This window comes from Sphingobacteriales bacterium (genome assembly GCA_016706405.1).
Lineage (GTDB): Bacteria > Bacteroidota > Bacteroidia > Chitinophagales > UBA2359 > BJ6.
The window spans coordinates 1,439,558-1,554,900 of the sequence record JADJJT010000001.1; the positions used below are offsets into that span (position 1 = coordinate 1,439,558).

The following is a 115,343-nucleotide window of genomic DNA, read 5'->3' on the forward strand; positions in this document are numbered from 1 at the left end:
GGAATTGTAAGCGTTAATACCGCCGACAACGGCGGGCAAATTTACGACAACCATTATACAGGTGTATTTGATGCTGCTAATTTGTTTGTAGGCAACAACAGCCATATAAATATAGACTGTAATGCGTATAATCCGGATAAAACAGACGTTACAATTTATAACCCCGTTTGTCTAAGCGATTGGCGCATAATAGACGACCCCAATAATACCCAAGCACTAAATGACCAAGGACATTGCGATATAAACCCAAACCTAAGCACCCCGCTGCACGAAAAATGGCATCTATACACCTCAGGCGACACCGAATACCATATAGAGAACCTAAGTGCTACTAATTCCTCTAACAGTCCACTAAAAGTGCAATGGGCAACTAACGACCCCGCTTTTGAGCCCTTTATGGTTACGACAAATGTTGATATTAGCATAGATTGCTCAGACCCAAATGCGCAGTATTGCCAAAATTTATACCCCGAAAACCCAGTTACTATTGAAGAACAATTTGAGGCAGAAATTGCAGCCACCGGAACTTATAGTGCAGCCACCCAAAACGCTTTGGCGCGTGTTTATACTATGCAAGGTGCTTCGCAAACTGCTATTAATAATTTAACAAATTATTTAAACGACCGGGCTTTGCGCATATTAACAGCTACCTATTACAGGCGCAACCAAGCCGATAGCGCATTATGGGCTTTAAACCAACTGCCCCAAACAACGGCACAAAACACAGCTTTTTACAGTTTATATACTGCCTTAATTGCCGATATGGAGGGGACTGGCAAAAAAGCAGCAGCGCAAATAACAGATTTGGCGCAGCAACCCGAAGGGCAACAAGTTACCACTTTGGCACAAAGCAAATTGGCGCTGCAACAAGGCAAGGTTTACCATAGGCATTTACCCACCTACAAAAAGCAACAAGCACTACTAAGCACCAACAACACCGTTAAACTGCTACAAATAGCCCCTAACCCTGCTGATAATACCATTGAGTTAACCCTCGATAAAAGTATTATAGCCTTAGAACTATTTGATATAACCGGAAAACGCCACGCCGTTATAGCTGTTACAGGCACCACGCTACAATACCCTACTGCTAAACTACACGCAGGGGTATATATATGGCAATATACCAATAATACAGGCAACACAGGCATTGTTAAAATGGTTGTTAATCATTAATTTTATTAACTAATAGGCTATTTTGCAGTTTGCAAAATAGCCTATTTTAAATATATCGCAATGAAAAACTCAATTATTTTACTAATGTTTTTATTGTTTTCTTTTAGTGTTAATTCGCAAATAACGGTGTTTAATAAAACTTATGATACCGATACTACAATTGAAGGAAATAACGGAATAATACCAATTAGTGGTGGATACATAACTATAGATGGCATTATATTTAACAAGAATGGACACTATGCGCATATAGCGAGAATTCTTGACGAAAAAGGTAACGAAAAAATTACATATATATTGGATGAGGGTACTAAAAAAATAGTGACAATCAACGGTGGTGAGGGGTTTATACAAAGTAGCGATGGGGCATTTTTGACTATATCGGCAATAGATGGGTCAATGTTCGATAATGGTCAAAAAGATTATTTTGTAATAAAGTTTACCGCCGAGGGTGAGGTTATTTGGAAACACCAATACGAACAAAACGGCACCCAGTTTCCAACGGCAATAATAGAAACCGCCGATAAAGGTTATTTAGTGGTGGGCAACCACCACAATAATACCTATTCTAAGTTTAACATTTTAAAAATAAACAGCGAAGGCAAAAAACAATGGCAGGTTTACTATGGTTTAGCCCCCGAAGAGGGCAATTCGGTACCGTTTAGTGCAGCACAAACAAGCGACGGCGGCTATTTGGTAAGTGGTTATGGCTTTACCGATGGGGCAAACTACCAAATGTATTTAATTAAAATAGACAGCAAAGGTTATTTGAAATGGCAAAAAGATTGGGGCGGCTGGGAGGGAAATGGCGGAGGTTTGATTTCACGAATTGATAATAAATATTATATTATCGGGTCATCGGTTTCGGATAACAAAAACTGCGAACCTATTTTTCTTGAAATAGACGAAGAAGGAAATGTTTTAGTTGAAAATATAATTCAAACCAAGAATAGTATTTTATCTCACCAACTTTCATTAAGACCTTTTACTAATAACACCCTTATAACAGCCGGGTATTATGCTAAAAGTTATTCTGAGCTACCAATAGGCTTAATAATGTGTTTTACTACTGCTGGTGACACCCTATGGACACGTACAATACCTACCGGCATTAATGATGAGAACTATTTTCGCGATGTGCGTCCTACTCCCGATGGTGGTTTTGTGGCTGCGGGTTTTTTGCTCAATAGCCCACAGCGCAGTTGGGTAGTAAAATTCGATGCAGACGGGCATACCTGCGCCGAGGTGGGCTGCGATAGTGTAACCTTTAAAAACTGTCTGGGCTACTATACCCAACCACAGCTATCTTTTACCACTATTCATATTGGCAATGGGTTGGTGGCATTTTACAATTTGTCGCAGCAGGTATATACAGACGAGCCGGGGGGTGGTTACTACCTATGGCAGTTTGGAGATGGTACCGAGCAAATAAGCAACAGCAATGAATCGGTAGTGCATACCTACCCCAGTAATACGGGCAGTTATACCGCAACCCTAAACGCCATACTTTGCGGCGATACCACCCAACTAACCCAAACAGTACAATTATGGGCGGTTGGCACCCAACAAATACCGCAACACGCAGCACAAAGCACGGCGGTACTAAGCCAAAACCCTATTAAAACGGGGCAGGCGGTAACGGTACATTATGCCTTTCCGCCGCAAATACCACAGGGGCAGTTTAATTTATACAACATCCAAGGGCGGTTAGTAGGCGCATGGGGTTTGCCCAGCCTGCAAAACCAGCGCACCCTACCCACCCTACACCTTGCAGCAGGTATTTACCCCTACGAGGTAAAACTCGGCAACCGGGTAATTATATCCGGGAAATTGGTAATAAATTAAGCAATTCATCCGGAAATTGAAAGCATGATAGACAGCAAAACATCAAAAATTTGTTAGTTTTATACTATACACTAATTTTGCGCCTATATTTACCATCATTTAGTTGAAACAGAAATTATTAGGAGTTCAAAAAAGACATGCTATAAATAAACCAATACTCTTTGTCCTGTTGGTCAAAAATCATTAATTTTGTAGCATAAATAAACGAAATAATTGATGCAAAAATGGATAATAATAAGAAAAACAACGACAATAATAACAAGAACCAAGAAAACAACACCGCCAGCACCCCAAAATTAACGGCAATAAATAGTTTAGGCGAGTTTGGCTTAATTGACCATTTAACCCGACACTTTAAACACCACAAACAACCAAGCACAATAAAAGGCGTTGGCGACGATGCCGCTGTTATGCAGCCCATTGCCAGTAGCGACGAGCTTTGCTTGTTGGCCACCGATTTGCTTATTGAGGGCATCCATTTTGATTTGCATTACACCGCGTTAAAGCATTTAGGCTACAAGGCCGTTGCCGTTAACTTATCTGATATTTATGCCATGAACGGTACGCCTACCCAAATAGTTGTATCGTTGGCCGTATCAAGTCGTATGAGCGTAGAAGCACTTGACGAGTTATACGACGGTATTTATGCCGCCTGCCGCGACTATGAGGTTGATTTAGTAGGGGGCGACACCAGCAGCTCGGTAAAAGGGATGTTTATAAATATTGCCGTCTTTGGACAAGTAAATACCTCAAAAATAACCTACCGCAGCGGGGCAAAATCCGGCGATTTATTATGCGTAACGGGATTTTTGGGGGCAGCTTATTTAGGACTTCAAATATTAGAGCGCGAAAAACAAATTTATATTGAAAACCCCAATATCCAACCCTATTTAGCGCCCTACCAATACTGTATTGGCCGGTTGCTGCGCCCCGAGCCGCGCCGCGACATAGTCGAAATTTTAAATAATATGCAAATAGTGCCTACCAGCATGATTGATGTTTCGGACGGCTTGTCTTCGGAGGTACTGCATTTATGCAAAAACTCGCAAGTAGGATGCCATATTTACGACGAAAATATTCCGTTACATCCGGAAATGTTTGAAACCGCCCGCGAACTTAACCTCGACCCGCTTACCTGTGTGTTTAATGGCGGCGAAGACTACGAACTTTTGTTTACCGTAAACCCCAGCCATTTAACACGCCTCGATGACTTGCAAGGAATTGCCATTATTGGCAAAATAACCGAGCCACAGCATGGCGCAAAAATAATAACCAAAAGTGGAATCGAGCACAATTTAATAGCACAAGGCTGGAAACACCAGTAAATATTTAATTTATTAGATTAATTAGTGCCTAATTTCCGGATAACCGACTCATTGCCTTTGTAACAGGCTTGCTTGCCATAAATTTTCTTCTGCTAAATTTATTTTTCCGGAAAAGAGCCCCGCGATGCCGTAGGTGTTTGGAATGCACCTAAATTAAATATCGAAACACAAACCAATGCTGAGTTTTCACTAATAGATGTGCCTGCCTATGCGCCAATAAAAGCAAATAGAAAGTAAAAGTAAAGTGAATAAATGATTAGCCCAATTAACTTAAACAGAATTGCTTTGTTTTGTACTAAGAACAAAATATATGGTTTTTATTTTATTATACTTTTTTTCTTGATAATGAACGAGCAAACTTGCGAAGGCAAGGTTGCGAAGTGAACCTGCGAAGCAGACGTAACAAAAAAATCAAGCGCTGCGACCTGTTGTTTAACGGTTTGCTGCACTTCAAAACCTAAAAACAAGCTATAAAATAAACTCGCTGCGCTCAAACAGTATTTTATACGCTTGTTTTTTAACGGTTTTTCCGTTTGCAAACCTACAACAGTTCGAAGGCGCGGGTAGTGGCATTGATAGCTTTGTTTTCATGTAACACCTTTTCCGGAAATTGAAAAGTATTAACTTTGGATTATTTTATAAATCACCTTGGTATAAAAATAGGCTTTTGTTTTTGGCAATTATAAAAAGACCGCTAAAAACAGATTAAGTTGTTGTTCTTAGCGGTCTTTTATTTCGTAGAATTAAATTCTAAAATGTTTTTACCTTAAATTTAGTTTGGCCTTAACAAAAGCGGTAATATCTTCGCTTGGCGAAACAAACAACAAACCCAAGGCGGCACCCGAATCGAGCACGTAGGTATAGCCTTTTTCGGTGGCTACGTCGCTTATAGCCTGGGTTACGCGGTCTTTAATTGGTTTGGTTAGCTCTTCTTCTTTTTTTGCCACGTTTTGCTCGGCTGCAGCTTTTTCTTCGGCTAATTTTTTATCTTTTTCTTGTAAGGTCATCATTTTTGCTTGGTAATCTAACTGCGAAAGTTTGCCTTCTTTCCATAGCTGTTCAACGCTGGTGGCTTCTTTAATTAGCTCTTCATCTTTGCTTTTCAACATATTACTCAGTTGCTCTAAATAGGTCTGATACTGCGTTTCGGCAGCTTTCCACTCGGGCATTGAGTTTAAAAGGTCTAAACTGTTGAGGTGGCCAATTTTGGTTTGTGCATAACTGTTAGCTTGTGTACCAATAAAAAGGCAAACGGCAACAAATAAATACTTAATAAATTTCATTACGAATTATATAATTAAAATAAAAATTAAAAATCTAACAAGATTGTTGTGTAATTTAATACGGCAGCACCAAATTATAATTGAATGTTCTTTACAAAGTAACGGTAACTGCCCATAATGCAAGCATGTAATTGTTTAGTGGTTGTAATAAACGTGTTTTAAGCAATCCGGAAGCTAATTATTTTATTGCCATTTTAAAAACAAGGATTAGATGGGCAGTAAAAAAATACATCCGGAAGTTTTAAAACATTCAGTTTATTTATTTTGTGTTTAATTCTTTAAGCACGTCGGCTGTATAGTCAAAACTTGGATTTGCATATACAATAGCAACACCTTGCCCTTTGTCGAGTACAAAATCAATTTTTTTGTTTTTAGCTACCGTTTCAATAGCTTTGGCAACTTGGTCTTGTATGGGTTTTACCAATTCAACCCGTTTTTTATATAACTCACCTTCTGGGCCAAATTTTTCGCGCTGAAAATCTTTTAGCGCTTTTTCTTTGTCAAAAATCTCTTGTTCGCGTTTAGCACGGTCTTTATCGGTTAATAATACTTGCTCGGCCTGAAACTGTTTGTATAGTTTTTCGATGTTTTGTTTTTGGGCGGTTACCTCTTTTTCCCAGCCTTCGGCAATTTGGTTTATTTGTTGTTGTGCTTGTTGGTAGGTATTCATTTTTTCGAGTATTTGCCTCGAATCAACATAGCCAAAACTTTGGGCTGCAAGGTTTGTGGGGGCTAATAAAACAGATAATACAAATAAGGACAAAGCCAAAAATAGTTGCTTCATTGTTTAAACTTAAATTTTTATTTTATAAATGTAACAAAAGCGCTGTAAAGATACGCTTAAATATGGACAAATTAGTTTAGTTTTAGTTTAGTGTGGGCATAAAAATGAGTTAAAAAATCCAAGCCTTTTTGTTTTCATGTTTATTTAACGTTATTTAGCTTGAGCAAAAAATTGGCTTAGGGCGAAAAATATAAAACAATAGAGGCCCTGCTTGCCAAAATGGAGCAAACATGCCTCTAATATGATATAAAATAAAAAACAAATTTTATTGTTTAAAACTGACTTAGGTCGGAGCGTTTAATAGTTGATTTATAGTTTTGGGCAAATATACCTATTGGCACTCGCTTTTGGTAGGCCGATGTGGTATAGTAATGCAAAATAAGGTCTAAATCGTGCGCATCTAAATACCCCGGAAAAAGGGAAAGATGGCGGTATTTTTCGTCTAAAATTACCGTAGCAGGCAATTCAACGCGATTTTTCATTAGTTCTAAGGCCAACTCATTAGCTCCGGCCTTGCCTTGTTTAACATATTTATACGTTTTCCCTTTAAAATTAAGCGTGTTTTTATCTTCGGCATCTAAACGAACAGCGTAAAATTTTTCGCCAACATATTGCACAACAGCTTCGTGCTTAAATGTGGTTTTATCCATTTTTTTGCACCAGCCGCACCAGTCGGCATAAATTTTAAATAAAACTTTTCGGGGTTCTTTTTGCATCAGCGAGTCAAGCGCATCAAGTTCAACCCATTCAATATCATTATTGTTTTGGGCTTGTGCTGCATTATTATCAGTAGTATAATTTTGGGCAGCGGGTGTAAATGCGCTAAACATTGTGGCACACAAAACAAAAGAAAAAGCAAATAAAAATGGTTTCATTAGGTAGAATTAGTAAATATTAAAGTTAAAGAAACAAATAGTTGGTTAATTAGCTAAGAAATCCGGAAGAAAAAAATAAACGTCATTTTGCACCTAAGAAGTAAGAAACAAAATAAATGCGGCGTAGTTTAGGGCTATCCGGAAAAATTTTGTCTCTATCTATGCCGGTAATTTACCCCTTAGTCTAAGCCATAAAACGCTCAAAGCCGTTTGACTTTATTTTAGGTCAAACGTTTAATATTGTGTGCTAAAAAATATTAACATTAAGTCGGCGTATCTTTGCCCGTTTTACCCAGCTTTAAAATATTTTACTTGTTAGCAGTATGTTGGAAATTAGATCTTCTTTTTTATTTTTATTGTGGTTTTGTCTTTTTTTTATATCCGGATTTTGCACCGCCCAAACCACCCAAGAAGCCCACACGTTTTTCGAAAAAGTTCCCAAACAATATTCGTTCGATATTGGTTATAGGTACTTGTTTAAATCGAATTTTGAACAAACAACAGCCCAAGGTTATGGCGCTGTTTTCGATTACGCATGGCAATTTTCCGGATTTTTAAAAAAATCTGCCGTTTATTTATCTGTTCCTTTAGGTTATACCTATTTTCCGGGCAATAAAACCGATTCGTTGCAACCATCGTACAAAATGTTACAATATGGTTGGATAATACGGCATCATTTTAAACGCAATAAACTTGCCAAAATTATGCCCTTTGCTTCGTACTCGTTAATTCTAAACCAACTTAAAATTGGCAATATTGAGGGGCGCACCTTTGGCCACCTTACCCAATTTGATTTTGGATTTAGTTTTAATAACCACAAAAAATGGAAACCTTTTGTAAAAATTGGCTACGGCATTACAAGGTTTCCGCGCCTTGGCGGCAGTGGGCAACACATGCACCATGTTGAAGCCAGAGTTGGCATGCGATTTAAATAAGTTCATATTATACACTTATACGAACATACCTAATTTGTTGTGGTTTAAGAGAAGTAAAAAGGCGTAAAAAGCAATAATTAACAGCAGCGTATAATTTTTGCCTTACAACCTAATTATAAATATAGCTTAAAACAAACTAATTTTACGCCTCAAATGGCCATATTAAAAAAAAGTGTGGCAGGGCGTTTTTATTGGTTGCTAATAAGCATAGTTTGCCTGTTAGCTGCTGCTTTATTGGCCGGTTTTGCCAACTACCATATTCATTCTTTGTTAGCTGCCAACACCCTGTATATAGTAGGTTGTGTGGCAATATTGTACTTTTTTGAACGCGACTCGCGCCAGGCACAATTACACGATTGGCAAGCCCTAATGCAACGGAGTCTTTATGTGGGGGGCGCTATTTCGGGGGTAGCCTTATTGCACAACTACCTAAAAACTGAAATTTTAGCCCCCAGTATTAAGTCCGGAGGCGAGGTAATGGTTTTTAATTGGCCATATACTTTTGAAGGGATAACCGCTGCGGCAAGTTTTGCCTTTTTTGCGCATACTCTTATTGTTTTTCGGCGGCTAATTTACCAAAAACGAAGTTCGGCCATTGTGCAACGCTGGAATTTAATACTTTTAATTATGGCCATTATAGCTGTTGCTTCGTTGCAAATACTGCCCATACCCATTTTTGTAAATATTGTATTGCTTATTACTGGCGTAATTACCGGCGCTTTTTTGGGCGTGCGCATAAATTGGATTGTACTACTAAATTACAACGAAAAACTTAAAATGGGCGGCATAATGGTGCTACTTATTTTAATGGCAGGTGTAATTTTAAACGAATGGATAGTGCTAAATTGCCCTGCTTTTATTTTGAACCCTCCTGAACAGAATAATTTTCAGGTTTTTGTAATGGCGGCAGTTGTTTTTTATGCCGTTTTTGCCACACTTGGTCTTGGCTTTAATTTGCCATTAGCATCGGCCATTGAAGCCCAACGCCAAGAAATACGCAGTTTTCAAGAAATATCCGGAGCTATTAACCGCGAAAGTATCGAGCAAATTATAACCCGCATTTTTAAACTATGTTGTAACCAACACCCCGACAATGCCGGATGGCTGCTTTGGCCCAGCCATAAACAATTATATTTGCGCCACGAAATTGATTTGATAGATGCACAAGTTTTAACGTTAAGGTGTCAAATTGAAACATGGCTCGAAAAAGCCGACAAACCCTATTTTTACGAACGCAACCTCGAAAAAGCCAAACTTAATACCGGACTTAATAACCCTTACAATTCGTTATTAGTACTACCTCTATTTACCACCGAAGGCACTTTTATTGCCGCTATATGTTTAGTACAAACTTACGCTAATGCCTTCGATTTACCCGCTATTAATGGCTTAGTCAGCTATATTGAACAAGGTCGAATTGCTTACCAAAATACCCACCTTTTGCAACAAAGTGCAGCCAACGAACGGCTAAGGCAAGAGGTAAAAATAGCCACCCAAATACAACAAGCACTACTGCCCCGCAATTTTCCTGATAGCAATTGGTTTGAAATGGCCGCCTACGCCCGTAGCGCCAGCGAAGTAGGCGGCGACTATTACGATTTTTATCAGCCAACGCCCCAACAATTAGCCGTAGTTATCGGAGACGTATCGGGCAAAGGCATTTCGGCAGCGTTTTATATGGCACAACTTAAAGGCATATTTCAAAGTATAAGTCCAACGGTGCAAAACCCCACCCAATTTTTGCAGCAGGCAAATGTAGCAGTTAGTGCTTGTTTAGGCCGCAATAGTTTTATTACCTTAACTTATATATTGTTCGATGCCGAGGCAAACAAAGCAATATGGACCAGAGCGGGGCATTGCCCAACAGCTTTCTTCCGGATGAAAACTGCTGCCAGCTATTTGCCTGGCGAGGGAGTGGGCTTGGGCATAATTCGCAATACCAGCTACAACAACTTTATTGACACCCAACAACAAACCCTACAACCCAATGATGTATTTGTGCTTTATACCGATGGGCTTATTGAAGGTCGAAACCCCCAAACAAACGAACTTTGGGGCTACGAAAACCTTAAAAATTGCCTAAGCAAAAACGCTCATTTAAACAGCGCAGACATTAAAAATGCTATTGTTGAGGCATTTATTGAGTTTACTCAAAAAACGCCCACCGATTTTTTAGACGACGATACCACCCTTGTTGTGATAAAAATTAAAGCAAACTAAAATACTTTTTTCTTGGATGCTTTATTGGAAATAAAAAACCTGTTAATAGTTTTCTCCGGAAACGAATTTGCAATATCTGGGTAAAATCTAACCTAAAAGGCGTATTCTGCAGTTTTACCGCAGCAAGGTAACATTTCCTTTTTGTACCTCTTTCGATCCGTCATAATAATACACCACAGCATAGTAAACAAATACGGCAACCTCACAAATTTGCTCCTTATATATGCCATTCCATCCGGTAGTTAGCGGTACGCTTTCTACTTTAAACACCTGTTCGCCCCAACGGTTGTAAATCATTAAATCAATTTGGGCAATATTAAATCCATCTATTTTAAAAATATCGTTCACCCCATCATTATTTGGGCTAAAAGCGTTAGGTATCACAAAACTGTTAGGATGTTTAACTGTAATTTTTACTGTATCGGCTGCTTTACAACCATATTCATCTTGTAAAGCAATATAATACCAACCTGTTGCCGATGGCGTAACTGTTGGGCTAACCTCGTTGCTGCCGGCAATACTTGTAGGCAACGGAACTAATGGGTGTGCTGGGGGTTCATAGGCATCGTCCCACAAATAGGTCAATTCGCCGTTTAGCACCGAACTACCCGTTGTTTCCAACACTACCGACTCGCCATACCAAACAGTTTGGTCGTCAATTGTTTGCACGTGCGCCGCCGAAACTCCCACCTCTTCTTTTGCCGTACTGCTACAACCATTGGCATTAATGGTCAATAAAACAGGCAACCACCCGGTTTCTTCCGGATAAATTGTATGTGGCCCAAAGCCTTCAAAAGTGGCGGTACCCACTTGCCAAAGCAGCTCAGCATTAGCAGGGGCAATTCCGGTAAATTCCAATACAAGCGCATCGCCTAAGCAAATAACGGGCGTATTAGCAAAAGCAGCAACAGGCATTTCGTAAACCGTTATTAATATATCTGTAGAATAAGGACAGCCAAACTCATTACTGTATTGATATATGATTTGGTGTGTTCCTGCGCCAGCCAAACTGGGGTCAAATAATCCGGACGCAGAAACCCCCTTGCCACTAAACGTACCTCCTTGCGGGGTTGCTATTAACTGTACGGGTGTATCGGCTTGGCAATAACTTGGCTCAAAACCGGTAATAACAGGGTCAATTGGCTCGCATGGAAGGGTGGTGCATATTACCGTTAAAGGTTCTACTAAGCCACAAACTGCCGGCAACCCAGGAGTTATAGTAACACTTACGGCAGTATTAGGCAGCAAATCGGTTACGGTATAACTATTGGTGTTAGCGGGCAAGGTGAGGGGCGAGTTGGCATCTATAATAACTTCGTAAAATAAGACACCGGTTGGCGTTGTCCATTCAACGGTTATGGTTTGGCCCGTTGCTTCACTACAATTTAAGGTAAACGCAGGCAATATACCCTCGACAATCACGTTAGCAGTAATTTGACAGCCCCAAGCATCCGTAACAGTAACAACATAATTGCCAGGTGGCAAATTAGTAGCGGTAGCCGTTGTTTGAGGCGGTGTTGTGTTCCATTCAAAACTATATGGCAGTTGCCCCCCCGTTGCCACTACTGTAGCACTACCCAAAGATTCTGCGCAGGGCGTAGGCATTGCGCTTATACTATCAAGAGCTACACCCGGCAGGTCTGGAATAACAAAGTCAATAGTAGCGGTACAGCCCATGCCGTCGGTAACGGTAACACCATAATTTCCGGATGCCAAACCCAATGCTTCCGGATTATTTAAATTTGCATCGTGGCTCCAGGTAAATGTATAATTGCCATCGCCGCCCGTTGCTGTTACGCTGGCTATGCCATTGGCTTGTGCGCAATGCGTTGGTGTTGTTTGCTCAAGCGATAAAACAGGGCTGTCGGTATTACTTATATCGAATGATACAGCGGCGGTGCAGCCATTGCCATCGGTAACGGTAACACTATAATTTCCGGATGCCAAACCCAATGCTTCCGGACTATTTAAACTTGCATCGTGGCTCCAAGAAAATGTATAATTGCCATCGCCACCAGTAGCTAACACAGTCGCTGTGCCATTTGCTTGGTTGCAGGTGGCCATTTTGGAAGCTATTACACTTAAATTTGGCCCAAGTATATTATCAACTGTTGCATTTGCAAGCGAAGTACAGCCATTGCCATCGGTAACGGTAACACTATAATTTCCGGAGGCTAAATCCATTGCTTCCGGACTATTTAAATTTGCATCGTGGCTCCAAGTAAACGTATAATTGCCATCGCCACCAGCAGGAAAACTGGTAATACTACCCAAGTTTTGGTTACAAAAATCGTTGGTAGCGTTTGCGCTAATAGATGGTCCTTCGATGAATGGAACTTCGGCATTAATAACCGCTTTACAGCCCATGCCATCGGTAACGGTAACACTATAATTTCCGGAGGTTAAAGCTAAGGCTTCCGGACTATTTAAACTTGCATCGTGGCTCCAGGTAAACGTATAATTGCCATCGCCACCGGTAGCTGTAACTAATATGCTGCCATTGTTTTGGCTACAAATTTCGGGATTAATTTGAATAATACTTAAAGTTGGTGCATTGGCATCTTTAATTTCAAAGCTAAGGTTCGCAGCGCAACCAACGGCGTCGGTAACTGTTATTTGATATAGCCCTGCAAGTAAATTTTGAGCTGTTTCGGCAGAGGCTACGTTGGGCAACCAAGCCCAAGTATAGCCGCCTGTGCCACCATCGGCAAGTAAAGTTGCCATTCCGTCGGCTTGCCCACAACTTGAATTAGTAGTGCTAACTACGGTAAGACTTGGGCCAGGAATGTCGTTGATTATAGTGTCGAGCACAACCTGGCAGCCTAAGGCATCGGTAATAGTTAGGCTATATGCGCCGGCGGCAAGGCTTAGCTGATTAGGGCCAACTAAATTTGAGTCCGACCAGTTGAAACTTAAAGGCAAAGTGCCACTTGTAGTAGTAACGGATATAGAGCCGTCGGATTGGCCGCAATGTGCATCGGTGGTGGTTAGGTTTGCCCCAGCACCTGGCGAGTCAGTCAGCAAAACAGTTAACTCGGCAATGCAGTTGTTTGCATCTATAGCCGATATGGTATAAACACCGGGAGGCAAATTATTAGCCGAGCTTTGTCCATTATTATCCACATTGGGCAGCCAAGTTATGTTTACGCCATTACTGCCTCCAATTACTTCTATCTCAATGGCACCATTATTTTGCGAACAAGTAGGGTTCGCTTGACTCAGCAAATTTATAGTTGGCCCCGCTGCTTGTGTAATATTAAAACTTGCAATGGCAGTACAATTTTTACCATCGGTTAATGTAACTGCATACGCACCTGCATCTAAATTGTTGGCAGTTGGGTTGTTTAACAAGGCATCATGGCTCCAAGTGAAGGTAAAAGGCGCAGTACCTCCCGAAAAATTAACCGTAGCTGCCCCATTTTTATTGCCACAAATGGCATTTACAATATCAATACTTGTAATAATCGGTGCTTCTAAACTCAATACGGTTAAATCAACGGTTGCCGAGCAACCTTTAGCATCGGTAACTGTTATAGTGTAATTACCTGAAGCAATATTATTAGCTGTAGTGCTGTTAAGCGCAGGGTTATGGCTCCACGCATAAGTAAGAGGTGCAGTTCCACCTTGTCCGTTAACGGTGGCACTTCCATCAGACAGGTTACATCCGGCCGGAGTAGTGCCAACAACGGTAAGTGTAGGAGCAGCTTCTTCGTCTAAATTAAAATTAATAGCGGTGCTACATCCGTTTTCATCGGTAACTGTTACGCTGTAACTCCCTACTGGTAAGCCGGTAGCATCTGGGCCAATTAATGCGGCATCATGGCTCCATGCAAACAACAAATTGCCATTACCACCAGTAGCTGTTACCGTTGCTGCACCATTAGCTTGGCCGCAGTTAGCTTTATTTATAGAAGTAAGCGCTAAAGAAGGTCCGGGCGAATCGGCAATTTCAAGAGTTGCCGAGGCTGAGCATCCATTGGCATCGGTAACGGTAACACTATAAAAACCGGGCATTTTTCCGGATAGCATACTGCCTGTTTCGCCACTCGACCAAATCAAAGCCAATGTCCCTGTGCCGCCCGAGGCATTGACTTCGGCACTACCGTTGGCTTGCCCACAGGTAGCGTTTTGTTGTTGCGTAATAGCAATTTGTGGCGCACCTAAGTCCGAAATATCCGCGCTGACAATAGTTTGGCAGCCAGCAGCATCAGTAACGGTTACAACATAGGTTCCTGCTTTTAATCCGGATAGGTTGGCTGAGTTTTGACCGTTATCCCAAGCATAGTTATAAGGTGTTAATCCGCCTGTTACCGATAAATTAGTAGTTCCGTCGGCTTGTCCGCAGCTCGAAGGTGTGGTAGCAACCGATACAGTAGGTGGCAACGAATTGTTTAAAGTAAAAGTTTTAATGTCGCTGCAACCAAAAGCATCTGTTACAGTTAGGTTATATACACCTGCACTAAGGTTAGTACGTGTGTTGGTGTTAAGTAAAATATTATCGGCCCATTGATAAGTGTAGGGTTCAAGGCCACCTGTTACTTTTACCTCTATTTGACCATTTGTTTGCCCGCAGGCTTCGTCAGTAGTTAAAACGGGTGCAATTTTGGGGCCGGCTTGGTTATTTACCTTTGCCGTAAGCGTTGCAATACAGTTGTTAGCATCAATAACGGTAACACTATATGCCCCCGCTTTTATGTTTAAGGCATCGCTGGTATTTAAGGCCAAATCGTGAGACCATGAAAACTTAAGCGGTGCTGTTCCTCCGGAAGCATTTACTTTTATTGAGCCGTCAAAACTATCGCAATGGGCGTCAACCACTTCAATTAAACTAAGATTTGGCCCAGGCGAGTCGGTTATTTCAAAACTGGCTTCGTCGGTACAGCCAGCGGCATCAGTAACGGTAACGCTATACGTACCTGCGCTGATATTGTTTAATAATCCGGAGTTATTGATTGCCGGAGACCAAGTATAAGTTAAAGCACCTGAACCGCCATTAGCAGTTACCTCAATCAAGCCGTTGCTTTTGGTGCATTTTTCGTTTATTAGATTGACCAAACTTAGCTCGGGTGGCAAAATGGGCAATATTTCAAAACTCATAGTATCTTGGCAGCCAAAATTATCGGTAACTGTTATTTGATAGTTGCCTGTGGTTAATCCGGTGGCCTGTGGGCTATTTAGCAGGGGGTCGTGCGACCATATAAATAACAACTCGCTTAAATTTGTATTTCCTAAGTGGTTTAGTTGTACGGTGGCGGTGCCATTATTTTGTTCGCAGTAGTTTGGTGTTACAACTATTTGGGCAATGATGGGCGCAGGCAAATCAGGAATAGTTAGGGTGGTATCTGTGGTACAACCCCGCTCGTCAATAACTACTAAATTGTAGGTGTTGGCGCTTAATCCGGAAATATAGGTACTATTTCCTATGTCCGGGGTCCATTGATAGGTTAGGTTGCCCGTTCCGCCTAACGCCACCACATTTAAACTGCCATCGGTTTGCCCACAGTGCGAAGGGCCAATGATGGCACTTATAATTTGTGGGGCTGGGTCGGTAGGCACTGTAATAGCTGTTGTAACAACGCAACCTATTGAGTCGGTAACTGTAACAGAATAACTACCGCCCAATACACCACTTATTGAGTCGAGGCCGTTCCATGCCGGATAAGACCAAGTAAACAGCAAAGGGCCTGTGCCACCCGATGCGCTAACTTCAATACTGCCAATGCCTTGACCGCAGGCATCGTTAATAACTGTAATAGCGTCTATTTGAGGAGGTGGTAAAGCCACAATTGTAGCCGTCATTTCTACTGTGCAGTTATGAATATCGGTAGCAGTAATTGTATAAGTGCCGGGGGCAAGACTATCAGCAAAAGCAGTTGTTTGGTTAGGCAGGCCGCCCCATATATAGACATAAGGAGGGCTGCCTTGCGTTACGAACACTTCAATAGTGCCATTGTTTTGCGCACAAATAGCAGGAGTTACAATAGGCAGGCCAGCAATTGGGCCTGCAACAGAGTCAATAACGGCCAAAGACGAGTCTTTACAGCCATTAACATCGGTAACGGTTACATAATAAGTGCCCGAGTTTAATCCGGAAACATTAGCTGTATTGTTGCCTACGTCAGGGCTCCATACGTAATTATATGGCATTGTTCCGCCGTTGGTAGATAATGAAATCTCTCCATTTGTTTGGTCGCAATAATCGGGAGTTGGGACAGCGGCAGTAATTTCTAATAGAGGAGGCTCGTTAATAGTAACCGATTTTTTGTATTTACAACCATGTGAATCGGTAATTTCGAGGGTATAAGTGCCCGCCTTTACAGTAAGCGTGTCAGTGGTTTGGCCTTGAGGCTGCCAATCGTAAACATATGGTGGTACGCCGCCAAAAATTTCGGCTTCCAAAAAGGCATCGCCACCAAAACAAAGTGGTTCAATGGCGTTAAAATTTATAAGCACAGTTGGCGGTTGATTAATAGTTATAGAAACTACTTGCACACAGCCATTCGCATCGGTAACGGTAGCTGTATAGGTGCCGGCCAGCAAGTTTATTGGACTGTAATTGTTCGGCGAAATATTTGTTGCTCCATCCCAAACAATGGTAACGGGTTGAGCGCCGCCGCTAACCACTAACTCAATACTTCCGGATGGTTCGGCAAAACAGTTGGCATCTACACCGGATATTTCAACAGTCATTACTACCGAATAGTCAATTATTTCAAGAGTAATGCTGTCGGCGCAGCCCACTGCATCGGTGGCAGTAATTCCATAAATACCCGGCTGCAAGCCAATTCCAGCGGTTTGGTTGCCAATATTAGTTGGGCCTATCCAAGTGAAATTAATGGGAGGTATTCCGCCGTTTATGGTTACATCAATACTGCCTAAATCGCCAGGGCATAAAATATCTTGTTTGGTGGCGTTTATTTTTAGGTCATCAATTGTTATGGTATGTTGGGTTGTATTAATACAGCCGTTGCCATCAGTAACTGTAACACTATAAGTGCCTGCATTGGGCGTATTAATGGTGGCGGTGGTATCGGCAGTTGACCACAAGTAAAACACCCCGCCAGAAGCAGTTAGCGTTGCTGTATCGGTAGGGCAAATAATGGTTGGGCCTATAATGGCGGGTGTAGGCAAAGGGTTTACTATTACGGAAGCAGGGGTAGTTTGGGTGCATCCGGTTAGGGCATCGGTAAACAGCAAATAGTAGGTAGTGGTGCTTGTGGGGTCAATATAGCCTGTAATTAGGTTGCCACCGGGCGGCGGAGCATCAAACCATTGATAATTGCCATTACTGTTGCCATTTAACGCAGTTATTAACAGGGAGTCGCCAATACAAATGGCAACTGTATTAGTAAATTCAGGATTAGGCGTAGGGTTAATGGTTATATTAAACAGGGTGGGCAGGCTTTGGCAACCTGCGGGCGACAAGGTAGTAACCATAAAATTATAGATGGCCGGGGTATTAGTATCGGCAAAAGGGGTTGGGTCGAAAGGGTTGCCTGTATATACTAAGGTGGTATCGGGGGGTATTAGGGTGTACCATTGGGCAGTGGTGCCATTGGGCAGCCCGGCGGCAATGGTGCCAATAGGATCGCCTTGACAATAAGTAGGCGATGGCACAGTTGGCGGGGTGGGTAGCGGCGGGTTAAGAAGGGTAACAGTAGCGGTGGTAAGGCAACCATCGGCATCTGTAACGGTAACGCTGTAAACGCCAGCAGCTAATCCGGATACATTAGTGAGATTACCCAATGAGGGGTCGCTCCAAGTAATTGTATAAGGCGGTTTGCCACCGTTTGGATTTAAAGTAATAGTGCCGTTTGTATCGTTATTACAAATTGGGTCGGTTTTACTAAGATTGGCCGTGATAACTACTGGCGTAACCTGAGCGGTATTACCTGTATTGCTACAAGGTTTTGAGTCGGTTACATTTGTAATGGTATAAGTACCCATTTCGGTAACGGTAAGGGTATAGGGCGAGCTGTTAATGGTAACAGTTAGATTTGCTCCGCTTGGTGTGCTGTATGTTAATGTCCATGGCGCGGTGCCGGTCAAACTGATGGTTAGGGTAGTAGTGCTTCCGGAATTACTGCAAAGTTGCGCGCCTCCTAAAAAATTAGCAGTGGGCAGGTCTTTAACATTGAGGGTAATTTGATCAGAGGAGTTAATGCCACAATCGTTGGTATAGTTATACGTTATGGTATAAGGTGGGTTAGCCAAAGACGGATTAAAAGCACCCGTATTAGGGTTGGTTATTCCCGACCCCGACCAAGTGCCGCCCGGCGGCGTGGCTTGTAAAAAAATGGTTGTATTGTTTTTACACAATAGTCCGGGGTCTATAATTTCAACGGGTGTAGGCGAGCCATCTTCCCAAATGGTAATATCGTCTATGGCAATATTACCGCAAAGGTCGGTAACGGTAACGCTGTAAGTAGTAGTGCCGTTTGGATTTACTGTAATGGTGTAAACATTGCCGGCACCGGTGCTCCATTCTAAGGTTTTATCTGTTGATATACCCGCCCCACCTGTAACAACAGCGGTAAGGTCAATGGTGGCGTTGGGGCAAATGGTATCATTGGGGGTCGGCATCTTTTATCAGCATAGTTTTGGTTATGGTACTATTATTACAAGGGCATCCGGTAGGGATATTAAGAATGAGCGACTCAATACCTTCTGTTTTAAAATCAATGAAAGCATTAATCCACAAGGTATCGCTAATTTGGCCGGCCGGAATGGTAAATGAGCTTGGAATAGTATTGCAATCAACACCGGGTGTAGCGGTGCTGCCGTTGTTAAGAGTAATTCCGGTAATAGTATAAGGCTGGCTAAGGTCGGTGGTGTCTTCCCTAATAAACACAAAATAACCTGTTTCACAGCCTTCGTACATCAGATTAATGCCCGAAACTCCACCTACGCCAGTATTTACGCTAAAACCATTTCCGGCATTAAAACTGCCCTCTTTTAAAAACACGCCCGAGTCTAAAATCCAATCTGAGCAATCGGCTACCGCCAATTTAATGTGGTAAGTTTCGCAGGGGGTAAGCGTGGGGGTAGTAGCAGTTAGCACAACGGTAAGACCATCGTACTCAACATTTAAGTTGGCATCAGTGGGGCACGAGCCGTTGTTGCCAATAAAATAGGTGGTATTTGTGTTCTGATTGACGTTGTTAATGGAAACAGGTGTAGAGGTTCCGGGTATAAGTGCTATATTTACTGCGCCACCCGAATAGGGTCCGGATATACCGGGTCCGGAAATAAAAAAACCAAACACATCGCTAAAATTACTGGGCGCCCACTCGCAATACTCTTCTGAGCCAAAAACGTACTCAAACGATGCTATATCTTGAGTGGGAACAAAGTCGAAAGATAGGATGGCGGCATCATGGGTGTTGCATGATCCGGGTTGAGCAAGGTCAAGGTCGTTATCGCCCGGATTGCCAAAATCACTTGTTTCGTTTTCTGCATTATTAGGCCCATTAGCATTTGAAACACGCCCCGAGGCCAAAATTACTCCCGACTCGAAACCAACAGTGTTTTGACCTCCGGTAAAATAGCCTCGTGCCTGGTTGTGTCCGGTATAGGTAATGCCAGAAACCTCAACACATTCGCCCCCGTTAATTAAAACATCTTCTACTAATTGGGTAGGGTTGTAAGTAGTATGATTGGCATTAAGCTGGGCTAAAGCAGTTTGACTGACACTTATTAACAAGGTAAAAGCACCTGTTGCCACAAAAAAAACAGACGAACACAATGGGGCTAAAGCTAAAAACTTGGGCATAATAGCTGGCGTTGGGTTTATACTTACCTAAACCCCACCTAATATAAGCATTAGCATAGTACTTTTTTAATTAACCAATTAAAAAAAATTATCAGGAATTGTAGTTGTAAATTAGTTGATGGCGAAAAACTAATACTTACAAGCTAAAAATATAATAACCCGCATACCATCATTACACTTTAGCATGGGGGATAGTGTTTGTAATATAATATTTAAATAATTGATTAATTATTTATTTGTTTGTTTATAAAAGTACCATTATGCCATAAAATAGGGTTAAAAGGTGTTGTTAAAACAAGGATTAAATGATAGCGTTTAAAAAAGAATAGTATAGCAGCAAGCAAACCATAAATGAAATAGTTTGATGCCATCAAGGTACAACTTTTTAGTATTGGTTGCATTTTATTGTTAGAAAATAAGGGTATGTTTTGGACATTTAAAAGACTTGCCTTGGCGCAGTTGGCTAAACCCCAAAAAAATGGTATCTTTGCACAAAATTTTTTGCTTTTTACTTACTAATAAAACACGAAACAAACGGCTAACGACTACAAACTGCATATATTTAAAACAGTTGCGTATTATTAATTTTAGCGTTACTTTACTATGGAACTGCTCTCATTTATGGTTGATTTTACCCTGCCCGAAGAAATTGACGAAGAGTTTTTGGATTTAATTCGAGCAACGCACTAGGGGGGCCGAACTTTTTAAGCAAAACCGCTTAACTAGCTATACCCTTTCGGCTGACAGGTCAAAACTTTGGGCTACATTTTTAGCCAAATCAAAACGCGAGTTAGTTTATTTACTCGATACGTTTCCTTTAACGCCATATATGCAATACACCATATATACGTTGGCTTTTAACGAGCAAAATAGTAGCGCCTCTATACCGGTTATTTCGCTCAATTAGTTTGTTTAAATACCAATTTATTTATTTTCAAGCAAGCAAGTTGGTATTTTGTGTCATGTTTTTTTGTGGTACCTTTTTGTTTATGGTACTCAATTTGTAAACTTTGACCTTATACTTCCTGCTTAATTAATTTATGTTACTCGAACAAGAAGCCCCCGATACCGCCGCCTACCTTAATATGGATTTGCTGCGCATTAGCACCGCCGGCAGTGTTGATGATGGCAAAAGTACCCTCATTGGCCGACTTTTATACGATAGCAAATCTATTTTTGAAGACCAATTAGAAGAATTACAACGAACCACCGAACGGCGCGGCGAAGATGGAATTAACTTAGCGCTACTTACCGACGGCTTGCGAGCCGAGCGCGAACAAGGTATTACCATTGATGTTGCCTACCGCTATTTTGCCACCCCAAAACGAAAATTTATCATAGCCGACACACCCGGACATATACAATACACACGCAATATGGTAACAGGTGCTTCGACTACTAATTTGGCCATTATTTTGGTTGATGCACGCAACGGCATGGTTGAGCAAAGCCGCCGGCACTTGTTTATTGCCTCGTTATTGCGCATACCACACATAATTGTTTGCGTTAATAAAATGGATTTGGTGGATTATGACGAGCAGGTATTTACCCAAATTAAGCGTGAATTTGAAGACTTTTCGTCGAAATTAACAACTATTGACGTTGAATACATCCCTGTTAGTGCTTTGCAGGGCGACAATATTGTTAGCCGAAGCCAAAACATGCCTTGGTATCAAGGAGCAACTTTACTATACCTGCTCGAAAACATTCATATTGCCAGCGACGAAAACCGCGTAGATTGCCGGTTTCCGGTACAATATGTAATACGCCCTCAAACCGAAGCCTATCATGACTATAGGGGCTATGCCGGACGTATTGCAGGCGGCGTATTTAAACCCGGCGACGAAGTGGTAGTATTGCCATCGGGGTTTAGTACCACTATTACCCGTATTGATGCCGCCGAAGATAGCCTACAAGAAGCATTTTCGCCCATGTCGGTAACATTGTGCCTTGCCGACGATATTGATATAAGCCGCGGCGACATGTTGGTGCGCCCTAATAATATGCCCAAAACAGGGCAAGATATTGACCTAATGATTTGCTGGTTAGGCCGGCAGCCCATGCAGTTAAACGGCAAATATGCTGTTAAACACACCACCCGCGATGCCCGCTGCCTAATTAAACAACTACAATACAAATTAGACATAAACACGCTTCACCGCATTGAAAACGCAACAGAAATTGGCATGAACGATATTGCCCGGATAAGCATCCGCACTACGCAACCACTTATGTACGATGCCTACCGCCGCAACCGCATTACCGGAAGCCTTATTTTAATAGACGAAGGTACAAACGAAACCGTAGCAGCCGGAATGATTATTTAAACCCTTGAAAACTACTTTTTTTTGCCGTTAGGTTGTAATTTTATCAAATAAGCCGCCTTACTTTTTGTTTGTAGGCAATATATGTTTGCCCGTGTTGCTTAGTTAAAAAATCTTCTTCAAGCCGTATTTGAATTTGTATCAGCACATAACCTAAAATCAAAAAAAGTACAGTTATTGCGTTTGGGGTTGTAAAAAAAAGTCCAAGCAAACTTATTAGCATACCCAAAAAAATTGGGTTTCTTGAAAATTGAAAAAGCCCTGTTGTTATTAGTTCGGTTTTAGTTTCGGTGTCAATGCCAATACGCCACGAGTTTTTCATGTTTTGCTGTGCTATAATAGTCCAAACAAGCGAAAAAGCGAAAAATCCAAGCCCAATATATTTTGCAATCAAATTGTTAAGTTGTAAAATTGGCTGGAATTGCCCAAAAATATCCGGAAAAAAGGCAAAGGCTAAAACATAGATAAATATCAAAATTATTATCAGTTTAAAATAAAGCCCAACAAGCCCGTAGGCACTGTCGTCTTTTGGCAAAACAAGGGGACTTTTGCCAATTCGCTTTGCCACAATAATACTTTTAGCCACAAAAGCAATTGCAAAATAAATTGTAAAGTACAACGGCAAAAATATTCTTAAAAACTCTTGCATTTGTGTTTGGTTGGGTTTGTGTCAGTCAAAAAGTGTTGTTTGTCCTTCTCGTTTTAGTCGCCAGCTATCTTCTCCTACCCGTTCGGCAATATCTTTCAAAACATTTAGTACGGTTTGATTTTCGGGGGTTGTTCCGTTTTTAAGCAAGGGCAGAATTTCCAAAATAATTTGGTCAAAGTGTGGTTGTTTATTTTCTCTTTCCATTCTACGCAAAAAACTAATCAAATAATATTTGATACGAAGACGCACATCAACGTGTGTTCTAAATTTTGTGTTTTTTTTGAGGGTAAATTCTTCGGTTTTTTCGTTGTAATCAAAATTGTCGAGCAAAATTGGGGTCAAGTCGGTATATTCTTTTTTAAGTAAATCAAGAAAGCCCAATTCCAACCCTTTGATGATAAGTTCGTCATTAATTTGCTCTAATGTTGCTCCGTTGTTTTTTGCAATAATTCCCTCAATGGTTTGCATGACAATTTCGGCAATGTCCATTCCGAGATTGGCTTTGAGTATAGCTTTGGGGTTGCGAACCTTCCGGAAGTTGATAATGAGTTGCCCGCTCAAAACTGTAAACGGATTTTGTCGTTTTTTGAAACTGGTTTGCCCGTTTTTTTGCGGAACCGCTCCAATATATTCAAAACCACAACGCTCGGCAGTGTCAATAATTAAATGCCAAAATTCGGGGTCTTTGTGGGCAAACACAAACGACAGCCAACGGTCGTATTTTAGCACTCGGTACATTTCTTTTATGCTTTGTGCGATAAGTTCGTTGTATTCGTCTTTACTCTTTTTTTGCTCGCCGCCTTCAATGGCTTCTTGCTTGTAATCTTCTTCGGTTACTTCAAGGTCAAGCCAAGCGTTCCACATGACGGACAAATCTAAGTAAGGAATTTTTTTACCATAAGGCGGGTCGGTATAAATATAGTCCACGCTCTCTTTGGGTATAAATTTTAAATTAGTAGCCGAACCCTTTACAATTTGCGCATTCGAAATGGTTTTTTCGTTGATAAAATATGCCATCTCTTTTTTTGCATCGGATATTTTTTGGAAACGAAGTTCAAAGTATTTGATTACTTCAACATCTTTAGGCTCGGGGGCAATTCTATACCTGTAATATCTAAATGCGCTTGCGTCACCTTGTCCGTCTTTTGTAGCAATTTTTGAAGTGTGATAGGTCAAATTTACTTTTGTTACAAGTCCTGAAAACATAAGCAATAAAGAATTTCTTATATTTTCGTTTTCTTGTTTCAAAATGAGTGATTTTAGAAAACCCAATTGCGCCAATTGTTTATCGCTAAAAAGTTGGTCGGCGGTTTCTACGTCCGAGCCTTTGGGGAGGGGCAGGGGCTTAGGTTGGGGATATTTTTTAATCGCTTTTTTTATTTCCGCTTCTGTTTTGGGTTCGTGTTGAATGTATTCTTCTTTTATTTGGTTAAACGCTTCCGTTAATTCCGATTGTTTTACGGGTGCAATTAAGGAACTAACTAAAAAAACAGCCATTGGGTTGATGTCAATATTTATGCCTTTACGACTATTCATCAATGCTTCAATGGCGGTTACGCCGCTGCCGCCAAAAGGGTCAAGCACTAAATCTCCGGGCTTACTGAAGTTTTTAATGTATTCGGCAACTACATTCCAAGTTTGTTTGGTAAAATACCCATGAACGCCAAAATGTCGTTTTACAGCACGTTTTTTTACCTCAATTTCTTCTAATAAAGGTCTTGTTGCGTAATCAAAGCCTACCGGTTTTGCGGTTGCGTTTGTGGTGTCGTAAGTAAAGTTTTTGCCAATTTGAAAACTGTTTGGCGAAAGAAACAGTTTTAGGTCTTTCCAATGATGTTCAATTTCGTCAATCTGAAAAAATAAAACGGGTTGTTCGGTGTCGTTTGTTCTAAAAACCGAAAATTCCAAGCCGTTGCAAAGCGCGAAATAATTGCTTCTAATTTCGGGGTGTGTGGCGTAGCTATATACTTGCGCTACATTGTCGTTATTAATAATTTTTTGGTCGGGAGCTTTTGCGTCTAAAACCCAAGCAAAATTATTTTCCACTTTTAATATATAATCCGGAACAAGGGTTATGGGTCGTTTTTTACTGCCAATTTTCAAAAAAGGGTGTTGTAATGTTTTGCTCCGGACAATATTTTCTTGCACGTAGCCAAGCTCTTTCAAAATAGGCAGAATAATCACCTCTCTCACACTATCTTCCTTAAAATCCGGATTTTGTGTTAAGGTCCGGAAGTCTAATTGCCCAAAAAGTTGTTGTTTAATTATCGCCATATATGTTCCGTTTAAAGCAACAGAGTCAAGCTGCCAATGTTTTAATAGTTACGCCTATTTGCTACCTGCAAAGTACAAAGATACAATTTAATGTCAATCTTTATATATGCTTGTTTAATTTTAGAGGGGCAATTTAATATAGTACATTTTTCCGGGTTTTGTGCGCAAATAGGGTTCGCGCATCCAGGGGTTTAAAATGCGCAGTTGTCGGTAGGTTGTGCCAAACGAGGTGGCAAAGGTAAAACCATCGTCAATTTTATCAACGCTAATAACCCGCGTAGCCAAAGGAGGGTATAAGTCGGTTTGGTCAAAAACATAACCATAATTGGCGGCGTTTTCAATAAACTGCTTGTAGGCGGCAATCCGGAAAACATATCTGGCGGTTTCCAAATTTAAGTATAATTTGTAAAAATCGTATTGAAACTGCTCGTTCATATTTTTTTGAACACCTTCTACGCCTCTGTTATAAGCGGCTGCGGCTATGGTCCAGTTGCCAAATTTATTAAAAGCACCTTGCAAATATTGGCAAGCCGCTTGCGTTGATTTTTCGAGGTGTAGTCGCTCGTCCACTTCGGCATTTACCTCAAGGCCATAACTTCGTGCTGTGGCGGGCAAAAACTGCCAAAACCCTTTCGCATCTGAGGGCGAGGTTACATTTTCGAGGCCACTTTCGGCAACGGCTAAATATTTAAAATCGTCGGGGATGCCATTGGCGCGCAGGGTGCTTTCAATTTCGGGAAACCACCGGTTGGCCAATTTTAATATCCGGATGGTAGTGCTGTGTTGGTGCACAATAAGGGTCAATTCGCGGTCAAAGCGTTCTTTTACTTCGGGGTCTTCAAGGGGTATGCGCTCGCCGGCAAAGGTTAGGGTTTGGGGCAATGGCACTTGTGTTATGGTTTGTAGGGGGGCAACTGTGGGGTCTAAAATTTTACCTACAAACTGTGGCTGTGGTTGTTTAGCAATTTCGCTGCCCAATATATAGGTTGCGGTAAGGGTAAATATGCCCGCCAAGAGCAAAACAAAACGAAATTTTTGTTGTTTAAAAGAAAAATTCATATAATATAATTACCTTATTTATTTGTCAGTTAAAAATAGGCCAACAGCTACAAAATATAATGCCTTTGCTCTTATTTTTTTTATCGTTTAGGCAAAGATTTACAATTAACAAAGGGGGGCGTTGTGCTGCAAAGATACAGAAGTTGTTTAAGAATTAAACCATATAATTAACCACATAGACACATAGAATTTGTTTAAGAATTAAAAGGTGTAGCAGTTTTAAACACTTGATGCTAAAAAACTATTGCCATAAAAACAGGCTGCAAAAATATAAAACAGATTTTTTGAAGACCAGATTTATAGATGACTTAATTTCGCAATTGCTTCAATGGCACATAGTTCCAAACTGGTTCAATAAACTATTTTTTAAATTACTTGGCATTTATTTGCACTTACAAATTACGCTTCTATCCGGAAAAAATAATTGCCGTCCTTATTACAAAATGCAAATGTGATCCAAGCAAAAAATAGAGATCTTACTTTATTTGTGGCGAACTCGAATTATTTTCCGCGCAATAAATGAATATAGCCGCTAAGGTTTAGGCTAATAATTTCGCTGCCGTCGCTTTTGCGTTCAAAAACCTGACAAGTGTAATAATAGACCCCGTCGTTTAAAACGGCCTTAGTTTTTTGGTGGGTGCCATCCCAATTAATGGCCGGATCGTTAGTTTGCCAAACCCTGTTGCCCCAGCGGTCAAAAATTTCCATGTTTACCTTGTTTACAAAAGCCAATTTGCGCGGTTTGTACACATCGTTAAACGAGTCGTTATTGGGTGTAAAAGTGTTGGGCAGCTCGTAACTTAGGCAGTTTTCGGCACAAACAATATTGCTTTTAATGCTTTCGTTATCAAACGAGTCAATAGCAGCAACGGCGTAGCATCCGGCCAGAGAATTACCTAATTCATGCACAAAACTAAGCGTATTGGGGTCGGCTACGGTATATATCAAGTTAAGTTGGTCATCATCGGGCGATTGAAAATAAATTTTATACCCTACCACATCGTCAGCACAAAACAGGTTGGGGTTGTTCCAGTTTAACACATTGGCCAAATTAGGCTGGCCGGGTTCGGGGTCGTTGCAGTTTTTAACACTAAGTACGGGTGCGCACGGTGGCGTTAAGTCTTTTGGTTTTTGGCAATTAACCTGCGACCAGTTTAGCAGCGGCTCGGGCAAATCGGGTGCACCGTAAGCGCCCAAAGCTAAAATTTGATAACAATACTCGTTTCCATTTATTAGTCCAACATCGGTGTATTCGGTATTAGTGGTAGTGGCAATGGCTTCAAAATTGCCTTGTTGGTTTTTGCGGTAAATTTGGTATTCATAATTATTCCAAGGCACCACGCTTTGCCAGCTTAAGTTAAGTTGGTCGTCATTGGGGGTAATGGTTAAAAATACCGACGAGGCAGGAACAGCGTTATCAACTAATACATTATTAGCATAAAAATCTATTCGGTAGCTGTAGGCATTGTTTAGCGTATTTAAATTTGTTGCGAGGTCGGTAAATTGGGTCTCGTGATTTTGTGCAAAGCTTGGGTAATTAAACGTTTTAACTAATTCGAAAGTAGTGGTTTCATTGGCAAATCCGGTGGCGCGCAATAGTTCGTAGCGGTAAGGGCCTGGGTGGGCAATGGTATCTAAGGCTGCTACACTGGGTTTTGTCCATGCCACATAAATACTGCCATCGGTGGTGGCGGTGTTTACAATACTAACGTTAATAATTACCGGAATATCGCGGGGTAAGCCAGCGCATACGGGCAAAGAGGGGGCGCTTGAAAATTTATTGAGTGGGGTTGGCGGTTTTGAGGTAGTAAACGCATCGGCAAACTCGGCTACTACCCAGTAGGTGTAGGTAAGGCCTTTTACAACGTTTTTATCAAGGTAAGAAGCCGTGGTTAGTTTATCGGCTAATTTTGTGTAACCAGTTCCGGAAAGCCCTTGTTGGCAGGGTTCAAACTCGATTGTATCGCATCCGGATTTGCGCCACACCGAAAACCCTCTGAATTTCTCGCTATTGGCGCATAAATAACTGGCGGCATCCCAACTAATTTCAATGTTTTTGCCTACAATTGCTGCCTGCACCTTATTTGGCGGGGGCGGCACTAAGGTAATTTGCCAGGTTTCAAGGTCGGCGAGTGGCAAATTATTTGCGCCTTCTTTATAGTTGTCTTCGGCTTTAAAAACTACGGTATAAGGTGCGCTGTATAAATGGCTGCAATTAGTTGGCCAAACGAAGTTGCCCGTTATTGGGCTTGCCCCTGTTTTTTTGCTGAACATGGCGGGGCTATCGGCCATTTCAAGTGGTTTGCCGTAAGCTGTAAGGGTTAATATTTGGCTTGCATCGAGGTCGGTAGCGGTTACGTCAATGGTTAAGGTTTGCCCTAAAATAAGGCAGGTATCTTTTACTTCTACTATTTCGGGGGGGCTATTTTTGTTGTTGTTTACAATAATTTGCATGTCGCGCATCATATTGCCAATTTGTTTGCCGTTTCGGTACTCGTGTATTAAAATGGCAATATTGTAAATACCCGCAGTAGCGGGGGCGTTCCAAATTAGTTCGCCGGTTGTTGGGTTTAGCGTTAGCTGGTTGTTGCCCGATGGTTTTGGAACCTGGCTCGGAAGCTGGTAAAGTGGAACGGGGTTGTTAAGGCCGGCAAGTGGGGTGGTAAGTTCAAAATAAAGGCTGTCGCCGTCTGGGTCCCAAGCGTTGGGGTTATGAATAAAGATTTCGCCTACGTTGCCGTAATCAATAGGAGGCTGGTATAAAATGGGCGAGTTGTTGTAACCGTAAAACTGCGTTTCGGGGAAAAACAGGGTATCTTGTAAAAAAAATGCTATATCTACCGAGGCACCGTAATTGATATTGATAATTTTATCTATCCGGTTGGGGTCTTCGACCGAGACAATATAAGTAGCAGATCCCGGATAAGAGTGTTCTACGTAATAAACATTGTACTTTATGTTATTGCCCAAGTCTTGCCCTTTGTTGCCCGGGCCATTAATACGCGGAGCCAAGCCAATAGGGCTGCCGTCTCCAAAATCAATATCTAACGAGTCGCGGTCGGCGGCATTGCTGTCGCCACCTGTTTTGGTGTAAGTATAAATAGTAAACGCCATTCTAAACTCGTCGCCATTGCCTACGTTGAGGCGTTGGTAAGTAATTTCGCCGGCGCGGTTATGGGTAGCAAACGCATTAGTAGCGGCAAAAACGCTGGCCAAAAACAAAATAATAAAAGTATAAATTATCGGTAAAACTACCCATTTGGTCAATAAACTATATTTCCGGAAATAAACCATTAGCAGCGAGTTGTACAACATATATCAATAAATAATCTTAAAAAAGTAGTACCAATAAACAAGGTACAAAGTGCAATATTAACGAAATCCCCGCGTTTGAAGTTGCATTTAACACAAACTTATGCCTTGTTTAGACAAATTTTTTACAAAATAGACCTTTTACTTGCCTTACATTATCCGGATAATTGCCCAATTTAAGCGAGTGTTTTCTTAATTAGGAACGAATATTTTCAGCGTTAGTCCTTAGTTTTTAATAATTTTTGCTTTTATCCGGAATAAAAACCGGCTAACCTTTGTCTTAAAGAGTAGCAATAGCTGAAAAAAACATCTTACCTATCACCTTAAAAATGTAATTGAACTAAAAATTGTTATGTTTAAAAGAATCAAATTAACAGCACCCATTTTTATCGCGTTTTTTATGATAATGATACTGACAGCAGCAAATTTTGCCCTGTCGGCACAGCCAGTAAACGAACAACAACAGCAACGAGCCCGAAAATTTGACGGAAGAAGACTAACCGAAAAAATGCGCCACGAGTTAAACTTAACCGAGGAACAAACCGAACAGGTGGCCAAAATTAACGCCGAGTTTGCTCAAAAACGCCAGGCAATGCGGCAAGCCGCGAAAGACCCCGAACAGCCCCTACCCGACCGCAAAGCCCTGCGCGATGCGTACATTGCCAGCCTAAAACAAGTTTTAACGCCGCAACAATTTGAATTATTAGCCAAAAAATGGGAACAAAAACGCCAAGAAAGGCAGCAAAATTTTCAAAAAAATAGTGCCATTCGACAAGAAACCCGACAAGAAATTAAGGCTTACGTTGATAAAAACGTATTGCCCACCGCTAAAGTACAACGCACTAAATTAGATAGGTATATTGAACCAACTGACAAACAAAAAATAGACGAGTTGCGCAATAAACTAAATACGCTTAAACCCAAAATACAAGCCGAGCGTGAAAAAATAAAAACGATGCGTCAAAATGGCCAAAAACCCACTGACGAACAACACCAAAATTTACGTGCCTTGCAAACCGAAATGCGCAGTATAAGGGCGGCAGCCAAACCCTTAGCCGAAAAATATAAAGACCAAATTCAAACCCTTCACAACGAAATTAAACCGGATATTGAACGCTGGAAAGCCGATATTAAAGTTATAGCCAAAGATGGCCTTAAAAACAGCCAGTTCGAGGGTAAATTTAAAGAACGGAAACAAAAACTTGCCCAAAAGCGCAAAGAATTTGGCGAGCGCGGTATGCACTACCTTAAAGGGGTTGGGTTTATACTGCTCGACCCGCAAAGCCGAACCCAAACTCCCGGAAGATAAACATAATATTGGATAACAAAAAGCCATAAAAAAAATGCAGTGCCAATTAAAAAGCACTGCATTTTTTGTTTGTTTTTTTTGAAGTTTCGTATTGTTTGTTCTAAACCAACAAACCTAATTTACCGACCTTCGGGCATATCGCATTTACTACCTTTTTTACAGCAAGGATGTAAAGCCGCGTAGGCAACAGGGTCGGCAACTATTTCGTCGGCATCGTACCCAACCGCAGCTATTGCCTGTTTAAGATTTTCAATATTGTTCTTTTTGGTATTGAACTTTACGCTTACAATTTTAGTCTCAACGTTTAGGTCGGCCCAGCGCACTCCTTTTTGGTGGATTAAGGTATTTTCAATAGTGGTTTTGCACATGTCGCAAATGGCTGATGTTTTAATGTCAACGATTTGCCATGCTTTTGAGGCCGAAAAACTTTGCAAACCAATAAAAAGGGCAAAACCCAAAAATAAAGTTAATAAAAATGACTTGTTCATAATAATAATAATAAAATTTGTGTTTATTTAATGTTTGTTTTTAGTTTATTAGGTATAACGGCAAAAAGCAATCCATAGTTTTGTTTGTACCTTATAATATTAGTGTAATTTTTGTGCATTTTTTGGCAATGGCAACTATCAACGGTTAATAAACTGATAAATTACAATAAACAAGGCTATTTGATTTTACTAAAGCTATTGGTAAAGCCATATAATCCAATATTAATTTAGTTTGATTTTTTTGACTAAAAAAAGGCAAAATTGTTAAAACTTGATTTAAGATTTTAGAAGTAAAAAGTAATTATTATATCCGGATAATTCGCTTATAAATAGGATTTACTTGTTTTCAAGAATCAAGTAAAACTAATCCGGATTTTAACATCATGTTATTTTGAATATATAATTAACGTTATGTCTAAATTTGAGCCATCTTTTTGCTTATCTTTGTGCAAAATTAGCCCTTAGTACAATAATTTGTAATTAACTTGCAGATGGTTAACATAAAAATCCTGTTTTTTTCCTCCGGATAAAACCCTGACTACGGCAATTCGTTTTTTTATTAATTATTTACTTCTGTTTTAACTCAAAGATATCGCATCAAACAATTAAACAATCAATTTAACCGCAAAAACAAACAAATTTATGACACTTAAAAATATAAAGGAATAATTTGGCTAAGCATTAATGTAGTTCCATTTTTGTTGATTTTTTTTATCCGGAATTTGAATGGACACTGCTGCATTAAGCCTCCAAAATTTGCCCCAAATCATGTCGAAACCTCGTAACATTATTTTAATTGTTGCCGATAGTTTGCGCTACGACTCGGTATATGGTGCTGGCGAAACCCAATCGGTTTACACACCTTACTTAAACAACAACGCTGTACAGTTTGCACAAGCCCGCTCAAGCGGCTGCTGGACTTTGCCCGCAACGGCCTCACTATTTACAGGTTTAATGCCACATCAGCACGGCGCAACCAGCCAAACGCGCAACGTAAATCCAAACGTGCCAACACTTGCCCAGCGTTTAAAAGCTGCTGGCTACAATACCTTACAAATTACCGCCAACGTAGCTACCACCGATATTTTTGGCTTGCACAGAGGTTTTGACGAAATACGCCGAATTTGGCAATTAGTGCCGGCAAAATTTAATCGCTTGCAACAATTATTAGTAATGGTGGGCAAGCCGCGAATGCGAAAAATGCTTTTATCTAAAGATGCCATTGCCAATAAACTTACCGAAGACTTAAAGGTTAGTACCACCTGGCTACAAAATACCCACGAAGACGTATTTAACGAAGCAAGACGCACCTTAGCCGAAAACGAAAAAAAGGGGCAAAATACCTTTTTATTTTTAAACCTCATGGAAACACATTTTCCATATCATGTAGCGCCAACTTTTGAAACCACCGCCGACTCGATATTAGGCCGCCTTCGCGAGATCTATTCCTTATTTCATGTAGTAAACCAAAGCTTTTTAAAAACCGGAAAAATAGGTATTAGCTCCAATATGCTGTCGCTTATAAAGCAACGGCAACGCCTCAGTTGGGAAATAATTGCCCCCGCCCTCGATAGTTTTGTGCAGGAATTACACCAAGATAAAGATAATTTAGTAATATTTGCCGCTGACCATGGCGATAATTTTGGCGAGCAAAACTGGCTCTATCATTTTTCGAACGTAAACGATGCAGGTAATAAGGTTCCAGTTTTTTGGCTTTCGCACAACCGCACCCATAGCCCGCAAACGGTGAACCTGCCTGTAAACTCAAAAGATTTATATCATGCCATTTTACAGGCCTGCCACTTGCCCGCCGAAGGCGACGGCATATCTATAACCGATGCCCCCGAAGCCTCTTGCTCGGTAATGCAAAGTTTTTGGTACAATAATCATGGTAAAACCCTGCCACAATTCAAATACAATCAAATTTGTTTTGTAGAAGGTAATCAACGTTATTTACACCGGCATGGGCAGTGGTTTACCGCCCCAATTACCGAATTAGGGCAAGCCGAGCCGCTATTTATACCTATACCGCGCAATATACACCCTGTTTACGAACACGTTGAAGACCCGCGCCGCCGGCAATATTTTTTACAAACCTTAGCCGATTTTAATGTTTTTTCAGATAAAATTGGCACCGGACGTTAAACTGTTTTCACACATCCTTAAATGAAAATAGTTAGAGTGCATGCTTTAGCTTTCCAACAACAAGCAGTATCCGGATATAAGGAGCGGTGCAACATGTGTTCAAACAAAAGCGTAATTCAAAAAAATAAACTTAAATAACTGTATATCATATTATAAATTCAAATTTTATACCTAAGTTTGTTGTCAATAATTTATTGAGGTAATGGGTTTCAAACAAAAAATAGACAGTTTATTTGTACACGCTAGCCGTGCCGACCGCAGGGTAATTATTTTTTTATTATGCCTTTGCGTCGTTTTAATGGCTGCCCCTACAATTATGTACTATGTTTATAAGCCCCAAAATTTTAACACCGAACAACTTGCCCAATTAAGCCAATTACACCAAAACTTAACCACCACTGCCGATTCGCCAAACACCAATAACCATGTATCCACAGTTGCGGCTATAACCGACTTGGCGCAGTTTAACCCTAACGAACTTAACTATTCGGCTGCTTTGGCACTTGGCCTGCCTCCGAATGTAGCAAGTAATTTAGCTAAATATTTGGCCACAGGGGCGCGTTTTAAAAAGCCCGAAGATGTTAAACGCATTTATGGGCTAAGCAATGCCGACTATGAGCGATTATTGCCGTATATGGTTTTTCCGGAGGAAGATATAGCCGAAAATGAAGCGACAATATCCGGATTAAGAGATAAAAACAAACCCAATGACAGCCGTTTTTATCCGGATAAAACCGAAAATTCAAACGGTAAAAACTATAAAATACAAGCTCGCCCCTTCGACCCCAATAACCTTACCTATAACGAAGCCCTTGCTTTAGGGCTGCCTTCAACGGTAGCTAACAATATGCTTAAATACCGCAGCAAAGGAGGTGTTTTTAGATACAAAACCGATTTGAAAAAAATTTACGGTATGACCGAGCAGATTTTTGAGCAGCTACAACCTTATATTACCCTGCCCTCTAAACCTGCTACTACCGACACAACAACCAAGTCTAAAATTTCACCTGCCAACCCAGTTGAATCATCCACCGAAGCGATTGCACAAAACAATGCCGGCAACAACATGGCCAACACGAACGAGCAGCGCTACAGCCCAACTACATTTAGCGGCAGCAAAAAAAACATTGAAAACAAACAAGCGCCCAACACAGTGCTACAAATTAATTACGCCACCAAAAGCCAATGGGCTGCTTTACCGGGTTTAACCCCACAGTTGGCCGGACAAATTATGGCATTTAAGACGGCATTAGGTGGCTTTTCAAGCATTGAGCAGGTGGCTGAAACCAAAAATATGCCTACCGATGTTTGGCAAAAAATTGCCCCCTTGCTTGCCAATACCAACCCACCTGCGCTGCAGCAACTAAACCTTAATACCGCCACTACCACCGATTTAGAAAAGCACCCCTACATAAATGGCAAAACTGCCCGCGCCATAGTTGCCCTCCGCGAAAAATACGGCCCGTACACCTCGCCTAAAAGCCTGCTCGATTTTGAAATTATGCCCCCCGAAAATTACCAAAAATTATTGCCGTATTTAACAGTCAAATAATTTGAGGTTTGCAAACAAAAAACAATTTATTTGATTTTTTTTATTTTTTCAACCCAATTTCACGCAGGCGCTCATCAAGGTATTCGCCGGCGGTAGTGGGTGGAAATTTTGCGCTGCTGCCAGGTTCAATGCACGATGCTAAACAAGTTAAATCCATTTCGGAGCGGGGATGTAAAAAAAATGGCACCGAAAATCGGGGGGTATGCCACAGTTCACGGGGTGGATTTACAACCCGGTGTGTTGTTGATTTAAGGCGGTTATTGGTAAGACGTTGCAACATATCGCCTACATTGACTACAATTTCGCCGGGCGCAGCATTAATTGGCAGCCATTTGTTATCGGTGGTAAGCACTTCAAGCCCGTCGGCGCTTGCCCCTACTAACAAGGTTATCAAGTCAATATCTTCGTGCTGTTCGGCGCGAATGGCCGATTTAGGTTCTTGGGTTATGGGTGGGTAGTAAATAGCGCGTAAAATACTATTTCCGTTATAAATTTTTTCGTCGAAATAATTTTCAGGAAGGTCAATAAATAAGGCCAAAGCACGCAACAATTGTCGTCCTGCTATTTCAAACTTGCGATAGGCATTTTGCAAAGCAACATTAAATTCTGGGAGTTCTTTTACCAACAAATTATCCGGATATTCGTTGCGGATGGGGTCGTCTTCGTCCTCAACGGATTGCCCCCATTGGTAAAACTCTTTTAAATCCGGATTTTGGCTGTGTTTAGCGTGTTCGCGTCCAAACGAAGTATAGCCGCGTTGGCCGGCAAGTTCTTTAATTTCGTACCGTTCTTTTAGGGCTAATGGTTGGTTAAAAAAGTTTTCTATCTGTTTATAAAGGTCGGCAATTTCAGCTTCAGTGAGGCCGTGATTGCTAACGGTAACAAAACCAACTTCTTCGTAGGCTTTGCCTAATTTTTGAACAAAGTTGGCACGGCGTTGGGCATCGCCCGAAGTAAAATCGGCCAAATCAACTTGTGGGATGGTGCGCATGGCAAATAAAATATATACGTTATTAAAATTTTATTTATTGTTATTGTGGCACAAAATAAACATCGCGGAACAGCCTATACTCCATTGCGTTTTGTGGGTAGTTGCGTAAATTTGGCTGCAATAATCGTTGGTCTTTCGAGTAGGTTAGCAGCAGGCAAGGCGCGTCGTTTACAATAATTTGGTCGGCCTGTTCGTACAAAGCGTTTCGCTGTGCGTTGTCAGTGGTGTGGATGGCTTGTTCAAAAATGCGGTCAAATTCGGCATTTTTCCATCTAAAAGTATTTAGGTACGTGGGTTTGCTGGGGTCGGCGGGTAAATGAGCGCCCCATAAAAAGGTTAAAAAGTTTTCGGGGTCGGGGTAATCGGCCACCCATCCGGCGCGCCAAAAATCAACTTTTCCGGCTTCGTGAGTTTCTAAATGTTGTGCAAAGGGCAGTTGCGTAATTTTTGTTTTAACGCCTAAGTTTTCTTCTAGCATTTTTACAACTGCTTCGGCTAATTGCTCGTTGCGTTTACCGCCGCTGTTAATTTGCAGGGTAATTTCGGGAAAACCTTTCCCCTCGGGGTAGCCTGCCTCGCTTAGCAATTTGCGGGCCAGGGCTGCATCGAAAGTATAACCTTTAATTGTTTTGTGGTTATAGCCGGCAAATACAGGCGGTACAAAGCCATAGGAAGCGGGCATAGCTGCTCCTTTCATGGTGTTGTCGGCAAGACTTTGGCGGTCAACGGCATAGTTAAATGCCAGACGTATTTTTTTATTGTTAAATATTTTTCCGGATGTTAAAAACCCATAGTAATTAATTTGCATCGAGGGGGCTTCTTGCAGTTGGTATTTTTTGTATTCGGATAATAAACTGCCTTTGCGGTCGGTAACTTCGTCGGCAATTTCTAAGGGAATCCGGTACATGAAGTCGAATTTTCCTTGCGTAAACTCTCTAAACTCGGCCATGTGTTCTTTAACAAACGATACACGTATGCCATCTAAATAGGGTAATTGGTTGCCATTGGCATCTTTATCCCAGTAGTTTGGATTTTTGAGCAGCAAAACGGCGTCGTTTTCTTTAACGGTTTTAAGGGTAAAAGCGCCGGTGCCTACGGCTTGAATACGCATATTTTCACCATACTTTTGGCGGGCTTCTTCCGGAAAAATATAGGCATAAGGCATCGTTAACAATACATTAAAAAAGCCCAATGGCTCGGTTAATTCAATTTTAACGGTGTATTCATCTACAGCAGTTACCCCCGAGACACCTTGGGGTAATTTACCTCCGGACTTATAGAACTCATCGCCGCCTACAATACGGCCTTTAAAATAATCGTAACCTTTATTATCGGGGGCGGGTGTGTGCAGTATTTTAGCCCAGTTTACTACATCGGCGGCTTTAAGTTCGCGGCCCTTACCATCGGCAAAACAGGGGTCGTCATGAAATTTCACCCCTTTGCGAAGCGTAAATGTATAAGTTTTGCCATCGGCACTAATATCGGGCATTTTTTCAGCCAAACAAGGCACTACACTTAGGTCGGTTTGGTTTAGGCGCAATAATCCTTCGTAAATTTGGTTGCCTATCCGGTGGCCTACTACCTCGCCGGTATTCAAAGGGTATATCGATCTAAAATACTCTAACTCATTAAATTTAAGTACGCCGCCGTAATAAACTTCTCCGCCATTGGCTGGTTTAAGTTCTGTTTTAGTTGAGCCTGATGAAGGGGAGGAATTACCTCCGCCACACGCTGTAAATAGTAATAGTAAAAAAGCCGATGACAGCAAAGCGGGAACAAACAAAAGTTTTTGCCGATATGTTTTCATAAATAAAAATTGTACTTACTTATTTGGTATGGATTAGCGAAGTATCCGGATAAATTAAATAAGTACAAAGATACGGCTTTTGTTCAATAGAAGTAGCAGGTTATTTAACGGCAGTTTTTTCTATCTCCTTTATATTTTCAAGGTATTTGGGCATATAAGTGTGTTAAAATATTACTATTTTTATTGTTTTACTTGTTCTGCCGCTTCAAAGCACTTACTATTCCATTTTTGTTGGTCTTCGTAGGCATCTCGGGCGTAAATGGGTGGGTAAAAATATTGTATTTTGCTTAAAAAGCAGGTGCAAAATGTATTGGCATCGAGGTTTTGTACACTTGCCATCATTTGCATACAGTAGTCTAACTGAAAGGTCATATCTTGTTCGTTCCAGCCATTTTCGTTTACAATAGTGATATTGTTTTCGGGTTTTGGCAGTTTTTTCCCTGATTTTGACAAGATAAATTCGGAATCGGTTGCCGGAATGGTGGTATCTTTTGAGCTTTGGGCAGATGTTGGTGGTGCGGTTGAATTGGTTTCGGTGGTAGTTTGTTGGTTTCCGGAATTGTTGGTGCTGCTGCTGTTTTGGCATCCGGAAGAGATAAACAGGTTGCAGAAGATAATCATTGTAATTAAAAAGGCAATTCTGTTTCCGGATTTATTGTATGGATATAGATTTAAATAATCTGGTTGTTTGCACATATATTTGTTCCTATTTACTTTTTATCCATTATTTTGCGCAAGTGCGACACTTCGTTTTGCAGTGTTAAAATACTGTTCATTACCGTTTCCATTTGGTTTTCGGTGCGGTTTGTTTCAATTTCTTCGTTTAAGATAAAACTTTTTGCCTTCCAAATTTGCTGCACCTCGGCAGATTTTATGCGGTAAGGCGCAAATTCGCGGTTATCGCTTACTAATTGCAGGTGGGTTACCTCGCCGTTGGGGCCAATTTGTTTGGTTACCCGTTTATATACAATACCTTCTTCAAGCGAAACTACTATATAGGTTGTATTGTCTTTAATATCTATAAGCTGCTCGACCCACTCACCAACAACGATAGAGCCGCTTGGCAAGGGCAGCATTGACTCACCTTTTATTTGAAAAGCCCGATAGGTGCCTGTTTTTAAAAATGGCAGGGCAAAACGGGGCAGCGATTTAATAAACTCAACACTTTGGTATTGTTGCAAGTAGCCGGCATGGGCAGGTGTTTCAACCAGCTCTATATTTTGTTTATTTTTTTCATCAACGGTTACCACCATAACCTCAACGCCGGAGTTTGTTTTTAGTTTGGTGTGTTGTTCGGCAGGATTGACAGCTAACGGCGTTACAGATGCCGAGCTTGGTGGGGTGGAAGCCATAAGTCCGGTAAAAAATTCGTTGGCGGTTTGGCTAAGGTCTTCTTTTAATAATTTATCAACCGAAATACCTACCAATTTTTCAATATTTAGGAGTACTTCGTAGGGTGGATTTGCGCGCCCTTCTTCGTAAGCGCCTAAAGATGACCGTTTGATACCAATAAAGTCGGCAAACTCTTGTTGGGTTTGACCTTTGTATTTGCGAATAAATTTAATGTTTTTACTAATCATTGTCAGTAGTTTATAAATTTAATAATTAATAATGTGTATTGTGGATAAAAACTTAGTTTTTTTACTAAAAATAATTGCATTTTGAGCATCAAATACTAATAATTGTAGTAATTTTGCCAAAAATTATAGCATTTGTACGTTTATTACTTGCAAAATTAGCAAATAATTTGTTATTTACCAAATTATTCTAATTTTTTTATTTTTTTATCAAACTTAATAGTAAAATTAAATTAAAAACAACAACTACTTATTATGAGTCAAGTACTTCAACCCAGCAATCCTTTACATCCCGCCGTTTTAGGTTATAAAGGCATTTTTTTTGTTATCAGCATGGTTATTACCACTAATTTGTTTTCGTATTGGTTATTTGGCGGCTCGGCCAGCGACTACCCAACACACTATAACCCAAGCGATAAACTATATTTGTTAAGCGAAGCCAGTATATACGTTGATAATGTAAACCACTTTGAAAACAAAATACGCGATGTTGCCGACCAATTAGAAATCCCAGCCGAATGGTTAATGGCCGTAATTTATACCGAAAGCCGTTTTAATGCAAAAGCAGTTAATTTAAAAGGTAGTGGGGCAACAGGGCTTATACAATTTATGCCTACTACCGCCCGCGATTTTGGCACCTCTACAAAAGAACTGAAAGATTTAGACCACATTGACCAACTTGATTATGTGTATAAATATTTGCAAAATGTGCGCAATAAATACGGCAATTTTAAAAGTCTCACCCAATTATATTTAGGAATTTTATATCCTAAAGCTTTAGAAGAAGACAATTCGTGCCTAACCCTTTTTGCCAAACCTGCCGAAGCCTACCGCATGAACTCAGGCTTAGACGAGGATAAAGACGGAGTTATTACCGTTAAAGATATAGACCGCCGGATGAAACGCATTTTTCCTACGGCGTACATGACCGAAAAAGATGGCTAATGATTGAACCTAAAAATCTGTTTCAATCAAATTACAACAAAATAATCAGTGATAGAACTTTTCCGGATGGATATTTAAACTACTTCTGGTTTTAATAAATACAAGCGATTTAAATATTAGTTATAGCATCAATGTATCCGGGCATCCGTTGGCGAGTTGTTACATTGAAAATATTTTCATTTCTAATGTATAAGCTCAAAGATAATATAAATCAACAAGCCTACAAGTCCACCCACTAAAGTACCATTAATACGAATAAACTGTAAATCTTTGCCTACTTCCATTTCTAATTTGTCTGCTACTTCGCGTTTATCCCAGTTTTTTACGGTAAGGCTTATATGTTGCGCAATCCAATTGCGATTCGTACGCAACAGGTGGTGTATTTCTTCCCTAACCCAATCGTCAATACGGTTTTGGAGTAGCGTATTTTCATACAAGTCATGGCTATAATCAAGCAACCATCCGGATAATTTGATTTCAAACTCGGCGGCTCGAGAGGTCAAATTTTCATTAAATTGTTTTTTAAGAGCCGACCAAATATCGTCTGTATAATCGGTAAAGGCATCGCTATCAATAATTCGTTGTTTAAATACTTCCATTTTCTCTCTTAGCTCATCACTTTTGCGCAAATTAATAACTAAATTGTCAATTGCCTCGTCAAATTCCAACCTCAAATCGTGCCCTTTATCTTTTTCAACGTTTGTTAACAATGCTGTTACTGAGTTTATAAATTGTTCTGCAATCATTGCATCAACAAATTTAGGAATATATTTTGGAGCATATTTTTGAAAAATTTCGGTAATTTTGTCTTGATTTTCAGGGTCATTCAAGTAATTTTTTAGCGTTTTTGTTATTGTATTAATTAAAACATGTTTATGTTCTGTGTTTGTGGTCAAATCTTCAAGCAGTTCGGCAGTTATAGTAGAAAAATCAGCTTGGTTTATTAATTTTTTGATTTTCCCTTGAAGGTAGTCGTTAATTTGAACTTCGTCGAATGCATTTAATAAACTCGGCGTAATACGCAATAACTCGTTTGCTAAACGTTGCCTGTTTGTGTCGTTGCTAACCCATTCGATGAGGTTTTTGCTAAGGCTAAAATTAGCCATCCGGCTATCAATTGTTTCGTCTGATAAAAAGTTTGAGGTTACAAAATGTCCTAAATTTTGCCCAATACTTTTTTGATTACTTGCTATTAAATCGGTATGTGGTATGGGCAAACCCAAGGGGTGCCTAAACAATGCTACTACGGCAAACCAGTCGGCTAAAGCACCTATCATGGCTGCTTCGGCAAACGCAGCAATATAGCCCAACCACGGGTACTGCGGTTTATAAAAACGAGCTACCGCAAATATTATGGTCATTGCAATTAATAATCCGGTAGCTATGAATTTAATCCGTTGCAACTTTTTTTGCTTTTCGGCAAGGCGGTTTTGATTTTCGGTAATGGTAGTATCTGAATCTATATTTGTCATTAAAATAGATAAAATTCGTTTTTAAACTTAAGGTGAGTGGTTTTGATTATTTAATTTCTATCCGGAGTCGGAAAAGTTAAAGTTTCTTCTTAATATTTTGAATAAATTTTTCAAACTTTATTGGTCAAAATGCAAATGATGCACACCAACGGGATATGTTTGCGTAATCCAATATTTAATTTGTTCGTAATGTTTAGAGTTTTTGACAAAATCGAGCGGGTCGGCATGTAAAATTAGGGTAGTTAGTTGTGGATTAGTATTAAAGTACGAAAAATAAACGTCTTCAACCTTCTTTAAATATTCGGGGTCAATAATTTGTTCAAAATCGCGCCCTCTTTCTTTAATATTTTTAAGCAAACGCGGTATAGACGCATGGACATAAATTACTAAATCGGCATTAGGCAAATTAGGCAATAAGCTGTAAAAAAGCCGTTCTAAAAGTTTATACTCGCTAAATTTAAGGTTTACTTTAGCGTACAGCAATGTTTTTTGTAGCAAATAGTCGGTAATGGTTAGCCCTTTGTTAAAATTATCGGTTTGCGCTATTATACTTGATAGCTGTTCAAACCTATCTAACAAAAAATAGGTTTCGGTAGTAAAAGCATAACGTTCGCGGTTGGCATAAAAATCGGCCAAAAATGGGTTGTCGGCAAAGGTTTCAAGCACTAACGATGCCCTGAAATCATTTGCCAATAACCTTGCCAGCGATGTTTTTCCGGCACCTGTATTGCCTTCTACTGTTATGAAATGATGATGTAGCATAGAGGGATTATTTCACTCGGAAACGTGGTACAAATTTAAGTCATTTATTTTTTAGCAAGGCCGGCTGCTAAGTTTTTATCCGGATACCTTGAAAACACAGTAAAAGGCAATTTGTTTTATGTTTACTTTGCCGAAACAAAGCTTCAATTGTTTTTGTATTCTTATTATTGGAAGAATGCTACGAGATTCTATTTAAAATTGACCCAAATTGGGCAATGGTCGCTATGGACGGCATCGGGCTCAATACCTGCGCCCAGCAAGTTTTCATTTAAAAGCGGAGTTGTTATAGTTAAGTAATCAATACGCCAGCCTTTATTTTTTGCCCGCGAGTTAAAACGTTGGCTCCACCACGAGTATTGGTGCGCTAAATCCGGATAAAAATGCCTGAAAGTATCTGTAAATCCGGAATTAAAAAATGAACTTAGCCAGTCGCGCTCTTCGGGCAAAAATCCGGATGTTTTTTTATTTCCTTTAGGGTCGTGGATATCAATTTCGCGATGGCATATATTAAAATCGCCGCCAATAATTAGTTTGGGGCGTTCTTTTCTTAAGTTCTCGCACCAGGGCAAAAAATCGGATAGAAATTGCATTTTTACTGCTTGCCTGTCTTCGCCCGAGCTACCCGAAGGGATATACGCGCTAATTACTGATAAATCGCCAAAATCGGCGCGCAAAATACGGCCCTCCTCATCGTATTGCGGCATACCGCACCCTACAACAATGGCATTGGGCTTAGTTTTGCTTAATATTGCTACCCCACTATAACCCTTTTTTTGAGCGCTGTGGTAATAACAATGAGGCAACCCAATTGCTTCAAAAGCAGCAGTATCAATTTGTTCGGGCTGGGCTTTTGTTTCTTGCAGCAGCACTACGTCGGCGTTTTGGGTTGCCAACCAATTGGTTAGCCCTTTTTGCAAGGCTGCTCTGACCCCGTTCACATTGTAAGATATTATACGCATTTTTGTATTATTTTTAATTTTTTACTACATGAAATCTTATAAACAAAATGGCACTCAACAAAATTAAACCACCCGCTTGGTGGGCAACACCCCAAAAAACGGGTACCTCGTTAACCGAAAGCAACAGCGTTGTTACCCCTAACAATACTTGTAAAATAACCAACCAAGGCAAGGCTTTAACGGCTATTTTGGCAGTAGTATTTGGCATTATATTTTTGGCTGCCGCTTGCCAAACCCAAAACACTAAAACAAGTACCACCAAAGCTAAACTGCGGTGTATAAACTGAATTGTGGTAATATTTTCGGTAAAATTGTTAAAAAAAGGGCTAAGTTTAAACAAACCATCCGGAATTATTTGGCCGTTCATTAACGGATAAGTTGGGTAATGTGTAGCTGCCCTCAAACCCGACATAAAAGCTCCGTACAAAATTTGGATAACCGTAAAAACGATTAAAATATTTGTATTTTGAGCTAACTTGTGGTTTATAATTTTTTTTCCGGATGGGGTAAGCAAATCGGCTATCCACCAAAGTAAATACGAAAACAAAAACAAAGCCAGTAGTAAATGGGCTGCCAAACGGTAATGGCTAACACGCGGAACATCAACCAAACCACTTTGAACCATTACCCAGCCTAATAAGCCTTGTGCCGCGTATAACAACAACAAAATAACAAAGCGGTTTCTTTGTAGGGCATTAAGTTGCTTTTTAAGCCAAAACCAAGTCATTATACCCAAAAGAGCTACAAAACCCCATCGTCCCCAAAAGCGGTGCAGCCACTCCCAAAAATAAATATATTTAAAGTCTTGTAAACTCATACCTTCGTTTACATTGCGGTATTGTGGCGATGTTTTATAGTGTTCAAATGCATGTTGCCAGGCCGTTTCGCTGAGTGGCGGTAATGAGCCGCTAACCACCTCCCATCGGGTAATTGAAAGCCCCGATTCGGTAAGGCGGGTAATGCCCCCGATAACTACCTGAATAAACACCATTATTAACACAACCAATAAAGCTTGTGCTAACCTGCGGTTTGCCAAAATATCCATACTAAAAAAACCTCAAATAATAAACTCAATAAACCGCAAAGATAGTGCTTAGTGGCCAAACAAACATAGCCTGCGCTTAAAATCGTGGCATAAGCCGCCGCCCTCACCCATACAAAGGATTAACCACCCCTGCCCCTCCGAAGGAGGAGAATTTTCGAGGCCAACGGGCCATAAGCCATCGGCGATAATAAAGCACTAAAATAAAATGCAATTACAAGTAATTAATTGCTTTGTTATCGCAGCAAGGTAACGTTGCCTTTGCCAGTTTTAAGTTGTGTTTGGTCGCCGTTCACAAATGTAGCGGTAACATAATATACATACACGCCCACCAAAGCAGGGTTGCCGTTTTTGGCTTGTCCGGCCCAACGGGGGTCGGCGGCTGTTTCGTTAAATACTATATTACCCCACCTGTCAGCAATAGTTAGGGTTATACTTTGGGCACCATCGGCAATTACGCCAAAATTGTCGTTTACGCCATCATTGTTTGGACTAAACGCATTTGGTACAATAATATTTGGCGTAATTGAAACAGTAACCGTTGTTTCGGCATCGTCTTTACAGCCATTTGCAGTTGTAGCACTTACAGTATAAATAGTACTTTGCAGGGGTTTAGCATACGGGCTATCGCAATTATTACACGACAAAGTAGTAGCAGGCGCCCAAACAATACTGCCATCTAAAGGCAAGTTTGCTGTAAGTGGCAACATAACACTATCGCCTTTGGTAATAGTAAAGCTGGGTTCTAACAACAGTTCAAGCGCTTCAATATCAATTGTTTGTGTTACAGGCAAGCCTGTGCAGCCATTTTCGGTAGCGGTTACGGTAATGGTTTTAGAACCCTGAGCCGACCAAGATACTACATAAGGGCCAGCCCCAGCGCCCGATATAATTTGCCCACCATCAAAATCCCACACATAAGTAGCGTTAGGCGCGGGGGTTTCTATCAATATGGTTGCTTCGGCATCAACACAGCCCAATTTTGGCAATGTAATTGTAGCTGTTGGCAGTGCATTAACGGTAATTGTAAACGTAGTATCGTACAAACATTTTGTAGCTGCATCGGTATAAGTATAGGTAATTGAATGAAGGCCAACACCTGCCTGCTTAGGGTCGAAACTATTGCCGGTTAAGCCATTTCCGGAGGCAGCCCAACTGCCACCTGCTGGCAAAGCAGCAAAATTTATGGGCAGGGCATCTTCGCAAAGTTCAGTACTTGTAATTGCACTCAAATCAAAGTTTAAGGGCGTACAGGGAACGGTTTGGCAGTCGGCTTGCCCCAATTCACTTGCGCAAAGTATTGCACTTTGAGCTACAACAATTATGGTAATATTGTCGCCTAATTTTAAATTGTCGACGGGGTAGGTGGTATTGGTTGTTACATCAACGGTTGTATCGCTTCCATTAACAATTATTGTAACCTGATAGTCATTAGCACCAGGTACAGGATCCCAACCAAATACAACGCTGTTTTCGTTTGCATAAGTACAATCCGGATTTGGCGTAGCCAATTGGTCAATTACCGTTAATGTTTCTGAGGCTGTGTTCGATACGCATCCGTTTTCGGTAACAACTAAGGTAATATTTTTATTTCCGGCTGTATTATATGTTACTGTATGAGGCCCAACGGTATTTGCGTTCAATGGGTTTGCGCCAGCATCAAATTGCCAGTTAAAACTAGCTGTTGGCCCATTGCTTCCGGTGGAAAAAGCCTCTATACTTTCATTGACACAAATACTTGTAACCGACAAGTTTATATCGGCCACCGGCGTAGCAGCAATGGTAATGATTTCGGTATCGGTATAGCTGCATGGCCCGTTGGTATAGGTGGCTACTATGGTATGGCTACCTGCGCCTAAACTCGCCGGATTAAAATTAACCGCCGAAACGCCATTTACGGTAAACGTAGCAGTCGGTTCAGTAGCGCTCAGCGTTATAATTGCCTCGCCAGTACAATAATTTGTTTTAGCAAAGCAGTTAATTTGTAAATCTACCGCAGCACAATCGCTGGCTACACAATTTGCCGAAGCCGATGCGCTATTGCCGCAAGCACCTGTACCAATGGCTACAACACTAATGGTAACGGTATATCCGGGTTGTAAGCCAGTTTCATTGTAGGTTGTTCCAGCTTGATTTTTAGTTGTGGGGCCACTAATTACGTTTCCTAAATCGTCTGTAATGGTAACGGTAACATCATAACTTGCAGCGCCGGCAACAGCACCCCAGCCAAAATCAACGGTGGTGGTGGTTTGTCCATTACAAGCAACAACAGGTGTGGCCAAAGGTGCTTCAACTGTTAAATTTATACTCTCCGAGTCGGTGCAGCCATTTTCGGTAACCGTTAAATTAATGGTTTTGCTGCCTGCCGTTGCGTAGCTAATACTGTGTGGTCCGGCGGTATTGGCAGTTGCTATACTTGCGTCGGCGCCAAAACTCCAATTATAAGATGCAGAGCCGCCCGCGCTGCCGGTAAAACTTATGGTAGTTGCAATATTTACGCAAACCGGGTTTGGTGTTGCTGTCATTGCAGCCACCGGAAGACTGTAAACAGTGGCCGTTTCAGTATCGGTATAGGTACAAGGGCCATTTATATAAGTAGCTTCAATAGTATAGATACCTGCGCCTAAGGCATTGGGGTCAAAAATGGTAGCAGGACTGCCGTTTATGGTAAAGGTTGCTGCGGGTTCGTTAGCCGTTAAAGTAATAGCGGCATCGCCAACACAAAACTGGGTATCGGCAAAATTGGTTATTTGCAAATCAACGGTTGGGCAATCGTTGGCAAAGCAAGTAGCTGTTGCTGCTGGGCCATTGCCGCAAGCCCCTCCACCTAAGGGAACAACAATAATTTCGACACTATAATTAGGTTGTAAGCCCCCTTCGCTGTAATTAGTTCCGGGCTGATTATTTAAAGTTGTAGGACCGCTTACAATATTTCCTAAATCATCTTTTATTGTAATTGTAATATCATATCCGGATGCCCCCGGAACAGCACTCCAATTAAAATCAACATTGGTAGTAGTGCTATTGCAACTGATTAAAGTCGTTCCTATGGGTTCATCAACGGCAAGGTTGCTCGTTTGGCTATCAATGCAGCCATTGTTATTTACAACCAAAGTTATGGTTTTACTGCCTACAGTGCTGTAGTTAATCAAATGAGGGCCTACAGTTGTTGCCGTTGCCGGTGTTGCCCCCACTCCAAAATCCCAGGTATAATTTGCGGCAGCATCGGCGGTGCCAGTAAAGGTAAAGGTTGCTGGATTAGTATTACATAACGGATTGGCATCCATAATAAAATTGGCTACTGGTGTCAAATAGATTGTAGCAGTAACTGAGGCGGTATAAATACAAGGTGGGTTGTTTAATGTGGCTTCAATGGTATAAGTGCCTGCGGGTAAGCTACTAGGGTCAAAAGTGGTATCGGGTTTACCGTTTACGGTGAAAGTGGCTCCGGGTTCGTTGGCCGTTAGTGTAACAGCAGGGTCACCGGTACAAAAATTGGTGGATGCAAAACTTGTAATTTGCAAATCAACAGTTGGGCAATCGTTGGCTATGCAGGTGGCGGTACCAGCAGGGCTATCGCCGCAGGCACCATTGCCATTTGCAATTACACTAATGGTAACCGTATAGCCGGGTTGCAGCCCATTTTCGGTGTAGGTGGTGCCGGGTTGTGTTATATTGGTGGTGCCAAGTGGGTTTCCGAGGTCATCGGTAATTGTTATAGACAGGTCGTAATCGGTAGCGCCGGCAATAGCCCCCCAATTAAAAGATACGCTGTTAGTAGTACTAGTACAAGTAACTATTGGGGTGGGCAGCGGTGTTTCAACATTTACGCTGTTGCTACCCGAAGCTGAGCATCCGTTGGCGGTAACAGTCAGGTTTATAGTTTTATTGCCCGCAGTTGACCATTGTACATTGTGCGGCCCAATGGTATTGGCAGTCGCTGGCGCGGCATTTGCGCCAAAATTCCAAGCATAGGTATCGCCTGGCAAAGCATTTCCGGTATAAGTTATAGCACTGTTATTGCCTACACAAACCGTATTGGGATTAACCGATAAACTTACTGTTGGAGGGTCGTAAATTGTAGTAACGACAGTTGTTTGGTCAACGCAGCCAGTAAGAATATCGGTAACTGTATAAGTAATTGTATGTGTGCCGGCGCCGGCAGCATCAATGTCTAAGGTGTTGCCGGATAATCCGGATCCGGTTTTTGAAAAGACTCCGCCAGCAGGATTTCCGGATAGATTAACAATGGTTCCCGCGCCGGTGCAATAGCTGGCATTTAGTCCGGATATTGAAACGGCGATGGGCGTGCATCCGGATGTTTTGCAAGTTACCGCATTCGATTGGGCATCAGAACAAGGCGGTGTTGCCTTAGCCGTTACTATAATGGTTACATTTGTGTTTGGGCTTAATCCACTAACGGTATAGTTGCTATTGGTAGTAGTTTGCGGTGCTTGTGGTATGCCGTTTATTATTATGTCTAATTCGTACTCGGTAGCGCCGGGCACATCGTTCCAGTCATAGTCAATACTGTTGTCGGTAATATTTACACAATCGACAATGGGCTTGGTAGGAGCTTGCAAAACGGTAATAGTTTGGCTCACGGGTAGCGAAGGGCAGCCCTGACTTTCGGTACTTAGGGTAATAGTATAATTGCCGGCTGCCGGAAAAGTAAGTAAAATTGGCCCGGTGCCGCTATTGGGGTTGGCAATTGCGCCGCCAAAATTCCAGTTATAAGCTGCGCCAGCACCTAACGGGGCACCGTTATAATTTAAGGTTACGGCTTCGCCGGTACATACTTGGGTGCTGCTTAGGCTAAAACTTGCAACCGGCGGCAAGTATATTTGTGGCGAATAAGTAATGGTAAAATCGCAGCCATTAGCATCGGTATAAGTATAGGTAAGGGTATAAATGCCGGCGCTGACAAATTTATCGGGTTCAAACCATCCGGATGGGCTTATATTGGGGCCGGCAAATACGCCTCCGCCAAAGCCCGCCGCTACTTGCACCTGAAAATCGGGGTCGCTGGTACAATATGGGTTTACGAGGTTGGTAAATTGTAATCCTGGCGGGTTTGTGTTGGGGCAACTTGGCACTACGCAACTAATAAATGCTGGTTCGCTGCCGCAGTAAACGCCATTGCTGTCTAAGGCAATTACTTCTATGGCAATTTCGTCGCCGGGCAGCGCGCCGGTAACAGTATATTGAGTTTGTGTATTTGAGCCATCGGTATATTGATAAACTCCATTTAAATAAACCGTTACTTGGTAAATTTCGGCATTGGGTATGGCGCTCCAATCGAAAGTAATACCATCTGATAGATAATTTGCGCAAATGAGGTCGGCAATATTGGCTAAGGGTGCTTGTACTACAATATTAAAACTGGCAGTGCTTTGGCAGTTGCCGTCATCTACGGTAAAGGTTACGGTTTTGGTGCCGGCGGTAGCCCAAGAAATTTCGTAGGGGCCTTCGGTATTATTGCTGTTGGGTGTTGGCGTGCCGCCGCCAAAATTCCAGTTAAATGTTGAGCCGGGCGGCGAAAGCCCTTGGTATTCAAAATAAGTTAGTTCATCTATACATACTTGGCTATCCGGAATAAACATGTCGCTGGCAACGGGTCCTACTAAAAAAGTAAGGGTAAGAACATCGCTAATTTCGCATTTTTCGTTGTTTACATCACTTTGATTAATATCTTCAACGGTAACTTTAATATCAACAGTTCCAATAAATCCGGGTGGTGGGGTAAGGTCGGTTACGGTTGCGTTGGGGTTTGAAAACGAAAATCCGGGTAAATTACCTACCACTTCCCAATTGTATTGATAAAAAGAAGTTCCTTTTGAAGCGAAGGCCGAAAGCGAGGCTGTTTCGCCCTGGCATAACGAAGCATCGGGGCCGGCATCAACGGCAAGGCTGCAAAATACGCAGTTAAGGCCTCCGGTAGTAGCTACGCCTCCCCAGGTAAGGTCAAAACCAAGGTTGTCAACTGTAAAATTGTTTACTAGGATATAATACACTTCGCCCGGATTTACAATTAGCTCATCTACAAATCCGTTGCCTCCGCTCGATGGCTCGCTGGTGTCTGACTCTGTAGCTTTAAGGCCGGTAGTGCCATTAGGCGATTTGTCGTAAGTAGCTGCCGAACAGCGCACAGGTTGGCCTAAATTGCCGCAGTCGGGGTTGGGGCCATAAATGGCAAAATCGTAGTCGCTGGTTGGATTTGCGGGGGTGATGGTAAAGGTAATAGACGAATTGGCAGGTATATTGTTATTTAATTGAAAGCGATACCATGCCGATTGGTTTTCGCCCGGAATTGCCGAAAGGCAGCCACTATTTGAAAAATTAATATCATCTATGTCTCCGGCGCCATTGCTGTTATAGTTAAGGGGGGTATCATCGCACACCAAATAGGCGTTCATACAGTCGTTATTTGGGCCAAGCGTCGAGCCGGTAATGCAGGTACTACCCCAGCCGTTCCAAACGGCAATAAACCCACTGCTTTGTGTGCTGCCGTTGCTTATAAACTCGAGGGTAACGCAGCCACTTGCCGCCGTAATAATGCCATTTATACCAAAAGTAATATTGATATCGCCCGAATACGAGCCAATTAAAGGCGAGGCGGTATTTGGACCGTCGTAAATATTTAAAATATCGCTGTTCAATTCGGTCGAGAAGCTAAAAAAATCTAACTGCACACAATTTGAATTGCTGGGGCAAATCGTGTAAACAATGTTTTCGTTGGGGCCGTAATCTCCGCCAGAGTCGCCTGTATCGTATAAAGTTCCGCTGGTGGCATTAGTAAAACCGCCGTTGGTAATGGGCTGGGCTTGTAAGGCAAGCCCCAAAAATAAACCAACAAATAAAAAAAATAAGTGGATAGTAATAATGCTAGGTTTCATAAGGGTAATATTTAGGCAAGTGGTTTTTTATTTATATGCCTGTATATGTTTTTTAAATTAGAATGAAGGTGCTTTTAGATAACCGTGTAAAAAGACTACTTTGCGTGGGTGTTGAGGCGCAACTTCATACCTACTGTTTTGATAGAATCAATAGCGTTTAGTCTAAAATAATCCATGCAACCTGCTACGTCATATATGTTCTCGCTAAATAAAGGTAAGTGCGTCATTAAAATTAATTTAGCTTATTTTTTGGTTCCACTACTAAATAATTATATTTCAGGCAATAACCCACAAAAAAGTATCCGAAAGCAATTAATATTCCCTTCCTTCGGAGGGGCAGGGGTGGGTTAATCTTCCGGAGTTGTGTAAGTTTCCTATCAAGGGCAAGAAGCGAAAATTTGCAAGTTTAATCTTATATACTAATTTTGAAGAGGTACTTACTTAGGTTACAGCCATCTATTCAGTTATTTGTAATATTATATTTTTTCGGTTATTTGTTTAGTTTTATTACTTTGGCGGCAACATTTTGGTTGTTAGTAGTAATTAGCTGGCAAATATAGATACCATTTGCCAAATTTGCAATACTAAGCGGTATTTGGTATAGTCCTGCCTCAAATTGTTGGTTAGTTATGACTTGTTGAACTTTGTTGCCTTGTAAATTATAGAGGGTGATGGTGATGGTTTGGTTGGTGGGTAGGGTTAATAATAATTTGCCATACCCATTTTTTACCGGATTTGGACTGCACACCAATTGAATATCGTTGGGGTTGGTGGTGTTGGCTGTTGGGTTGTTTTTTAGCACAAATATACATTTGGTACTTGGGTTTATGCTTGGTTGGTTGAATGCTGCCTGGTGGGTAAGGTAAAACGAAAAATTGCCGTTAATAAAATAGTTTTCGTAGTTTATGGTTTTGTTTCCACCGGTTAAAATGGTGGTTTTTATGGCTATGGGTTGCCTTTCGTAGGGGGCAAAGGGTATGTTTAGTAGTTTGGCGGTTTGGTAGTCGTCTATGCGCACCTCGCGTTGGGTTAGCCAAGTAATGCCCTGCCCTTGCTGCCCTGTTGAAACCCAGTTATCCCATAATTGAGGGCTAAGTACAAGGCTAATTTCTATTGAGTCGTTGCTGCCTTGCAAGCCTAAACCATTGGTTAGTTGTTGGTAAACAATGTTTAAATTGGCTGCCGTAGCGTTGTTATTGCTTATAAATAACACACTTGGGTTGCCGGCAATAGCCGGCGGAACTCCGCCGCCAATACCTAAACCCGGATTTAAGAAAAACAGGTTTTTGGTAACAATATTATTGTGGTAAATTATGTTGTGAGTTATATTGTCTTCGATTTCGTTGGGTAAAGGGTCGGCATCAGATAACAATCGGGCTAAAAGGCATATTTCGTATTTTTCTTGTCCGTCTAAGGGGTCAAGTTCGGGGGTAAGCCAACATTCGACAGGGTCGGCATAGAAAGGCAGGTCGGGGTTTACAAAATTGGGTGGCGACCAAGTAGTCCATCCGGTAAAATAGTCGTTTGGGTTAATAGCGGGTATTTCAACGGGGCTATTCACTATTTCATCGCCAAGGTAACATGTTTCGTTTCCGGTATCAAAATACCAATCAACCCAGTTAAAATCCCAAATTTCGCCGCTACTTGCCATGGTATAATATAGGTGTAGTTGTGCGGGGTCTGAGCCTAAATTGGGGTGTGCATTGTAAATTGTAAAGCCAATGCGGTTGCTATAGGCGGGTTCGGGTGGCGCGCTGCCAGCTAAATAACAGCTATCGTTTTGTGGGCAAACCCATATATCGGGGCTGTTCCATATATCGTTCCAGCCAAGTATATCATCACATTCGGTGTTGGGTTCAAAACCTTGGTCGCCCCAACGGTCGCGCATACGCAGGTCTATAAAGCAAAGTTCGTCGTCGGTAATGCCTTCTTTTTTGCCACCGGGTATGTTTAAGCCTAAACCTACGGCTTTAAATGCCCTAATGGTTTGTTTATGGGCAGTGCAAGAAATGGCTTGGGCGGCGGCAACCATAGCCTTAGCAAAATCTTCGTAACTGGGAACTGGTTTTTTTAAAGTATCAGTTATATATTGCAAGCCGTTTATTAGCACCATTTCGGCGGTATCAATGGTTAGTGGTTCAACGGTTATGCTGTCGGTGGCGTAGTTAAATCCGGTGCCACCATCTGCCAATAAATAAAACCATTTGGCTACTATGCCGGCATGGTTATAAATTGCTTGGGCTGTGGTATCCCAATTAGAAGCGGTATTGTTGTAATATAAGGCTTGCGGGGGTAGGGTGTTTTCGGGGTGGGCAAGGTCGCGGGGTAATAGGTCGGTTTGGGCAGGTATTACTACCGCATCGCCTATAACCCAATCTACAATGCCAAAAGCATGTTTGCGTACTAAAGTGCTAAATATATCGGCTACGCCTTCGTGAATGGCACCTGCCTGATAGCGGAGTGTTGCGGTATCGTGTGTTATGTGATTACCCATACTAAACTTGTTAAATAATATGGCATGGGCGTATTCATGCGCTACTATATCAATAGAAACGGGGGCGGTCATAATTGTATCGTCCCCACTTCCAAAGCCGAAATGTTTTAACTTTTGATCCCAAAACACCTCATTTCCAAATGGGTCAAAAGGAGACTCAGGGAAATGTACTAACGCTTTCAATGGTGCTTTGTAATCAATGGCTTTTGTCGCAAAATAGTTTCGCGATGTTTGTAAGTTATGCCATGCTGTTGTGGCTATGGTGTTTTTTTTACTTATACTACTGTCGGTATAACACCAAAATATTTTTTGTACTTTTGGTCCACCATAATACTTGCTACCGTCGTAAATATTTATCGAATCATTGATGGTTAAATTAGTCGTGTCCGTGCCATCCGGTAAACGATTTTATTCCCTGCATTACATTCATCTGCTAATATAGTTTGGCAACCGTTATACAATGTAGGCACACCTACCATAACGCCATCTGTAAATACCGTGCAAATATTGGTACTACAGGTATCTTGGCAATTAAACATTGTAGTTGCGTTGCCAACACATTTATAACAATCTGTTAGATACGTCCCACCCCAATCGGGTACATACTTTATAAATTTACCGTTCGTAGCATTAACAAAATAACCCCCATTTTTTTTTGTAATTTTTGGGATATAGAATGCATAATAAATGGTGTTACTAACTGGGTTTATTAAGGGACGAACATTTTCTGAGCTATGCGCTTGCCATGCTGCGGTATTAAACCCTTCATAAATTTCGGCGTGGTCATAGGCTATTTTTACCGCTTCTTCCCTACTTATCATACCCGTTGTGTCTATGTTTAGGTTGGGGTAGTAAGTGCCTGTTGTGCGATAAATTTTATCGTTAGCAGAGCCTATCAAAAAGCCTACGTTTGTTACTTCAATACCTTTATAATATTGTTTATAGTGCTTAATTTTATCATTCTGCCGTTCAAGTTTAAATGTACAGTCATTGCATGTAGGAAATAGCCTTCCGTCGCCAAACAAATCTTCAACGGTTTTAGCAACGCAATTAGGGTCAGAAGTATCTAAAATATAAGAAAAATAATAGGGTTCATCGTCATTGTTTCTATTATTTTGTAATACTTTAGGGCATTTTTGGGTATTAATTCCCACCTCTGCAAGTGGGTTGTTTGCTTGTTTTAAATTGGTTGTGGTTGTTTGTGGTTGTTTAGTTTTTTGGCTACCCCAAGCAATACAGCCCGCCATAAAAACCAATAGGGTTAGTAGGGTTAAGGTTAATTTTGCCATAAGTAACAATAGGATTTGTAAAAACTAAAATGATTATTGTTTGTGCTTTATATATTATGTGCGTCATTAAAATTAATTTAGCTTATTTTTTGGTTCCACTACTAAATAATTATATTTCAGGCAATAAGCCACAAAAAAGTATTTGTAGGCAATTAATATTCCCTTCCTTCGGAGGGGCAGGGGTGGGTTAATCTTCCGGAGTTGTGTAAGTTTCCTATCAAGGGCAAGAACCGAAAATTTGCAAGTTTAATCTTATATACTAATTTTGTACAGATACTTAAAAGGCCAAAAACACACTCAAAAATGCCGTTTTTTGCTCGATTATTCATTTGTTTTAGGTAAACAAATTTGTAAATGGGTTGCACAAAGACTTATATATTGCTGCAAAGTGTCGCTCTTTATCCAAATTTTATGTTGTTCTAAGCATCTATTTATCAACGCAGTAAGATTTGTTTAAGTTGTGTCGCACAATATATAATCATGTTTATAAAAGATAATTTACTAATCAATAGACCTTCCCAATTATTATCCGGATAAAAGCAAGGCAAAACTTTGTATTGGTATAAGTTTTAAACCTTATTAACAATTTACACGTTGTTAATTTCTGTACCTTTGCGGTTTGTTTGAAATAAACGAAAACAAAGCACTTGATTTTGCCCTCATTTAATAGTTTTAATTAGTAGTAGTAAATTTTTTAATTTTAATAATGACCCAGTACAGTTCTGACGTGGTGGCGGTTGACGCATTAGCACAATCGTTCCGCAACCTTAAAAGCGAAATTGCCAAAATAATTGTAGGGCAAGACGACGTAATAAGCCGCGTATTAATTGCCATTTTTTGTGACGGCCACTGCCTGTTAGTGGGAGTTCCGGGGCTGGCAAAAACGCTGTTAGTGCAAACTATTGCCAACGTGCTCGACCTTAGCTTTAAACGCATACAATTTACCCCCGACTTAATGCCCAGCGACATTACAGGTGCCGAAATTTTAGACGATAACCGCCAGTTTAGATTTAGCCCCGGCCCCCTGTTTGCTAATATTATACTGGCCGACGAAATTAACCGTACCCCGCCTAAAACCCAAGCCGCACTGTTAGAGGCTATGCAAGAACGCTCGGTAACCGCTGCCGGAGTAGTGCATAAATTGCCTTTGCCCTTTTTTGTGTTAGCCACCCAAAACCCAATAGAACAAGAAGGCACCTACCCACTACCCGAAGCGCAGCTTGACCGCTTTATGTTCAATGTAAAACTTGACTACCCAAGTTTTGCCGAAGAAGTAGCCGTAGTAAAAAATACAACTACCCTTCGCGAAGTTGAACTTAAACACGTTGTAACCGGAGACGAAATTCGCGCCTTCCAAAAATTAGTGCGCAAAATACCCATCGCCGACAATGTGTTAGAATATGCCGTAAAATTAGCCACCAAAACCCGCCCCGGCACCGCACAAGCCACACCCGATGTAAATAACTATTTAGCTTGGGGTGCAGGCCCACGCGCATCGCAATTTTTAGTAATGGGGGCAAAATGCCATGCCGCCGTAAATGGCAAATACTCGCCCGACATTGACGATGTGCGCGCTATTGCCGAACCCGTTTTGCGCCACCGTATTGTTAAAAACTACAAAGCCGAAGCCGAAGGAATAACCATTGAAGACATAATTGCCAAATTATTATAAAATATCCGGCTTTTAATTTTTATTTTTTCCTTGAAGTTGTTTGTATCAAGTGCTTAAAACTGCCACACATTTTAATGTTTAAACAAATTCTATGTGTCCACATGGTTAATTAGTATGGTTTAATTCTTAAACAACTTTATCCGGATAATTGCTGCGCTAAATCAAAATTATCAATCAAATTGTTTATTTTTGCAATAAAAAATATTGATGTTAAAAACAACCTATTTAATTTCTTTCTTTTATCAAATCGTCATTTTTTAAAATAAATATATGAGCAGCAAATTCAAAGGTCTTGGTGTTGCCTTGGTTACCCCTTTTACACCCAAGGGCGATGTTGATTACAACGGCCTCGAGAACGTAATAAAACATTGTATTGCCGGCGGGGTCGATTATTTGGTTTCATTAGGTACTACCGGAGAAAGTGTAACCCTTAGTCCGGAAGAAAAAATGGCCGTACTAAGTTTTACTATTCAGGTTGCTGGCGGCAGGCTGCCTATTGTAGCCGGATTTGGAGGCCACGATACCCGAAAACTTGTTCACGAAATACAAAGTTACCATTTTAAAGGCGTTGATGCCATTTTATCGGTAAGCCCTTATTACAACAAACCATCGCAAGAGGGTATTTACCAACATTTTAAAGCAGTAGCACAGGTGGCACCCGTTCCGGTAATTATTTATAATGTACCCGGCCGCACAAGCAGCAATATTAGTGCCGCTACTACCTTGCGCCTTGCCACCGACTTTCAAAATATTATAGGCATCAAAGAGGCATCGGGCAGTTTACCCCAATGTATGCAAATAGTTAAAAACCGCCCCCGCCCCGACTTTTTAGTCATATCGGGCGATGACAACCTTACTTTGCCCATGATTAGCATAGGTATGGACGGCGTAATTTCGGTAATAGCCAATGCCTATCCGCGCACTTTTGCCAACATGGTAACCCAGGCACTTAGCCAAAATTTTGAAGAAGCCCGGCCCCTACACTATCGCTTGCTAAATATTACAGACCTTATTTTTGCCGAGGGCAGCCCCGCAGGTATTAAAGCAGTGCTTAACCAAATGAATATTTGTGCCGATACGCTGCGTGGCCCATTAGCCAATATTACCGACACCCTATACCAGGCAATAGCTAACGAGGTAAAACAGTTGCCACAGGCCTAAAAACAACAAGCAATAGCTATTCCGTAGCTAATAAAGCGAGCAGACTAACCTTGCTTAAACGAGGATTGTTTTTATTGATGTTATTTAAGTTTTATTTAATAGCTTATCAAGGCCAGTTTCCATAGGTCAACCACATTACTTTTTAATAAACAAAATGCCCCACACTTTTAATGTATCGTTGTTTGAAGCGGGCATTTTTACCCTTAATACCCCTGCTTCATTTGAGGCGGCTGCCTTACAGATTTTTAGGCAGCAAGCTCAAAAATGTGCACCCTACCAGGCATTTTTGCATTATTTAAAAACCGATATAAGCCAGATTAGCCGCATTGAACAAATACCTTTTTTGCCTGTCGAGGTCTTTAAAACACATAAGGTTGTAACCCAATTTTATCCGGATGCGCCTGCTGCCGACAATAGCCCCATAGTTTTTACCAGTAGCGGCACAACAGGGCAAGCGGTTAGCAAACACTACGTTCAAAACGTTTTGTTATACGAGCACAGTTTTATGCGGGGTTTCGAGCATTTTTATGGTCCGGTAAATCAATATTGTGTGTTGGCTTTATTGCCCGCCTATTTAGAGCGGCAAGGCTCGTCTTTGGTGTATATGGCACAGCATTTAATTGAAAAATCGGGACACAAACAAAGCGGTTTTTATTTATACAATACCAAACAACTTGCCCAAACGCTAAGCCAGCTTACCACACAAAAACAACCCATCCTACTATTAGGGGTAAGTTTTGCCTTGCTTGATTTTGCCCAGCAATATCCGCAGCCGCTTCCGTTTACAATTATTATGGAAACCGGCGGTATGAAAGGCCGCCACCGCGAAATAACTCGCCCCGAGCTGCACAAAATTTTACAAACAGCCTTTAACCGCCCCAATATCCATGCCGAATATGGTATGACCGAGCTTTTATCGCAGGCGTACTCGTTGGGCAATGGCCTTTTTACCTGCCCCCCTTGGATGCGCGTGCTGCCGCGCAATGTAAACGACCCCTTAGACAATAATGCCTACCACCAAACATCCGGATTAAATATTATTGATTTGGCAAATATACACGCCTGTTCCTTTATTGCTACGCAAGATTTAGGGAAAGTTTACGCAAATAATCAGTTCGAGGTCTTGGGCCGTTTTGATTATAGCGATGTACGAGGCTGTAATTTGATGCTGTCTTAAAAATTAAACTAAAAATAGCTTAAAAATAACATCATAAACGTAACTTTGCCCTATGAAAATCCATATTTTTGTAACAGGCGGTACTTTCGACAAAGAGTACGATATGCTTAAAGGACAACTGTCTTTAAAAAAAACACATTTAAAAGAAATTTTTGAGTTAGGCAGGGTAAAAATAGACTATATACTTTCGGAATTAATGCTGATAGATAGTCTTGAAATGACCGACGAGCAACGCCAAGGTATTGCCAATAGTTGTGAAGCCTGCCCTGAAGATGCTATTTTAATAACCCACGGCACAGACACAATGGTTGAAACCGCAAAAGCAATAGCACGGTTAAATTTAGCAAAAACAGTGGTACTTACCGGGGCGTTAATTCCGTATAAATTTGAAAGTTCCGATGGTTTTTTTAACTTAGGCAACGCGCTGGCTTTTGCCCAGGTATTGCCACCAGGCGTATATATTGCCATGCACGGGCGGTATTTTGAATGGAATAATGTCTATAAAAACCGTGAAACAGGCTATTTTGAAGAACTACCATCGCTTAAAAACAGGTAATAATTGCATTTAACGTGTATTCAGCGCTTCGGCAATAGCATTTTACGCCCCCCCAAACAAGGCTTACCTTTATTTGCAAAAAAGCACGTGTTTACTTGGGCCTTCCCATAAATAAATGGGCAAAATTTGTATCTTTGCATTTGATTAGTTAATTAGGTTATTGCCATTTTAACCAATGATGAAAAAAATAAGACTGCTTACCCTTTTTATCCTGTTGTTATTATTTCCTTCGGTTGCAAATTTTTTAAACTTACAAGCCCAAGATACTTTTGCCTACGAGCAGTTGCTCAACAACCGCGTGTTATTGGCACAAATAGACAAAGAAAATACACTGCGCCAAGAATTTGCTTTGCGCGGGCTAACCTACCCCCCCAAAGCTATTTATTTGCAGGCTTTTAAAAAGGAAGGCCTATTAGAAATTTGGGTGCTGACCGAACAAGGCATTTATGCCAAATTTAAAGAATATACAATTTGCACCTCCTCCGGAAAATTAGGGCCCAAACGCATCCAAGGCGATGGTCAAGTACCCGAAGGATTTTATTATATCAACAAATTTAATCCGGTTAGTAGTTTTTATCTATCACTGGGCATAAATTATCCCAACGACTCAGACCGTATTTTTGGCGGCTACAACCCGTTAGGCGGCGATATTTATATACACGGCGACTGCAAGTCGGTGGGTTGTTTGCCTCTTACCAACGAAAAAATGAAAGAGGTTTATTGGTTGGCTGTAATGGCATGTAATAATGGGCAATATCGCCCCCCCGTGCATATTTTTCCGATGCGATTTAGCAATACCGAACTTTATATGCGCGAGTATGCCAAGGCTACAACCTCGACGCAACGATTATGGGAAAATATAAAGTTAGGTTACGATTATTTTGAAGCCAACCGCACCCTACCCCCTATTTGGGTGGGTGGCGATGGCTATTATAGATTTAATACCTATTAACAACAGGTAAAATATACAATTTGCTGTTTTTTACTTGTTACCACTAATTAAAATAGTGCGCCAACTGCTGTTATTATAATGATGACCAATAAAGAAATTGCCAAAGCCTTGCGCAAATTAGCCGATTTAATGGAGGTTAACGACGACCAACCTTTTAAAGCGCGTGCTTATGCCAATGCTGCTATTGCTGTTGGCAGGGCTACCGAACAATTAACCGAGCTAAACAAAACCCAAATTGCCGCCATTAAAGGCATCGGCAACTCGACCGCCGAAAAAATTAGCGAATTAATAACTTCCGGAAGTTTAGCCCAATATCAAACCTTAGTAAAGCAAACGCCGCCGGGCATTGTTACCCTACTTGAAATTAAAGGTTTAGGCCCCAGCAAAGTAAAAACAATTTGGAGACAATTAGGCGTTGAAACTCCCGATGAACTATTATACGCCTGCTTAGAAAATCGATTGGTAATTTTAGACGGTTTTGGCCAAAAAACTCAAGAGAACATACGTTTGGCAATAGCATACTACTTAGCTAACCAAGGCAGCAAACGCTTTGCCGATGCCGAACCATTAGCCCTAACCCTTTTACAACAAATAAGACAATTACCCGGCGTAACCCAAGCCGAGCTCACAGGTCAAATACGGCGACTTATGCCTGTTGTAGATACAATTGAATTGGTTGTAGCTGCACAGCATCCGGAGGATTTAGCAAAAGAACTGAATTTACAGGTAGAGGCGCAGGATCCGGAAAAAATAATATCCGGAAAAGATACTGCCTTGGGCATTCCTATACGCATTTATTGTTGTTCTCCAGCCAATTTCATCTCCAAATGGTTCGAAACTACCAGCACCGCCAAACATGTAGAAGAACTACAACAAGCAGCTCAAAAATTAGGCAAATCATTTGATTTTAAAATAACCGAGCCACAATTACAAGCACCTGATAGCGAAGCAGCTATCTATGCACAAGTGGGTATTGCCCAAATTTACCCCGAACTGCGCGAGGGCCGAGGCGAGGTGAACTGGGTTTTACAACAAAACTTACCACAATTAGTAACCAACGCCGATATAAAAGGCATTATACACGCCCATAGTACCTACAGCGACGGTGCCGCCACCTTACAAGCAATGGCTAACCGCTGCCTCGAACTTGGCTATACTTATTTAGCCATTACCGACCACTCGCAGGCTGCCTTTTATGCCAACGGCCTAACCTCCGACCGCGTAGCCCTGCAACACACCGAAATTGACCAGCTAAACGAAAAATTTAGCCAACACAATTTTAAAATTTTTAAAGGTATTGAAGCCGATATTTTGCCCGATGGCTCGTTAGATTATGACGAAAATACACGGTGCAATTTTGAGGTAATTATTGCCTCGGTGCACTCGGTTTTGCGCATGACCGAAGAAAAAGCCAACCAACGCCTGCTTAAAGCCATAGAAAACCCATCCACACATATTTTAGGCCACCCAACAGGCCGGCTGCTATTAGCCCGCTTGGGTTACCCTATAAATCATAAACTAATAATTGATGCTTGCGCCGCCAATGGTGTGGCCATTGAACTAAACGCTAACCCCTACCGCTTAGATATTGACTGGACCTGGCTTGACTATTGCCAAGAAAAAGGCGTAAAAATAGCCATCAACCCCGATGCGCATAGTTTAGAAGGTATTGGCCATACTCGCTACGGTGTATTGGCAGCCCGAAAAGGCAAATTATTGCGCCAAAACTTGTTAAACGCTTATACACCTACCGAATTTGAGGCCTGGTTAAAACAAAAGTCGTAGTTGCCCACCAATGCCACGAGGAAAAAATAAATACTTATACAAATTTATATAATTAAAGCTATAGCAGTGCATAAAAACCCTGTTAAATAGCCGTGTAGTACCTGCCTTGGGGTGTGGGCATTTAAAATTAACCGGCTACTACCAATTAACCCGGCCACAACAATTACTAAAGCAAATGCCCAGTCGGTGCGATGCGTGGCAATATGCGCCGAAAAAAGGGCAATGGCTGCCAACCCACCCACTCCAATAGTGTGCAAACTGATTTTGTTGTCAAAAATAATATTTAAAAACGCAAAAGTTAATCCGGCGGTGGCCCCAAAGGCAATATCGCCAATGGTTTCGGGGTAGCCCTCTAAACGGTAAAAAAGTACAACACTCCAAGTATAAAACACCATAACGGCAATAAAAACAGCTATGCGCTCGTTGCGTGTTTTTAGTTCTAAAGACTGAATAAGCCCTGTAGCCCGCATTAGCAAGGTGGCCAAAACCGGGAAAACAAAGGTATTAATAGCTGTTATTAAAATTAGATACCACGAATTATTAAATAAAAATGGATTTGCCCACGTCAAATAAAATACTGCCAATGTAGGCATTATTACCGGATGCAAAATAGTTGATATAATTTGGGCTACGATGCGCATAATTTTAACAAATACAACTAAAATAACAAAATATTAAAAAAAGTAACGAACAAATAATCCGGAAAAAAATAAATACCCTCTTATTAGGTAGTTTGGAGACAAATAATTGCATTATCGCTCTCCGGATGAATAAACCCTTAACTCGTCATATTTTATTAATACTCAAACAATAAGCCGCAAAATTAGGTTTTTTACCTGGTACAAAAGCAAAAACAACAATTATGGCAATTAAATATTTTGCCAAAATCTTAGTGTATCTTTGTGTTTTACCTTGTGTATAATAGTATGCCCTTAATTAGTAGTTCGTTGTACAAGTCGCCGTGGTGGCTGAGTCAAAATGGCCATATACAAACTATTTACCCTTATTATTTGCGGCGGGTAAAGGAGTTGCCCTACCTGCGCGAGCGTATAAACACCCTCGATGGCGACTTTATAGACGTAGATTGGTACAAACAACCCGTTACTAATAGCAAGCTTAATGATACGTTATTAATTGTTTTGCATGGTATGGAAGGGCACTCGCTAAGACCCTATATTTTGGGCTTGGTAACCAAAGCCACACAGAGTGGATTTGATGCTTTAGCCGTTAATTTTAGAGGGTGCAGCGGGCAGCCAAATCGGTATTTACATGCCTACCACAGCGGCCAAACTGATGATTTGCATTTTTTGGTCGATAGAATTGCCCAAACCAATACCTATAGGCGTATATTTCTTGCCGGATTTAGTTTAGGAGGCAATGTGGTCCTTAAATATTTAGGCGAACATGGAACAAATATTGCCAACCTTGTAAAAGCCGCTGTTGCCTTTTGTGTGCCTACTAATTTGGCCGAAAGTGCTAATATTATGGGCAAGGGATTTAACCGAAATTACGAGAAAAGTTTTTTAAACTCGCTAAAACAAAAATTAGCCGAAAAGGCAGACCGTTTTCCAGAGGATATTGACCTGCTTACCGTTAATAGTATGCAGCGATTATTTGATTTTGATGAATACTATACCAGCCGCGTACACGGCTTTGAAAATGCAGCCGACTATTATGCAAAAGCCAACAGCCATCAATTTTTACCCTTTATTTGTGTACCCACCCTGCTTATAAACCCACTTAACGACCCATTTTTGCCCCCTGCCTGCTACCCTACCGAAATTGCCCGGCAATCGAATTATTTTTATTTAGAACTGCCCAAACACGGCGGACATATTGGTTTTTATACCGCCAATGCTAAAAACGGCATTTATTGGCATGATGAAAGAGCTTTATCGTTTTTAATAGAAAAAGGAGCATAAAACAACAATATCGTTAATCAATTATTTATTTTATCCGGATATTAAAAAATAAGTTGTTTGGGAATAGTGCCTTCCGGATAAAAAAGAGTCAAAATACAACAATTTTAATCTACATAATACCAACGTGATTTACAATATAGACCAAAGTCAAAACTTTTCAATTTCCGGAAAAGGTATTACATGAAAACAAAGTCATCAATACCACTACCCGCGCCTTCGAGCTGTTGTAGGTTTACAAACGGAAAAACCGTTTAAAAAACAAGCGTATAAAATACTGTTTGAGCGAAGCGAGTTTATTTTATAGCTTGTTTTTAGGTTTTGAAGTGCAGTAAACCGTTAAACAGCAGGTCGCAGCGCTTGATTTTTTTGTTACTTTTTTTATCAAGAAAAAAAGTATAATAAAACAGAAACCATATATTTTGTTCTTACAACAAAACAAAGCAATTCTGTTTAAGTTTATTGGGCTAATTATTTATTCATTTTGGTATAATATACTCACTTCATTTAAAAAAAAGCAATTTTATATGTTAGCCATTGACAATAAAATTATAAGCAGCGAAGTATTAGATACCCATTTTGCCTGCAATTTACAGGCCTGCCGCGGAGCTTGCTGTGTGCAAGGCGACACCGGCGCTCCCCTTGAACCCGCCGAATTAACCGAAATTGCCAACGCTTACCCCCATATAGAAGATTTACTTACCCAAGAGGCCAAAACTGCCATTGCCCAGCAGGGTTTATACGTTACAACACCCAACAGCCAGTATGCAAACCACTCTACTACCTGTATAAACCAAACGGGCGCTTGTGCTTACGCCATTTTTACCGCACAAGGCGTGGCTATATGTGCTTTTCAGCAAGCCTATAACGAAGGAAAAATTAGTTGGCCCAAACCCATTTCCTGCCATTTATACCCAGTGCGCATTTCCAAAAACGAACATTTTGAGGCCGTCAATTACTCCGAATGGTTTATATGCAAGCCCGCTTGTAAACAAGGTAAAAAACTGCAAATACCGCTGTACCAGTTTGTGCGCGAGGCAATAATACGAAAATACGGCCAGGCTTTTTACGATACCCTGCACGAGGCAGCGCAAGCAACCATAAACCTGCGCCAGAAAAAAAATAGGCTTTAGTTTGCCGTTTCAAAAGCAAGAGAATTAAAAAATTAGGCTATTTTTGTCTTAAAATTATAAAATGCCTTGGTACCTACCTGTCTTACAAATAAATTATATAGTAATGATTTGCAAATTAACGCTACCAAAACTAATTTTATTTTGCTGTTTCCTTTTAACCTCTTGCGATGTACAGAAGACAGAAAATTCAAACCCTTTTACAATTGAGACGACATATTTGAAAAAGTTAATTGCCGATTGGAGTGATGCCCACAGTTCAAAGGATATTGGGGTATTGGCAAATTTGTATGCCGATTCTATCTTGTATTACGGCACTCAAACTAATAAAAACACTTGTATTGCAGACAAATTATTGTTTTTTAAAAAATATCCGGATTTTGACCAAAAAATTGTGGGCAATATTCAGCACGAGAAAATAAATAGCGCTGCCTTCAAATGCTCGTTCGTTAAAAGAGTAACACTAAATCAACAAACTAAAGACTATCCCTCCTACCTTGTCTTTTCAAAAAAGCAAGACAGTTGGAAAATTACAACCGAAGGAGATGCAATAACAGATAAAAATAAGACAATACCCAAAGATGCTAAAAAAGGAGACTTTAACGGCGACGGTGTATTGGATTATGTTCGGGTAGTACCGCCACAACTTGAAGATGAGGACTGTAAAGGCGAGTGCGCCTGTGAGCTCAAATTTTCTGATAACTCTATACCCACCATTAGAATTGAAAATTGTATTGGCGGAGAGGTAGATAATTTGGGAGACTTAAATAAAAATGGCTCAGACGAAATAGGCATATTGCCCGGGTGGTGGCAGGGCTGTTGGAGAAGTTACATGGTTTACACCCTTAAAAACAAGAAATGGATATTTGCAGTAGAGCCATTTATAACGCATTGCAATCAATGGGAAGAAGGTGTTAACCCTATACAAATTGACCATAATAAAGCTGGTAACGTAATAATCAGATACAGTGAACACACGGGCGAAGACATTGTTACAAAAACAAAATCGGTTCCAATTAAGTAAGTTTTGCCGTTAGGTAGTAGCCATTGCCCAACAAAATTGACAAATTAAATGATATTAATTTAAGACAATCTTTTTACAATTCCATAATGATAAACCATATCAAATTTACAGAGATAATTTTATACGTCAAAGACCAAGATGCAAGCTGTAAATTTTATCAAAATATATTTCGGCGCCCACCCGACCTAAATGTTCCCGGCATGACAGAATTTAATATATCTAATAATTGCAAAGTTGGACTAATGCCTAATAAAGGTATTGCTAATATTTTAGGCCCTAAAATGCCACACCCCGACACTGGAACTGGTATTCCGAGATGTGAACTGTATTTACAGGTTGACAATATTCAAGAAGAATTTGAAAACGCAATAAAAAGCAAAGCAGCTTTAATTAGCCCCATTATTGACCGAGATTGGGGAGACAAAGTTTGCTACTTCTCCGATCCGGATGGGCATATAATAGCATTTGCAGAAAGCATACAAAAAAATTAAAACACAGAACTTCCACGCTATTGTGTTTTACCGGCCTAAACATCCGGATAAAAATACCCAAATTGCCGCTTAAATATTTTTTCTGAGTTATGTATTTCGAATTAGACGATGTTCATCCATAGTTCTTGCCTTATTATTTTATTTAAATGATTTTTGTCATGTTTTAATTGCGTAGTTTGTTGCAATTTTGCACCCTTCTAATTTGGCTAAATATTATTAGCCCCTTTCATTGCCGTTGCCTCTTTATAATTGCTCGAACCATTGCTTTTTTAAAATTTAAGTAAACCAAAAGTTTGCACAAACAACAACAGTAAAATAGATGAAAACTATTATTGAGCCTTTCAAAATAAAATCGGTAGAGCCTATCCGTTTACAACCAAAGAACAACGCATTCAACTGCTTAAAGAAGCTCATTACAATTCATTTTTGTTAAAATCTGAAGATGTAATTATTGACCTACTGACAGACAGCGGCACCAGTGCCATGAGCAGTAATCAATGGGCAGGCATTATGCAAGGCGACGAATCTTATGCCGGAAGCCCGAGTTTTTTTAGATTTGAAAGCGAGGTTCAAAAAATTACCGGACTTCCTATTGTTATACCTACCCACCAAGGCCGCGCAGCCGAAAAAATAATTTTTAGCATATTAGGTGGCCCCGGCAAATATTTTGTAAGCAATACTTTATTTGATACCACCCGCGCCAATATTGAATTTTCGGGCGCAACCGGGGTTGATTTACTGTGCGAAGAGGGGAAACATATATCTATACCCGCGCCCTTTAAGGGAAATATGAATACCGAGGCATTGAAACAATTTATTATAGAAAAAGGCGCCGAAAATATTCCGCTTTGTATTGTAACGGTAACCAACAACTCGGGCGGAGGGCAGCCCGTAAGTATGCAAAATATTAAAACAGTTCGAGAAATTTGTACCCAATACGGCATCCCCTTATTTATTGATGCCTGCCGATTTGCCGAAAACTGCTATTTTATTAAAAAAAGAGAAAAGGGATACGAACACAAAACTATTCCGGAAATAGCCAATGAGCTTTTTTCGTATGCAGACGGGTGCACCATGAGTGCCAAAAAGGATGCTTTTGCCAATATCGGTGGCTTTTTGGCCTTGCACGACAAAGAACTGGGCGCAAAACTGTAGAAACTTGTTAGTAATTACCGAGGGATTTCCAACTTATGGGGGCTTGGCAGGCAGAGATTTAGAAGCCATTGCCATAGGTTTGGAAGAAGTAATGGACGAAAATTATTTACAATACCGTATTAGAAGTATTGAATATATTACCGAAAAATTGGTGCAGGCTAAAATTCCGGTAATGCAGCCCAGCGGGGGCCATGCAGTTTATTTAGATGCCAAAGCCTTTTTACCGCACATCCCCGTCAATCAGTATCCCGGTCAGGCATTAGTGGGTGCCTTGTACACCGAAGGGGGTATTCGCGGCGTTGAAATTGGCTCGCTGATGTTTGGCAAATACGATGCAAACAATAATTTAATACCGGCACCCATGGAATTGGTCAGGTTGGCTATACCGCGCCGCGTATATACACAAAGCCATATTGATTATGTGGCCGAGGTTATTATTGAGGTGTTTTCTAAAAGGATGGAAATAAAGGGATTAAAAATTGTGGAAGAAGCGCCTATGCTAAGGCATTTTACAGCAAAACTTAGCACTTTAGACTAAGTTCTATCCCATACTCTAATTTGAATTACTATTCAACTCAAGCTTAGTACTTCTCAATCATCCGGAAAATATTGTTATAGTGTTCGGGGTTTTCTGAATCCGGAAAGAAAGTGTATTTGCCTCCTTCACAAAAAAACCAAAAAGCCGGAGTTCGAGTTGCAGCACTTTCTTTTTCTTTCTGCTTCGCCGATCTTCACTTCACAACCTTGCGCTCCTAATCAAAAGAGAAGTTCTTTTTATTTGGCTCCTATGGCAAACACATGCCATTTTCCCTTCAAAGTTACCGCAGTACCCCCGTCCTTTGTTGTAAGAATAATTTTTTTACGAATTAAAAAATTTAAAAAAAAAGCCTATTTTTGCAATCAAATTACAATCACTAATAATAAAACTAAACGCCATGATGAAAAAAAACTCAATATTATTAATAGGTTTACTTGTGGCCTTAGCATCAACAACACAAGCACAAGTATGGACCCAAATTGGACAAAATATCAACGGAGAAGCAGCGGGCAACTTTTTGGGCACATCCACAAGCATAAGTTCAAACGGATCAATAGTAGCTATTGGTGCGCCTGCTAATAGCCAAAACGGTTTTAATGCCGGCCATGTTCGTATATACCAAAACCAAGGCGGAGCATGGACACAACTTGGTCAGGATATTGACGGTGAAGCAGCCTATGACGAATTTGGCTCAGCTGTAAGTATAAGTTCAGACGGGTCAATAGTAGCTATTGGTGCCTTTGGTAACGACGGAAATGGTAGTTATGCTGGCCATGTGCGTGTTTACGAATATAAAGATGCAATATGGACACAAATAGGGCAAGATATTGACGGCGAAACTGCAGGAGACCAGTCAGGTACAGCAGTGAGTTTAAATTCAGACGGGACAATTGTCGCTATTGGCGCACCTTCGAATAGTGAAAATAATGCTTTTTCGGGCAATGTACGAGTTTATCAATATAACGGTGCGGCATGGATACAAATAGGGCAGGACATTGACGGCGAAGCAGCAACCGATTTTTCAGGTATAGCAGTAAGCTTAAGTTCAGACGGGTCAATTGTGGCTATTGGTGCTGATGCAAATGACGGAAACGGTTCTAATGCCGGACAAGTTCGTATTTACCAAAATCAAAATGGAGAATGGACAAAAATAGGACAAGATATTGACGGTGAAGCAGCGGAAGACTACTCGGGTCGTGCTGTAAGTTTAAGTTCAGACGGGTCAATTGTGGCCATTGGTGCTGATGCAAATGACGGAAATGGTTCTAATGCCGGACAAGTGCGCATTTACCAAAACCAAGGCGGAACATGGACACAACTTGGCCAGGATATTGACGGCGAAGCAGCTGTTGACGGGTTTGGCTCTTCAGTAAGCATAAGTTCAGATGGGTCAATTGTGGCTATTAGCGCGCCTGAAAATGACGGAAACGGCTCTTGGGCTGGCCATGTTAGAGTTTATGAAAACAAGGGCGGGGTTTGGCTTCAAACAGGGCAGGATATTGACGGCGAAACAGCAGAAGACTATTTTGGCCGATCTGTAAGTTTAAGTTCAGATGGGTCAATTGTGGCTATCGGCGCTTCCGGAAATGATGGCAACGGATCTCTATCCGGACATTTGAAAATTTATGCGAGTACTTCTGTAGGAGTTGAAACCCAGCAGCAGCCAAAATTTTTAATCTATCCTAATCCAACAAGTAACAGTATTAATTTAAAATTGGTTACAAATGACATCAAAAAAATTACAATCTCAGATATAGTAGGAAGGCAACTATATGAAAAAATAAAATTACAACAAAACGAACAAATTGACCTATCTGGTTTTACGCCTGGCATTTACTTAATTCAGTTTCAAACAAATAATCAAACGTTTGAAGCAAAAATACTGAAAGAATAAATAATAAACTTTGTAAGATAAAACTGAAGCAACAAAATATGCTATTTTTCTATCCGGATGATATGATTGATAATATTAGAGATTTTATATTTATTAATTTAGCATATATTTGTTTTCATCAACAAACATAAACATATAAAAAGGCAAAATATTTTGTGTCTTATAAATTACAATATAATAAATAATATTACAACATGAATCCTTTCAAACAAAGAAGCTCATTTCCATCGAGTATTGTTACAGGGCTTGTAGGTTGGATTGGCTTTATTTTTATAGGCTCGCTAATTTTTGGCTTTAAAGTTCCATCCGAGATATTGTTGCTGCTTGGCCTTGCCTCTGCCTTGGTTCAGACTGTATTTTTACGGCTTACATTTTTTGTTTTACGAATGCACAAACATATTTTAATTGGTGCATTTTGGGGCTTAGTAACGGCAGTCGGAATTTTTTACGCCACAACAGTATTTTATTCTAATTTAAAAACACATCAACTTTATTGGTTAATTATTTACGCTTATATTGGTGCCCCCGTAGGAGCGTTTTTGTCGTATTTTTATATCGATGATAAGAAGATATTTGATGCGGTGGATGGGCAAAAATCTGCTCCAGATTTTGGTCGAGATGCCCACTGGCTCGAGCCTTTCGGTTTTGGGGCAATTGCCTATTTGCTTGCCTTTTTTCCTTTCGCCCATTTTGACTTAACTGTTAATGTTTTTTTAGTTGGTGCAATGAGTGGCGTTTTTGCAGCAGGCGCAAGCCATTTTTCTCCCGACAAATGGAAGCAGTCTTTTATTGTTCTCGCCATTATTATTTTAGGGCTGGGCAGTTTACAGGGTTGGCTAACGGGGTTTCTTTTTAGAGCCTATGCCGAACAGCTTTATACCAACAATTTAGTTCATGGTATAGCGGGCGGTGTAATTACCTATTTAATGACGTTTCTTCGTGGGCGGCAACTAGCAAATAAAGAAGGAAAAGGCTCACTATAATTTTATTATATAATACAATAATGTTACAACTAATTTGCCATATTTTACATATTGCCGCCACTTGTACCTCACTTGGAGGGCTGTTTTATTCCAGAATGGTTTTGCTACCCAATATGAGATATATTCCCCAAGAAGCAAGAGAACAATACCTCAACAAAATGATTAAACGTTTTGCCTATATTAAATGGGCAGGTGTAATTGTAATAATTATAACCGGAATAATACAGTGGATTGACATTTACCCCAATATCAATATCGTAGATAAGTCAAAATACTTAATTGCATTTGCAATTAAAATGATTGGTGCATTAGGACTTTTTTCTATTACTTTTTTACTTGCGCTACCCAACGAAAAGCTGAAAGGAATGCAGCAACACAGAGCTTTTTGGGCAGGTGTTAATATTTTTTGTGCGCTAACTATATTAATTGGAGCAGCCCTAATGAGGGCAACACGCAACGGGCAGCTATAAACTAAAACAAACGGTAACAGAACGCCGCGTGAGTAGCTAATATTTGAGCAAATTACTTGTTTTACCCATTCTATAAATCACTTCTTTATTCAATTAATAAAACACATTTCAGTTAAAGAATCCAGAAAAAGCAGGGTTGCAAGTTTCATCGTTTAAACTTTAAAAAAACAGCCCAGCCCAATAAGCACAAAGTCAAAAATAGTGCCATCCGGCTTAAATAATCGCCAAAGCGGGCATATATCGTTATGGTGTCGTTAGCTAAAATAGTATCTTTAATTGCCGCTGCCATCCACCAGGGTTGGGGCTGTAGTATATTGCCGCGCTGATTTACAAAACACGATGTGCCGGTATTAGCTGAGCGGGCAATACTTCGCCGCGTTTCAATGGCACGTAACGAGGCATAGGCTGCATGTTGTTTATACCCTGGTGTTTTACCCCACCACCCGTCGTTAGTAATAATAAAAATTAAATTGGCACCGCGCCGTATATATTCGGTTACATATTCGCCGTAAATACTTTCGTAACAAATAACGGGGGCAACGCCAATGCTGTCGGTGTTAAAAAATACGCTCCGATGTGCCTGTGTACCCCTGCTGCCCGATATGCCCTCTAACTGTACTGCCAAGGGTTCTAAAAATTTGAACACGCCAGGGTAAGGCATCCGCTCTGAGCCGGGTACCAATTTCGATTTGTGATAGTACTGTAATCGCTGCGAGGTGTCTATTTGTATGGCCGAGTTATACACATCGTAGGCGCGGTTTGTGTTTTTGAAAACCCGTGCCGTTGGACTTTCGTTTACGTTGTCGTATAATTTAAACGGCTCGAAACCTGCAACCAACGCCGTTTGTGGGTATTTACGCAAAAAATTGCGCAGGTATAAAATTTCCGGATGCGTTTGAAGGTCGGCTAACCAAAAACGGTCGTTATTTGGTATCGAGGTCTCGGGCCAAACTAAATAATCTACTTTCCGGAGGTTTTTGCTCTCGTTTACACTGCTTGAATCAACCTCCAAAACCTGCGCCGATAAGCGCAAAAATTTTTCCATTTGTTGCCCCATTGTCCGGCTGTCAAATTTTTCATTCCAAGGGTCAATATTTGGTTGCACCACGCCAACGGTTACCGGGCGGCCATGCTCTTGGTAAGTAAAATAACGTATTAACGAGGCTGTTACTGGCAATACTAACAATAATAGTATTAGCCCGAGGCGTTTTTGCCCCCATTTTTTATCCGGATATTGCTGCTGCGCTTTTGTAGTTTGGTAGCGTTGCCAGGCATCGAACACTAAAACGTTAATTATTAGTACCCACAGCGTACCTCCGGATGTGCCCGTTACCTCGTACCATTGAATAAGGGCTGGGAATTGCGCGAAGGAATTGCCCAAATTAAGCCAAGGAAAAGACAGCTCCCATTTTTGATGCAAAAACTCAAAACTCATCCAGGTAGCCACAAAAATTACAGCCCACCACTTTTGCCCAAGCCTGTGCTTAATACCATGGTATGCCAGTAATGGAAAACTCATAAAAAGCGAGTTTAATACAAAAGCCATAACACCGCCCCATAAGCTTGCATTTTTAATCCACCACGTATCTAATAAATTCCACAGCAAAAAATACAAATACCCCCATAAAAACAAACGCATGTACCTTGTTTTTGTAGGGTGCTGTCCGCCTTGATTGGCAATGTGGTTTTCCAAAGCTAACAAAGGCACAAAGCCAATAAAAACTAAAGGTATTAACGGCAAAGGAGGCCAGCAAAGCCACAATAAAACGGGGCCAAGCAAACATAAAAATAATCGGTATTGCCAGTTTTTCATCAGATAACAACACAAAAAATACAAAACTAAAAGTGCTACAAGCGCAAATATACTTACAATAAACCAAACATTGGCCTTAGTTGGCAAAACATAATTGGCTAACTAATACTGAATTTATACTAAACAGTTTTACTATCTAATTGTTATATACCAAGAAAGCAAGCAAATAACTTAGGAAACTCATTTTAAACGCTGTTTTTGCTTTACGCTTAACTTGTTCAATTCTACTCAATTAATCACAATATAAATAACTTTTTAAATCGTCAATTATTTTATGGCCTTTCAATTAGCCCCCCTGCCATACGCTTTTAATGCGTTAGAACCCCATATTGATGCCCGCACCATGGAAATTCACCATGGTAAACACCACGCAGCCTACACCAACAACCTTAACGCTGCCATTGCCGGCACCCCCAACGAGGGGAAAACCATCGAAGAATTATTACAAGTAGCCGGCAGCAGCCCCGCTATACGCAACAACGGCGGCGGATACTTTAATCACAACCTTTTTTGGAACACCATGTCGCCAAATGGCGGCGGCCAACCTAACGGCAATTTAGCAACCGCTATTAATACTGCCTTTGGCTCGTTCGATGAATTTAAAAAACAATTTGCCGCTGCTGCTACCACCCGCTTCGGCTCGGGCTGGGCATGGCTTGGCGTAAAACCCGATGGCAGCCTCTGCGTTTGTTCAACTGCCAACCAAGATAACCCACTAATGGATATAGCCGAATGTAAATGCCAGCCAATTTTGGGCTTAGATGTTTGGGAACATGCCTACTACTTAAATTACCAAAACCGCCGCCCCGACTATATTAATGCTTGGTGGAGCGTAGTAGATTGGAGTGCTGTTGCCAAATTATATGAAGCAGCCTGCTAATTATTAATAGTACGTAGTTGTCTGCGCGTAATTTTCGCTGAACTAATATCCTAAAAAAATAATCCCTCGCTGGTTTGCCAGCGAGGGATTTTCTCATGTAAAGAGAACCTTTTTCACACAATTTAGGCTCTGTTAATTATTTAACGCAACAAAGTAATATTTCCTTTTATATCGCGGGTAACACCGTCGGCAAAATAAATTTTCGCCTGCACTACATAAGTACCAACCTCGCAGTTATGGCCTTTAAACTCTCCATTCCAACCTTCGGTTGGCAACAATCCGTTACCTTCAAACATTAACTCACCCCAACGGTTATAAACCAACATATCGAGTTTGGCAATATTTGCGCCCAGCGGTATAAATACATCGTTTATATTATCGTTGTTTGGTGTAAACGCGTTAGGCAGCACCACCACATTTTCAACCGACACATTAATAGTAATTTCGTTGCCTTCAACGCAAGGCGAGTCCGACATTACAAGATAAGTGGTAGTAGCTGTGGGGGTGGCAATTGGGTCGGGGCAATCGGTACAACTTAGGGTAGGGTCAGTTTGCCAGTTTAAACCAACATTAGGACCTGTTACCGTTAATTGGGTAGTTTGACCTAATAATATATCTGTGCTACTGGCCGATATTTCTAATTTTCCGGAGGTGTTAACGGTAACTACTACTTCGTCAGATACTTTATTATTGCAAGCATCCCATCCGGATAACTGTAAGGTGTAAACCCCTGCTGCTAAAGGCGTAAATCCGGTTAATAAAGTTGTTTCAGCGTCAAAAGTTCCGCCATCTGAAGTTTCCCAAAGCAACGTGCTGGCCGTACCATTGGTTACTAATCCGTTTAATTGTGCAATTTCTCCTTCGCAAATGGTAATATCGTTGCCAGCGCTAAGGGATAAATTGGGTGTGCTTAGGGTAGTTGAGCCAGTTGCAACGCAATCGGGCGTGCCATCTGCATTTGCATCGGGCGTGCCAACCATATAAGCCATCCAATTAGTAGTTGTTGCTCCTACGGCTGGCGTTGGCCCCCACGAGTTATCGGGCTGTTGATACATTATGGTGATACTGCCATTTGCGCAACTGCTTGCAACATTTAACTTACAAACATCGGGCTGTGTAATAGCATCCGGATTTGCATAAACCGTAATCGTTAGTGTTCCGGCGGCAACATTTGGCCCGGCATTACAAATAATGCCCAAATAAACTGTAACAACATCGGGCGTACAATTGTCGCCGTTGTAAACGTATGCTGCGGGTGTTAACTGAGCAGTTAGGGCGGCATCGCTAAACCACGCCATTCCTGCATATTGGCCGTCAGCATCGGTATAGGCAACCATGCTCTCGTAAGTGGCAAAATTGGTAATCGCATCGCCATCGCAAATACTAATATCGGCGGCAAGTGGGGTAGTTACAAGGGGGCAATCAAGGTTACAAGCATAATTTACGTCAAAAACCTCATTAAAGCATCCGGTTGAAATAGTGAACGTAGCCGTACCGGCATCGCCCGGATTTAGGGTTGAAGGCAAATTAGCCGGTGGCGTAATTACATACTCGGCACAAGGTGCAGTAATTGAAGGCACAATACAATTTCCTTGCGTTACAACTAAAACTGCCGGACTATAGTATGGATGAATAGCAACTGTTCCGGCAGGTATTGTTTGGGCAGGTGCACCAGGGTCTAAACAAGTAAATACTACATCGTAAACTTCGGTTACCACATCACAATCATCGGCCTGGGCGGCAAATGAATGGCTTAATCCGGTTGCACCTGCAATATTAACCCCATTTACACGCCATTGCAAACTGTAATCAACGCCAAGCACCGCCGTGGCAGGCACTATATTTACCGAAAGAGTAATATTATCATTGCTACAGGCATCGGCAGGGGCACTTTGGCTAATAGATGCTGTTGGGCATATTTTTCCACACGAGTAGGGCACCGTTACCGACTGGCTAAAGCAAGTGCTTCCGGCAAAACTAACAGTCCATTCGGCTGTTCCGCTATCGCCTGGATTTAGCACCGAAGGTACATTTACAGGCGTAATCACATAGTTAGCACAAGTAGTTGTTATAGTTGGAATTACACAATCAAGCGAAGTAGTGCTTACTAAACTGGCATCAAATGCCGGATAAATAGTAATATTAATATTGCCGGCAGCCACCGGATTGGGTTGTGCAAGGCAACTTGCCCCCAAATAAAGGGCTTTGGTATCGGCAGTGCAGTTGTTGGGGCCATTAAAATTGTAAAACGCATTCGTTACCATTGTTGTTAGGGCGGCATCGGTAAACCATCCTATTCCGGTTAAATTAGCTGGTTGGTCAACAATTAATAAGGCCTCATAACTACTTAAATCAGGTATATTGCCATCGCATAAACTCAACGAACCAGAGGTCCCCTGCGTTACAGCAAAACACAAAGTACAATCAATTACCGAAACAGTTATAGTGGCCGGTGTGGTACAAGGTGCCGAGGGTGTAAATGTTAAAGTATAAGTACCAACAGTTACGCTGGCAGGGTCAAACATATTGCCGGCAACACCACTACCCGACCAGGTTCCGGCGGGATAAGCGGCATCTATAAAGGCACTCAAGTTTAAAACTGCACCATTATCGCATTGGGCGGGCGGCGTGGTTAAGGCTGGCGTTATAGGGGCATTTACGGTTATAGATACTTGAACAGACTGGGTACAAGCAGCACTTGGCGTATAGGTTAAATTAATTATTCCATTCCCGGCAATACTTGGGTTAAACATATTGCCCGATACGCCTGCTCCGCTCCAGTTGCCCGGAAGCAACGGGTCGGCATAAGCCGTAAGGTCAAGTGGCGAATCGGTTTGGCAAACACTAGGCAATGCGCCGGGGCTTGGAACTTCGGGGGCCAACACTTCAATTGATATAGTAGCTGGCAAGCCACATCCGCCGCTGGGCGTAAATGTAAGTGTAAAAGTGCCTACCCCTGCAATGCTGGGGTCAAAATTAGTGCCGCTAACGCCCACACCGCTCCACGAGCCACTATATTTGGCATCTTCGTATGGAGTTAAGCTAAAGGCGGCAGCCGAAATACATATTGGGACCGGAGTGGTAAGTGCTGGAATTCCGGTATCATTTACTACCATGTTAATTGTTGTAGGCACACCGCAAGTACCTGCCGGTGGGTTAGTAGGTGTAAACGTAAGCGTATAAGTGCCAGCACCTAAGGCCGAAGGGTCAAACTGGGTGCCGCTAACCCCGGGGCCGCTCCAGTTACCCGCATCTACGGCATAAGGCGTTAAATTAACTGGTGCTGCATTGGCGCAAACAGGGTTAGGCGTGCCAACTATGGGTTGCCAATTGGCATATACATCAATTTCAATGACAGTCGAGTCGCTGCAATCTCCTACAGGCTCAAAAGCCAGTTTAAAGGTTCCGGGGCCGGTAAGTAACGGCCACCATTCGTTGCCCAGCACTCCAAGGCCAATCCACGTTCCGGTATAATTGGGGTCGCCATAAGGTGTTAGGTCAAGAGGTGGGTCTGTTTCGCACATGGGCGGCGGAATGATAATATTGGGCTTTCCAAATGGATTAACGATAAATATAACTGAAGCCGGAGATTTGCAAGCACCTACAGGCGAGAAAGTAACAGTATGTACGCCTGGTCCGGCTAATGAGGGTATAAATTTTCCGGATGAAACACCTACGCCACCCCAAAATCCCATAAATCCGGGGTCAGCAATAGTTGATAAGTCAAAAGGCAAATCATCTTCACACAAAAACACAGGTGGTGTGCCCAATACCGGCGTACCGCTTTGGTTTACCACTACATTAATAGTTGCGCTTTGCGCGCACAAACCTACCGGAGTAAACGTAAGGGTATGCGTACCAGCCCCAGCCGTAGCCGGGTCAAAAGAAGTACCCGATACGCCAAGACCGCTCCATGTGCCAATATAGTTGGCATCATCGTATGCTGTTAAATCTATGGCTGCATCGGCAGTACAAAGGTTGGCTATGGGCAATAAAACCGGGGTGCCAGTTGGACTTACTATAATATTAATGGTTGCAGGCAAATTACAAGCACCTATTGGTGTAAAGGTAACTGTAATACTGCCAGTTCCTGCCATTGCAGGGTCAAACATAGTGCCTGCTACACCAGGGCCGCTCCAAGTACCCGTAAAGCCTGCATCTTCTAATGTCTTTAAGTCAATAGCGGCATCGGTGGTGCATAGCACCGGCGGGCTACCCAATACAGGCGTAGCTGATAGCACCACATTAACCGTTATACTTGCGTTTTCGCCGCAAGCACCCGAGGGGTCAAAAGTTAAAACGTGGCTGCCTGCTCCGGCTATGGCGGGGTCAAAAGTGGTACCTGTTACACCGGGGCCACTCCATGTGCCGGCAAAACTATTATCATCGTATAGGGTAAGGTTAAGTGGGGCGCTATTGGTGCAAAGGTCGGCAGGCTGCAACAGTATGGGTATGCCATTAGGATTTACAACAACGTTAATACTATCGGGTCGCAGACATCCGGTGCCGGTTGGTGTATAAACCACCCAGTTACTGCCACTGTTTCCTAATGATGGGTCAAAAGTGTCGCCGCTAATTACACCAGGGCCACTCCAAGTACCGGGTAAATTTGCATCTGCAAACGGAGTTAGGTTTAAGTTGGGGTCGCCTTGGCAAAGTGGCGGTGGCGTTGTTAATATAGGTTTAATTAAAGGTTTCACTTCAATGCTTGGATTAACCGCCTCAATACAACTTCCATCGGGGGTAAATAATAAAGTATGGATGCCTACACCAGCAATAACCGGCGAAAACTTATTTCCGGAAACCCCCACACCCGACCAGGCGCCGGTTAAGTTGGCATCTATATATTTCATTAAATCTATAGGCAAATCATCGGCGCATAATTCAGGGAAGGGTTTAACTGTTGGTGTTATTTTATCTACTACAAACAAAGTATCAGTAACGGGAATGGTACAGTCGCCATCGGGAGTAAAGGTAAGTATGTGCGATCCTTGCCCCGCCAAAGCCGGGTCAAACATATCGTTTGCTACGCCGGTGCCACTCCAAGTACCAACAAAATTAGGGTCGGTGTAGAGGGCTAAGTCAACAATAGGGTCGCTTTCGCACAAAGTGGGCAAAGATGGGTTTTGCGGTATTTGCATGGGGAACACCATAAACGTAGCATCAACAGGTACGGGGCAAACGCCTCCGGGGGTATAAGTTAAGTTTATGATACCGCCATTAGGGAAGGTAGCGGGGTCAAAACTATTGCCACTAACGCCCATACCACTCCATGTTCCCGGAAGGTTGGCATCACTAAACGGTGTTAAATCCAAAAGAGGATCTTCGGCACATAAGTCGGGTATAGTGCCCAAAACAGGTACAGGTGCGGGCAATACTTCTATATCAAAAGAAACGGGATTGCTGCACCCACCGCCGGGCGTAAATGTAATGGTGTAAATGCCTGTTCCGGCAATATCCGGATAAAAATAGGTTCCAGAGACACCTGTTCCGCTCCATGTTCCACCAAAATTCGGATCGCCGTAGGCATCTAAATCAACCGGATTGTCGAAGGGGCATACCGGAGCGGGTTGGCCTAAAACGGGTGTTGTGGAAGGATTTACCTTCATAATAACAACCGTAGGCATGGGGCAAACATCGGGCGGAATATTAGTAGAGGTAAAGGTTAAATTAAAACTACCTGCCCCGGTTAAAGCCGCGTCAAAAGTGTTGCCACCAGTAACACCAGTGCCACTCCAAGTACCGGGCGAGGCGTATTGCATTAAGTCAACCGGTGGATTGTCTGCACATATTGGTGTTGGCGTTATTACAGTGGGCTGCCATAACGGATTAACCTGTACTATAACTGTTGCCGGAAACTCGCAAAAACCGCTTGGCGTAAAGGTAAGGGTATGTTGACCTACTCCTGCTATTGCGGGGTCAAAACTGCTTCCCGACACACCCGCACCAGACCAAACTCCGGAAAAATTAATATCTTCTAAGGTAGTTAAGTCAAGGGGGGCACTGTCTTCGCAAAGTACGGGCGGGGTTAATAACGAAGGCGTTATTGCCGCTATAACATTTACACTTACACTGGCATTAATACTACAAGTGCTGTCGGGGTCAAAGCTTAGATTGTGTACGCCTGGGCCGGCAATGGCCGGATTAAAATTACTGCCGCTTACGCCTGGGCCGCTCCAAGTTCCGCTAAAAGCGGCATCTTGGTAAGGTATTAAGCTAATGGTGCTACCACTTTCGCACTGGTCGGGAATAGTTGTTAAGGTTGGCGTGGTTGTTTCGTAAACAGGTATGGTAATAGTAGCAGGGGCTACACAAGGTGCCGAAGCATTAAACGTAAGCGTAATGTTTCCTGGCCCGGTAACAGTTGGGTCAAAATTACTGCCCGATACGCCTGGACCACTCCAGGTTCCGGCATAATTACTATCTTCAAATGGCGTTAAGCTGATGATGCCATCGAGGGTACAAACAACAGGGGGCTGGCTTAGAATAGGTGTTGCCGACTGTATAACAGTGATATTTAAATTGGCTGACAAAATACAGGTGTCAGTGGCATCGAAGGTTATTGTTATTATTCCGGGTCCGGAAACTGCCGGATCAAACATTGTTCCGGATACGCCTGTTCCAGCCCAAGTTCCGGCAAAATTTGCATCTTCAAAAGCTGTTAAATCTATTGGCACATCGCTGGTACATAAATTAGGTGGTATGCCTAATAATGGTGTTTGTTGTAAATAAACAACAATATTGATGGTGTCATTGCTGGCACAATTATCGGCAGGGTCGTAAATAATGGCATGTGTACCTGCGCCGGCTGTACCCGGATTAAAGGTGTTGCCACTTACGCCCGCTCCGGTCCATGTTCCGGGATAGTTTGGGTCGCTTGATACAGTAAGGTCAAACGCGGGGTCGGCGGTGCAGAATGATGGTGGGTTGCTCAATACGGGGTCAATAAGGTCGGCAACTGTAATGGTAACCGGTGCAGTGGCCACGCACCCCTCGGCATCAATTATGGTGTATATTAAATTGTAGGTGCCGGGGGCTACCGCGTTAAAGCTGGGGTTAGACAAATTGGTAGCCGACAAATTGGTAACATCGCCCGTCCAAATATGGGTGTAGGCTGGCGTGCCGCCGGCAGGGTTGCCGTTTACTGTTATAGTTTGGCCTGTACATACCGACAGGTTTGGATTGGGCGAAACAATAGGTTTGGGGTTTACTACAACGGTTATGGTTGCCGAAGCGGAACAATTTTTAGAATCAGTTACGGTATAAGTTAAGTTAAAAGTACCCGCATTCGCTGCGTTTAATGTTGGCGTGGCAATATTAGGGTCGTCAAGGTCGGCAATATCGCCCGTCCAGATTGAGGTTAGTGTGCCGGTTCCACCGCTTGGATTAGCATTTAACCCAATAGGGATACCTTGGCAGGTTTCGGCGGGGTTAGGCGTTATATTAAAAGTAGGCAGTTGATTTACCACTACAGTTATAGCTAATTCATCGGAACAAAGTTCGGGGGTGGTTTCTAATACATAATAGGTGGTTGTAGTGGTTGGCGAAACTACCGATGAAGGAAGTTGGTTTAAAGCATCGGCGGGGGTGTTCGAGTGATAGGTGTAAGTGCCGGGAGCATTTCCGGAGTCGGTAATATTTAAGGTTGCTAGGTCAAAACTACTGCCAGCACAAATTTCGGGAGCGTCGGTTGTGCTGATATTAGGTTGCGGCGTTTTAGTTATGGTAAAGTTTACCGAGTGAGGGCCGCAATCATTGGCATCGTCAATAAATCCGGTATAATTGCCGGCGGGTAAGTTCTTAAACATTGGATCGGGTTGCCAGGTTACACCATCAAGCGAATATTTATAGGGAAGTGTACCTCCTAAGGCCGATAAAATGACTGCTCCTTTGCCAGCGCTGCAACTGTCAACAAAAAGGGTATAAGCACCGGCTTGTAGTATTGGAGGCTCGTTAATAACAAATGAAGAGTCGGTTAGGCAGCCGGTACTCAACAAACCATCAACAACAGTTAGGTAATAAGTACCTTTTTTTAGGTTTTTAGGATTTTTGGTGTTTGCAGGTATAAACTCGGGCCCTGACCAAACATATTTTGGTGAGTTTACCGCGCCTTGAGCATCAACTGAAATTTCGCCGTCTTCTAAGCCAAAGCAGCTAATATCTTCAACTGTGCCTTGTATTTTTACCACGCTAATATTAACAGTGGCGGTTGTAACTGCCTGCAAGCAAGGGTTGTCGGGGTTTACACTGTTAATAGTATAAGTTTTGTCTTGAGTGGTATTTGTGTATAAAATATTGGCTGGGCCTCCGGTATAGGGTGTTGTAAGTGCTTTATCTAAATACAGTTCATCCATAGGCGACCATTCCCATAAAAAGCCGGCGGCCATTTTAAGCTGTAGCGTATCGCCGTAACAATGTGAAACGGTTGTAGAACCTGCATCCCAAACCATAACTTTACCGTTAAAAAATCCGGTTAGGCTGGCGGTTTGGTCAAGGGCTTCTTGCAGATCATTAATATTTAAAACGTAAGCATACGACAAAATTTTGCATTCGCCGGGGCCTATACAGTCTAACTCAAAGGCTAGCGATATAGCACAGTCGCAAGATGTTGAGCCAGTGCATGGATGGGCGGCGTCGCAGTCGTCGTACTGGCAAGCACTTTCGGTAAAAAAGCCACCCCAGCTTGGTGTAGCGCGTGGGTCGAGGGTGCCAAGGGCAACATAGCAGCCACAGGCAGAGCCGGTCGCTTCAACAACTCGTTGGCAGGCCCCTACATTGTTAATATTGTTGGTGGTATTAAAGGTGCCACAAATAACTTGGTCTTGGTCGGGGTCAACGTTACGGGCATACATTAAGTCGCAAAAGTATTTATCGGTGGTGGTGTTACAAATTTGTACATCGGTTACAAAATATAATTCGTCTTCGGGCAGGCGTGTGCTTTGAGTTACCTCAATACCATCGGTGGTTGTGCCTTGCCAGGTAGCTAAAAGGTTGCCACCGGGCACATAGCTGTAACTTGTTATTGAGCCAGGTACACCGCCCGTTGTACAGGTAGTGCTCGAGTTAATTTTTGAAGTTACACAATCATCCGGATTACAGGTATTACAGCCGGTTGTAACCATTTTGTAGCCTATTGTCCAGCCTTCTTCAGGAGAGCCTGGCGTAAAATAGTCGCCGCAAAAATTATGCGTGCCGCCGGGTTCGGGGGTGCCCCAGCCATTTAAACTTGGGTCGGCTATAAAACCCAAACCGTTAGGCGAGTTTGAGTGGTAGGCAGTTCCTTGCGCGCCTTGGGTAGGAAGAGAACCATTTGCGCCGTAAACGCCGCATTCGTTAATGGCAACTTCAACGTATTTGCCTTGTAAAAAGGCTTCGCCGCTCTGCAGTTGAGCGAAAACTCCATACAAGGGCAAATTGCCTAAAAAAGCAACTACTATAAAATGCCGCAATATGGAAAAATTAATGGTGTAGCTATACCTCATAGATTACATTTAAAAATACAATATATAGATTAATTGTTTAAAAATCAATTTTTAAATTCGACTGGTTTTTAGCTAATGATAATAAAGTGGCGTTAAGGTAAGATTATCTTCGCGCAAAACCAAACTTTTGTTTATTTTTAAGCCCAAACTTGATGTTTAACCAAACAACTCAAGTATATAAACCAAGCCTATTAACGCAATTTATCAATTTTTCGTTGTGCCAACAGTATGTTGTAGTATTACTTTTTTGCCAATTTAAATAGCTGTCTATCCCTTCAAATCATTTATCCGGAATAAATTAAAAACGGAAACAGGTAGGTAAAAAAAAGGTTTATAGGAACTCTAACTGTATTTATATGCGACAAACACTATTAGCTCAACAGTAAAATCCGGAAAAATAGTTTTTTAAATCGCTGTGAATTAGTAACTTTGCAAGTTAAACCTTTTTAGAAAAAACTCAACCAAAAAATACATAAATCATAAAAAATACATTTTAATGAAACAATTTAATTACAATTTTCCACAATGGGTAATGGTTTTTTTGTTGCTGGTTATTACCGGCACCGCCGTAGCCCAACCCACCCTTACCCGCGATAAAAGCTTTTTTAAAGTAGGCGATTTTTATCCGGCAATGTTTTGCAATGCTCAAGGCGTTACTCAAGGCGAGTCGGGGGCTAATGTTACCTGGGATTTTAGCGAGGTGCTTGTCGATGGCCCTGGCGCTACCCCTACTTATATTGACCCTAAAAACACCGATTTTCCGGATGATTTTCCTACCGCCAATGTAGCATCGGCAAGTACTACCGACTATGGCTATTTTGAAGCAACTAACGACGGCGCTTTTGATGTGGGCTTTGGACAGTTTGACAACCCCGGCACCACCAATGCCGACGAAACCTTATTGTTTACCTATTTAGACAATTTGCAACTGTATAAATTCCCATTCGACTACCAAAACGAGTTTACCGACACCATGAGCCGCACTTATACCATAAACAACGGCGCTATTTTAATTGAATCGGGTACAAGCCGTACCGTAAAATACGATGGTTGGGGTACCTTAATTTTGCCAACTGGAACATTTAATAATGTAGCCCGTTTGCGCATTGACCAAGTACGCCACGACGAAGCCCCCGATGACCCAAATAATATTTTTTTAGACCAACAAGTTATTCGTTATGAATGGTTTTCGCTTGATTTACGTTCGCCAATTCTATCACTTCAGTTTTTTGAGCAAAATAACGGAGGTCAACAAACCAGCGAAACAACAGCTTATTTTATTGCACGTAATGACGAGTATGGCTATACTTATCAATTAGCCAACGACGGCATTAATAGCCCATGGATTGATATTACCACCAAAGGCACCGAAGTAAAAGGACTTGCCGACGATAATTTTGTAGGCCCTGTCAATATGGGTATTGACTTTCAGTATTATTGGAGCACTATGAATAGTTTGTATATTGCCTCTAACGGTTACGTTGCTTTTGACGCAATTCAAATATCTTCGGGCGCCAACCCCACTTTTAATCCTATACCCACCGAAAACGAGCAAAACAACTATATTGCCCCCTTGCTTTGCGACTTAACCTTATCGAGCGTAAACCAACCTGGGGTGCCTAAAAATCCGGGTAAAGTTTATACTTGGAGCAACAATATTGATACTTTTATTGTAAGCTACGAAAATGTTCCATTTTGGACAGACAACCAACCACAATATACCGGAAGTAATACTTTCCAAGTTATTTTTTCGGCAAAAGACACTTCAATAACCTTTAATTACAAAGAAACCAGTTCTAAATTAGCCGATGAATATTTATACCGGAACGTGCCAATGGTAGTTGGTTTAGAAAACAGCTCCGGAAAAATTGGTTTGGGTATGACGTATAGTGCTCCTCCCCCATCGGGAGCTTGTGTTATATTTAATGCACCTACCAAAGCTTTAGTAAATATTAAAGACGTTTACCCAGCCTATTTACAAAATACAGAAAGCCAAGGTACTTTTGTACTTAAAGGAGACGAAATTAAGCTAAAAGCAGCCGTTAAAAATGGTGGCAACGTAGCCATTCCAGCCGCCGATTTTGTAATTATCAATGCACAGGTTTATGATGAAAATGGAGACGCCTATTACTCTGACCCTCCGGCAGCTATTATTACCAGCGGATTAACTGTTGGCGAGGTACAAACAAAAGAATTTACTGCCCCCGATGATGCGTTTATAGCCGTAGCACCCGGATGGTATAGCTACGAAGTATCCGTAAATGCCAACGACGATATTAACCCCGGCAATAATACTAAAAAAGCCGAAATTGTAGTAGTTGACTCGACAGCTAATGGCGAAATACCCCTTAGCTTTACCGCCGGTGATGAAAGCACCGAAACCCTTGTATCGTGGACGGGCTCTACCGGATATGACGAGGGTGCCGGCATGTTTATTGTTCCTCCATTTTATGCCTGCGAAATTGTGGGTGTTGAGTATTTTGTAGTGCCCGAATCTGGCGCTTCAAGTATAACGGCTGGTTTCAGAGGCCAAATTTTAGCCAATGACAACGGCAAACCCGGCGCAGTTTTGGCCGAAAAAGATATGGCTGCCGATGCCATTACACCCATCGCCTGGAACCGCATAGATTTTGAAACCCCAGTTACAGTTTATGCCAAAGATGGTGGCTTTTTTGTATCGTGGTTAATGGAAACAACAGGCATTGGCCTTGCCACCGACGAGTTGGAAGAAAGCCCTGTGTCGCGCACCAGTTTTGAAATTTTAAGCGGCGCATGGGCACCTTACCGCCAACGTTTTAACTCTGACCTTTACATCCGGGTAATTGTTAAAAAAGGCCTAAGCGATGGCATCAATCAACCTATTAACAATAGTGTTGTTAGTGAGGCCTATCCAAATCCTGCCCCCGAAGCAGTTTCATTAAACTACACCCTACAACAAAATACTAATTTAACCATCAGTGTAACAAATAGCAATGGCCAGGTAGTAAAAACCCAAACTTACGCCAATGCTGGGGCTGGCAACTATACTTGGCAAATGCCAACTGCTAATTTAACCCAAGGCTTGTATCAGGTTAGCTTCCAACTAACAGACGGTACAAAAGTAAATCGCGGGTTTGTTGTAACCAAGTAAAAGCAAATAAAAGCGCGGTGTAATGTAGTATAACCAAAGCTGCATACCCAAACAACTGCAACGCCAATTAGTAATTTATTTATTAAATACTGGTTGGCGTTGTTTATTTTGGTGTCCACATCTAAAAAAATGACTATTTTTGTTTACAAATTGTAAAGATGCAAGATATGATAAAGCACCAAACACTCAAAAATGATAAAATTGAGGACAAAACTCCGTTAAACTCCGTAAAAAAAGTTCAAAAACGAACTTTAATCCGGATGATTTGGCGCTTTATACCGCATTTTTTTGTTTTACTATGTTTGCTTACAGGCAGTATATTTAGTTTTGTTGCCTTCACGCAAAACAATAAAAATAAACAACTTAAGAAGTTAGAGGCAAATCAACAACAGACACAAAAAGAAATTACCCAAACTCAAGACCTAATTGAACGCCAGAGACAAAATAAAAAATCGTCAATCGCTGAACTTGATTTGCTTCAGCGACAAATTGGAAATCAAACCAACGCCATCGAAAATATAAACGAACAATTAGCCGAACTTGACCAATATATAGCTGAACGCCAAGCCCAAATTACAGCCATTGAGCAACAAATTGACCTTTTGCGAACCCAATACGTGGCTAATGTGAGGCGCACCTGGTTAAGCCAACACCAACATAACGATTTACTTTTTTTATTTTCGGCCAGCGATTTTAATGCTTGGTTTAGACATGCCTTACAATTACAACGCTTTTCGAAATGGCGCAGGCAACAATTTGATACCCTGTTTGCCAAACATGATACTTTAACTGCTGTTCTTAACGACTACCATACACAAGCCGCCCAACAGCGTGTAATACTTAACAGCCGGCAGCAGCAAATAGAGCAACTAAATCAAACCGAAGAAGATCAAAAAGCGATTTTAGCCAGACTTAACAAGCAAGAAAAAAACTTAGTAAAGCAGTTGGCTGCCCAACAAAAAAAATACGAGGGTATATTAGCTAAAATTCAAGACTTTATAATCCGCGAGGCCGAGCGCCAACGGCTTGCGCCAAATAACGTTGCAGCCAATACCACAAATAGTAAAATAAGCAGCGAACTACTAAAAAACAAAGGTGCAATGCCTATGCCAGTAGCAAATGGTACGGTAATAATGGGCTATGGCTTACAACAAAGCTACCTAAACAGTGCCGTCAAACAGAACAACAAAACAATAACAATTGCTGCCACAGGGCCGGCCAGTGTGACAGCAATATTTGATGGCACAATAAAAATACCGCCGCCTGTTCGCGGTGTACAAAGTGTAATTGTTTATCACGGCAATTATTTGTCTGTTTACTCAAATTTAAGTGAGTTGTTGGTTGTTGACGGACAAACTGTTAATAAAAACCAGCCTATCGGCAAAATAAGTCCCGATGCTGGTAGCGACCAAGCTATTTTACGGTTTGGGATGGCAAAATTAGTGGGTGGCAGTAAACCCGAGTTTTTTAATCCGGCCGGATGGGTAGGCTGGTAAAACAGCAAAAAATCATTCGGATATAGGTTGCAATAAGTAGTGGCTAAAAAAGTGTGAAAAGCCTGATTTTTTTGCCCAAACACATACAACTTAAAATAAATGCCGTAAATTGCTGCTATATTTAACCATATAACCCCGCCGTTTGCTATGATTTTTTGCTTTATTGCTGCCCCCCCGCACCGGCACCTCCCGCGCTTTAAGCAAGTGCTGGGGTAAATACTAAGCCCTACCACTGCGCCTCGCCTTGTATTTGCCCCTACCCCCCGTCCTTGCGGACACCCCCCAAGTGGGGAAACCGCCGCCCCTTTGTCTGAATTAGGATTAGTAGGAGTAGAAGATGAATAGGATTAGGGCAATAGCGAATTGTATTAATCCTAAAATCATACAAACGCTGAATTGAGCTTGCCGAAAACGATGAATTGAGCCTGCCGAAAAATCATGGTTCAGACATTTTTTAACCCACCAAATAACCAAATTAACTAACAACATGAAACTAATAACTTTAACCACCTTAGTATTGGCTGTATTTATAGGGTGCGGCAAACAACCCGCCGACCCGCCCCAACTACCCCCCTACACCCAAGAAGGTAAAAATATTTTCGCCTGCAAAATAAATGGCGAGGTATTTATAGCCGAGGGAACTATAGAAAAAAACTCTTTTGACACCAAAGGGGTTGAAAGTAGTTATAGATTTTGGAGTAACGATACCTTAGTTGAACTAGAATCTAGGGAGGAATATCCTAAAAAAGCAACTGTCTATGTTTATTTTAAATACACTTTAACAAAGGACACTTTTGAACTCAACCAAAAAGAAAAAACGGTAGGTATTATCTATCTACCCGTTGACGATTATGTGTTTGCCGACTCTAAATTTAATACCGATGCCATTAACAAAGGCTGGGTATGCGTGCATTATGCAAAAGATAAAATACTTGCCGGAAGTTTTGAATTTACCGCCATGGACAGCCGCGGCGAATTAGTATATATTACTGAAGGACGCTTTGACATATCTAATAAATAACCATTTAAAACCAATTCTAATCATGAAAAAATTATTAACCATTTTACTTGCCATTTTATTACACCCTGTTTTGGGCTATGCGCAAGTTGCCGATACCATTGCCGCCAATGGCAGAACCTATACCCAAATATTCGATAGCCTAAGCACAGGGCTTGTTGCCGCCCGTATTCCCCAAAACCTGCCTGATACTACCGGTATTGTGCACAACAAACAAGATGGCAGGGTAGCCTTTAACAACCCTACCAACAACGTATTTAAGCTATATCCTAACCCAGCATCAAGCCAAGAATTAACAATACATATTGACGCTTCGGTTATAAACGATGCCGTTTTGGGCAACCTAAATTTGAGTTTTTACAATAGCGTGGGCAAACTTGTTAAAGTACAAAGCATGGCAAAAAACACAACCCAAATGGCAATACCCATAAACCACCTGCCTAATGGCATATACACTGTTGTGTTAAGCACTAATAACCAAACCTTAGCTGCACAAAAACTAACCATTATTCGTTAATTTAATTTAAAACACCCCGCCCCATTTCAAATAGCAATGGGGTGGGAGTTTATTTGTTATTATGAAAAACTTACTATTAATACTAACAATATGGGCTTTTTTTAGCAACACAACCCAAGCCCAAACCCCCAATTTGTTTAATAAAATATATTATACCGATACTTCGTACTTAACGTTAAAGTATGTAAACCCCCTACCCGATGGCTTTTTAACGGTTACCCGTACAACCAAATCGCCACATTTTGATGTGTTAGCCCAAAAATACGATATGGAGGGCAACCTAATGTGGACCAAAAGTTTGTGGAAAGACACTGTTGGGATAGCTATATGGGAAAATTTTGTGGCAAACGAGGGCATTTATTATACGTTATTGGCAAACGCCACCCTGCCCGGATACCCCGACTCGCGGGGATACCACTTGATACAATTCGATACTGCGGGAACAGTATTATGGCATAAAACCTATTTTAACAAAAAATACCCCACCACAGCAGTTGATTATATGTCAGAAATAGTTCTTATACCCAATGAGGGGTTTTTAACAGTTGGGCTAACTAAAGTACCCGATATATGGTCGAAACACAAAATTTATGCAGCTAAATTTAACAACAATGGCGAGCAACTATGGGAAAAAACCTACACCTCTGACACCACAGATGTGTATTATATTAAAGGTTTATACACAAATGCTTGGGCGGGCTTGGTAGATGAAGACGGTAATTATGTATTGTACTGTACCAAATACGGCGGCTACTACCCTTGGCCTTTTCCTTACGAGCAAAAAAGCGATTTGCATTTGATTAAAATTAATCCAGATGGCGAGGTCTTATGGGAACATACTTATGCCGACTCAAGTTCAAATGCGTATCTTTACCAAGATATTGTTTCGCTACCCAATGGCAATTATTTTTTTATGATGGGTGAAGACTCCGTACATTATTACACAAAGGGCTTGCACATAATTGAAGCCGATAAAAACACTGGTGATATAGTATGGGAGAAATGGCTATTTAAGGGTGAGGGGAAATTCTATAGATATTATTTTACTACCAGCACTTATTCGCACGATGGGAACATAATTTTTGCAGGCTCATGGAAAAACGAGGAGGAAGAAGGGAGCGGCCATCATGGAGCCATTATGAAGTTAAATTTACAAGGCGATACAATATGGATGCGTTTTTTACCCGATTATTATGTTACGGGTTATCCACCCGAAGGGGATGTATCGAGTTATATCCGCGATATAAAGCCACAACCCGACGGCGAAACATATGTGCTTTGCGGCGAAATATACGACCAATACAACAAACATACTTGCGCGTGGCTATTAACAATTGATGAGAATGGTTATACCTGCGGCAACTATGTTTGCGATACCGTTTCGGGGGTTAAACCCCAACAATGGGGAGTTTCGGATGAAGGGGGGCATTCCCCTTCAAGGGCGTTAGGGGGAGTAACCCCCAACCCCGCCCACCAAACCGCCACCATAACCCTCAACCCCAACTATACCCATCTAATAAATCAAGGTGTAGCCCTTGAAATTTTTAACACCCAAGGGCAGTTGGTTAAAACCATTCCTTTGTCCGGAAGCAAAACCACCACGTTTACCACCGCCAACTTTACATCCGGAATGTATTACTGCCGCCTTCAAAACCATCCGGAGATAGGAGGGGTTAAGTTCTTGCTCTATTAATTCCCACTCTTTGAAGGGACGTAGAGGAGTTTCCTCTCCTTTGCAGGGGCGGCAGTGAGATACTACTTTACAGGGGTAGTTTTCCCTATAAGAGTGCAAGTTGGCACGGCATTTGTTAGTTAATACTTGTCCATCGTTGATTATTGAATGATTTGATATTCAATTCGAGGTGGAATTCTCATGCATTGGGAGTTAAACACATTTGAGGCTTTTTAAGGCTCTTAAACCAAAATGGTTTGAGGGCCTTTTTTTTGTTCAACTCGGTTTAAAAACGCGCTATGCCTTAATAAACAATCAATCCTTGCGAAGCAATTCGGTTATTGCTTGCTGGTTGTAATACTTGCACGGCATACCAACCCTTAGGTAAATAATTTGTCGGAAAAGATACGGAAACGCCCTCTTGGTTGGCCAATATCTGCTGGCTGCTTATTACCTGCCCTATGGCGTTAACCAATTGTATTTTTGCCGGAGTGGTATTGTTGTAGGTTGTTGTTGTGGCAGGTGTAGAAACAGCGTATTTAACTTCGATGGTGTTTAACTGAGGTAAATATTGTGCTTGAACTAAAGGTTTTGAGGCAGGATTTTTGGGGTTGGGATTTGTAGCCGTATTCAAATCGTTGCAATCAACGTGTTCGTAAAGGAAATTGACAATAAATTCAAGCGATTTTGGAAAGTTTTCGGGTGTTGCATGTGCCATGTGATCTTGCCCCTCGAAGGTAAGCAGGGCAGAGGGCACACCTATTGAGTCGCAGTGTTTTTGAATAATATTGCTGCCATCTAATTGTATAACGTTGAGCCCTAATGCTTTAGCCCATCCGGAATTATAAGGTACAGTCTTGTCTTTATCGCCATGTAAATTTACAACGGGCACATCTCCGGGCTGAATAAAATTGGCATTTCCCAAAGCACCACATAAATTAATTACACCAGCTACCTTTGTGTCGTAGCCATTATTGCCGCTATCGCCTTCCCATCCGCCGTTGCTTTCAACCATGGCCAATACATCAAAGTTTTTAAAATAGTCTAAGTCGCCGGCTTCGTTAAAATAGGCTGTGTGTAAGGCCAATATGGCACCCGCTGAGGCGCCGCCTACCCAAACCTGCTCGGGGTCAATGCGGTATTGGTTGATGGTGGCAGCATCTTTTTTAAAATAACGAATAGCCGAGCGCATGTCGGCAACAGCTTTTACTAATTCGAGGGTAAATAACGAGTCTAACGGAAAAGCCAAGTCTCCGGGCATAGATAACAAACGGTAATTAATAGATGCCACCACGTATCCCCGGTGGGCCAATGAATCGGCTAATTGGACAATATCGGGCGAGTTTTCGTTTCCGGCCAAAAAAGTACCGCCGTGCGCCAAAATAATTAATGGCCGCATAGCTGCCGTGTCGTTTACGGGCTGGTAAAGGTCAAATTTTAAGGTAATTTTATTGCCACTAATAGCCGTATTGCTGCCGTATTCAATGTCGTTATCTATATCAATAGTTTCAAAAATGGGCAGCATAAACCTGTCGCCGCATTGTGCTTGTGTGGGTAATGAACTAAAAAATCCTGCTAACAAAAACAGCGATAAAAATGCCTGAAAGTAATTTAGGAAGTAAGGTTTTTGCATAATTGAAAAAAATTAGCATGTTTGGTGGAATAAAAAACTAAAACAAGGTTTAAAGATACGACTTTACTAAAATGATAGCTCAAAAAAATAAATTCTTAACAAAACTCAACAAAAAAACTTAAACCAGGTGTAAACTGCAAGGTGTTTTACCTTTAAACAAAGCTCCAAAAATAATGTTTTAATAACGCGAATGTCCTTGCCATGAAGCATGACGGTATTTGAGCAAACTGCTTGATTTGATTAAAAATTTGTACCTTTGCAGATAGCTTGGGCTTGTTGTATTTTTTTACTTAGCCTTATTTTTTCTTTTTTTATCCGGAAGTATGAAGCTTACTTTTTATGGGCATAGTACGGTTTTGGTTGAAATAGCAAATACTCGTTTGCTTTTCGACCCGTTTATATCACCCAATCCTAATGCCCAGCATATTGACTTAAAAAGTATTGCCTGCAACTATATTTTTTTATCGCATGGCCACCAAGACCATGTAGCCGATGCCTTGGCCTTGGCACAACAAAATAATGCCCAATTAATTTCAAATTTTGAAGTGGTGAGCTGGTTTGCCAACAAATATAACTATACCAATAACCACCCCATGAACCACGGCGGTAGCTGGGCGTTTGAGTTTGGAACGGTGCGTTATGTAAATGCCATCCATAGCAGTAATATGCCCGATGGTTCGTATGGCGGAAATCCGGGTGGTTTTGTTGTGTGCACTAACGAAGGCAATTTATATTTTGCCGGAGATACTGCCTTAACAATGGATATGCAGCTAATTCCGCGTTATGCTAACCCGCTGCAGGTAGCTATTTTGCCAATTGGCAGCAATTTTACCATGGACTACCGCGATGCCTGTACTTGCGCCCAATGGACAGGTTGCAAAACCGCCTTTGCCGTACATTTTGATACTTTTCCGTACATTGCCGTTTCGCACAACGAGGTAAAGGCACATTTTGAACAAGCGGGCATACCGCTGATTTTGCCCACAAAAATAGGGCAAACCTTTGAGTTGTAACTAACTGTTTAACAACTGGCAGTATATTATAATTTAATAAATATATTACTTTGTTTCTAATAGGAAATTGAAATAAAGAAAACCATTAAAACACCACAGACCCTATCTATAATATAAGCATGGCAAAAATTATAACCATAGCCAACCAAAAAGGAGGCGTAGGCAAAACTACTACCGCAATAAATTTATCGGCAAGTTTGGCTTTGCTTGAATACAAAACCTTGTTAGTTGATGCCGACCCACAAGCTAATGCAACCTCGGGCGTGGGTGTTGACCCGCGCAAGGTAAAAGCCAGTATTTACGAATGTATTATTGGCAAAGAAGATATTGCCAATGTTATTATGGCCGATGTAGATGCCCCAAATTTATATTTGCTGCCCTCGCACCAAGATTTGGTAGGTGCCGAAATTGAATTGGTAGATATAGAAAACCGCGAACAATTAATGCAAGATGCCCTTGCCCCGCTTAGAAGCCAGTTCGATTTTATTATTATAGACTGCTCGCCTTCGTTGGGGCTAATTACTTTAAACGCACTAACCGCCGCCGACTCGGTATTGGTGCCCGTGCAATGCGAGTATTTTGCCTTAGAAGGGTTAGGGAAACTGCTTAATACCATTAAAATTGTGCAATCGCGACTTAATACCTCTTTAACCTACGAGGGTATTTTGCTAACAATGTACGACTCGAGGCTCCGCCTTTCGAACCAGGTAATTAGCGAGGTGCAACGGCATTTTGGCGATTTGGTATTTAACACCATTATTCATAGAAATACCCGTTTGGGCGAAGCACCAAGTTTTGGCAAATCGGTTATTATGTACGATGTAGTAAGTAAAGGCGCAATTAACTACTTAAACTTAGCAAAAGAACTGCTACAACGCAATGGTTTACCCAAAGTGGCAGTAAAAAAATAATACTATATGCTAAAAGAAACATGTGAGATGCGAGATGTAAAATGTGAGATGGGTGCGGGGTTTTGTACTTAATTTGGCTGTTTTTATCCGGAGAGAAAATTTTAATACAAATCTTACATTTATATTTTACGCTGTGTTGACTTGTGTATTTTATGCTAAAAATTCCGGATTTAATTTTATAAATCACAATAACATTGTGTAAAATGCAAATATGACTTGTATTGTGTTTAGGCAGCCTGCAAAACTTCTATCTTCTAAACGCAATTACACTATTAAAATAAAAAATTGGGTTTGCTCTTATGCGCGTTTGTAAAAACATAATAAATAATTTGCTGCAAGTTTTGCCGTTTTTTATACTATTATTTTGCCTGTTTAATGCCTGTAGCCCAACAAACGACCCCGAAGAGGAGGTTATTGCCAGTAAAGCTTATGTTGTAGTTGCCCACGCCGCGACAAAGCAAAATCAGGCACTCGATTTATATATTAACGACAAGCCCATTGCTCAAAATTTAAACCTGAACAACGCATTGCCCACCGACAGTAACTACTTGTTTTTTGAGTCCGGAAAATGGCCTTTAAGTTTCAACGCAACCAACAATTCAAATCAAGTGGTGTTTAGCGGAACGGCTTCTTGGGTAGCAAACCAAGCCTACACTTTAATAGCTATTGATAAAGACCTGTCAATAGAAGCCAGCACAACTGCCCTAATTTTACTCGACAGTTTGCCTAAACCAATTGAAAATCAAACATGGGTTCGCTTTGTACATGCGGCGGCGGCAATAGATACAGCAATTTTTACCCTCTCCTTATCTAATGACACGCAAACTTTTTTTACTGATACTTTGGTATTTGCCCCCACTGCCATACCCAACATGGTTAGCGGTTGGCAGGCCTACCCCGCCGACACCTTTGATGTAACGCTTAAAAATGCTCAGAACAATCAAACCTATGCACAACAAAATAAGGTGGCATTACAGCCCGGGCAATATATTACCATTTACGCTGCGGGTAATTTGTTAAACGATATTAAATTAGGATTTTTGCCGGTTAAAACCAAACCTGCAAGTTAAGCGAATTGTATTTTTTCCGGATAAATAAAACTTAAGTCTCCTTAACTATTTCATTAGAAGACAAAGAACTAAAAGATAGTTTTAAACGGCACAAAGCAGTTTCATAGTCCGGATGCAACCGTTTTTTCAAACAATTATCATATATTGAATATTATTTGCCTCAAAACCACTAACTTAGCGCATTAGATAGCTAAAAGCCCAATCATTATTGTACCAAAACATGGCCAGTCTTACTAATTTATCAATTAACCACGAAATTTGCCACTATAAATACCAACCGGGCGAACAAGCAGAATTACACCGGTTAATGCTGTTTTTAGGTAAGTCCGAGATTGCCTACCTAATTATACAAGACGACCGCGATTTAGTGGTGTACCTAAAATCGTATAATTTACCCGCCGGCATTAGCACAGCCGCCTATCGAAACGTTTTGCGGCGCTTTATGCGCGAGGAGGCAGCTTTGGCCGGAAAGTTTAAAAAAGTATCGGTTACTTCACAACTAAGCCCCAATACCTTAATTCCGTTAGATTTTTTTGACGACGAAAAACTGTCGGAATATTTTTACTTCAATAATAAAAACGAGCAAAAATCTAATTTATACTACGACCAAATGGTATTGCTTAAATTAGCAAACGTTTTTTCAGTGCCAGTCGAGATTGAAGAGGTGCTGAATGGGTTTTACCACCAAAAGCAAAAAATGCGCCACACAACTTCAAATACATTGCGTGCAGTTGTTACCCATAGCGCCTTAACACCTAATAATTTAATGCACCTAAATTTTCATCAACACTACATTGAGGTTACCGTAGCTCGGCCTAATAATTTATTGGTACAAAATACTTACAGTTGGCAAACCCCCGAAGATGTATTGTATTATGCCTTAAATATTGCCCGCTATACCCAATTTAACTTTGAGGCAGATACGTGTTTAATATCCGGACGTATTGAACAAAATGACCCACAGTGGCGCATCCTGGCAAAATATTTTCCTAATATAAAACTCAGCAAACGCCCCCCTTCTTACGACTACTGCCACGAGTTAGATACCTTGCCATTGCACGCCTATTTTCATTTGTTTAGCGCACAGTTTTAAAAACGTATAATTTGTTGGCAAATATACGGTTGTATGGTACAGTCTAAATAAACATGTAACCTGATTAATTGTATGGGTAATAAAAAATTACCGGATGCTGCATTTTAGTTAATTACAGCATCCGGTTACAACCAAATAATTTTAATTTTATTTGAGAACAAACGAATATTTACGGCTCAATATAAGCAGTTGTTTTATTTGCCATACTGCGCTCCATTTCATCTTTTGGCCCCACAATAATAGACGCAAAATCGCGTTGCCCGGTTCCGGCCGGAATAAGGTGGCCTACAATTACGTTTTCTTTCAAGCCCATTAGGTAGTCGTGTTTTGCCGAAATAGCGGCAGTGCTTAACACTTTGGTTGTTTCTTGGAAAGATGCTGCCGAAATCCAACTTTCAGTTCCTAACGATGCTTTGGTAATACCTTGTAGCAACGGCATAGATGTCGCGGGCATGGCACTTTTAAACTCTACAAGCTGTAAGTCGTTACGGCGTAAGTACGAGTTTTCGTCGCGCAGCTGGCGCACGGTAACTATTTGACCTTTTTTAAGTTTTTGCGAGTCGCCCGAATCTGTTACAACTTTTTTATCAAAAATCCGGTCATTTTCGCGTATGAACTCAAATTTATCAACGGCCATTTTTTCCATAAACCTGGTATCTCCGGGGTCAACAATTTGGACTTTGCGCATCATTTGGCGCACAATTACTTCAATATGTTTGTCGTTAATTGTTACCGCTTGCAAGCGATAAACCTCTTGAATACCGTTTACCAAATATTGTTGCACGGCAAAGGGGCCTTTAATACGCAAAATATCGGCGGGGGTAATGGCTCCTTCAGATAGGGGTGCGCCGGCATGAACAAAGTCGTTCTCTTGAACTAAAATATGTTTTGCTACCGGCACTAAGTATTTGCGCTCTTCGCCCTCTTTAGGGGTAATAATTATTTCAAGGTTGTTTCGTTTAATTTTACCAAAAGTTACTGCGCCATCAATTTCGGTAACAACGGCGGGGTTCGAGGGGTTACGGGCTTCAAACAGTTCGGTTACACGAGGTAAGCCCCCTGTAATATCGCGCACTTTGCCAATCATACGGGGTATTTTGGCAACCACTTCTCCGGGCGCAATGGCGTCGTCGGCATCAACGGCAATATGTGCGCCCACGGGCAAATTGTAGGTACGAAGCTCGTTACCCATGCCATCGTAAATAATAATAGCCGGAATTTTTCCTTTGTCGCGGGTATTTTCAATAATTACTTTATCGCGGAAACCGGTTTGTTCGTCGGCTTCCTCGCGGTAGGTAATATTTTCAATTATATCTTTATAGGTTATCGACCCGGCAAATTCCGATACAATTACGGCGTTATAAGGGTCCCATTCGCAAATATGCTGACCTTTTGCAACTTTATCGCCTTCTTTTACAAACATAGTAGCACCATAAGGCAGGTTATTGCTAACTAACTGGCGGCCAGTCTCCTCGTCCATAATACGCAACTCGCCGGTACGGCCAATAATGGTAATAACCGTATTGCCATTTTTATCAACCCTCGAAACCCAGCGCACGCCGTCAAACTCTATAATGCCTTCAAATTTGGCTTCTAATTTCGAATCAGACGAGATATTACCCGCCGTACCACCTGCGTGGAAGGTACGTAAAGTTAGCTGTGTGCCAGGCTCACCGATAGATTGCGCAGCAATTATACCCACCGCATCGCCTTTTTGTGCTATCCGGTTATTGGTTAGGTTGCGGCCATAACATTTAACACATACGCCAAACTCGGCTTCGCATGTTAGTACCGAACGAATTTCAACTTTTTCAATTCCGGTTTCTTCAGAGATATATCGCGCTTTATCTTCATTGATTTCTTCTCCGGCCATAACGATTACTTCGTCGTTTATGGGGTTTACAATATCTGATAAGGCAACGCGGCCTAAAATCCGGTCGTAAAGTGGTTCAACAATATCTTCATTATCTTTTAAGGCTTCTATTTCAATGCCCCGCAAGGTGCCGCAATCTTCTATTGTGATTACTGCATCTTGCGCTACGTCAACCAAACGCCGTGTAAGGTAACCAGCGTCGGCAGTTTTTAGTGCGGTATCGGCCAAACCTTTCCGGGCACCGTGCGTTGAAATAAAGTATTCAAGTACCGACAAGCCTTCTTTAAAACTGGCTAATATGGGGTTTTCTACAATTTCAGAGCCAGTACTTGAACCCGCTTTCCGGGGTTTTGCCATTAGGCCTTTTAATCCGGCAAGTTGTTTAATTTGCTCTTGCGAGCCCCTTGCGCCTGAGTGGAACATCATATAAACCGGATTAAATCCTTGGCGGTCATCCATAAAGCCACGCATCAACTCTTCACTTATCCGCGAGCCCAATTTCGACCAAATATCAATTACGGCGTTATACCTTTCGTTGTTGGTTATTAGTCCGTTTTCGTAGTTAAACTGCGCTTCTTCTACTTCGCCTCGGGCAATATTAACCATGTCTAATTTGCCGCGAGGGTTTACTAAATCTTTTAACGAGAACGAAAGGCCACCGCGGAAAGCCCACTCGAAGCCCATTTTTTTAATATCGTCTAAAAATTTAGCGGTGCGGGCAATACCCACCACTTTAATGATATTACCTACAATTACCCGTAGATTTTTTTTCGATAGCAATTCGTTAATAAAACCAACTTCTTCCGGAACAACCTGATTAAACAACACACGTCCACAGGTTGTTTCAATCATTTTAAATTCAATTTTACCTTTATCAGTTCTAATATTAACTCTAACCTTAATATGGGCGTGTAAATCTAAAACTCGTTCGTTGTAGGCAATTATTACTTCTTCGGCAGAGTAGAACGCCTTACCTTCGCCCTTTACGGGTGCATCGGCAGTGCTCCTAAGACCTTTGGTAATATAGTACAAACCCAACACCATATCTTGCGAGGGTAAGGCAATGGGGGTTCCGTTTTGTGGATTTAGAATATTGTGCGATGACAACATAAGCAGTTGGGCTTCTAAAATTGCCGGATTGCTTAGTGGTAAGTGCACCGCCATTTGGTCGCCGTCAAAGTCGGCGTTAAATGCTGTACAAACAAGGGGGTGTAATTGTATGGCTTTGCCCTCAATTAGTTTGGGCTGAAATGCTTGTATTGACAAGCGGTGCAGGGTGGGTGCGCGGTTTAGCATAACCGGATGGCCACGCAAAATATTTTCTAAAATATCCCAAACAACGGCTTCTTTGCGGTCAACCAATTTTTTGGCCGATTTTACCGTTTTTACAACGCCGCGCTCCATTAGTTTCCGGATAATAAAGGGTTTAAACAATTCGGCAGCCATATCTTTGGGCAGGCCGCACTCGTGCATCTTTAATTCGGGGCCTACTACTATTACCGAACGTCCCGAATAGTCAACCCGTTTACCGAGCAGGTTTTGCCTAAAGCGACCTTGTTTACCTTTTAGCACATCGCTTAAAGATTTTAAAGCGCGGTTATTTTCGGCTTTTACCGCATTCGATTTGCGCGAGTTATCGAACAGCGAGTCAACAGACTCTTGCAGCATTCGTTTTTCGTTGCGCAAAATTACTTCGGGGGCCTTAATTTCTATAAGACGTTTAAGGCGGTTATTTCGGATGATAACACGGCGGTAAAGGTCGTTTAAGTCTGAGCTTGCAAAACGGCCACCGTCAAGGGGTACTAAGGGTCTAAGTTCGGGGGGTACAACGGGCAAATATTGTACAACCATCCATTCGGGGCGGTTTTCGCTGTGCGAATTGGCCTCGCGGAAGGCTTCAACTACGCTAAGGCGTTTTAATGCCTCGGCTTTGCGCTGTTGAGAGGTTTCGTTAGCTGCCTGGTCGCGCAAGGCATACGACAGGTCGTCTAACTGAATAGTTGACAACAAGTCTTTTATGGCATCGGCCCCCATTTTAGCCACAAATTTTTGTGGGTCTTCGTTGGGCAGGTGCTGGTTGGCGGGGGGCAGGGTATCTAATAAATCAAGGTATTCTTCTTCCGACAGCAAGTCGTATTTACTCACTTTATTTTCTAATGCGCCGGGCTGTATAACAATGTACCGCTCGTAATACACTATTGATTCGAGCTTTTTAGAAGACAGGCCTAATAAATAGCCAATTTTATTGGGTAGCGACTTAAAATACCAAATATGTACCACTGGCACTACCAATTTAATATGCCCCATACGTTCGCGACGTACTTTCTTTTCGGTTACTTCTACGCCACAACGGTCGCACACTATTTGCCGGTAGCGTATGCGCTTGTATTTACCGCAATAACATTCAAAGTCTTTAACGGGGCCAAAAATGCGTTCGCAAAAAAGGCCGTCCCGCTCGGGTTTGTAGGTGCGGTAATTAATGGTTTCAGGTTTCAGCACTTCGCCATGCGAACGCCCCAAAATGGTATCGGGCGACGACAAGCAAATGGTAATGCTGTTAAAATTGTTTTTTACCCTATCTTCTTTTTTTGAAGCCATAATTGTTTATATGATGGTGTTGGTTTGCGAATGAATGAATGAATAAAAAAGAAAAAGAAATTCAACGAACAGGTGTATTGTTTTTAATTGCTGAATTGTTTTTTAATCCGGATGTTTGCACGCTATACTTTACTCATTTAATTTAATTAATGGGCTGGTTATTTAGTTTGTTCAGCATCCGGATATAAAACAATAGCTTTGATTTTCTACGCGAAGTAGCTTAATTATTTTTGCTTATTCAAATACTAAGTCAAGCGCTAAACCTCGCAACTCGTGCATCAATACATTAAACGATTCAGGAATATTTGGTATTGGCATATTATCGCCTTTTACAATTGCCTCGTAAGTTTTAGCGCGTCCTACAATATCATCCGATTTAACAGTTAGCAGTTCTTGTAATATGTGCGATGCGCCGTAAGCCTCTAATGCCCACACTTCCATTTCGCCAAAACGCTGACCTCCAAACTGTGCTTTACCACCCAAAGGTTGTTGGGTAATTAACGAGTACGGGCCAATGGAACGAGCGTGCATTTTATCATCAACCATGTGTGATAGTTTTAGCATATATATAATACCTACTGTTGCGGGTTGGTGGAAACGGCTGCCGGTTTCGCCATCGTAAAGGTAGGTTTGGCCTAACGAGGGTAGTTTTGCTGCTTGAATTTCTTTTTCTATTTCGTCAATCGAGGGGCCATCGAATATGGGACATGCATATTTTTTGCCATGAATTTTTCCGGCCCATGCTAAAACGGTCTCGTAAATTTGGCCAAGGTTCATCCGCGATGGAACACCTAATGGATTTAATACGATGTCCATTGGGGTACCGTCTTCTAAAAACGGCATATCTTCAAGGCGCACTATTTTGGCTACAATGCCTTTGTTTCCATGTCGGCCTGCAAGTTTATCGCCTACGCGCAGTTTGCGTTTTTTGGCAATATATACTTTGGCCATTTTAAGAACGCCGGGGGGCAACTCATCTCCTATACTAATATTGTATTTTTCGCGTTTAAAGCGGCCAACCTCTTCACTAATTTTGATATCGAAGTTACGAAGTAAAACAGATAATAAAGCATTTGTTTCTTCGTCGTTTGTCCAGGCCGAGCTTTTTATGCCTTCATAATTTAATCCGGATAAAACACGTTCGTTAAACAGCGAGCCTTTAGGAATAACATCTTCACCAAAATTGTTTCTTACCCCTATTGAGGTTTTGTCTTTCAGCAGTTCAACTAATTTGGCGAGCAAAATATTGCGCCATTTTTCTTTTGCTTGGTTGTGCTGGTCTTCAACTTTGGCAATTATTTCTTTTTCTTTAACTTTAGACTCTTTCGTTTTTTTATTCCGGACATATAGTTGGCGGTCAATTACTACGCCCGACATAGAGGGGGGTAGTTTTAAGGAAGCATCTTTTACATCGCCGGCCTTGTCGCCAAATATGGCGCGCAACAGTTTTTCTTCGGGAGTTGGGTCTGATTCGCCTTTGGGTGTAATTTTGCCAATAATAATATCGCCTTCGTTTACGTGTGCGCCAATGCGGATAAGGCCATTTTCGTCCAAATCTTTGGTGGCATCTTCACTTACGTTAGGGATATCGCTGGTTAGTTCTTCTTCGCCCAATTTGGTGTCGCGCACTTCCATGTCAAACACCTCAATATGTACCGATGTAAACAAGTCTTCGCGTACAACGCGCTCAGAGATTACAATGGCATCTTCAAAATTATACCCTTTCCATGGCATAAAAGCTACTTGTAGGTTTGTGCCAAGTGCTAACTCGCCTTTATCGGTGGCATACCCTTCGCAAAGGGTTTGGCCAAGCACCACTTTATCGCCTTTGCGCACAACGGGCTTTAAGTTGATGCAGGTCGATTGGTTAGTTTTCATAAATTTAGTCAGCGGGTAGCTTTTCGAGTCGCCTTCAAAGCTCACTAACCGGTCTTTATCGCTGCGGTCGTAGCGTATTATAATTTCTTTGGCATCTACATACTCAACTACCCCTTTTCCTTCGGCGTTAATTAACATGCGCGAGTCTTGGGCTACAACGGCTTCAATTCCGGTGCCGACAATAGGAGCTTGTGGGCATAACAAAGGCACAGCTTGGCGTTGCATGTTTGAGCCCATTAGCGCGCGGTTGGCATCATCGTTTTCTAAAAACGGAATTAACGATGCCGAAACGCCTACAATTTGGTTGGGGGCAATGTCTATGTATTGCAACTGGTCGGTATGTACCACCGGAAACTCGCCCTCTTGCCTTGCTTGCAGCGTGTTATGTTTAAATTTCCCATTTTCAAAATTAACATCTCCGGTTGCTTGCCCTACCATTTTATCATCTTCTTCTTCGGCAGTCAAAAAATCAACGGCATTGGGTGCTAAATCCATTTTACCGTTTATCACACGGCGGTAGGGCGTTTCTAAGAAACCCATTCTGTTAATTTTAGCGTGTACGCATAAGGTCGAGATTAAGCCGATATTTGGTCCTTCGGGAGTTTCGATGGTACAAAGGCGGCCATAGTGTGAGTAGTGTACGTCTCGCACCTCGAAACCTGCACGTTCGCGAGAGAGCCCTCCGGGGCCTAACGCTGAAATACGGCGTTTGTGGGCAATTTCACTAAGTGGGTTGGTTTGGTCTAAAAACTGCGATAATTGGCTGGTTCCGAAAAACGAATTAATAACCGACGACAAGGTGCGTGCATTTATGAGGTCTGAAGGCGAAAACACTTCATTATCGCGGACGTTCATGCGTTCGCGGATGGTGCGTGCCATACGTGCTAAACCCACACTAAACTGGCCATATAGTTGCTCACCAACGGTGCGAACCCTCCGGTTGCTAAGATGGTCAATATCATCTACCTCGGCTTTTGAGTTGGTAAGCCGAACCAAATAGTCAATAATCGAAATAATATCTTCGCGGGTTAATACTTTAACTTCGCTGCTGGTATTTAAATTAAGCTTACGGTTAATTTTATAGCGGCCTACCTCGCCCAGGTCGTAGCGTTTGTCTGAGAAAAAGAGTTTGTCAATAATGCCGCGTGCGGTTTCTTCATCCGGAGGTTCTGTGCCACGCAATTGTTTGTATATAAGATTTACAGCTTCAATTTCGGAGTTGGCTGTATCCTTGGCCAAAGTATTGTAGATAATCGAGAACTCGTTCGAGCGTTCTTCTTTTTGTAAGATTAAGCTCTTGGTTCCGGTTTCAATAATCTTATCAATACTTTCTTCGCCTAATAAAGTATCGCGTTCTAATAAAATTTCGTTGCGTTCTACGGTAACTACTTCTCCTGTATCTTCGTCCACAAAATCTTCGACCCACGACCTTAAAACACGTGCACCTAATTTCCGGCCAATATTTTGGTTTAAATTATCGCGGGTAGCTTCAATTTCTTCGGCCAAATCGAACAAATCTAAAATTGATTTATCGGTATCATAGCCAATGGCGCGCAGTAAAGTTGTTACCGGAAATTTTTTCTTACGGTCAATGTAGGCATACATTACATTGTTAATATCGGTAGAAAATTCAATCCATGAGCCTTTAAACGGAATAACCCGTGCCGAATAAATTTTTGTACCGTTAGGATGCACACTTTGGCTAAAAAACACACCCGGAGACCGATGTAGTTGCGAAACTACAATACGCTCGGCACCATTTACAATAAAAGTTCCTTTAGGGGTCATATATGGAATATTCCCCAAAAAGACATCTTGCTCTTTGGTTTCAAAATCAACATGTTCTTCATCGTTACACGAGAGGCGTACTTTTGCTTTTAGCGGTACGTGGTAGGTTAAGCCCCGTTGCATACACTCTTCCATTGTATAGCGGGGGGGGTCAATATGGTAATCCAAAAACTCTAAAACAAAAATATTTCGAGCATCGGATATAGGGAAATTTTCTTGAAAAACCCGGTGTAAGCCTTCACTTTCGCGATTTTCGGGGGTAGTTTCAAGCTGAAAAAAGTCTTTAAAAGAGCTTAGTTGAATTTCCAGCAAATCGGGATGTGAAAATGTTTGTTTAATTTTCCCAAAATTGTAGCGCAAGGATGATTTAGTCGTGGTAGTAGTCATGCAATTATATTACGACAAAAGTAAAATTATTATATATAAAGACAAGAAATAGGCAGAGAGAAATTAATTCTAACTTCTCTTGCCTATTTCGGTATGGATTTCGGTATGTGATGGCATTACTTTTTTTGGCAGGCAAATATATTTTAATGGCAAATAAAGGTTGGGCAAAACGTTAAAGAAAAAAACACCTTAATTTCTTTCCGGAATTTTGTTAAATATGGCTAAATATGCCTTGCCAACTGGCAAATTAATTAGGGTTTGGGCAAAAGATGTGTTTTTAGGCACTTTTCTTTTTCTTTTTCTTACTGTTGCTTGGGCAAGCACAGAAATAGGTTTTATAGATTTTTTTTGTCTCAAACCTATTTTAATCAAATAAACACACCATAACCCTATTTTACCATAAGGTTATGGTGGTTTTACTCAGGCTAATGCATTTTTTGTGCCTAGCCCAAATTGTATGCGTAGATAGTATAATTAAAAAATCAACGTGTTAGATTAAGCCGTTTATTTAGTGCCAAAGCAAATAATAAAGTGTGCAAGAAGCAAAATTATTAAATGGTAAAGTACAGATAGTTAGCTTTACTAACAATTAATTAATTAATTTAAACTAATTACTTAACTTCAACTTCGGCGCCTTCCTCTTCCAATTTGGCTTTAAGCGACTCGGCTTCGGCTTTCGACACTTTTTCTTTAACGGGGTTTGGTGCGCCGTCAACAAGGTCTTTAGCCTCTTTAAGGCCTAAACCTGTTAGGTCTTTTACCACTTTAACTACGTTAAGTTTTTTAGCGCCAGCGCTTTTCAAAATTACGTCGAACTCGGTTTGTTCGACTGCAGCGGGTGCGTCGGCACCGCCCCCACCACCAGCAACCATTACAGGAGCAGCAGCGGCAGGTTTAATGCCATAATCGTTTTCGAGGATGTCAGCTAATTCTTTTACCTCACGAACGGTTAAGTTTACTAATTGTTCGGCTAAAGCTTTTAATTCGGCCATTGTAGTATGCTTAGTTTGATGTGTTAAAAAATATTTGTATTAATTAAGCCCTATTTTTACTTATGGTGGAAGCATTAATATTTAAATAGGTAAAGTAAGAAACGAGGGCTTAGGGGTTTATTTTGTTATTAGATAAAATAGGTCGTCGAGTTGAGTTTTCCGGATTTTTATTTCCTTTGCGTGTATTGTGGTATCCGGAAGAAATATTAAACACACAATACATTTTTTTCTCTGTTTGTTTGCAGTTATGTTAGGTTTATTCGCGCTCAGACAGGGTTTTAAGAACTCCGGCAATAGTTGTGCCGCCTGATTGAAGTTGCGATAATAATCCCGCCATAGGCGACTGCAACAATCCAATTAGCTCGCCTAATAAATCGGCTTTCGATTTTAGGTTAATTAGTGCGTCTAAATTGTCGTCGCCAACATACACATCCGAATCAATATACGCTGCTTTGAGGGCTGGTTTTGCGTCCTCCTTTCGGAATTCTTTAATTACTTTGGCGGGTAAATTCGATTGGTCGCTAAAAAGCAGTGCCGATGTACCATGCAAAGTATCGTACAAGTTTTGACTATAAGTGCGGTCTTCTACCGCTTCAAGTGCCTTACGAATAAGGGTATTTTTAGCTACTTTTATTTCGATGCCTTTATTGAAGCAAATACGGCGTAATGCATTAATTTTTGCAACCGTAAGTGTTGAGGAGTCGGCAATATAAAAAAAGCTATATTGGTTAAACTTTTCAGTTAGTTGGGCAATTACTGCGGCTTTTTCGGTACGATTCATGTGTTAAATACCTTTTACGGATTTAAGGTCAATTTGAATACCCGGACTCATTGTGCTAGCCATAAACAAGCTTTTAAAGTAAGTACCTTTGGCTGTAGAGGGCTTCATCCGGCTAATAGTGGAAATTAACTCAGTAGCATTTTCAACGATTTGTTGTGGGGTAAAGGACACACGCCCTACGGACGCATGAATTATTCCAAACTTATCGATACGGAAAGAGATTTTACCTTTTTTTACTTCGGTAACTGCGGTGCTTACATCGGGGGTAACGGTTCCGGTACGGGGGTTTGGCATTAAGCCACGTGGGCCTAAAACGCGACCAAGTTTACCAACTTTAGCCATTACGTCGGGGGTTGCAATAATAATATCAATATCAAGCCATCCACCGTTCATTTTTTCGATGTATTCATCAAGCCCCACGTAGTCAGCGCCTGCTGCTTTGGCTTCGTTTTCTTTGTCGGGATTACAAAGCACCAATACCTTTTTTGTTTTACCAGTACCGTTTGGAAGCGTTACGGCACCGCGTAAAGACTGGTCGGGTTTGCGGGGGTCAAGGCCAAGGCGGATATGCACATCTACCGAAGCATCAAATTTGGTATAATTTATCTCTTTTAATAATTTAGAGGCATCTTCAATGCTATACAACTTGTTATTGTCCACTTGACTGACAACTTGTTTTTGTTTTTTGGTAAGTTTCATATTACATCTTGTTTTATAATTTTGCCGGTTTTACATAAAGCTTTAAGTAAACGATATGTTCTGCCGGGTCATTTATGTGTTATAGCTGGTGGATATAAAGTGTATGTTATTTAAGTAACTTAAAATAATATTTATTTGTAAAAAAGTAGCAGCTTAGTTTATTGCCAAGGTGGGGTGCCATCAACATTTAAGCCCATACTGCGGGCCGTGCCAGCCACCATACTCATAGCCGATTCAATGGTAAAGGCGTTAAGGTCGGGCATTTTAAGTTCGGCAATTTGGCGCACTTGCTCCCAAGTTACTTTACCTACTTTTTTACGGTTTGGTTCAGCCGATCCGGACTGTAATTTAGCAGCATCTTTAAGTAGAATAGCGGCAGGTGGAGTTTTAATGATAAACTCAAACGACTTATCTTTATATATGGTTATAAGGCAAGGCAAAACTTGCCCAATTTTATCTTGTGTCCGAGCGTTAAACTCTTTACAAAAGCCCATAATATTTACCCCTTTCGAGCCTAATGCAGGGCCAATAGGGGGAGATGGGTTAGCTTGCCCACCTTTAACTTGAAGTCGAACTATGTATTCAATTTGTTTTGCCATAATCTTGGTAAATATGGTATATTTTGTTAGGCTTGCTTTTCAACCTGTATAAAATTAAGTTCAACAGGTGTTCGGCGGCCAAATATTTTAACAATTACTTTTAATTTTTTCTTTTCGTTATTAATTTCTTCGATGACGCCATTAAAATCGTTAAAAGGCCCGTCAATAATTTTAACTGTTTCGCCAATTAAAAATGGTTCAACGCTTACTGTTTCTCCGCTTTCTTCCATCTCATCTACTTTGCCTAAAATACGGTTAATTTCGGCCTTTCGCAACGGAACTGGTGTATCTTTACCTAAAAAACTGATGACACCTGTTATAGCAGTAATGGTAGAAACTATGTCAGAGTTTAGTTTTTTTTCTACTGCTTCAACCAACATATATCCCGGATAAAAATTGCGCTCTTTTATTGTTTTTTTACCGTTTTTAATTTGATACACCTTTTCAGTCGGTGTTACTACCTGTTTAATAATATCCTCCCACTTCGAGCGTTTTACTTCCAACTCAATATATTCGCGCACTTTGCGCTCTTTGCCACTAATTACCCTAAGCACGTACCATTTTGTATCTGAACTTTGCTCATTTAATAATGAGTCGTGTTCTTTTACGTGTGTAGTATTATCTTCCATTATTTATTTTATACTTAGACTTACAAATTTATTTTCCGGAAATTCAACAAGTAAAAAATCAATTACTTATTAGCTAAATATTTGATAAATATAGTGCAAGATACCTTCGAAAAATTTATTTTCCGGATTGGCACCAAAAATAAAATCTACTAAAAAAACATAACCGGTTAAAATTGCTGTGGTTACCAGCACTAAGCGGGTATGCACAAACAATTCGTCCCATGTTGGCCAAGTAACGCGCTCGCGCAGTTCAATAGCGGTTTCTTGTATATATTGCTTTACTTTATCCATTGCAAAATAAGCGTAAATGGTTAGTTAGGTTAGCACGGGCGGAAGGGTTCGAACCCACGACCTACGGTTTTGGAGACCGTCGCTCTACCAGCTGAGCTACACCCGTAAATTAATTAAATTATGAACAAATAGTTTTACAGACAAACAGTTTGTTTTTTTGTTGTTATTTAGTTTCTTATTTTAAAGACAGCAAATAAGACTTTATTGTTTAAAGTATGACTTAAAACAAAACTAAAGCCTTATTTGCTAATATCTTTAATGGCATTTTGCATTACATTGTTACATTAGTAGGTATATCAGAGCGGCAGATGAATAAAATACTATTTAAAACATTTAAACCATTGCCTTTTTTGCTTGCCCGCTTGTTTATAACACTGTTTTGCTTTATTTGTTTACTTTAAAATTTCGGTTACCTGGCCAGCACCTACGGTACGACCACCTTCGCGGATAGCAAAACGCAAGCCTTTTTCAAGAGCTATGGGGTAAATAAGTTCTACCTCAATGGTTACGTTATCGCCGGGCATTACCATTTCAACGCCTTCAGCCAATTTAATTGTACCGGTTACGTCAGTTGTCCGGAAGAAAAACTGTGGGCGATACTCGTTAAAGAACGGTGTATGGCGGCCCCCCTCTTCTTTGCTTAGTACGTAAACTTCAGCTTTAAAATGGGTGTGTGGGTTAACCGAACCAGGTTTGCAAATTACCATGCCCCTGCGAATATCTTCTTTGTCTATACCACGCAACAACAAACCTACGTTATCGCCGGCTTCGCCGCGGTCTAATATTTTACGGAACATTTCAACTCCGGTACAAGTTGAAGTTAGTTTTTTAGCATCGATGGGGCGTAAGCCGATAATATCTACACCTTCGCCAGTTTTAACTACGCCGCGTTCAATTTTGCCGGTAGCAACTGTGCCACGGCCAGTAATTGAAAATACGTCTTCAACGGGCATCAAGAAGGGTTTGTCAACGTCGCGCACGGGCAACGGAATCCAAGTGTCAACAGCATTCATTAGTTCCATTACTTGGGCTTCGCCTTCTGGGTCGGCGTTAAGGGCTTTAAGAGCCGAGCCTTTAATAATTGGAATATTGTCGCCATCGAACTCATAGAAGCTCAATAGTTCACGCATTTCCATTTCTACTAATTCTAACAATTCGGGGTCATCAACAAGGTCAACTTTGTTCATAAACACCACCAATTGAGGCACGCCTACCTGGCGGGCTAATAGAATGTGTTCGCGGGTTTGTGGCATAGGGCCATCAGTAGCAGCAACCACCAAAATAGCGCCGTCCATTTGGGCAGCACCAGTTACCATGTTTTTAACGTAGTCGGCGTGGCCGGGACAATCTACGTGTGCATAGTGGCGGTTTTCGGTTTGGTATTCAACGTGGGCAGTATTAATAGTGATACCACGTTCTTTTTCTTCGGGGGCCGAGTCAATAGAGTCGTAAGAACGCAACTCAGAAAGACCCTTGCGGCCTAAAACCAATGTAATAGCGGCGGTAAGGGTGGTTTTGCCATGGTCAACGTGGCCAATGGTGCCAATATTAACGTGGGGTTTACTCCTTACAAAATTCTCTTTAGCCATGAGAAGAAACGATGTACAAGTTTGAAGTTAATAATAAAAATAATAAAAGAGCCAACGATGAGGATTGAACTCACGACCTCTTCCTTACCAAGGAAGTGCTCTACCGCTGAGCTACGTTGGCTTAAATAATTAAATACCAAAGTATTTGAGCGGAAGACGAGGTTCGAACCCGCGACCCTCAGCTTGGAAGGCTGATGCTCTACCAACTGAGCTACTTCCGCATAGTTAATAAATTAATTAACTAATAAAATTATTAGTTAAGTTGGTTTGTTTTTGTTGTTGTTGTTTATGTTAGCTGTACCAGATTGTATTATGTGTTACGCTGCCACTGTTGCTCTTAGGGATATCCAATAAAACGATACAAGTTTGCCTGCAAAATAATTAATTAACTACCTATTGCATGGGCAAAGCGATCAAAAATACTAGAGTGGGGGGAGAAGGATTCGAACCTTCGAAGTCGAGCGACAGCAGATTTACAGTCTGCCCCAGTTGGCCACTTTGGTATCCCCCCTCAATAAAACATTAAAGTCAAAGTACAACTAACAAAAACGAGCCAATGGAGGGACTCGAACCCCCGACCTGCTGATTACAAATCAGCAGCTCTACCAACTGAGCTACATTGGCAAAAAAAACACTATTTGAGTAGGCACTTAGCAATAAGTGTTTTTCAAATGGTGTGCAAAGGTACGGTTATTTTTTTATCCGGCCAACTATATTCGAAATTTTTTTTTTAATGTTGATGTAATTTTTCTTTGTACTTTGTAAGTTGCCTTTTAGCATGTTCAACTACTACATCGCAAGCTTCTTCAAAACTTAGGCAAGTTTCGGTAGTTACAATGGTGTTTCCGGGCAAGTGCAGCTTAAGAGTTAGCGTTTTATCGCGTACTATGTGTTTTTTACCTTCTAAACTCAAATAAACATCAGCATCAATAATTTGCTCAAAATAATGTGCTAATTTGCCAACTTTTTGCTCAACATAATCAAGCAGTTTTACATCGGTTTTAAACTCGTGGGCATGAAAGTTAATTTGCATACATTACAAAATTAAATCGTGAACAATATGATTTATATAAATAACAAAGGCTTACGGGTTAGCCCTCGCCTTTTGGATGTGCTTTTTGGTAAACTTGTTTTAATTTTTCGATGGTGTTGTGGGTGTAAACCTGTGTTGATGCTAACGAACTATGGCCAAGTAAATCTTTTATGGCATTTAGGTCGCCGCCTTGGTCTAACAGGTGTGTGGCAGTTGTATGGCGTATAGTATGGGGGCTACGATGTTTTTGAGTGGTTATATAGTTAAGGTACTTCCTTACAATCCGGTAAACATATTCGGGATATATTGAGTTCCCCAAATTTGTTAAAAAAAGTGAGTGGTCGGCACTGTCTTTAAAACGCTCATTTCGCACATATAGTATATAATGTTGCAGGGCTTGACTTAGTCTTTGGCTTATGGGTATGTTGCGCTGCTTGTTTCGTTTGCCGTTAATATGCAAAATACCGTTTGCCGCATCTAAATCGGTTATTTTTAGCTGGGTTAGTTCGCTGCGCCTTATGCCAGTTGCATATAAAAGGTCTAATATTAAATACTCGGTTTGACCTTTAAAATTAGGGGCAAAAAAGTCGGTACTGGCATCAAATAATTGTTCCATGCGTGGTTGCTCTATCCAGGCAGGCAGTTGTTGAGGTTTTTTGGGTGTTTTTACTGACTGTGCAGGATTTACCGGACAATTATGCCGTTTTTGTAAATACCAATACAATGCCTTTATACTTGATAATTTACGAGCTACGCTTGCCGGATGGTAACCTTGCGCCATTAACCTGGCCAACCAACTGCGTATGTGCTTGGGTGTAATTTGTTCGGGATTAATAGTGTTGGCTGCATTATCCGGAAATTTTCCGGAAATAAAAACCATAAATTGCTTCAAATCATTTTGATAGGCAATAAGGGTGTGAGCCGAAAATCTTTTCTCTTTTTCCAAATAAATTAAAAAACCACCTAACAAATTAAACAAACTTGCGTCTTTGCTCATAAACAACGTAATTTACCTGCGCAATGTAGGGCAGATATTTGAAACTACCAAAAAAAATTACTATGCCTAACCAAACACAACAAAATTTAGACTTAACCGTTCCCGAAAAACCTTTTCAGCTACCCGGATTAGAATTAGCAGTTTTATTAACTCAAGCCAGCTCGTTCATTCGTGTCAATGAGGCTCGAAACCAATTTAACGTATCCGGAAAAAATTATAATGTTGCCGTTATTGACACCGGTATCAACCCAAACCACGTTGATTTTACCGGAAGAATTATCACACAAAAAAACTTCACCGCCGACAACAACGCCAACCCAAACGATGCTACCGACGGGCATGGCCATGGTACAAATGTAAGTGGTATAGCCGTAGCAAATGGCGTTCATATTGGCATTGCGCCACAAGCGGGCATTATACCCATAAAGACCTTTGCAAATGACGGTGGTTCAAACACTGTAATACTTACCAATGCCTTACAATGGGTGCTCGATAATTACAAAAAATACAATATATCTGTTGTCAATTTATCGTTAGGCGCTAAGGGTAGTAATCTTACACATGAAAATGACTATTTAAACGAACCTGTAACACAAATAATTAAAAAATTAGCCCAAAAACGGGTGGTTTGTGTTATAGCCGCCGGAAATAGCTTTTTTGACCTCCAAAGCAAACAGGGCATGGGCTACCCTGCCATAATTAAAGAGTGTATTAGCGTAGGTGCCGTTTACGACTCGGGCGGTATGGTGTATAAAATTGGTGGCACCGAAGCTAAAAGTGGCCCCGGACGCATTACCCCTTTTTCGCAAAGGCTGCATGAAAGCATCAATAAAGCCCACCGAACCGATATTTTTGCCCCCGGAGCGCCTATTACCTCGTCGGGCATTAAAACACCACAAAGCAGTTCAACACAATCGGGCACCAGCCAAGCTACGCCAGTTGTTGCGGGTATGGTACTGCTTTTACAAGATTTTTACGGTCAAATTGCAAAAGCCGCCAATAACCAAGGCATT

General features: G+C 41.3%; 71 protein-coding genes, 5 tRNA genes and 1 pseudogene (2 of these 77 running past the window's edge). 35 read left to right on the forward strand and 42 right to left on the reverse strand.

Translation table 11 applies throughout. The annotated features are described in order from the left end of the window. The 3 genes from IPI59_05600 to thiL form a co-directional block, all read left to right on the forward strand. Positions 1–1,176, forward strand: the final stretch of a protein-coding gene (locus IPI59_05600) for a T9SS type A sorting domain-containing protein (GenBank protein ID MBK7527024.1). Its footprint begins 4,146 nt before the window's first position; the window shows 1,176 of its 5,322 coding nt (coding positions 4,147–5,322); the start codon falls outside the window, past its left edge; its stop codon occupies positions 1,174–1,176. Between the two features lie 60 nt (positions 1,177–1,236). Then, a complete protein-coding gene (locus tag IPI59_05605) occupies positions 1,237–3,021 on the forward strand; it encodes a PKD domain-containing protein (protein MBK7527025.1) in 1,785 nt (594 codons plus the stop codon). Between the two features lie 224 nt (positions 3,022–3,245). Further along, positions 3,246–4,346: a thiamine-phosphate kinase gene (gene thiL, locus IPI59_05610; GenBank protein MBK7527026.1), complete on the forward strand. Its 1,101-nt coding sequence runs from the start codon at positions 3,246–3,248 to the stop codon at positions 4,344–4,346. Positions 4,347–5,107: 761 nt separating this feature from the next. On the opposite strand, the gene IPI59_05615 is transcribed toward thiL, so the two are convergent. The 3 genes from IPI59_05615 to IPI59_05625 all read right to left on the reverse strand — a co-directional run bounded on the left by IPI59_05615 (position 5,108) and on the right by IPI59_05625 (position 7,243). Continuing rightward, complete coding sequence (locus IPI59_05615; protein ID MBK7527027.1) at positions 5,108–5,629, reverse strand: OmpH family outer membrane protein; 522 nt, start codon at positions 5,627–5,629, stop codon at positions 5,108–5,110. Positions 5,630–5,888: 259 nt separating this feature from the next. Further along, entirely contained in the window at positions 5,889–6,413 is a 525-nt protein-coding gene (locus IPI59_05620) for an OmpH family outer membrane protein (protein MBK7527028.1), read from the reverse strand. Positions 6,414–6,685: 272 nt separating this feature from the next. Continuing rightward, positions 6,686–7,243 carry a DUF255 domain-containing protein gene (locus IPI59_05625; protein MBK7527029.1) on the reverse strand — a complete coding sequence of 186 codons (558 nt, stop codon included), beginning with the start codon at positions 7,241–7,243 and terminating at the stop codon, positions 6,686–6,688. Positions 7,244–7,611: 368 nt separating this feature from the next. Here IPI59_05625 and IPI59_05630 point away from each other — a divergent pair, with 368 nt between their 5' ends. Further along, a complete protein-coding gene (locus IPI59_05630) occupies positions 7,612–8,223 on the forward strand; it encodes a hypothetical protein (GenBank protein ID MBK7527030.1) in 612 nt (203 codons plus the stop codon). 153 nt (positions 8,224–8,376) lie between these two features. Beyond that, a complete protein-coding gene (locus IPI59_05635; protein MBK7527031.1) occupies positions 8,377–10,443 on the forward strand; it encodes a PP2C family protein-serine/threonine phosphatase in 2,067 nt (688 codons plus the stop codon). 114 nt (positions 10,444–10,557) lie between these two features. Here IPI59_05635 and IPI59_05640 read toward each other — a convergent pair whose 3' ends face one another. Both IPI59_05640 and IPI59_05645 read right to left on the reverse strand, forming a co-directional pair. Next, entirely contained in the window at positions 10,558–19,026 is an 8,469-nt protein-coding gene (locus tag IPI59_05640) for a gliding motility-associated C-terminal domain-containing protein (GenBank protein MBK7527032.1), read from the reverse strand. Continuing rightward, positions 19,010–20,215, reverse strand: coding sequence for a choice-of-anchor L domain-containing protein (locus IPI59_05645; protein MBK7527033.1), 1,206 nt, complete (start codon positions 20,213–20,215; stop codon positions 19,010–19,012). The genes IPI59_05640 and IPI59_05645 overlap by 17 nt, the downstream gene beginning before the upstream one ends. Before the next feature lie 1,085 nt (positions 20,216–21,300). Here IPI59_05645 and IPI59_05650 point away from each other — a divergent pair. Further along, positions 21,301–22,542: a GTP-binding protein gene (locus IPI59_05650; GenBank protein MBK7527034.1), complete on the forward strand. Its 1,242-nt coding sequence runs from the start codon at positions 21,301–21,303 to the stop codon at positions 22,540–22,542. Between the two features lie 43 nt (positions 22,543–22,585). On the opposite strand, the gene IPI59_05655 is transcribed toward IPI59_05650, so the two are convergent. The 4 genes from IPI59_05655 to IPI59_05670 all read right to left on the reverse strand — a co-directional run bounded on the left by IPI59_05655 (position 22,586) and on the right by IPI59_05670 (position 29,836). After that, positions 22,586–23,188, reverse strand: a complete 603-nt coding sequence (locus tag IPI59_05655) for an isoprenylcysteine carboxylmethyltransferase family protein (GenBank protein ID MBK7527035.1) — start codon at positions 23,186–23,188, stop codon at positions 22,586–22,588. A 21-nt stretch (positions 23,189–23,209) separates the two neighbouring features. After that, positions 23,210–25,462, reverse strand: a complete 2,253-nt coding sequence (locus tag IPI59_05660) for a type I restriction enzyme HsdR N-terminal domain-containing protein (protein ID MBK7527036.1) — start codon at positions 25,460–25,462, stop codon at positions 23,210–23,212. Between the two features lie 120 nt (positions 25,463–25,582). Continuing rightward, positions 25,583–26,521 carry a lytic transglycosylase domain-containing protein gene (locus IPI59_05665; protein MBK7527037.1) on the reverse strand — a complete coding sequence of 313 codons (939 nt, stop codon included), beginning with the start codon at positions 26,519–26,521 and terminating at the stop codon, positions 25,583–25,585. A 501-nt stretch (positions 26,522–27,022) separates the two neighbouring features. Continuing rightward, positions 27,023–29,836, reverse strand: coding sequence for a gliding motility-associated C-terminal domain-containing protein (locus tag IPI59_05670; protein ID MBK7527038.1), 2,814 nt, complete (start codon positions 29,834–29,836; stop codon positions 27,023–27,025). Positions 29,837–30,185: 349 nt separating this feature from the next. Between IPI59_05670 and IPI59_05675 the strand changes: the two genes are divergently transcribed. Beyond that, positions 30,186–31,142 (forward strand): hypothetical protein, encoded by a 957-nt coding sequence (locus IPI59_05675; protein MBK7527039.1) that lies wholly within the window; start codon positions 30,186–30,188, stop codon positions 31,140–31,142. 119 nt (positions 31,143–31,261) lie between these two features. Here the strand turns inward: IPI59_05675 and IPI59_05680 are convergent, their stop codons facing one another. Further along, complete coding sequence (locus IPI59_05680; GenBank protein MBK7527040.1) at positions 31,262–31,630, reverse strand: heavy-metal-associated domain-containing protein; 369 nt, start codon at positions 31,628–31,630, stop codon at positions 31,262–31,264. A gap of 768 nt (positions 31,631–32,398) precedes the next feature. On the opposite strand from IPI59_05680, the gene IPI59_05685 reads away from it, so the two are divergent. Further along, a complete protein-coding gene (locus tag IPI59_05685) occupies positions 32,399–33,775 on the forward strand; it encodes a sulfatase-like hydrolase/transferase (protein MBK7527041.1) in 1,377 nt (458 codons plus the stop codon). Positions 33,776–33,977: 202 nt separating this feature from the next. Beyond that, on the forward strand, positions 33,978–35,327 hold the full coding sequence (locus IPI59_05690) for a helix-hairpin-helix domain-containing protein (protein ID MBK7527042.1): 1,350 nt from the start codon (positions 33,978–33,980) through the stop codon (positions 35,325–35,327). A 40-nt stretch (positions 35,328–35,367) separates the two neighbouring features. Here the strand turns inward: IPI59_05690 and IPI59_05695 are convergent, their stop codons facing one another. From IPI59_05695 to IPI59_05710, 4 genes are all read right to left on the reverse strand, one after another. After that, a complete protein-coding gene (locus IPI59_05695) occupies positions 35,368–36,318 on the reverse strand; it encodes an isopenicillin N synthase family oxygenase (protein ID MBK7527043.1) in 951 nt (316 codons plus the stop codon). Positions 36,319–36,358: 40 nt separating this feature from the next. Then, positions 36,359–38,125 carry an ABC transporter substrate-binding protein gene (locus IPI59_05700; protein ID MBK7527044.1) on the reverse strand — a complete coding sequence of 589 codons (1,767 nt, stop codon included), beginning with the start codon at positions 38,123–38,125 and terminating at the stop codon, positions 36,359–36,361. A gap of 180 nt (positions 38,126–38,305) precedes the next feature. After that, positions 38,306–38,821, reverse strand: coding sequence for a hypothetical protein (locus tag IPI59_05705; protein MBK7527045.1), 516 nt, complete (start codon positions 38,819–38,821; stop codon positions 38,306–38,308). Positions 38,822–38,835: 14 nt separating this feature from the next. Then, entirely contained in the window at positions 38,836–39,705 is an 870-nt protein-coding gene (locus IPI59_05710; protein MBK7527046.1) for a LexA family transcriptional regulator, read from the reverse strand. 252 nt (positions 39,706–39,957) lie between these two features. On the opposite strand from IPI59_05710, the gene IPI59_05715 reads away from it, so the two are divergent. Further along, positions 39,958–40,647 (forward strand): transglycosylase SLT domain-containing protein, encoded by a 690-nt coding sequence (locus tag IPI59_05715; protein MBK7527047.1) that lies wholly within the window; start codon positions 39,958–39,960, stop codon positions 40,645–40,647. Positions 40,648–40,829: 182 nt separating this feature from the next. Here the strand turns inward: IPI59_05715 and IPI59_05720 are convergent, their stop codons facing one another. From IPI59_05720 to IPI59_05750, 7 genes are all read right to left on the reverse strand, one after another. Further along, a complete protein-coding gene (locus tag IPI59_05720; protein ID MBK7527048.1) occupies positions 40,830–42,119 on the reverse strand; it encodes a DUF445 domain-containing protein in 1,290 nt (429 codons plus the stop codon). A 117-nt stretch (positions 42,120–42,236) separates the two neighbouring features. Beyond that, positions 42,237–42,881 carry a deoxynucleoside kinase gene (locus IPI59_05725; GenBank protein MBK7527049.1) on the reverse strand — a complete coding sequence of 215 codons (645 nt, stop codon included), beginning with the start codon at positions 42,879–42,881 and terminating at the stop codon, positions 42,237–42,239. A gap of 188 nt (positions 42,882–43,069) precedes the next feature. Continuing rightward, a complete protein-coding gene (gene xth, locus IPI59_05730; protein MBK7527050.1) occupies positions 43,070–43,840 on the reverse strand; it encodes an exodeoxyribonuclease III in 771 nt (256 codons plus the stop codon). A 13-nt stretch (positions 43,841–43,853) separates the two neighbouring features. Beyond that, positions 43,854–44,885: a COX15/CtaA family protein gene (locus IPI59_05735; GenBank protein MBK7527051.1), complete on the reverse strand. Its 1,032-nt coding sequence runs from the start codon at positions 44,883–44,885 to the stop codon at positions 43,854–43,856. A gap of 233 nt (positions 44,886–45,118) precedes the next feature. Beyond that, positions 45,119–51,778, reverse strand: a complete 6,660-nt coding sequence (locus IPI59_05740) for a gliding motility-associated C-terminal domain-containing protein (protein MBK7527052.1) — start codon at positions 51,776–51,778, stop codon at positions 45,119–45,121. Between the two features lie 490 nt (positions 51,779–52,268). Further along, positions 52,269–54,455, reverse strand: coding sequence for a M4 family metallopeptidase (locus IPI59_05745; protein MBK7527053.1), 2,187 nt, complete (start codon positions 54,453–54,455; stop codon positions 52,269–52,271). Between the two features lie 188 nt (positions 54,456–54,643). Then, a complete protein-coding gene (locus tag IPI59_05750; GenBank protein ID MBK7527054.1) occupies positions 54,644–55,561 on the reverse strand; it encodes a hypothetical protein in 918 nt (305 codons plus the stop codon). Between the two features lie 706 nt (positions 55,562–56,267). Here IPI59_05750 and IPI59_05755 point away from each other — a divergent pair. The 6 genes from IPI59_05755 (at position 56,268) to IPI59_05780 (ending at position 62,864) form a co-directional block, all read left to right on the forward strand. Continuing rightward, the gene (locus IPI59_05755; protein MBK7527055.1) at positions 56,268–57,233 is read left to right on the forward strand and encodes a MoxR family ATPase; all 966 of its coding nucleotides are present in this window, start codon (positions 56,268–56,270) and stop codon (positions 57,231–57,233) included. 270 nt (positions 57,234–57,503) lie between these two features. Continuing rightward, the gene (locus tag IPI59_05760; GenBank protein MBK7527056.1) at positions 57,504–58,394 is read left to right on the forward strand and encodes a 4-hydroxy-tetrahydrodipicolinate synthase; all 891 of its coding nucleotides are present in this window, start codon (positions 57,504–57,506) and stop codon (positions 58,392–58,394) included. A 154-nt stretch (positions 58,395–58,548) separates the two neighbouring features. Beyond that, positions 58,549–59,571: an acyl transferase gene (locus IPI59_05765; protein ID MBK7527057.1), complete on the forward strand. Its 1,023-nt coding sequence runs from the start codon at positions 58,549–58,551 to the stop codon at positions 59,569–59,571. 52 nt (positions 59,572–59,623) lie between these two features. Then, on the forward strand, positions 59,624–60,127 hold the full coding sequence (locus IPI59_05770) for an asparaginase (protein ID MBK7527058.1): 504 nt from the start codon (positions 59,624–59,626) through the stop codon (positions 60,125–60,127). 175 nt (positions 60,128–60,302) lie between these two features. After that, positions 60,303–61,079 carry a L,D-transpeptidase family protein gene (locus IPI59_05775; GenBank protein MBK7527059.1) on the forward strand — a complete coding sequence of 259 codons (777 nt, stop codon included), beginning with the start codon at positions 60,303–60,305 and terminating at the stop codon, positions 61,077–61,079. Between the two features lie 78 nt (positions 61,080–61,157). After that, positions 61,158–62,864 (forward strand): PHP domain-containing protein, encoded by a 1,707-nt coding sequence (locus IPI59_05780; protein ID MBK7527060.1) that lies wholly within the window; start codon positions 61,158–61,160, stop codon positions 62,862–62,864. Positions 62,865–62,908: 44 nt separating this feature from the next. Here IPI59_05780 and IPI59_05785 read toward each other — a convergent pair whose 3' ends face one another. After that, complete coding sequence (locus tag IPI59_05785) at positions 62,909–63,505, reverse strand: hypothetical protein (GenBank protein MBK7527061.1); 597 nt, start codon at positions 63,503–63,505, stop codon at positions 62,909–62,911. A 285-nt stretch (positions 63,506–63,790) separates the two neighbouring features. On the opposite strand from IPI59_05785, the gene IPI59_05790 reads away from it, so the two are divergent. From IPI59_05790 to IPI59_05825, 8 genes and pseudogenes are all read left to right on the forward strand, one after another. Beyond that, the gene (locus IPI59_05790; GenBank protein ID MBK7527062.1) at positions 63,791–64,786 is read left to right on the forward strand and encodes an alpha/beta fold hydrolase; all 996 of its coding nucleotides are present in this window, start codon (positions 63,791–63,793) and stop codon (positions 64,784–64,786) included. 524 nt (positions 64,787–65,310) lie between these two features. Continuing rightward, on the forward strand, positions 65,311–65,916 hold the full coding sequence (locus IPI59_05795) for a DUF3109 family protein (protein MBK7527063.1): 606 nt from the start codon (positions 65,311–65,313) through the stop codon (positions 65,914–65,916). A gap of 217 nt (positions 65,917–66,133) precedes the next feature. Beyond that, on the forward strand, positions 66,134–66,937 hold the full coding sequence (locus IPI59_05800) for a hypothetical protein (GenBank protein ID MBK7527064.1): 804 nt from the start codon (positions 66,134–66,136) through the stop codon (positions 66,935–66,937). A gap of 89 nt (positions 66,938–67,026) precedes the next feature. Next, positions 67,027–67,428, forward strand: a complete 402-nt coding sequence (locus tag IPI59_05805; GenBank protein MBK7527065.1) for a lactoylglutathione lyase — start codon at positions 67,027–67,029, stop codon at positions 67,426–67,428. A gap of 319 nt (positions 67,429–67,747) precedes the next feature. Continuing rightward, positions 67,748–69,121: pseudogene (locus IPI59_05810) on the forward strand (tryptophanase). A 397-nt stretch (positions 69,122–69,518) separates the two neighbouring features. After that, entirely contained in the window at positions 69,519–71,015 is a 1,497-nt protein-coding gene (locus tag IPI59_05815) for a T9SS type A sorting domain-containing protein (protein ID MBK7527066.1), read from the forward strand. 194 nt (positions 71,016–71,209) lie between these two features. Next, entirely contained in the window at positions 71,210–71,998 is a 789-nt protein-coding gene (locus IPI59_05820) for a hypothetical protein (GenBank protein MBK7527067.1), read from the forward strand. A 20-nt stretch (positions 71,999–72,018) separates the two neighbouring features. After that, positions 72,019–72,468, forward strand: a complete 450-nt coding sequence (locus IPI59_05825; GenBank protein ID MBK7527068.1) for a hypothetical protein — start codon at positions 72,019–72,021, stop codon at positions 72,466–72,468. 145 nt (positions 72,469–72,613) lie between these two features. On the opposite strand, the gene lnt is transcribed toward IPI59_05825, so the two are convergent. Beyond that, the gene (gene lnt / locus IPI59_05830; protein MBK7527069.1) at positions 72,614–74,281 is read right to left on the reverse strand and encodes an apolipoprotein N-acyltransferase; all 1,668 of its coding nucleotides are present in this window, start codon (positions 74,279–74,281) and stop codon (positions 72,614–72,616) included. Between the two features lie 274 nt (positions 74,282–74,555). On the opposite strand from lnt, the gene IPI59_05835 reads away from it, so the two are divergent. Further along, a complete protein-coding gene (locus tag IPI59_05835) occupies positions 74,556–75,161 on the forward strand; it encodes a superoxide dismutase (protein MBK7527070.1) in 606 nt (201 codons plus the stop codon). Between the two features lie 140 nt (positions 75,162–75,301). On the opposite strand, the gene IPI59_05840 is transcribed toward IPI59_05835, so the two are convergent. Beyond that, positions 75,302–84,643, reverse strand: a complete 9,342-nt coding sequence (locus IPI59_05840; protein ID MBK7527071.1) for a gliding motility-associated C-terminal domain-containing protein — start codon at positions 84,641–84,643, stop codon at positions 75,302–75,304. Between the two features lie 496 nt (positions 84,644–85,139). Here IPI59_05840 and IPI59_05845 point away from each other — a divergent pair, with 496 nt between their 5' ends. The 5 genes from IPI59_05845 (at position 85,140) to IPI59_05865 (ending at position 92,497) form a co-directional block, all read left to right on the forward strand. After that, the gene (locus IPI59_05845) at positions 85,140–87,773 is read left to right on the forward strand and encodes a T9SS type A sorting domain-containing protein (protein ID MBK7527072.1); all 2,634 of its coding nucleotides are present in this window, start codon (positions 85,140–85,142) and stop codon (positions 87,771–87,773) included. Between the two features lie 167 nt (positions 87,774–87,940). Next, the gene (locus tag IPI59_05850) at positions 87,941–89,269 is read left to right on the forward strand and encodes a peptidoglycan DD-metalloendopeptidase family protein (GenBank protein MBK7527073.1); all 1,329 of its coding nucleotides are present in this window, start codon (positions 87,941–87,943) and stop codon (positions 89,267–89,269) included. A gap of 487 nt (positions 89,270–89,756) precedes the next feature. Further along, entirely contained in the window at positions 89,757–90,290 is a 534-nt protein-coding gene (locus IPI59_05855) for a hypothetical protein (protein MBK7527074.1), read from the forward strand. Between the two features lie 22 nt (positions 90,291–90,312). Beyond that, entirely contained in the window at positions 90,313–90,804 is a 492-nt protein-coding gene (locus tag IPI59_05860) for a T9SS type A sorting domain-containing protein (protein MBK7527075.1), read from the forward strand. A gap of 61 nt (positions 90,805–90,865) precedes the next feature. Beyond that, complete coding sequence (locus tag IPI59_05865) at positions 90,866–92,497, forward strand: T9SS type A sorting domain-containing protein (protein ID MBK7527076.1); 1,632 nt, start codon at positions 90,866–90,868, stop codon at positions 92,495–92,497. Positions 92,498–92,780: 283 nt separating this feature from the next. On the opposite strand, the gene IPI59_05870 is transcribed toward IPI59_05865, so the two are convergent. Beyond that, positions 92,781–94,109 carry an alpha/beta hydrolase gene (locus IPI59_05870; protein ID MBK7527077.1) on the reverse strand — a complete coding sequence of 443 codons (1,329 nt, stop codon included), beginning with the start codon at positions 94,107–94,109 and terminating at the stop codon, positions 92,781–92,783. A gap of 323 nt (positions 94,110–94,432) precedes the next feature. Between IPI59_05870 and IPI59_05875 the strand changes: the two genes are divergently transcribed. The 4 genes from IPI59_05875 to IPI59_05890 all read left to right on the forward strand — a co-directional run bounded on the left by IPI59_05875 (position 94,433) and on the right by IPI59_05890 (position 98,196). Continuing rightward, positions 94,433–95,122 (forward strand): metal-dependent hydrolase, encoded by a 690-nt coding sequence (locus tag IPI59_05875; GenBank protein ID MBK7527078.1) that lies wholly within the window; start codon positions 94,433–94,435, stop codon positions 95,120–95,122. Positions 95,123–95,241: 119 nt separating this feature from the next. Further along, positions 95,242–96,033: a ParA family protein gene (locus IPI59_05880; protein MBK7527079.1), complete on the forward strand. Its 792-nt coding sequence runs from the start codon at positions 95,242–95,244 to the stop codon at positions 96,031–96,033. Positions 96,034–96,362: 329 nt separating this feature from the next. Then, positions 96,363–97,103: a DUF4397 domain-containing protein gene (locus IPI59_05885; GenBank protein MBK7527080.1), complete on the forward strand. Its 741-nt coding sequence runs from the start codon at positions 96,363–96,365 to the stop codon at positions 97,101–97,103. A gap of 220 nt (positions 97,104–97,323) precedes the next feature. Continuing rightward, positions 97,324–98,196 carry a DUF3822 family protein gene (locus IPI59_05890; GenBank protein MBK7527081.1) on the forward strand — a complete coding sequence of 291 codons (873 nt, stop codon included), beginning with the start codon at positions 97,324–97,326 and terminating at the stop codon, positions 98,194–98,196. A gap of 169 nt (positions 98,197–98,365) precedes the next feature. Here IPI59_05890 and rpoC read toward each other — a convergent pair whose 3' ends face one another. From rpoC to IPI59_05975, 17 genes are all read right to left on the reverse strand, one after another. Next, positions 98,366–102,667 (reverse strand): DNA-directed RNA polymerase subunit beta', encoded by a 4,302-nt coding sequence (gene rpoC, locus IPI59_05895; GenBank protein MBK7527082.1) that lies wholly within the window; start codon positions 102,665–102,667, stop codon positions 98,366–98,368. A gap of 234 nt (positions 102,668–102,901) precedes the next feature. Further along, a complete protein-coding gene (gene rpoB, locus IPI59_05900; GenBank protein ID MBK7527083.1) occupies positions 102,902–106,720 on the reverse strand; it encodes a DNA-directed RNA polymerase subunit beta in 3,819 nt (1,272 codons plus the stop codon). Positions 106,721–106,909: 189 nt separating this feature from the next. Beyond that, positions 106,910–107,092 carry a hypothetical protein gene (locus IPI59_05905; GenBank protein MBK7527084.1) on the reverse strand — a complete coding sequence of 61 codons (183 nt, stop codon included), beginning with the start codon at positions 107,090–107,092 and terminating at the stop codon, positions 106,910–106,912. 239 nt (positions 107,093–107,331) lie between these two features. Next, positions 107,332–107,712 carry a 50S ribosomal protein L7/L12 gene (gene rplL / locus IPI59_05910; protein ID MBK7527085.1) on the reverse strand — a complete coding sequence of 127 codons (381 nt, stop codon included), beginning with the start codon at positions 107,710–107,712 and terminating at the stop codon, positions 107,332–107,334. Positions 107,713–107,968: 256 nt separating this feature from the next. Beyond that, positions 107,969–108,493 (reverse strand): 50S ribosomal protein L10, encoded by a 525-nt coding sequence (locus IPI59_05915; protein ID MBK7527086.1) that lies wholly within the window; start codon positions 108,491–108,493, stop codon positions 107,969–107,971. Between the two features lie 3 nt (positions 108,494–108,496). Then, on the reverse strand, positions 108,497–109,192 hold the full coding sequence (locus tag IPI59_05920) for a 50S ribosomal protein L1 (GenBank protein MBK7527087.1): 696 nt from the start codon (positions 109,190–109,192) through the stop codon (positions 108,497–108,499). Positions 109,193–109,350: 158 nt separating this feature from the next. Further along, positions 109,351–109,791, reverse strand: coding sequence for a 50S ribosomal protein L11 (rplK, locus tag IPI59_05925; protein ID MBK7527088.1), 441 nt, complete (start codon positions 109,789–109,791; stop codon positions 109,351–109,353). 26 nt (positions 109,792–109,817) lie between these two features. Beyond that, positions 109,818–110,420, reverse strand: a complete 603-nt coding sequence (gene nusG, locus IPI59_05930; protein ID MBK7527089.1) for a transcription termination/antitermination factor NusG — start codon at positions 110,418–110,420, stop codon at positions 109,818–109,820. Between the two features lie 69 nt (positions 110,421–110,489). Then, complete coding sequence (gene secE, locus IPI59_05935; protein MBK7527090.1) at positions 110,490–110,711, reverse strand: preprotein translocase subunit SecE; 222 nt, start codon at positions 110,709–110,711, stop codon at positions 110,490–110,492. A 33-nt stretch (positions 110,712–110,744) separates the two neighbouring features. After that, a tRNA-Trp gene (locus tag IPI59_05940) sits at positions 110,745–110,817 on the reverse strand. 286 nt (positions 110,818–111,103) lie between these two features. Further along, a complete protein-coding gene (gene tuf, locus IPI59_05945) occupies positions 111,104–112,300 on the reverse strand; it encodes an elongation factor Tu (protein ID MBK7527091.1) in 1,197 nt (398 codons plus the stop codon). A gap of 49 nt (positions 112,301–112,349) precedes the next feature. Next, a tRNA-Thr gene (locus IPI59_05950) sits at positions 112,350–112,421 on the reverse strand. A gap of 27 nt (positions 112,422–112,448) precedes the next feature. Beyond that, positions 112,449–112,521: transfer RNA gene (locus IPI59_05955), tRNA-Gly, on the reverse strand. Positions 112,522–112,728: 207 nt separating this feature from the next. Then, a tRNA-Tyr gene (locus IPI59_05960) sits at positions 112,729–112,811 on the reverse strand. A gap of 40 nt (positions 112,812–112,851) precedes the next feature. After that, a tRNA-Thr gene (locus IPI59_05965) sits at positions 112,852–112,924 on the reverse strand. A 106-nt stretch (positions 112,925–113,030) separates the two neighbouring features. Next, positions 113,031–113,333: a ribosome-associated translation inhibitor RaiA gene (gene raiA / locus IPI59_05970; protein ID MBK7527092.1), complete on the reverse strand. Its 303-nt coding sequence runs from the start codon at positions 113,331–113,333 to the stop codon at positions 113,031–113,033. Positions 113,334–113,391: 58 nt separating this feature from the next. Continuing rightward, positions 113,392–114,330, reverse strand: a complete 939-nt coding sequence (locus IPI59_05975) for a tyrosine-type recombinase/integrase (GenBank protein ID MBK7527093.1) — start codon at positions 114,328–114,330, stop codon at positions 113,392–113,394. Positions 114,331–114,392: 62 nt separating this feature from the next. Here IPI59_05975 and IPI59_05980 point away from each other — a divergent pair, with 62 nt between their 5' ends. After that, positions 114,393–115,343, forward strand: partial view of a S8 family serine peptidase gene (locus tag IPI59_05980; protein MBK7527094.1) — the 5' portion only. It continues 294 nt past the right edge of the window; only the first 951 of its 1,245 coding nucleotides appear in the window; it begins with the start codon at positions 114,393–114,395; its stop codon lies beyond the right edge, outside the window.

Bases quoted from the DNA above. Each gene is read 5' to 3' on its own strand.
- xth (MBK7527050.1), bottom strand. From the start codon at position 43,840: ATGCGTATAATATCTTACAATGTGAACGGGGTCAGAGCAGCCTTGCAA.
- IPI59_05740 (MBK7527052.1), bottom strand. From the start codon at position 51,778: ATGAAACCTAGCATTATTACTATCCACTTATTTTTTTTATTTGTTGGT.
- IPI59_05835 (MBK7527070.1), top strand. From the start codon at position 74,556: ATGGCCTTTCAATTAGCCCCCCTGCCATACGCTTTTAATGCGTTAGAA.
- IPI59_05670 (MBK7527038.1), bottom strand. From the start codon at position 29,836: ATGTTGTACAACTCGCTGCTAATGGTTTATTTCCGGAAATATAGTTTA.
- IPI59_05775 (MBK7527059.1), top strand. From the start codon at position 60,303: ATGATGAAAAAAATAAGACTGCTTACCCTTTTTATCCTGTTGTTATTA.
- IPI59_05655 (MBK7527035.1), bottom strand. From the start codon at position 23,188: ATGCAAGAGTTTTTAAGAATATTTTTGCCGTTGTACTTTACAATTTAT.
- IPI59_05685 (MBK7527041.1), top strand. From the start codon at position 32,399: ATGTCGAAACCTCGTAACATTATTTTAATTGTTGCCGATAGTTTGCGC.
- IPI59_05665 (MBK7527037.1), bottom strand. From the start codon at position 26,521: ATGAATTTTTCTTTTAAACAACAAAAATTTCGTTTTGTTTTGCTCTTG.
- IPI59_05645 (MBK7527033.1), bottom strand. From the start codon at position 20,215: ATGCCCAAGTTTTTAGCTTTAGCCCCATTGTGTTCGTCTGTTTTTTTT.
- IPI59_05620 (MBK7527028.1), bottom strand. From the start codon at position 6,413: ATGAAGCAACTATTTTTGGCTTTGTCCTTATTTGTATTATCTGTTTTA.
- rplL (MBK7527085.1), bottom strand. From the start codon at position 107,712: ATGGCCGAATTAAAAGCTTTAGCCGAACAATTAGTAAACTTAACCGTT.
- IPI59_05815 (MBK7527066.1), top strand. From the start codon at position 69,519: ATGATGAAAAAAAACTCAATATTATTAATAGGTTTACTTGTGGCCTTA.
- raiA (MBK7527092.1), bottom strand. From the start codon at position 113,333: ATGCAAATTAACTTTCATGCCCACGAGTTTAAAACCGATGTAAAACTG.
- IPI59_05870 (MBK7527077.1), bottom strand. From the start codon at position 94,109: ATGCAAAAACCTTACTTCCTAAATTACTTTCAGGCATTTTTATCGCTG.
- IPI59_05820 (MBK7527067.1), top strand. From the start codon at position 71,210: ATGAATCCTTTCAAACAAAGAAGCTCATTTCCATCGAGTATTGTTACA.
- tuf (MBK7527091.1), bottom strand. From the start codon at position 112,300: ATGGCTAAAGAGAATTTTGTAAGGAGTAAACCCCACGTTAATATTGGC.
- IPI59_05845 (MBK7527072.1), top strand. From the start codon at position 85,140: ATGAAACAATTTAATTACAATTTTCCACAATGGGTAATGGTTTTTTTG.
- IPI59_05680 (MBK7527040.1), bottom strand. From the start codon at position 31,630: ATGAACAAGTCATTTTTATTAACTTTATTTTTGGGTTTTGCCCTTTTT.
- IPI59_05720 (MBK7527048.1), bottom strand. From the start codon at position 42,119: ATGACAAATATAGATTCAGATACTACCATTACCGAAAATCAAAACCGC.
- IPI59_05825 (MBK7527068.1), top strand. From the start codon at position 72,019: ATGTTACAACTAATTTGCCATATTTTACATATTGCCGCCACTTGTACC.
- IPI59_05770 (MBK7527058.1), top strand. From the start codon at position 59,624: ATGAAAATCCATATTTTTGTAACAGGCGGTACTTTCGACAAAGAGTAC.
- IPI59_05640 (MBK7527032.1), bottom strand. From the start codon at position 19,026: ATGCCGACCCCCAATGATACCATTTGCCCCAACGCCACCATTGACCTT.
- IPI59_05675 (MBK7527039.1), top strand. From the start codon at position 30,186: ATGTTTAAAAGAATCAAATTAACAGCACCCATTTTTATCGCGTTTTTT.
- IPI59_05690 (MBK7527042.1), top strand. From the start codon at position 33,978: ATGGGTTTCAAACAAAAAATAGACAGTTTATTTGTACACGCTAGCCGT.
- IPI59_05715 (MBK7527047.1), top strand. From the start codon at position 39,958: ATGAGTCAAGTACTTCAACCCAGCAATCCTTTACATCCCGCCGTTTTA.
- IPI59_05840 (MBK7527071.1), bottom strand. From the start codon at position 84,643: ATGAGGTATAGCTACACCATTAATTTTTCCATATTGCGGCATTTTATA.
- IPI59_05795 (MBK7527063.1), top strand. From the start codon at position 65,311: ATGTTAGCCATTGACAATAAAATTATAAGCAGCGAAGTATTAGATACC.
- IPI59_05890 (MBK7527081.1), top strand. From the start codon at position 97,324: ATGGCCAGTCTTACTAATTTATCAATTAACCACGAAATTTGCCACTAT.
- rpoC (MBK7527082.1), bottom strand. From the start codon at position 102,667: ATGGCTTCAAAAAAAGAAGATAGGGTAAAAAACAATTTTAACAGCATT.
- IPI59_05915 (MBK7527086.1), bottom strand. From the start codon at position 108,493: ATGAATCGTACCGAAAAAGCCGCAGTAATTGCCCAACTAACTGAAAAG.
- IPI59_05875 (MBK7527078.1), top strand. From the start codon at position 94,433: ATGAAGCTTACTTTTTATGGGCATAGTACGGTTTTGGTTGAAATAGCA.
- IPI59_05615 (MBK7527027.1), bottom strand. From the start codon at position 5,629: ATGAAATTTATTAAGTATTTATTTGTTGCCGTTTGCCTTTTTATTGGT.
- IPI59_05705 (MBK7527045.1), bottom strand. From the start codon at position 38,821: ATGTGCAAACAACCAGATTATTTAAATCTATATCCATACAATAAATCC.
- IPI59_05850 (MBK7527073.1), top strand. From the start codon at position 87,941: ATGATAAAGCACCAAACACTCAAAAATGATAAAATTGAGGACAAAACT.
- IPI59_05660 (MBK7527036.1), bottom strand. From the start codon at position 25,462: ATGGCGATAATTAAACAACAACTTTTTGGGCAATTAGACTTCCGGACC.
- thiL (MBK7527026.1), top strand. From the start codon at position 3,246: ATGGATAATAATAAGAAAAACAACGACAATAATAACAAGAACCAAGAA.
- rpoB (MBK7527083.1), bottom strand. From the start codon at position 106,720: ATGACTACTACCACGACTAAATCATCCTTGCGCTACAATTTTGGGAAA.
- IPI59_05760 (MBK7527056.1), top strand. From the start codon at position 57,504: ATGAGCAGCAAATTCAAAGGTCTTGGTGTTGCCTTGGTTACCCCTTTT.
- IPI59_05865 (MBK7527076.1), top strand. From the start codon at position 90,866: ATGAAAAACTTACTATTAATACTAACAATATGGGCTTTTTTTAGCAAC.
- IPI59_05780 (MBK7527060.1), top strand. From the start codon at position 61,158: ATGATGACCAATAAAGAAATTGCCAAAGCCTTGCGCAAATTAGCCGAT.
- rplK (MBK7527088.1), bottom strand. From the start codon at position 109,791: ATGGCAAAACAAATTGAATACATAGTTCGACTTCAAGTTAAAGGTGGG.
- IPI59_05855 (MBK7527074.1), top strand. From the start codon at position 89,757: ATGAAACTAATAACTTTAACCACCTTAGTATTGGCTGTATTTATAGGG.
- IPI59_05790 (MBK7527062.1), top strand. From the start codon at position 63,791: ATGCCCTTAATTAGTAGTTCGTTGTACAAGTCGCCGTGGTGGCTGAGT.
- IPI59_05625 (MBK7527029.1), bottom strand. From the start codon at position 7,243: ATGTTTAGCGCATTTACACCCGCTGCCCAAAATTATACTACTGATAAT.
- nusG (MBK7527089.1), bottom strand. From the start codon at position 110,420: ATGGAAGATAATACTACACACGTAAAAGAACACGACTCATTATTAAAT.
- IPI59_05975 (MBK7527093.1), bottom strand. From the start codon at position 114,330: ATGAGCAAAGACGCAAGTTTGTTTAATTTGTTAGGTGGTTTTTTAATT.
- IPI59_05605 (MBK7527025.1), top strand. From the start codon at position 1,237: ATGAAAAACTCAATTATTTTACTAATGTTTTTATTGTTTTCTTTTAGT.
- IPI59_05725 (MBK7527049.1), bottom strand. From the start codon at position 42,881: ATGCTACATCATCATTTCATAACAGTAGAAGGCAATACAGGTGCCGGA.
- IPI59_05785 (MBK7527061.1), bottom strand. From the start codon at position 63,505: ATGCGCATCGTAGCCCAAATTATATCAACTATTTTGCATCCGGTAATA.
- secE (MBK7527090.1), bottom strand. From the start codon at position 110,711: ATGGATAAAGTAAAGCAATATATACAAGAAACCGCTATTGAACTGCGC.
- IPI59_05860 (MBK7527075.1), top strand. From the start codon at position 90,313: ATGAAAAAATTATTAACCATTTTACTTGCCATTTTATTACACCCTGTT.
- IPI59_05880 (MBK7527079.1), top strand. From the start codon at position 95,242: ATGGCAAAAATTATAACCATAGCCAACCAAAAAGGAGGCGTAGGCAAA.
- IPI59_05735 (MBK7527051.1), bottom strand. From the start codon at position 44,885: ATGGATATTTTGGCAAACCGCAGGTTAGCACAAGCTTTATTGGTTGTG.
- lnt (MBK7527069.1), bottom strand. From the start codon at position 74,281: ATGAAAAACTGGCAATACCGATTATTTTTATGTTTGCTTGGCCCCGTT.
- IPI59_05710 (MBK7527046.1), bottom strand. From the start codon at position 39,705: ATGATTAGTAAAAACATTAAATTTATTCGCAAATACAAAGGTCAAACC.
- IPI59_05635 (MBK7527031.1), top strand. From the start codon at position 8,377: ATGGCCATATTAAAAAAAAGTGTGGCAGGGCGTTTTTATTGGTTGCTA.
- IPI59_05630 (MBK7527030.1), top strand. From the start codon at position 7,612: ATGTTGGAAATTAGATCTTCTTTTTTATTTTTATTGTGGTTTTGTCTT.
- IPI59_05920 (MBK7527087.1), bottom strand. From the start codon at position 109,192: ATGAAACTTACCAAAAAACAAAAACAAGTTGTCAGTCAAGTGGACAAT.
- IPI59_05750 (MBK7527054.1), bottom strand. From the start codon at position 55,561: ATGGCAAAATTAACCTTAACCCTACTAACCCTATTGGTTTTTATGGCG.
- IPI59_05755 (MBK7527055.1), top strand. From the start codon at position 56,268: ATGACCCAGTACAGTTCTGACGTGGTGGCGGTTGACGCATTAGCACAA.
- IPI59_05695 (MBK7527043.1), bottom strand. From the start codon at position 36,318: ATGCGCACCATCCCACAAGTTGATTTGGCCGATTTTACTTCGGGCGAT.
- IPI59_05700 (MBK7527044.1), bottom strand. From the start codon at position 38,125: ATGAAAACATATCGGCAAAAACTTTTGTTTGTTCCCGCTTTGCTGTCA.
- IPI59_05650 (MBK7527034.1), top strand. From the start codon at position 21,301: ATGGATTTGCTGCGCATTAGCACCGCCGGCAGTGTTGATGATGGCAAA.
- IPI59_05765 (MBK7527057.1), top strand. From the start codon at position 58,549: ATGCCCCACACTTTTAATGTATCGTTGTTTGAAGCGGGCATTTTTACC.